Below are 115,343 nucleotides of genomic sequence, written 5' to 3'. Positions count from 1 at the left end.
GCTGCTTTTTTCTGCTGAAGCCTTCTAGAATGTGATGGAATCGCATCGAGATCAGCCGCATGCGCAAGACCGATGGTTCGGCGAACAAGCTCACAGCCAGCAAAGCCGGTGGCTTCTTTTAAAATACGGTCAAACGTTGTTTCTAAAAAGCTTTCCGATACACTAAACGCTTCAATACTGTCTTCTTTCCATGCTTTTGTGAACACTTCTTTGAATGTTGTCCACACATTGACGACATGATCAAAAAGATGCTGCTGATCCTGCTCATTCTCATGAGATAAAGCATTAATGAACAGATTGGAAATAAAGTGACCGATATCGAATCCGAAAGGACCGTAAAAAGCGAACTCTGGATCAATGATTTTCGTTTCCGTTTCGTTTGCAAAAATACTGCCGGTATGAAGATCTCCATGTACCAGTGTTTCAGCAGAGGTTAAGAAGATCCGTTTCAATTCGGCTGCTTTTGCTTGCAGTTCAAGATCAGCCCATAGTGCTTGTGCCTCTTCTCTTAATTCCTCTTCGAAGTCATTCGTTTCGCTGTCAAAGAAAGGATCTGTGAAGACGAGTTTTTCTGTAATGTCACAAAGATCAGGGTTCGTAAACTGCTTCACGAATTGTTTTTTGATTTTAGGATTTGTGGCAAAGTCAGACGTGTAAAATAGTGTTTTGCCTAAAAATTCTCCAACATGATCTGATAAATACGGATAATGTTTTCCGGCAATTAGCCCTTTTCTGACGATTTCAAGGTGTGATAGATCCTCCATTGCCGTCACTGCAAGAGCTGTATCCGAATAATAGACGGCTGGTACGAGATGTGGTGCATACTCTGATTGCTTGATGAGTGCTGCACTTTCAATTCTTGCGCGGTCTAATGTCAGCGGCCAGCTTTCTCCAACGACCTTTGCATAAGGAAGAGCCTGCTTGATAATCAGTCCTTTTGCTTGTTTGTGATCATAAATATGAAAGACGTAATTTAAATTTCCGTCGCCAATTTCAGTACAGGTCAAATGACTGCTTTCTTGAATCAATCCAAGTCTAATGGCTAATGCAACTGCCGAACTCTCTGTTAATTCTTCATATGATGCCGTAAGTGTAACCAATTGTTTCCCCTCCAAATCATATAAAAAAGCCTCTTTCTCCTGAGAGAAAGAGGCTTGATGGCGTGTATGCTCGAAGCCTCTCTTATCTCTCAGCACATACGTCTGATGGAATTAGCACCGTGCCCTATAAGACAATAAATTGTCTTGGCGCTGTTCTTGCTGCGCCCCACTTCACAGTGGTATTAACGGTCGGTTGCTGTTGGGGTCAAAAGGCCAAATCCCTCGCCCAACTCTCGATAAGAGAAATCAATATGTAATTGTTTCATGTCTGCTTGCATTTCTTAATTCTAGATATTATCAGAGCGGCAGTTCACATGTCAATCTTTTTTCAAAATTGCTTTACAATTCATAAAACAATCCATTACAGTGATTGTATTGTCATGTAACTTGAATAGAAGGTGAAAAAATGGAATTCCAGCAATCGAATGTGTTGAAACATTTACCGAAACAATTTTTTGCGTCGCTTGTACAAAAAGTACAGAAAAAAATGCAGGAAGGGGCAGATGTGATTAATTTAGGTCAAGGAAATCCTGATCAGCCCACTCCTCCACATATTGTGAAAGCGATGCAGGAAGCAGTAGCAAAACCTGAAAATCATCAATACTCCTCATTCCGCGGGACAGCGAAACTAAAAAAGGCCGCAGCTGCTTTTTATGAAAGAGAATATGGCGTCACGCTTGACCCAAAGACAGAGATTGCCATCTTATTTGGAGGAAAAGCGGGACTAGTCGAGCTGCCGCAATGCCTACTGAATCCAGGTGATACGCTGCTTGTTCCAGACCCAGGATATCCTGATTACTGGTCAGGCGCTGTGCTTGCCGGAGCTCATATGGTCACAATGCCTCTTCTTGAACAAAATGATTTTTTACCTGACTACCACCAATTGTCAGAGCAGGATAAGGATCAAGCAAAATTGATGTACTTAAATTACCCAAATAATCCGACTGGTGCGACTGCAACCCGGACATTTTTTGAAGATACTGTTGCGTTTGCGAGTGAAAATAAGATGTGTGTTGTCCATGATTTTGCATATGGCGGCATAGGATTTGACGGCGAAAAGCCCCTCAGTTTCCTGCAAATAGACGGAGCAAAAGAGACAGGTATTGAAATCTATACTTTGTCCAAAACGTATAATATGGCTGGCTGGAGAGTCGGTTTTGCAGCAGGGAATGCCTCTGTTATCGAAGCCATTGAGCTTTATCAGGATCACCTGTTTGTGTCACTGTTTAAAGCAACTCAAGATGCAGCAGCAGAAGCACTTTTAAGCGATCAAACGTGCGTCCAAGTACAAAATGATCGGTACGAAAAAAGACGAAACACTTGGATTGCTGCATGCAAAGAGATTGGCTGGGACGTCAGTGCGCCAAAGGGCTCGTTTTTTGCTTGGTTAAAGGTGCCTGAAGGATATACATCGGAAACTTTTTCTGATGTATTATTAGAAAAAGCACATGTTGTTGTTGCACCGGGGAATGGCTTTGGTGCTCACGGTGAAGGCTACGTCAGAGTCGGTCTTTTAACAAGTGAGGAGCGGCTAAAGGAAGCCGCTGATCGTATCGCTGCCTTGCAGTTATTTGAAAAAAAGCCATTGACAACGTAAAAAAATGGTGCGATAATTCAGGCAATATTTAAGAAAATTGAATATTCTTATCAAGAGTAGGCAGAGGGACTAGCCCAATGAAGCCCGGCAACCGACTTCCATGAAGCACGGTGCTAATTCTTGCAGCAAGCGCTGAGAGATAAGATTCGGATGAATGAGACGAAACCTCTTTAACGCGCTGATCAAGCACTTAAAGAGGTTTTTTTATTGACCATATACAGGACGCAATCGAAAGGGGATTCCTAGTGAGTGAACTACTGGCAACATACGTATTAACACATCGAGAGGATGAACAAATAGACCGAAAAGCAGAGCAGATCGCACTTGGGTTAACGGTCGGGTCATGGACGGACTTGCCGCAGCTCAAAAAGGAGCAGCTGAAAAAACATAAAGGCCGTGTGGTGAGCGTAAAAGAACAGTCCCCCGCAATTGGTGGTCTGTATCAATCAGAGGTGACCATTGCTTATCCTGAGGCGAACTTTTCAGCTGATATACCAGCGGTGTTGACGACGATTTTTGGAAAGCTTTCACTGGATGGGAAAGTAAAGCTCGTCGATATCGAATTTTCGGAAAGGTTTAAACGCTGTCTTCCAGGACCGGTATTTGGCATTGAGGGGATACGAAAGAAAGTAGGCGTGTTTGATCGGCCGCTATTGATGAGTATATTTAAAGGCGTGATCGGCCGTGATATGGAGGATTTAAAAGAACAGCTCCGCTTACAGGCTTTAGGTGGAGTAGACTTCATCAAAGATGATGAGATTTTATTTGAAAGCCCATTAGCCCCTATTGAAGATCGAATCAAGGAAGGAAAAAAGATATTAAAAGAAACATATGAAGAGACAGGACATCGCACGCTTTATGCTGTTAATTTAACTGGTAGAACTTTTGATTTGAAAGATCGAGCAAGAAAGGCAGCCGAACTCGGGGCTGATGCGCTATTATTCAACGTTTTTGCCTATGGACTTGATGTCATGCAAAGCTTGGCTGAAGATCCAGAGATCCCATTGCCGATCATGGCACATCCGGCAGTGAGCGGTGCAATGACATCCTCTCCAGACTATGGATTCTCGCATTCTCTTCTTTTAGGCAAATTAAATCGATATGCTGGCGCTGATTTAAGTCTTTTTCCCTCTCCTTATGGATCAGTCGCCCTTCCGAAAAAAGATGCCATTGGCATTTTCGAAGCATGTGTGAAAGAGGATACAGTTCAACAAACATTTCCTGTCCCTTCAGCAGGCATTCACCCGGGAATGGTGCCGATCTTAATCAAAGATTTTGGACTTGATCATGTCATTAATGCAGGCGGGGGAATTCACGGACATCCGCGGGGAGCAATCGGAGGAGGGAAAGCCTTTCGTTCGATCATTGATGCGGTGGTCAAAAAAGAGTCTATCGAAGAAAAAGCATCAACTTGTCAAGACTTACAAGCAGCACTTGATCTTTGGGGAAGGGTAGCAGAATAAATGAAAAAACCAATTGTATGTTGTGATTTTGATGGCACGATTACGAAAAATGATAATATCATTCGCATCATGAAGCAGTTTGCTCCAAAAGAATGGACGAAATGGAAGGATGGTGTTCTAGCAAAAGAGATCACGATCCAAGAAGGCGTCGGGCAAATGTTTCAGTTACTGACGAGTGATCAGAAAGAAGCCATTCGGTCATTTATTTTAGAGGATACAGAGATTCGTGAAGGATTTGAACAGTTTGTCGATGATGTCAAAAAAGCAGACATTCCTTTCTATGTACTCAGCGGCGGTATGGACTTTTTTGTCTACCCTATCCTTGAAGGGATTGTCGAACAAGAGAATATTTATTGTAACCATGCATCATTTAAAGAAGACCATATTCAAATTGAATGGCCGCATGCTTGTGATTCAGAATGCCAAAATGGCTGTGGCTGCTGCAAGCCTTCCATTATTCGAGAGCTGACGCAGGAAGATGATTTTATTATCATGATTGGTGATTCAGTGACTGATATTGAGGCAGCGAAACATGCGGATCTCACGTTTGCGCGTGATTATTTACTGAACGAATGTAAAGAGCTAGGGCTCGTACATAAAGAGTATGAAACATTTGTTGATCTAAAAGCGCAATTTGATCAAATAAAGGAAGTGAAGGAATGGCAGACGAGAAGAGTAAACGCTGGAAGGAACTAGCAGACGTCAAACGTGAATTGGCACAAAGAGACTGGTTTTACGGAACGAGCGGCAATTTATCGATAAAAGTGTCGGATGATCCCATCACGTTTTTGGTGACGGCAAGTGGCAAAGATAAACGAAAAGAAACCGATGAAGATTTTGTTCTTGTTGATGCAGCAGGTCAGCCGGTTCATCCGAATGAGCCGCTCAGGCCATCAGCTGAAACACTGCTTCACACATACATTTATGAGCGGACGAAAGCAGGATGTTGTCTTCACGTCCACACGATCGATAACAATGTCATTTCTGAGCTGTATGGCGATAAAGGAGAAGTTCGTTTTAAAGGCAACGAAATCATTAAAGCGCTTGGTTATTGGGAAGAGGATGCAGAAGTTGCTGTTCCTATTATTGAAAACCCAGCTCATATTCCGCACCTTGCAGAGCAATTTGCAGTGCACCTGACGGACGATGCTGGTGCTGTACTCATTCGTAATCATGGCATCACCGTTTGGGGGAAAACCGCATTTGAAGCCAAACGAGTCTTAGAGGCTTATGAATTTTTATTTACCTATCATTTGAAAGTAGCGCTTTACCAAAAGCAGCTTGTTAAATAAAAAGGAGGAAACACACATGGCGACCATTTATATTCATAATGAAGAGAACACGTTACTTGAGAACGAACAAGAGGTCCGGGCGTATTTAGAACAGCAAGGGGTCATTTATGAACATTGGGATATTGAAAAACTACCAAAACAGTTATCAGAAAAGTACGATTTAACAGATGATGAAAAGGAAGAAATTTTAACTGTGTTTCAAGAGGAAATAAAGAGTATTTCCGAGCGAAGAGGATACAAAGCGCAGGATGTGATTTCATTATCAGATGCGACTCCTAACCTGGATGAACTGCTTCAAAACTTTAAACGTGAGCATCATCATACGGATGATGAAGTCAGATTTATCGTGAGCGGTCATGGCATCTTTGCCATTCAAGGCAAAGATGGTGTCTTTTTTGATGTGAGACTGAATCCAGGTGATTTAATTTCTGTGCCTCCGAATATTCGTCACTACTTTACACTTCAAGAAGATCGTCAAGTCGTTGCCGTTCGCATATTTGTCACAACTGAGGGCTGGGTGCCAATTTACGAAGAAGAAACGGTTTAATAGTGGGAGCTGATCATTTCGCATGAGGCGGAAGATCAGCTTTTTTTTAGGAAAATAGACATAAAATGAGAGAGAAAATAGTTGATTTTGGTCTTCTGCATAGGATAAAATTCTGTTTAATCAATGTGTCAGTCCTGTCCAATTTTGAAGTTTACCCCCAGAATTCATTGGGTAAAAGGTCTTTAGGCTGTAAAAAATTAAATAAAATAAGCATATTTAATTTAATTTACAAATAAAGTATAATTTTGGTGTCGGATCCATTTAGAGCGTAGACAGACGAATTCATAGCGGGAGCTGAGATCATGAATATTTATGTACGGAAAGAACAGCTATTAATGTCAATTGATGAAAAGAGAAGACAAATGGTAGAAGCTGCTCAAGTAGAAGGCTATACAGGTGAGACGACAATTAAATATAGTCAAGAACTGGACAACCTGATGAACGAGTATCAGTATCTTCTTTTTCATGAACAACAATCAGTTGCTTCCTTTCATGATCTTGTATCACAAATGAGTCTCCTTTCTGTTAATCGGCCTTCTTATTGACATCAAAAAACCGGTCTTGCCATTAGCAAAACCGGCTGAATGTTTCAGCTATTAGTGTGCAGAAGGGAGCATGATGATCACGGTTGTTCCTTTATTCACTTCGCTCTCGATATCGATTGTCCCCCCATACATCGAAATGATTCGTTTACACACAACAAGCCCAAGACCTGTTCCTTTTTCCTTCGACGTAATAAAAGGGAGGAAGATATGTTTCAGCATCTCTTCTGGTATACCTTCACCTGTATCTTTCACTTTTATGATAACCTGTTCTTTTTCAGCCTCAATGACAATCTTCAAATGACCGCCATTTGGCATCGCTTCTAACGAGTTTTTCGCTACATTCAATACCACTTGTTTAATGTGATCCTTCGTGCAATACACGCCAACATCTTGAATGGTATTGATTTGCAAATCAACCTCGACATTATAAAGGTTCGCCTCAGAAAATACAATTGGCATGATCTCACTGACAATTTCTTTCACAGAATTATTTTGCCACTTTTCAGCCGTTGGTTTTCCTAGCACAAGAAACTCACTGACGATTTGGTTAATCCGTTTAATTTCTTCTTCGATGACAGAAAAATAAAGCTGATCCTCTTCTGAACGATACTTCTTTTGCAAAAGTTGAATAAATCCGCTAATGCCTGTTAATGGATTGCGAATTTCATGAGCTGTACTTGCCGCAAGTGTTCCAATGAGTTCAAGTTTTTGTGCTTCATTTTGGTGGCGTTCCTGCTGGGTTTGTCGTCTTAAAATGATATATTGGACGAGTGTGAATAAGATATTTAAGAGAATAAATGCACTGGATAAAGGAAACAGCATCACAGACAGGACTTCACTTGTTGTCGCACGCTGCGGAAAAACCTCCAGCTTCCAGCTGTTTTCATCTAAATATGTAGACACGGTGCTATCACTTTCAGATGCTGGCTGTGGACCACTTGTAAACACAACGTCTCCATTTTGATTCAGCATCTTAAAATGAAGCTCTGGGTTTAATACATTCATAATATTTCTTAAATAATCAATTTGAATCGCAGCGACTAGCACATCCGTGACTTCGTCGTTTTCATTCAAAACAGGGACACAAATGGAGAGAATCCGCTGCTTAGTAATGCGGCTCACATAGTTATCTGTGATGACGGTCTGTTTTGTGACTTGAATACGTTTAAAGTAATCTCTAAATGACAGGTTGATTTTTTCCTTTAATGGTGTGGTGCTGGCTGTGACATTTCCTTTTTGGTCTAGGAGATACAGGCCTGAAAAACGAGGTTCTTGTTTATAGATTTTCTCTAGGATGTTTTGTACTCTTTTCGTTTCAAGCGGCTGGTCAAATCCCATGGCAAGGGAAGTTAATCTTGCTTCTGTTTCACTGATTAAATAATTCATCTGGTTTTTGTGAATATTTAACATAAGTGTAGCGGTTTGTTTGTTTTTTACATCAATTTTCTCAGTTTCTTTTTCGTAGATAAAATAACTAATGATGAGGGTTGGAATCACGACCAAAATAAGGTAAAGCTTGATCTTCTTCCAAAACCCTTTCAGTATACTCATGATTCATCGCTCCAACGTATTACCTAATAGACTTATTATAGCATTGAACCTATCTTTATTACGATGACTTGTGAGATTTTTAAAAAATTAGGTGATTCGTTCTGGTCTCTTTTTCATGCTAAAAATGGTTCAACATGTTGACATTTTACTTATTGTTTATTAATGTCACATTAGTGGGTTGCATTTCATAAAGGATGATAAAAAATGGAAAATCATAATGTTGAGAAATCTTTGAAATTATTTATTGTACTATCACGTGCCTATCGCTCCATTAATCACCACATGAACAAACATATTGTGAAGCACGGTCTGAATCCAACTGAATTTGCTGTATTAGAATTGCTGTATCATAAAGGTGATCAGCCGCTTCAGCAAATAGGTGATAAGATCTTACTCGCAAGCGGAAGTATCACGTATGTGGTTGATAAATTGGAGAAAAAAGAACTCCTTAGCCGGAAAGCTTGTGCAGAAGACCGCAGGGTGACATTTGCACATATTACGGAGCAGGGAAGAGCTTTGCTTGATGACATCTTCCCAGATCATGCAAAAGAGATTCACGAGATGATCAGTGTGCTTAGTGAAGAGGAAAAGGATGCCTGCATCGATATGCTCAAACATGTAGGACTGCGTGCCAAGCATTTATATGATCATAAAGAATAAACACATAAAAAAGGAAGCCGCTGGCTTCCTTTTTAGTATGTAGACTAATCCGCGCATATGGTGTCAGTCCTGCGCACCGATAAACGACAAGCGCTTTCAATCGCGCTCATAAGAAAGACAAAGGGCTAAAATAAACATCATTTTAGCCCTTTGTCATGATCTGAAAGGAAGCTGCTGGCTTCCTATTTATTTTGCTTTTTTCTCAATTGGCAAAATAAGAACTTCGACGCGTCTGTTTTTACTTCTGCCTTCTGCGGTATCGTTAGAGGCAATCGGTTTAAATTCACCGTAACCTTTTGTGCTAAAGTTCTCTTGGTCTAGGTTGCTGTTTTCAAGGAGAATATTTAAAAAGTTGACCGCACGAATGGCGCTTAAATACCAGTTGGATTCAAATTCAGAATTCCGAATCGGAACGTTATCTGTATGCCCGCTAATGACGATATCACGAGCGGGGTTAATGACGAGCAGCTTTGATATTTCTTTGGCTAACGGAACATCCTGCGAGCGGATCACCGCTCGCCCAGAATCAAAGAAGATGCTGTCTTCAATTGTAATAAGCAGACCTTCATCCGTCAGCTTTGTTTCAAGCTTCGAACCAAGTTTTTTATCCGCAATGAATGAATCTACTTGCTTTTTAACCTTTGTTAAAACCGCTTGGTCACGAGCTTTCGCTTTTGCTTCTTCTTCATCTTCTGCGGATTTTTTGGTTTGATTACTGTTTTCTGTTTCCTCGGTGCTCTGCATGCTTGATTGGTCCATTACGCCAGTGCCGCCAGTAAAGACAACATTAAACGATTTAGCCATCTGTTCATATTTTGCCGCATCAATGGAGCTAGATGCAAACAGCACAATGAAGAGGGCGAGAAGAAGCGTAAGAAGATCGGCGTAAGGGATCAGCCAAGACTCATCTACATGGTCTTCATGATCATGGTTTTTACGTTTCCTAGCCATTCTGTTTTTCTCCTTCTTCAATGACAAGATTTGCACGTTCTTTTGCTGGTAAGTACATCAGAAGTTTTTGCTCAATGACCTTTGGAGACTGGCCTTCAAGGACAGAAAGAATCCCTTCAATCATAATGAGACGAAGCTTTACTTCTTCCTTTGATTTACGCTTCAGCTTGTTGGCAAATGGATGCCACAACACATACCCTGTAAAAATCCCTAGCAGTGTGGCGACGAAGGCAGCACTAATCGCATGTCCAAGTGCTTCAATGTCTCCCATGTTTGCAAGTGCGGCAATAAGTCCGACAACGGCACCAAGTACCCCTAGAGTCGGAGCGTATGTACCAGCTTGTGTAAAGATTAATGCGCCTGACTGATGTCTCTCCGACATGGCATCGACTTCTTCTGTTAAGACGTCGCGAATAAATTCAGCACTTTGACCGTCAACTGCCATGCTTAAGCCGTTCTTTAGAAAATCGTCATCGACTTCCTCAAGATTTGCCTCTAATGCCAAAAGACCTTCACGACGAGCAATTTGTGCCCAGTTTGAAAATAGAGGAATCATTTCTTGTATCGTTGGAAGCTTGCTATCTTTGAAAATTTTGCCGAATAATTTTGGTGTTTTCTTAATTTCACTAGATGGGAAGGCAATGACAACAGCTGAAATTGTCCCAACCACAATGATCAATATAGCCGCCGGGTTGATAAGAGCGGTTAGACTCACACCTTTCAAAACCATACCGACACTCAGTGCAATAAATGCTAAAATAATACCAATTAACGATGTTTTGTCCATTATCTCACCAAATCCTTTAACTATCTTTTTCTATAGTTAATATCGGTGTCTTCTAGAAGGGTTTTAGTCAGAATATAAAATTAAGACATTTTATGTGAAGAAATTTTGACGAAAGCGCTTTCTAGAAGCCGTAAAAAAAGAAAACTCCCTCATATAAAAGGGAGTTTTCAGCGTGTAGACAAACCCTCGCATTCTTTGTCAGTCCTGCGTGTTGGTGCTCACGAATGTGACATTCGCTCCGCGCCAGTACTCGTCCTTCCTAGGGCTGCAAAGGTTTTCTATCACGCTGAAAAGAAGACAAAGGGCTAAAATAAAGTTCATTTTAGCTCTTTGTCAACAATCTGGAAACTTCATCTTTTTTGAGCTGTTTCATCTAAGAGCAATTCTTTTAATTTTTCTTCATGTATGATTTTGATCAAATCGTAGTTCCAATTGATCATGTGATCCATGTGCTCCACCTCTTTTTCTTTTATCGTAAAGGAAAAGAGGCGGGGGAGCGTCGGCGCTCAGATGGAATTTAGACACTGCCACATGATGGAGCTGAAGATCCTCCTTAGGATGTACTTAGCTCTTTTTCACAACAATTTCGTCATGTTCAACATCGACTGTAAATCCAGTAAGTTTTTCTTCTTCAAGCAAGATGTCCGTCATTTGATCTTCAACATGCTCTTGAATCGTTCTTCGTAACGGACGAGCCCCAAATGCTGGATGATAACCAAGTTCGGCGATTTTTTCTTTCGCTTCGTTTGTGATGTGAACAGTTAGATTTTGTTCTTTTAACTGCTCTGACAAATCTTTGAGCAGAAGATCCACAATTTTGACTAAATCGTCTTTATCTAATGAATCAAACTGAATGATGCTGTCAAAACGGTTCAAGAATTCCGGTTTGAAATAAGCGCTCAGTGAATCAATCAATGATTGTTCTTCGATGGCTTCTTCTTGTTCAGACTGGAACCCGACTTTGACCGCTTTTTTATCTGTGCTGCCAGCGTTACTTGTCATAATGATGACTGTGTCTTTAAAGCTGACGGTTCTGCCTTGGCTGTCTGTTAGACGGCCATCTTCCATGATTTGAAGGAACATATGCTGGACATCAGGGTGCGCTTTTTCGATTTCATCAAGCAAAATGATGCTGTATGGTTTTCTGCGAACCTTTTCCGTGAGCTGTCCGGCTTCATCATGTCCAACGTAACCAGGAGGAGAACCGATGATTTTGGACACGGAGTGTTTCTCCATGTATTCACTCATATCTAAACGAATGATCGCTTCTTTTGAGCCAAATAATTCTTCCGCTAATGTTTTAGACAATTCGGTTTTCCCGACGCCTGTTGGCCCAACGAAAAGGAAGGAGCCAGTTGGTCTGTGTTTTGATTTTAAGCCAGCTCTGCTTCTTTTTACGGCTTTCGCCACTTTTTCAACCGCATGTTCCTGACCAATGACGCGGGCTTTTAAGCGGACATCAATTTCTTTCATTTTTGTTTGTTCGTCTGCTTGCAGTTTGCCGACAGGGATACCTGTTTTTTGTTCTACAATCGACTGAATGTCCTCAGCTGTGACGACATGTTCTTTGTCATTTGTTTTGTTTTGCAATCTCGCTTCAATCGCTTCTTCTTCGTCTCGGAGCTTCGCTGCTTTTTCATATCGTTCTTCATTTAAAGCAGCTTGTTTTTCAGCGGCAATTTGCGCAAGACGGTTTGTTAATTCATCTTCACTTGCTGCATCAATGGAGAGATTCGCTTTTGAACCTGCTTCATCCATTAAATCAATGGCTTTATCTGGCAAGTGGCGGTCTTGAATATACCGCGAAGATAATTGAACACACGCTTTAATGGCTTCGTCAGAATAGGTGACGCCATGATACGCTTCATATTTATCTTGAATGCCTTTTAATATCTTGAATGCTTCATCCTGTGTTGGCTCATCAACGATGACGGGCTGGAATCTGCGTTCAAGGGCAGCATCTTTTTCAATCTGACGATACTCTTTTAATGTTGTTGCGCCTACTAGCTGCAGTTCCCCTCGTGCTAGGGCTGGTTTTAAAATGTTTCCGGCATCCATTGACCCTTCGGCAGAGCCTGCGCCTACAAGAAGATGAATTTCATCAACGAATAAGATGATATTTTTACGGCTTTGCAATTCTTTGATTAATTGCTTCATCCGTTCCTCAAATTGACCACGTATACCTGTGTTTGCCACAAGTGAAGAGACATCTAATAAATAAACTTGTTTGTTCTTTAATTTATTTGGTACATCTCCATTTGCAATTTTTAGTGCTAGTCCTTCGGCTATGGCCGTTTTACCAACACCAGGTTCACCAATGAGGACAGGATTGTTTTTATTTCTTCTATTTAAAATCTCAATGACTCTTGTGACTTCTTCATCACGGCCAATGACAGGATCGATTAAACCAGTATGTGCGCCATCCGTTAAGTTCCGGCCAAGCTCATCGAGTAAGCCTTTTTGTTTAGGCCGCTCTTGGCTCGTCGCATGTCCTGCTTGCTCAGAGAAGAATGAGCTGCCTCCGAACAGGTTAGGACCCATTTTCATTTTTGACTGTTCCATCAAAGAGGTATAGCAGTCTTCACATAAAACCATTTGGCTACGGGACGAATTTACTTGCATATTCAGGCGAATCGTTGCTTCATTTACTTGACAATGTTGACAACGCATGAGCCATGACCTCCTTAAAATAAAGTTTGACTTTATTTGACCAATGAATGTTAAATAAAATGGTCTGTTGTTTGACCATCTTTGACTATAGTATACTCTGACCTATTTTGACTTTCAACTGTTTTGCTCATAGCTGAATGAAAAATCCTTTTTTGCATTTAATCATGGTTTGTCCTTCTTTTCAAGGAACTTGTCTCATAGGATAAAAAAGAGACAATCGAAAGTGATGGGTGCGGAGGGGTCATATGAAACGTTCAAATGAATCCGCTTTTCAGCTTGCCTTTGTATATGTAGGAACAGTGGTTGGAGCTGGGTTTGCGACAGGAAAAGAAATCGTAGAATTTTTTGTTCGTTTTGGCTGGATTGGATTGATCGGGATTTTGATTAGCGGTGTTATTTTTACAGGCCTTGGCGCAAAAATGATGCTTATTTCCAAACGAATTGAAGCGGAGTCTTATCAAGATATGAATCGGTTTTTATTTGGAGCTGCTGCGAGTCGATATATTAACATCGTCATGTTTTTTATCTTACTAGGTGTGACGTCAGTGATGATTTCTGGAGCAGGCGCTATTTTTGAAGAACAACTTGGCATCTCAAAAGAATATGGTATTTTTTTAACGATTATTTTAAGTGTCATTGTCCTTTTTAAAGGTTCAAAAGGGTTATTTGGTGTCAATGTACTTGTCGTTCCAATGCTGATTTTCTTTTCGCTGATTGTGTTTCTAGACTCATTTGTGTTTAGTAGCGGTGAAAGCCACGTTCTGGGGCTGCAAATGGGAGAGGGCGAATGGATGTTGTCTGCGATTTCATATGGTGCATTTAATTTAGCGCTGTCTCAAGCCGTATTAGTGCCGGTCGCAAACGAAATGACATCCGAAGCTGTGATAAAAAAAGGAGCGGTGCTTGGGGGGCTGATGCTGACACTCATTCTGCTCGCCTGCTTTTTATCCCTTTCTTCATTAGAAATGCTGGAGGCGTATGATATTCCGATGGCCCAAGTGGTGTATCAAGTCGCAAACTCCATTCATCTCATCTATTTATTCGTGATCTTTGGTGAAGTCTTTACATCCGTTATAGGGAATTTATACGGTCTCGAAAGACAGGTGAGGGCGTATATCCGATTGAACAGTATGTATACGATATCCTTTATTCTGCTTTGCTGTTATGTCATCAGTAAAATTGGATACGGCACACTCATTTCAACAGTTTACCCTGTTTTTGGCTATGTCAGTATCTTTTTTATCCTCTTTCTTTGTCTGAAAAAAGTGCCTGCATCACGTGATAAGTAAAGAAGGGATAGCTTGTACACCAATTATGTGGTACACTATCCTCTGTGAAAATTGAACAAAAATCCGTGAAAACGGGAGAGGTTCTAGCAAAACCCTCTATAAAAAACTAAGGACTTGCCGTATCCTTGGATGTGGCATTTTTTATTTTTTATGGCTGGGACACCTCATACACATGTAAAGGTGTCTTTTCTTTTGAGAAAAATAGGGGTTTTCATGAACCTTTCAGATGCAGCTTTGTGCGGAGGTACGGGTCTGCAAAAGGAGGAAAAGGAAAAATGAAAAATGAAAAAGCGGTCGTTGTCTTTAGCGGGGGACAGGACAGTACGACATGTTTACTATGGGCACTTCAACAATTTAAAGAGGTTGAAACGGTAACCTTTCATTATAATCAGCGTCATCAAGAAGAAATTGATGTCGCCAAAAGAATTGCTGACAAGCTAGGTGTGAAAAATCATCTATTAGATATGTCTCTTTTAAATCAGCTTGCACCAAATGCCTTAACAAGAGATGACATTGATATTGAAGAAAAAGAAGGAGAACTGCCTTCCACATTTGTTCCGGGGAGAAACTTAGTTTTCTTATCCTTTGCATCCATTCTTGCGTATCAAATCGGAGCACGTCATATTATCACGGGTGTGTGCGAGACAGACTTTAGCGGCTACCCAGATTGCCGAGATGAGTTTGTGAAATCTTGTAACGTCACGGTGAATTTGGCAATGGAAAAACCATTTGTCATCCATACGCCGCTCATGTGGCTGAATAAAGCTGAAACGTGGAAGCTGGCTGATGAACTGAATGCGCTAGATTTTGTGAAAAATGAAACGCTCACTTGCTATAATGGCATCATTTCTGATGGCTGCGGGGAATGTCCTGCATGTAAGCTTCGGAAAAATGGCTATGACACGTATATGAAAATGAAGGAGGCAAACTAAATGCTTTCTCAAATTTATCCACAAACGGATCATCCATTTTCGTTTGAATTAAATAAAGATATGCATCTATCGGCAGCACACTTTATCCCGAGAGAAGATGCTGGCGCCTGCAGCCGTGTACATGGTCATACGTATACGATCAATATTACGATTGCAGGAGATCATTTAGATGAGTCAGGTTTCCTTGTGAATTTCAGCACGCTAAAAAAACTCATTCATGGACAGTACGACCATACACTGCTCAATGACCATGAAGAATTCTCATCGAATGATCCATATGCGATGCCAACCACTGAGGTTGTCGCAAAGACTGTGTATGATAAAGTGGCCGCATATTTAACGACTTTAGCGAACAAACCAGTATGTGTTCAAGTTTTTGTCAGAGAGACACCAACAAGCTACTGCATTTATCGTCCGAAACGAGTTGAGCTCAATGACTAAAGCGATTCCTGTGTTAGAAATCTTTGGTCCAACCATTCAAGGAGAAGGAATGGTCATTGGACAAAAAACCATGTTTGTCAGAACGGCTGGCTGTGACTACTCTTGCAGCTGGTGTGATTCATCTTTTACATGGGATGGATCAGCTAAGCATGATATTCAGTGGCTTCAGGCAGAGGACATTGTAAAAGAGCTGAAGAGAATAGGTGGAAAGGCATTTTCTCATGTCACCATTTCAGGTGGGAATCCTGCGCTTTTGAAACAAATGGAATCACTTATTGATTTATTGCATGAAGAAGGAATTGATACGGCGCTTGAAACGCAGGGTACGATGTATCAAGATTGGTTTTTGAAGATAGATGATTTAACCATTTCTCCAAAACCACCAAGTTCAAATATGAAAACAGATTTTACGAAACTAACGCGTATCATAGATGAATTGAAAAATGGAAACAGATTGCATCATGCAAGCCTGAAGGTCGTCATCTTTGATGATCTTGATCTAGCCTATGCAAAGGATGTCCATGCGAAATACCCAGAACTCCCCTTTTATTTGCAAGTTGGAAATGATGATACAACAACAGCTGATGATGCGTACTTATTAACGCACTTATTAAAGAAATACGAAATGCTTGTAGATCAAGTAGCACAAGACCCTGATTTGAATCGTGTGAGAGTATTACCACAATTGCACACGCTTTTGTGGGGAAATAAACGAGGCGTATAGAAAGGAAGAGACAAAATGACGACAAGAAAACCAGAAGAATTAGAAGGTGTCACTTTACTAGGAAACCAGGGGACCAATTACTTGTTTGACTATGCACCACAAGTGCTTGAAACGTTCCCGAATAAACATACGAATAGAGATTATTTTGTGAAATTCAACTGCCCAGAATTCACATCACTTTGCCCGCAAACAGGGCAGCCAGATTTTGCGACCGTGTATATCAGCTACATCCCAAATGAAATCATGGTCGAAAGTAAATCATTAAAATTATATTTGTTCAGCTTCCGTAACCACGGTGACTTCCATGAGGATTGTATGAATATTATCATGAACGACCTCATTGAATTAATGGACCCAAGATATATCGAAGTATGGGGCAAATTTACACCAAGAGGCGGTATTTCAATTGATCCGTATACGAACTACGGAAAACCTGGGACAAAGTATGAAGAGATGGCATCGTATCGTATGATGAATCACGATATGTATCCAGAAACGATTGATAATCGCTAATAAATAAGAAAAGACATGCGGATGACATGTCTTTTAGATTGTTGACAAAGGGCTAAAATGAACTTGATTTTAGCCCTTTGTCTTCTTTTCAGCTCAGCGTGATAGAAAACCTTTGAATTCTAGGAAGGACGAGTACCGGCGCGGAGCGAATTTGACATTCGTGAGCACCGGCACGCAGGACTGACACCGAATGCGAGGGTTTGACTACATGCTGAAAGACATGCGAATAACATGTCTTTTTTTATGGAATAGATCATGATGACACATAAAAAAAGAGAAGAGTCATGTCACTCTTCTCATACCAATAGGAATAGAACTTGCTAGGACGGCTGGGGGCTACCAGCTCGTATGTATAGTATACACGACAGAACGTATGTTTGTAAAGGTGTATCGTGCTTTTATTCTTGATATATTTACTTTAAGATAAAATTGAAATGAGCGAATGGTAATGGGGGCGTTTGTGTTGGCAAACAAAGAAGACAAAACAGAGAAGCTGCTAATGGAATTGAGGGAAGAGCTTCAGATGCTTGAACATCAAAACAAAGAACGATATAAATGGAGTGCCTCCACATTACTTGGAGTGATCGCCCTTTTAATTGATAAAGGCGTGATAACACCTGAAGAAGTTGACATGTACAAAACAAAAGCGGAAATGCAAACCTTTCACGCGCAAAAAGACTGACGCCTTCATCAAATGATGTAAGAGAAAATAAGAAAAAGACATAATAAATTGATGATTCAATTTATTATGTCTTTATTTCTGCAATTCTTTTTCATCGTATTAAACGAGCTTATACATTAATACATCATCCCAGTATTCATGATCATTTATTTTAAATTCATTGATTTTACGCCCTTCTTCTAAAAAGCCCATCTTTTTATACAAAGAAATAGCTTTTTGGTTTGTGGAGAAAACGGCTAAACTAACCTTTTCAATTGAAGGGTTCTTTTCTGCCCAATTTAATAATGCTGTTAGTAACATTTCCCCTATGCCTAAACCTCTATAGCTCTTATCAACCATCAAGCCGAAAGAACCAACGTGAGAAGTTCTTTTTCTATTTGATGATTGTTCAAAGGCTATCCATCCAATGACTTGATCGCCAGTTTGGGCAACTATGTACGTCTCATTTTCGTTTTCTATTCTTTTCTGTATCCATTCCTTGTGTTCTAACAAGGTTTTTTTGTATTCTTCCGGCGTTGTCAGTAAATAATCTGACTCAGCAATCACTGATTTTTGAATTTCTAAAGTAGTTTCAGCATCTTCTATTTTTCCAAAACGTACAATGATATCATTTGAATGTTGCATATTAGTTTCTCCTATCTAGAGCTAATATTGCATCAGATCACTTTTTTTACATAAAACATAAAAAGTAAGGTATTGTTATCAGCTCTGCTTCGTATATCCTTATGTAACGGTAGGCTGAATTGAGGATTGCAAATTAATGTACGGAGTCTTTGATGATTTTATAGTTTTTATGATTAACGACTGTTAGTGAATCCAGTTCTAAATCTCTATAGTTGTCCATAATGGTGACATCCACAATAACAGAGTTTTCATTCACTTTTTCAACTACACCTGTTAAACCATTTCTAAATTCGATCACATTCCCAATTTTTGCAATCTTCAACCGATCCCTCTCCTTTAAAAACAGATTTCATTCCCTATTAAAAAGTATTTTGCAATATTTTCATACCAATGTAAAGGATAAAGACGTTTTTCTTTCGTTTTCGTTGTACGCTTTGAAAACGAATGGTATATTTAATATTTGATCAAGGCTGAAAAGGAGCGGTTTTTTTGACTGAAGAACACATCAACACAATACTAGAATCATTACGGAATGGTACTGAAAAACAAGTGACCATTCAAAAGGATGATTTTTTAACATTTCGTTCTGTATTGGTCAATCAAGATGATTTTAAACATTTTCGCGGAATCGCCAAGCATGGTGGAGATGTTATTTTTGAATATCTTAAAGAAGCAAGAAGCTAAAGCTTTTTCTCATGAATGAGAAAAAGCTTTTTATTTTGGTTCTTTTGTCACACTTCAAACCAGCTTGATACATATGAAAAGAAAATGTAATAACCCATAATCAGGAGCATAAGGATGATTATAGGCTAAAAAGAGACTGTATTAAACGCTTACATTACCAGTTCATGCGTATTTCAACTATTACATGCCATTTAATGACGGAATTTGGACAGGCATGAAAATCTTTGTGCGTGAAAATAGAATAAGCTCTTGTTAGAGTGGACAAGTATCTTACAGCCTACATTGATTAAAGGAGGAATGAGGCGAATGATCAAAATTCATACAGCTCTTTTTGCCATCCTTATGCTCATCTCAGCGATCAAGATGGACAATATACAAGAGCAAGAAGGCACATTAAGTCAGAAACTTGAACAAGCACCTGTAAAGCATCAGCTTTCATATATAGATCAAGATGAAAAGCATACTGTGATCCCAGCGTTTTCAGAGGAGAAACATCAGCCTAAAGTGAAAATGCTAAGCACGTCAACAGAGGAGAAGGCATCAAAACCGAAGCCGAAGAAAAAGGAAACGGCAAAGCCAGCAAGCTCAAGAAATCAATCACACTATTCTAATGAAGAAATGGACTTGCTTTCTCGGTTGGTACATGCCGAAGCAAAAGGTGAATCTTACGCAGGGAAAAAAGCGGTAGCAAGCGTCGTCTTAAACCGCGTAGAACACCGCTCTTTTCCTGACAGTGTCAGAGGCGTGATTTATCAGCGAAATGCCTTCCAGCCTGTATCAAATGGAAGTATCAATGATAAGGCAGACCAGGATTCCGTAAAAGCTGTGAAGCAGGTTGTCAAAGAAGATGACAGAACAACAAAGGCGATTTATTTTTATAATCCAAAAACGGCGACAGATAACTGGATTCGTTCTCGTAAAATTGTAGAACGCATTGGCCGTCATGTGTTTGCAGTGTAAAGAAAAGCAGCGATCAATCAGTCGCTGTTTTTTTGTCTTCAATTATTAAAATATTTTCAGGACTTGTCTCATAGAATGTGAAAAGAATTTGCTTTTAGACAAGGGGAGGCTACATGAATCGATTTGTAAAAGGGGTCATTCTGCTATCTGTCGCAGCTTTCATTGCTGAGTGTATCGAGTTTTTAGTCAATATGATTTTAGCGAGAGAGCTTGGAGAACATGGAATGGGTTTATATATGAGCATCCTTCCCATCATCATGCTTGTGCTTGTGATCGCCAGCTTAGAGCTGCCAGTCTCCATTTCAAAATTCATTGCAGAATCGCATGAGCGGCTTCATAAAAGTATGCTTCGCCATGCATTTAAAATGACGCTTGTAGTGACATGCACCACAACGGCAATAGCAGCCATTGTACTGCCTTTCATTCCTGTATTTCAATCGTATCATCCGCTGATGAAGGGCTTGGTTCTGTCGCTCATTCCAATCATCGCATTTACTTCCATTGCACGTGGCTATTTTATGGGCAAGCAGCAAATGGGTAGAATTGCTCTAGCCAATATGCTGAAAAAAACGATCCAGCTTATCTGTTTGTTTTTGTTTTTTCATTGGTATTCGTTTGATATCGAAACAGCGGTGCTTATCGCGATTGGTGTGATTGTTGCAAGTGATCTCGTCGTCTTTATCTATTTATATTCCCAATACGTCATGGCGAAAAATGCTGTGAATGTCAGATCGGTTGAGTTAAGAGGGATTGACGTTAGAAAACGCTTGTTAGCAGTCTCCATCCCGACAACAGGTATGCGTATCTTTCATGCCATTGCCAATGCGATTGAACCGTTTTTGATCAAAGGAGCCCTCGTTGCAGCGGGCATTTCTGGTACGCTTGCTGTTGATCATTACGGAATGCTTGCTGGCGTAGCGATGTCGATCGGTTTTTTTCCGGCGTTTATCGCTCATTCCATTATGATTGTGATGATTCCGAATGTATCAGAAGCCTATGCCTTGGGGCAGTATGATCTCGTGAAAAAACGTGTCAGACAAGCGATTCTCATTACGTTTGGATACGGGGTGCCTGCCGTGATGATCATGTATTATTTCGCTTATCCGCTCACGCAGCTCTTTTTTGACTCACCTCAAGCAGCCGTCTACTTGCAGCTGCTATGGCCATACTTCTTATGCCACTTGTTCGTGATGCCGTTTCAAGCGTGTTTAATTGGTATGGGTCTCATAAAAGATGTGTTCCTACATAATATATGGGTGCACGTGGTGTCGTTCTCTATGGTGTATTTCCTAGGATCCATCGAATCCTTAAATATGATGGGTGTTATTTTAGGAATGAACACGGGGATGCTGCTTTTAACGGCTCTGCATTATGCAACGATTTGCAAGGAACTCGGCGTCTCCATGTTTCTTACATTGAAAAAAGCTTGAATGTCATGTGCATCTAGCGGGCAAGCTATAGGAAAATCAGGAAGGAAGATGCTGATGAATCGTAAATATCTACCCGCCAGTCTTCTCATGATGACCCTTCTTTTATTTCTGATGAACATAGAGGCTGAAGCAAAAGAGCCTGTCATGGCGCCGAGGATAGAAGCTCCTACATTAACAGGTGAAACGCAGGTGATCCCGGTGAAAGGGAAGCGGACCATTCTGCATTTTTGGACAACGTGGTGCCCATCCTGCAAAATGGAGCTTCCAGCCTTTGAACAGATTGTGAAAGAAAATCAAAGTGATGTAGACATACTGACTGTGAATTTACTTGGTGCTGAGCAAAGCAAGCATGCAGTTGCCCAATTTGTGAAAGACAGAAAGTTCACATTTCCGATCGTTCTCGATGAGCACGGCGAAATGATGAAGAAATACCAAATTATGACGATCCCGACGACCTTTTTCATCAATGAAAAGGGTGAAGTGGTCAAAAACCATGTAGGTCCGCTGACGAAAAAACAAATCAAAGAGTGGACAAATTCATAGAACACAAGCTTTCTGTAAAGAACCAATGGTCGATCCGTTGGTTCTTTTTTGTGTTCAAATACCTTTCAGATGAATAAAATGTGCTCAGAAAGAGGAAGAAATGTCGGGTGCTAATAATGATAATTATTATCAAAAAGAAATTATAATAATTATTAATTGAAAATTGATCAGAACCTGTTATAATGAGTTACAGACCTATAAAAAGCTTGAAATAGCAGAAAATATAGATGATAAACGGAACGGGCAACGATTGATAATGTGAAAATCATTATCAATTAGAGAGGAGAAAGTAATCATGAATGAGAATACAGCACTTTATCAAACGACAGATCAAAAGGGATCTAACTCGCTCTTTCAAAAATGGGCACAGCACGGAGAATTAATCGCAGCAGGCATTTCGGGGATTCTCATCTTGATTGGATGGTTTCTAAAGGACGAAACGATGTGGAGTATTCCTCTTTTCATTCTTGCTTTTGTTATTGGTGGTTTTGCAAAGGCAAAGGAAGGAATTGAAGAGACCATTTCATCCAAGACATTAAATGTAGAACTTTTAATGATATTTGCTGCGATAGGCTCAGCGATCATTGGCTACTGGGCAGAGGGCGCCATTTTAATTTTTATTTTTTCGCTCAGCGGTGCGCTAGAAACGTATACGTCAAATAAAAGTAAAAAAGACTTAACGGCCCTAATGAGTATCGCTCCAGATGAAGCCACTTTAATTGAAGAAGATGGCACCACCATCCAAACCGCTGCTTCTTCACTTACGCCAGGCGACCGTATTTTAATCAAAGCGGGCGAACGAATTGCAGCAGATGGTGTGATTATGAGCGGAAGAACAAGTGTAGACGAATCTGCCTTAACGGGTGAATCGGTGCCTCAGGAAAAAGGGCAAGGGGAAGATGTGTTTGCAGGAACAGTGAATTTAAATGGTTCATTAACAGTAGAAGTAACAAAACATAATGAAGAAACACTTTTTCATAAAATCATTAAGCTGGTGGAATCTGCACAAGAAAGTGTATCGCCAAGCCAAGCGTTTATTGAAAAATTTGAAGGTGCATATGTAAAAGGTGTGCTCATCACTGTAGCGATTTTAATGTTCCTACCTCATTTTGTACTTGGCTGGAGCATGAGTGAAACGTTTTACCGTGCGATGGTGTTTATGGTGGTTGCCTCGCCTTGTGCACTTGTTGCCTCAATTATGCCAGCAGCTCTTTCACTCATCTCAAACGGTGCAAGAAACGGTATGCTTGTAAAAGGAAGTGTCTTTTTAGAAAAACTGGGCACAAGTACGATGATTGCATTTGATAAAACGGGTACGATTACAAGTGGAAAACCAGCTGTTGAAAAAGTGGTCTTGGCAAAAGGGCAAGATGAATCGACCTTTTATCAAGCGCTCTATCAAATTGAAAGTCAGTCAAACCATCCATTAGCTAAAGCCATTTCTGATATGGCAAAAGAGCATCATACAGATCGGGCAGCCCACATAACCATTGAAGAAACATCAGGTTTTGGTGTGGAAGCACAATTAAATGAGGACACATGGCGGATTGGGAAGAAAGATTTTGCCGGAAAAGCTTCAATGGATCGTGACATTGAAGAGAATGGTGATGTTCTTTCATCCAAAGGATATACAGTTGTCTATGTTCAAAAAAATCAAGAAGTCGTCGGCTGTCTCGGTTTGAAGGATCAAATCAGACCTGAAGCCAAAAAAATGATTCAGGAGCTGAATGATTTAGGCATCCAAACCGTCATGCTCACAGGGGATCAGCAAAAAACAGCTGAAGCGATTGCAGAGGAAGCAGGCATCCAAACCGTTGTCGCTGAATGTCTTCCAGATGAAAAGGTACACGAAGTCAATCAACTGAAAAAACAAGGTGATTCGATCATTATGGTCGGAGATGGAATCAATGATGCACCTGCACTCGCCACAGCAGATGTTGGCGTCGCAATGGGCGGAGGCACAGATGTTGCTTTAGAAACAGCAGACCTCATTTTAATGAAAAATAACTTAAACAATCTGACAAAGATGATCCGTCTTTCAAGAAAGATGAACCGAATCATTAAACAAAACATCATCTTTTCATTAACTGTTATTTGTCTCTTAATCTGTGCGAATTTCTTACAAGTTCTTGATTTACCTTTTGGTGTCATTGGGCATGAAGGCAGTACGATTTTGGTTATTTTAAACGGACTTCGTTTGCTTCGTGCTTCTTAAGCAAATCACAAAAGCGCACTGGCTTTAGGTCAGTGCGCTTTTGTGCGAAATACAGTGAAAACTGATACAATAGATCAGTAGTCAAACGTGTGAGGAGGATCACGATGAATCGAATGAAAAACTTGTCTTCTTGGCTTAAGAAAAAAGACATTCAAGGTGCATTTATACATACAAAGGAGAATGTATTCTATCTATCTGGATACTTCACAGAGCCGCATGAAAGAGTGATGGGGCTGTTTGTTTTTCAGGAAGCAGATCCATTTTTCATTTTGCCTAAGATGGAAGTTGAGCAAGCAAAAAATGCGGGATGGGCTGGAGATCTCATTGGATATGAAGACCATGAAAACCCCTTTGATTTCATACAAAAGGCACTAGAAAAACGAGAAGTAAAAGCGACTCGCCTAGCGATTGAAAAAGAATCCATTCCTTTGCAAAGAGCAGAGCAGCTTCAAGCTGTCACTGGGGCAGAAACATTCGTCCGGGCAGAAGATGTGCTCAATCAGCTAAGACTAATTAAAGACGAAGCTGAAATTGAAACATTGAAAAAAGCTGCTCAATTGGCAGACGAAGGCGTCAAAATTGGGGTTCATGCCCTAAAAGAAGGGGTGACGGAAACCGAAGTTCTTGCTGTCATCGAATATGAACTGAAGAAAAAAGGCATTCAGGGCATGTCCTTTTCAACCATGGTACTATTCGGAGAAAAATCAGGAGAACCTCATGGAAATCCGGGACAGGCAGCCTTGAAAAAAGGTGATTTTGTTTTATTTGACCTTGGCGTGATTGTGGATGGCTATTGTTCAGATATTACAAGAACCTTCATCTATCAAGAAGCGTCTGAACAACAAAAGGATATTTACAACACCGTCTTGAAAGCCGAATTGGCAGCACTTGATATGAGCCAGCCGGGTGTGAGAATTGGTGACCTTGACTTAAAAGCAAGAGGGCTGATCACAGAAGCAGGATATGGCGAATACTTCCCGCATCGTCTAGGGCATGGACTCGGGGTTTCTGTTCATGAGTTCCCTTCTATGAGTCAAGCAAATGATGACCTTCTAAAAGAAGGGATGGTCTATACGATCGAGCCGGGTATTTATGTACCAGGAGTCGGCGGGGTTAGAATTGAAGACGATGTTCTCATTACAAAAGATGGCCCAGTCACCTTAACCAATTATCCAAAAGAGTTGACGATCATCAAGTAATGAAAAAAATCACGATGAACGTCCAAGTATTGGGAGCGTCATCGTGATTTTTTTGTCACTCTTTGCGATCCTTATCAACAAAGAAATCATCAATTGATTGAAACGGCTTGATTTTATGTTCTTTTCCTAAAGGATGTAGTGCGAATCGAGCAGAAAACAAAATAGTCAAACATAATATGATCCATATGATAATACCCATCTTGAATTCCCCTTTCCACCCAGTGATTTGTTCAGCTCACATACATCTTAAAGTATGAAACGCTTACCATATCAAGAGAAAGTAGGAGAAAAAATGCCTAACATAAGGGATATTGCGAAAAGAGCGGGTGTATCTGTTACCACCGTATCACGAGTGATGAATGATCATCCTTATGTCAAAGAAGAAAAGCGAGAGCGCGTACTTAGTGCGATGAAAGAGCTCAAATATACACGGAATATTCAGGCAGTGCATTTAGCAAAGGGCTATTCCAATATGCTTGGAATTGTACTTCCGACAATTGATCACTCCTATTTCAGCGGAATTGTCACAGGGATTGCAGAGAAAGCACAGGAGTGCGGAATGCATTTTGCCTTGTTTCAAACAGGATATGACCCAGTAAAGGAAAAAGAAGCATTAATGAGCTTAAAAGAGCAACGTGTGGATGGTTTAATCTTTTGCTCAAATGCGTTAAGTGATCGAGACATTTTAAAGTGGCAGGAATCTGGTCCTATTATCTTTTGTCATCCTACTCCGCATGATCCATGTTCATCGGTATCGATTGCGCATGATCAGGCTTTTAAGGAAGGGCTTGAACACTTAGCGGCATGCGGTCATGAGCGAATCGCAATCGTTCTTGCTAGAACAGAAGGGGAGAATAGCCAAGTTCGCATTCAGACTTATCAAGAAATGATGCGGTCGCTTGGGCAGGACATTGATGATGAATGGATCATTGAAGGAAAACTGACCATTTTTGATGGCAAGCAATTATTTAGAGAATGGAAAGAGATGAAAAATCGTCCGACAGCCTTATTGATTACGAACGATGATGTCTCAGCAGGTTTTTTACTAGAAGCACAGCGTCACCAAATAAACGTTGGAGAATCACCAGCCATACTTGGCTTTCAAAACGATCAATTGAGTGAAGCATTGGGGATTTCTAGTATAGACATTCCTCTTAAACAAATGGGGCAGGAAGCATTTGACTTGTTCAAGCAAGCATTACAAGGTGAGGCACCAGAAAAAAGAGTGCTGTCATATCGACTCGTTGAGCGCACAACGACTATTTTGAAAAACAATCGTTGACGCACGTTTCATCTGTTTTGTACGATAAGAAGGATTGAATAAGAAGGAGGTGGGGATGTTCATGGAATCCTTCACCGTTGATAAAGCGTTAAATAATAATGTCATCATCGCAAAACACCCTTCTTTAGGTGAAGTGGTCCTGATTGATAAAGGGATCGGCTTTGGGAAAAAATCGGGTGACGTTCTCGATCAAGCGGCATTTGAGAAAATGTTTGTGTTAAAGAATACAAAAGAGCAAACAGAATACAAACAATTGCTGCACCACATTAATGAGGACATGATTGAGCTTGCCAATGACGTCATTTATCATATACGAGAAAAAATGGGGCATCGTTTAAATGAGCATATTCATATTGCACTGACAGATCATATTGCCTTTAGTTTTAAACGAGTTAAGCAAGGCTATGATATCACCAATCCTTTTATGCTTGAAACGAAATCCTTATACCCGAAAGAATACGAGGTCGCAAAGGAAGTCGTGGAACTGATAAATGCGCGGCCAGATGTTGAAACGAAGCTGCCCGAAGGAGAAATTGGGTTTATTGCGCTCCACATTCACTCTGCTTTAACGAACCGGCCTTTATCCGAGGTCAACCGTCATTCGCAGCTCATGACACAAATGGTCCAAGTCATAGAAGATGCATTTCATATGAAAGTAGATAGAGAAAGTATTCATTATTTACGCTTACTGCGCCATATTACGTTTTCGATTGAGCGTATTAAACGGGAAGAATCATTAGAGGAGCCAGAAAAGTTGCTTCATCTATTGAAAAATGAATATCCTTTATGCTACAATACTGCTTGGAAAATGATCAAAATTTTGCAACATGCATTGAAAAAGCCTGTACAAGATGCCGAAGCTGTCTACTTGACACTACACCTGTACAGATTGACGAATAAAATTTCATAGTTTCCTTGAAACGTGTAACTGATTCGATCAGGCATGAGTGACTTAAGGTAAATACAGGATAAGATCCTGTTATTTGCGCAACCTTATATCACCATGCCTTTTTTGTGTTCTGAAAGTGAAATGTAAACGGTTAATTATGAAATGTACGTCAATATGTGATTGAAATGTATGTTGTAAGCGAAAACAAAAGGAGGTTCAACCAGTGTTTAAATCACTTTTTGGTGTGTTGCAAAAAATTGGACGAGCACTTATGCTTCCAGTTGCGATCCTTCCTGCTGCTGGTATTTTACTAGCACTCGGAAATGCGATGCAAAATCCGCAGCTGATTGATGTCGCTCAATTTTTAAGCAATGATACAATTCAGCTTGTTGCTAGTGTTATGGAGAATGCGGGGAATATTGTCTTCTCGAATCTTCCGCTCCTATTTGCTGTAGGGGTTGCCATCGGTCTTGCCAATGGAGACGGTGTGGCAGGGATTGCCGCGATCATCGGTTACCTTGTCATGAACGTAACGATGAGTGCCGTATTAATGGCCAACGGTTCCATTCCATCCGATTCAATCAAATTGGCTAAGTTCTTTAAGGAAAGTCATCCAGCATATGTGAATATGCTCGGCATACCGACCTTGTCTACCGGCGTGTTTGGCGGGATTATTGTCGGGGTATTAGCGGCTTATATGTTTAATAAATTTTACAAAATTGAGCTCCCGCAATATCTTGGCTTCTTTGCTGGTAAGCGTTTTGTTCCAATCGTTACGTCGATTTCAGCACTTATTTTAGGGCTTTTGATGCTCGTCATTTGGCCGCCAATCCAAGGTGCATTGAACTCATTTTCAACTGGACTGCTTGCAGCGAATGAGCCGCTAGCTGCCTTTGTATTCGGTGTCATTGAACGCTCATTAATTCCGTTTGGTCTACACCACATATTCTACGCACCATTCTGGTATGAATTTTTTAGCTATAAGAGCTTATCAGGAGATATTATCCGTGGTGACCAGCGTATTTTCATGGCGCAAATCAAAGATGGTGTTCAGCTGACAGCCGGTACATTCATGACAGGGAAATATCCGTTCATGATGTTTGGACTTCCAGCAGCAGCACTTGCGATTTACCATGAAGCAAAACCTAAGAATAAAAAACTTGTAGCAGGAATTATGGGGTCAGCGGCCCTTACTTCTTTCCTAACAGGGATCACTGAACCGCTTGAATTCTCATTCTTGTTTGTTGCACCGATATTATTTGCGATTCACTGTGTATTTGCTGGATTATCCTTTATGATAATGGATATTCTAAACGTGAAAATCGGGATGACCTTCTCAGGAGGGTTAATCGACTTCTTCCTATTTGGTATCCTGCCGAATAGAACCGCTTGGTGGCTTGTCATTCCAGTCGGTCTCGTACTGGCTGTCATTTACTACTTCGGATTCAGATTTGCGATTCGCAAGTTTAATTTGAAAACGCCAGGACGAGAAGATGAAGCAGCTGACGGTGCAAGCAGCACTCAATCTGGAAAAGGCGATGACTTACCTTATGAAATTCTTGAAGCAATGGGTGACCAAGAAAACATTAAACACCTAGATGCTTGTATTACGCGTTTACGTGTCACTGTAAATGATCAGAAAAAAGTGGATAAAGACCGCTTGAAAAAGCTTGGCGCTTCAGGTGTCCTTGAAGTAGGAAATAACATCCAGGCCATCTTTGGTCCACGCTCTGATAATTTAAAAACACAAATGCAAGACATTATTGCAGGGCGCACACCTCGACCAGCGAAAGACCCTTCTGCAAAAGAAGAAGTTAGCCAGCAGGTTGAAGAAGTCATTGCAAAACCGCTTCAAAACGAACAAGGGGAAGAAATGTTTGCTTCACCAATTACAGGGGAGCTGCATCCAATTACAGATGTGCCAGATCAAGTATTCTCAGGGAAAATGATGGGTGACGGTTTTGCTATCTTGCCAAAAGAGGGAACAGTGGTTTCACCAGTAAGAGGAAAAATCTTAAATGTGTTCCCAACAAAACACGCCATCGGCCTCCAGTCTGATGGTGGACTTGAAATCTTGATTCACTTCGGGATTGATACAGTCAGCCTCAAAGGAGAAGGATTTGAAGCATTTGTACAAGAGGGAGAGCAAGTAGAAATCGGTCAAAAACTTTTAGAGGTTGATATTGATAAAATTAAGTCAGAAGTACCATCTTTAATGACACCAATTGTATTTACAAACTTAAGTGAAGGACAATTTATTGACCTTCAAGAATCCGGTGAAATCAAAGCTGGCCAAGAAAACATCATGAAAATTTCAAAATAATTTTCATAACTGCCGTTCTTGTTAGATGACAAGCTCGGCAGTATGATATAATATTGTGGATGTATGAAATGTATAAAAAGGAGATTGATAAAAATGGCTCAACAAACATTCAAAGTAACTGCAGATTCTGGAATTCACGCACGTCCTGCAACAGTTCTTGTACAAACTGCTAGTAAATATGATGCTGATATCAACTTAGAATATAATGGTAAAACAGTGAACCTGAAATCTATTATGGGTGTAATGTCTCTAGGAATTGCGAAAGGTGCTACAATCACAATCTCTGCTTCTGGTTCTGATGAAAATGATGCACTTGCTGCGCTAAAAGACACAATGAAAAGTGAAGGCCTAGGCGAGTAATGCAACAACTGAAAGGAATCGGTGCTTCAGCAGGCGTTGCGATTGCAAAAGCATATCGTCTAGAAGAACCAGATTTAACAGTTCACCAAAAAGACATCAATGATCCAGAGACAGAAGTGAAACGCTTTGAAGAAGCAATTCATGTTTCAAAGCAAGAACTTGAAGCAATTAAAGAACATGCGCTAAAAGAACTTGGCCAAGATAAAGCAGATATTTTTTCTGCACACCTTCTTGTGTTAAGTGATCCAGAGCTGCTCAACCCAGTGAAGGATAAAATCACATCGGATAAAGTAAATGCTGAATTTGCTTTAAAAGAAACAGCAACAATGTTTGTTACAATGTTTGAAGCAATGGACAATGAATACATGAAAGAACGTGCAGCGGATATTCGCGACGTTACAAAACGTGTCACTGGTCATTTGCTAGGCGTTGACATTCCAAACCCAAGTATGATTTCTGAAGAAGTCGTTATCATTGCTGAAGATTTAACACCTTCTGATACAGCCCAGCTGAACAGACAATTCGTCAAAGGTTTTGCGACAGATATCGGTGGTCGTACTTCTCACTCAGCGATTATGGCAAGATCAATGGAAATCCCAGCAGTTGTTGGAACAAAAGAAGCAACAAAAACGGTGAAAAACAATGATCTGATCATTGTTGATGGTATTAGCGGAGACGTCATCATTCAGCCTTCTGAAGATGAAGTGAAAGCGTATCAAAAAAAGCATGAAGACTACTTAGCTCAAAAAGCGGAATGGGCGAAACTTGTTGACCAACCAACGGTCACAAAAGACGGCGTTCACGTAGAGTTAGCTGCGAATATTGGAACACCTGAAGATGTGAAAGGTGTACTTGAAAATGGCGGCGAAGCAGTTGGATTGTACCGTACAGAATTTTTATACATGGGCAGAGATCAGCTCCCAACAGAAGAAGAGCAGTTCGATGCGTATAAAACCGTTTTAGAGAAGATGGAAGGCAAAGCAGTGGTTGTCCGCACACTAGATATTGGTGGCGATAAAGAACTTCCTTACTTGCAGCTTCCAAAAGAAATGAACCCGTTCCTTGGCTATAGAGCGATCCGCCTTTGCCTTGAAGAGCAGGAGATTTTCAGAACACAGCTACGCGCGTTACTTCGTGCAAGTACATATGGAAACTTGAAAATCATGTTCCCTATGATCGCGACGTTATCAGAATTTAGAGAAGCAAAAGCTATTTTACTTGAAGAAAAAGAAGCATTGGTTGCTGCTGGTACAGAAGTATCTGATTCCATTGAAATCGGAATGATGGTAGAAATTCCATCAACAGCTGTTATCGCAGATCAATTTGCAAAAGAAGTAGATTTCTTCAGTATTGGAACAAATGATTTGATTCAATACACAATGGCTGCTGATCGAATGAACGAACGAGTGTCTTATCTTTACCAGCCATACAATCCAGCTATTTTACGCCTCATAACGCTTGTGATTGAAGCAGCGCATAAAGAAGGTAAATGGGTTGGCATGTGCGGTGAGATGGCAGGAGATGAAATCGCAATCCCGCTCCTACTTGGATTAGGATTAGATGAATTTTCAATGAGCGCAACATCGATTCTTCCAGCAAGAACGCAGTTAAGCAAGCTTTCTAAGGAAGAAGCTGCATCATTTAAAGAGCATATCTTATCACTGAGTACAACTGAAGAAGTGGTTGATTTCGTGAAAAAAACGTTTCAACATAACTAGGTGATGTAAACCAGACAGGTCAAACTGTCTGGTTTTTTTGTCGAATTTTATCATAATCAGTCATATCGCTTGCAGAGAAGGGCATCCTAACATAAAAAATGGAGGTGACCAGTTTGTCTTTCTCTGACTATAAGCCAGGTGATCAAGTATATGTCATTTATCGAAATCCACATGCAGCCAATGTTGCACAAATTAAAGAAGCGGAAATCGTTTCACACCCTTACAATGAACAAGAGCTTGCGCTATTTCTACTTGAAACATATCACCCATTAGCCCCTGATGATGCCGTATTTCCAACATACGAAGAAGCAGAAGCCCTTTATCAAGATCTATTTGAATAAGGGAGATTTTAGAAAGGATAGAAGCCATCCTGAGAGGTTAAAGTAACGGTATGAACCTATAAGGTAAGGATGTGCTAATTATGATCAAACCGTTCGTTCCCCAGCTTGTGTATATTGAACCTCGGGCGCTAGAGTACCCATTAGGACAAGAGCTGAAAGAAAAGTTTGAAGGTATGGGAATTGAAATTAGAGAAACAACCTCACACAACCAAGTGAGAAATATTCCGGGGAAAAATGATTTGCAAAAGTACCGTAATGCAAAGTCGACGCTCGTTATCGGCGTGAGAAAAACCTTAAAATTTGATACATCTAAACCATCTGCAGAGTATGCCATTCCGTTCGCGACAGGATGCATGGGGCATTGCCATTATTGCTACCTGCAAACGACGATGGGGAGTAAGCCGTACATTCGCACATATGTCAATGTAGAAGAGATCTTAGATCAGGCTGAACAGTACATGAACGAGCGTGCACCTGATATCACGCGATTTGAAGCTTCGTGTACATCTGATATCGTAGGAATTGACCATTTGACTCACACACTCAAACGAGCGATTGAATACTTTGGTCAAACCGATCTTGGCAAACTACGCTTTGTTACGAAATTTCATCATGTAGACCATTTGTTAGACGCAAAACACAATGGGCGAACAAGATTCCGCTTTAGTATCAATGCCGATTATGTCATTAAATATTTCGAACCTGGAACATCACCACTCGATCAGCGGATTGAAGCGGCTGTAAAGGTAGCAAAAGCAGGCTATCCACTGGGCTTTATTATTGCCCCTATTTACATTCATGAAGGGTGGCAAGAGGGCTATAAAGTCCTATTTGAAAAACTTGATGCAGCTCTCCCTGAAGAAGTGAGACAAGATATCACCTTTGAAATGATTCAGCACCGTTTTACAAAACCGGCGAAGCGTGTCATCCAAAAAAACTATCCAAAAACAAAACTAGAACTAGATGAAGAAAAGAGAAGATATAAGTGGGGTAGATATGGAATTGGAAAATATATCTATCAAAAAGATGAAGAACAAGAACTTAGACAGACATTAGAATCATATATCGAACAGTACTTTCCGTCTGCAAAAATTGAATATTTTACTTAAAACAAGTCATTATGGCTTGTTTTTTCTATTTAAATTTTCTTACAACTATTGAATGCGGTACCAATTTTGCCGATATACACATTAAGATGCGAAAGTAGGATGTAGGGGTGATGAGATGTTTAAGAAACTTCAAGTGAGAATAGCTGTTTTCATCTCAGTTATTTTAATTTTAACCGTTGTCGCAGTTCAAGTGGGTTCCAATTTAGTATTAAGACCACTGATTGAACGAGATGCGAAAACAACGACATCAGCAACGGCAGAAAGTATGAGAGACATCATAGCACTAAAGCTTGAGAATTACGGTGATACGATTAACCAATTGGCAACAAGTACACTTACTGAAGAATTTGCACAGAAACAAACAAAGCAGACATTGGCATTTGAAAACGATGAATTAAAAGGATTGCAGGAGCAGGATGAACTCATCTCGCTTGCCTATATAGGAACAAGTGATGGTAAAATGTTTGCTTTCCCGGAGTCCGATTTTGGTGAAGGGTATGATCCGTCTAAACGAGACTGGTATATTCAAGCGGCTGAAAAGCCTGACGAAGTCCTATGGACAGATCCGTACATTGATAAAGCAACAAGTGAAATGGTCGTTTCAGCCACGAAGGCGATCGTACGAAATGGGAAAGTAGTCGGTGTCGCTGGACTTGACTTGAAACTGGTTTCCATTCAGTCCTTTATAAATGAACAAAAGATTCCTTACATGGGAACGGCTTTCTTAGTTGACGGCACAGGGACCATTTTGGCACATCCAACAGAGCAAGGAAAAAATATCTCAAAAGTTGCTTCTGTGAAAACAGCGATCGACAACTCGGGGATTGATGATGATAAACAGCTGACCGTCATCTCAAAAATCAAAGAGGCAAACTGGACGATCGGTGTGAGCTTCGAGAAAAAGAAACTTCTTTGGATCACTGAACAAATGAATCAGACAAGTATCATTATTTCTGTCATTGCCATTATACTTGCCATGATTCTAAGCTACTTATTGGCTAGAAGCATTACAACACCAATTAAACGCCTCATCGAGCATGTTCGTAAAGTGTCTGAAGGTGATTTAACCAGCTCGCTTGAGTCGAAGTCTCAGGATGAGATAGGTTTCCTGACGAAAAGCTTTAATCAAATGACTGAAGGTATCAGGGACTTAATTGAAAAAGTGAAAGAGTCTTCAGATCAGGTTGTGAAATCAACGGATGAAGTGACCCAAATTTCAAACGAGACCTTGCTGTCTAGTGAACAGATTGCAACGGCTATTCAAGAGGTCGCTGTAGGAGCGACGAAACAAGCATCAGAAGCGGAAACCATTAATGAAAAATCAGAGCATTTGTATGAAAAAGTTCGTCATATGGGTGAGCTTGCCACGCAAATGCAAACCAACTCAAAATCATCGGAAGATGCAAGCTATAGAGGACTTGATGCTCTTGGTCTGCTCGTCCAAAAATCAACACAAGCGAATGAAGAATCGAAGAAGGTAGAGCAAATGCTGCTTGACCTTGAGCATAAAACGAAAAATATTGAAAACGTCGTAACAGCGATCTCTGAAATCTCAGATCAAACGAATTTACTCGCACTGAATGCAAGTATTGAAGCAGCGAGAGCAGGAGAAAGCGGAAGAGGATTTGCTGTTGTTGCAGAAGAAGTCAGAAAGCTGGCTGAACAATCTGCAGAATCAACGAAACATATTAGTGAAACCGTAAAACTCATTCAAGATGAATCGAAAAAGGCAGCTGAAGCGATGACAGCAGCAAGCAAAATGAATGAAGAACAAGGTGATGCCATCAATTCAACAGGAGAGGCACTCAGCAGTATCACAATGGAAATGCAGGCACTTGTCGGCTCCATTGACAGCATTCATACACAAATCAATGAAATGACTGAAGAACAGCAGAAAATGAATGATTCCATTCAAAGTATTGCGGCCATTTCACAAGAATCCGCCGCTTCAGCTGAGGAAGTACATGCTTCCACAGACGAACAAGTACAAGCTTTAGAAAGAACGAAAACATCAACAGAAATGTTGAACGAATCAAGTCAGGCACTGCGTCAGGCAGTCAATCGGTTTAAACTATAATCTTGCAGAAAAGAACCTTGCCATGTGAGCAAGGTTCTTTTTGTATGATAAAATATGAACAGAGGAGGGTGCCAACATGCATGTTAATCTATCTGGAAAAAAAGCATTGGTCGCAGCAAGCAGTCAAGGTATCGGTAAAGCCATTGCCTTTCATCTTGCAAAAGAGGGAGCAGATGTGATGCTCTCAGGAAGACATGAGCACACGCTGCAAGAAGCGGTCAAAGAATTATCCCCGCTTGTAAAAGGGAAGCTGACGTATCAAGTATGTGATGTATCTGACGCCGAGCAAATTAAAGCGCTTGTCGTCGCAGCAGCAGGTGATGAAAAACGCCTTGATATACTAGTGAACAATACAGGCGGTCCTCAAACAGGAACACTTGAAACCTTAACAGATGAAGATTGGATGGAATCATTTCAGCTTCATTTACTCAGCTATATTCGGTTATTAAAAGAAGCCTTGCCGTATTTAAAAAAACAAGGTGCACGCGTGTTAAATATTGCATCTATGTCGGTCAAAGAACCGATCCCAGGCTTGATGCTGTCGAATACATTTAGACCGGCCATTACCGGCTGGACAAAAACAGCTGCCCAGGAGCTTGCCAAAGATGGCATTTTGATCAATACCTTAGCCCCTGGGAAAATTGAAACAGAGCGCGTGAAACAGTTAGACAAACACCGTGCACAAGAGGAGCAACAATCGGTTGAAGAGATCAAAGCACAAGCTGAACGTATGATTCCGCTGGGCCGTTACGGACAGCCAGAGGAATTTGCAGCATATGCGGCTTTTCTTTTATCTGAAGCCAATACATATATGACAGGTCAAACCCTCATCATTGATGGTGGATTGACAAAGTCTCTATAAGGAGGAATTCTTGATGGCACAAATCAAAACAGTTGGTTTTATTGGAATCGGTGTAATGGGACGTAGTATGGCAGGGCATTTAATGAATGCTGGCTACGAAGTTCTCGTTTATACAAGAACAAAAGCAAAGGCAGACACATTGATTCAAAAAGGTGCTCTTTGGAAATCGACCGTAAAGGAGATCGCAAAGGAGGCAGATGCCGTCATCACAATGGTCGGGTATCCATCAGATGTAGAAGAAGTCTATTTAGGAGAAGATGGACTCGTGGCACATGCTGCGCCTGGTACATACCTCATTGATATGACCACATCGAAACCTCAGCTGGCAAAAGAAATTGAAGCGAAAGCGAAGGAAAAAGGACTATTTGCATTAGATGCGCCGGTCTCTGGCGGAGACGTAGGAGCCAAAAATGGCACGCTTGCCATTATGATTGGTGGAGAAAAAGCAGCCTATGAAGCGTGCCTGCCGCTATTTCAGCAAATGGGAGAAAATATTCAATATCAAGGACCTGCAGGAAGTGGTCAGCATACAAAAATGTGTAATCAAATTGCTATCGCAGCAGGGATGGTAGGTGTGGCAGAGGCAATGGCTTATGCGGAAAAATCAGGACTTGATCCAGAGCAGGTACTTAAAAGCATCACAACAGGAGCAGCCGGCAGCTGGTCTTTGTCAAACCTTGCACCAAGAATGCTGAAAGGTGATTTCGAGCCAGGATTTTATGTGAAGCATTTTATTAAGGATATGGGCATTGCACTTGAAGAAGCAGAGCTGATGGGAGAAGAGATGCCAGGCCTTTCACTAGCGAAGTCATTATATGAAAAGCTCAGCGAACAGGGCGAAGAAAACAGCGGAACACAAAGCATCTATAAATTATGGGTGAAATAAAAAAACTGCCCCGCCTAGGTGGAACAGTTTGTAGCGTGTAAACAAGCCCTCACATGGCTGAAAAAAGAAGACAAACTAAAAACCTGTCCCGAATAGAGACAGGTTTTTTTGATCTTATTTTCCGATGAATTGCTGCGTCCAGTAGTTACCAGATTTTACATAACCTACACCGATATGTGTATAGTTTTTGTTTAAAATGTTCGCTCTGTGACCTTCACTGTTCATCCAAGCTGTTACTACTTCTTGAGGTGATCTTTGACCTTGCGCAATGTTTTCACCTGCTGTTTTGTACGTGATACCAAATTGCTTCATTTGATCAAATGGAGATCCGTAAGTTGGGCTTGTATGAGAGAAATAGTTTTTATCTTTCATATCTTGTGATTTAGCGCGAGCAGATTTGCTTAATTTAGAATCAACAGAAAGAGCTTTTAAGCCTTGTTTTGCACGCTCTTTATTTGTCAGCTCAACCACTTCTTGTTCAAATGCATTTAAGCTGCTGTCTGCTTTTGTTGCAGTTGTGTCTTTTTGATCAGATTTTGAGCTGTTGTTCGTTGTGTTTTCTTTTGCTGGTGTGCTTGGTTTAGAAGTAGCTGGTTTTTTCACTGATTCTTGTTTTTGCTCATTTTTTGCTTTGTTTACTTCTTTCACCACTTTTGTACCAGTAACAGGTTGACCACTTTTGATCAGCTTGTTTAATAGAGCTTCGATCTCTTTTTGATTTGAAGTGCTTAGCTTGTTTACATCTGAAGAGATATGTAATTTTGCAGCTAATGTATGAAGATCAATGGCTTGATGCTGTACGTTTATGACTTGTTTCAGGTTAAGCTCTTTCGCATCAGCTGAATGCCCTCCAGTGAACGTGATCAATGCAGCAGCTGTCAGCGCTGAAAAAATGAATGATTTCTTTTTCATTTTGTAACTCCTCCTAAAATCTTTGTTTTGTTTTCTCACAGAAAATCATAACATGGACTTTTTGTTATAAACGTACCAGCATCCTCCATTGACAACGCCCATTTGTCATTTTTGTTAAAGTCATAGAAAGAATCTCCTCATATCAATGAATGGAGAATCTTTCTATTTAAAGAAAACGACATAAACATACCAATATTTTAAAGTGTTAGTATATTTTTTTGCAGAATAGGGATTGACAGCTTTTTTTCACTTGTTTCGCTGTAACAACTATTACAAAAGTGTTACAATAATGAGTGGTAATTGTAAAAGATTGAAAGGATGAGAGGAGCTACATAAGTGGGAGAGAAACAGCATCAAGGTGCTGCCGAGCAGAAAAAAATGAAGCGCCGGAACGCCTGGAGAATTAATCTCTTTTTCTTCGCTGTATTTAGTTTATTTGCTGGACTTGTCATCAAGCTCGGTGTGCTGCAAATCGTCAATGGTGAGGATTATAAAAAGCAAGCCAACCGAACTGAGGTCAAAACAGCATCATACCCGTCTCCAAGAGGAAAAATGTATGACGCGAGAGGAAGAGTCGTTGTTGATAACGAAAGTGTTCCTGCCATCGTTTATACATCAGAAAGCGGTGTGAAAGCGGAGGATAAGATTAAAGTAGCAAGAAAACTTGCGACTTATATAAAAATGGATACAGATTTTTTGAGAGAGCGTGACATTCGAGATTTTTGGCTGGCAAGCCATCCGAAAGAAGCGGATAAGCTCATTTCAAAAGCAGAGCAAAAGAATCTTAAATCAAAAGATGTCTATCCTCTTCAAGTAGAGCGTGTGCCTAAGAAAGAAATCAAGGCGATCGAAAAAGATGCAGAGGAAAAAGCAGTTGCAGCGATCTATCGCAGGTTTACAGGCGGATATGCCTTTGAACCTCAAATCGTGAAAGCGATGGACCCGAACGAAGAGAAAAAAGGGGACGAAAAAGTTGCGCTGCTTGATGAAACTAAAGAATCAAAACAGACATCATCCGTAAGTTTGACATACGAAGAGATCTCACTTGTATCAGAGCATCTTGATGAACTGCCTGGTGTAAATGTCATCAATGACTGGACAAGGAAATATCCGTATGAAAAAACCCTCTATAATGTCCTTGGCGGTGTCACCACCCCAGAGCAAGGCATTATAAAAGAGCGTGAAGATTACTATATGGCAAGAGGTTACTCGCGAAATGACCGAGTAGGAAAAAGTTATTTAGAATATCAATATGAGGATTTTCTCAATCCAGAAAAAGCAACTGTTCAATATACACAGGTCGGCGGAAAACTGCTTGATGAAATCAAGCGGACAGAAGGACGAAGAGGACTTGACCTTGCACTCACATTTGATATGGAGCTGCAAAAGGAAGTCGACAAAATCGTTGAATCAGAGCTAAGATCCGCTAGTGCAAGAAACTATATGATGGACCGTGCCTTTGTTGTGATGATGGACCCAAACACAGGTGATGTTCTCGCGATGTCAGGGAAGAAAATGGACGGCAGAGACGTCACAGATTATGCAATCGGTACATTTACGACTCAGTATGAAATGGGCTCTGTTGTCAAAGGAGCTACTGTCCTCTCTGGTTATCAAGATGGCATGTCACACAATCAATCCTATTTGGATACACCGCTGTATTTTGCGGGAAGTGGAGGAAAGCCTAAACAGTCTTACAAAGTTCTTGGATGGGTTAACGACCTTCAGGCACTCCAAAAAAGTTCCAACGTTTATATGTTCCAAGTGGCGATGAGAATGGCAGGGATCACCTATCAAAAAGATGGCCCGTTACGGGCAAGACCTGAACACTTACAAAAAATGAGAAACTACTATGCGCAATTCGGTCTTGGCGTGAAAACAGGCATCGACTTGCCGCAGGAATCAAGCGGAATGCAGACGCATCCTCAGACAGTCGGCGGACTCTTACTTGATGAAGCGATTGGTCAGTATGACACGTATACACCACTTCAAGTCGCACAATACATGTCGACCATCGCCAATGGAGGTAACCGTATTCAGCCAAGAGTGGTGAAAAGTGTTCACTTTCCAACGAATAAGGAAGAAGTAGGCCCTGTTGTGAAGAAATATGAGCCGAAGGTGCTGAACACCATTAACAACTCGAAAGCAGATATCGACCGCGTCAAAATGGGACTAAAAATGGTCACATCAACAGGCGGGACTGCCGCTGGCCGGTTCGGTCAGCATGATGTCGCAGGGAAAACGGGTACAGCCCAAACCTTCTACTATGGTGCCAACCGGAGCTGGTGGGGGAATGCCACGTACAATTTAACCTTTGGAGGATATTATCCTTCTTCCAATCCGAAAGTGGCATTTAGTGTCGTCACACCGTATGTATCAGATAAAGATCCTGTCATTAAAACCATTCCAAGTAAAATTGTTGATAAGTACGTTGAATTACAAAAGAAATATGAAAAGCAATAAACAGCAGGGAGCACAGCAAGAGAAAGTGCTCCCTTTTTGCTGAAAATATGGACGTTTCACAAGAGATTGGGAGGAAAATACGGTTTTTCTAGCGAATCCTTTTTATACATCAAACTAAGGACAACCCTAAAAAAATTAAAGGAGGGTCGGACGACGATGGAACAAAAAATGAAAGATTCGAATCAGCTGTACTCGAATATTGATTTACATGCCGTTCTTTCTTCTAATGGCCGCTTTCTCTACATTTCTTCCAATTGTAAGCAGCTTTTGCTCTATGAACAAAAGGATTTACTAGGGTGTTTTTTGAAAGACTTTGTTCATACCGAAGATCAATTTCTCGTCGAAAGTTATTTCTATAATCAGCACATGCTAGAGATTTGCCACTTTAGACTGCTTAGAAGTGATCTTACAGCTGTATGGGTAGAAGCAAGCATTGATTTTGTTGCTTGTGATGGGTTAGACAACGATTTGAGTAGAGAAATGATCCTGAAAATGAGGGTAATGAATACAGAGCCTCAAAAAGCAGCATTTCAACCAACAGAAGTGTCAGAACAGTCGTTAGGCAGTCTACCGGCTTTCCAAGATGTCAGTGAAGCTGAAAATCTGATTGCCATGCTGCCAAATCCGTTATGTATTACGGCGCTTGGGAAAATTGTGTATGCCAACGATGCGATGCTGCAATTAATGGGTGTATGTACAAAAGATGAAATGATCGGCAAGTCTGCGTTTGATTTTATTGCCGAGGAGTACCATGACATTGTGAGAAGCCGAATCAAAAGACTGCAGCAAGGTCTTCCAGTCGGAATGATTGAACAAATATGGAAAAGACAAGACGGGAGCATGATTCATATTGAAGTGAAGTCATCTCCGGCAATTTATCAAAATCAACGGGCAGAACTTTTACTATTAGTGGACATCTCTTCCCGTAAAAAATTTCAAACCGTTCTTCAAAAAAGTAGAGAGCGGTATCAGCTGCTTATCCAAAATTCGATTGATACCATCGCCGTCATCCACGATCATAAATGGGTATTTATGAATGAATCAGGTATTAAATTATTTGAAGCCGAACATTACGATAAATTAATCGGAAAAGATATCTTTCATCAAATCCATTCATGTGATCAGCAAAAAGTGAAAAAGAGCTTATCACGTATTATCGAAAGAGCATCAGATTCTGAGATTGTGACGATGAGCTGCCATACGTTTAAACACCGGTTGATTTATACAGAAATGGTTTGTATCCCTACCACATTTTTTGGTGAAACAGCCGTTCAAATTATTTTAAGAGATATATCTGAACGAAAACAGACAGAAGAACTCATGCTGCGCTCTGAAAAATTATCAATCGCAGGTCAATTGGCAGCAGGCATTGCACATGAAATAAGGAATCCGTTGACGGCGATTAAGGGCTTTTTACAGCTCATTAAACCAAAAACAAAAGACCGTGATCAATATTTTGAAATTGTCTTCTCTGAGCTGAGCCGGATTGAAATCATCTTAAGTGAGCTACTAATGCTTGCGAAGCCGCAGCAAACGGCATCCATGCAGACGCTTGATTTGAAAAAAATCATTAGCGAAGTCACCGCTCTGTTAGAAACACAGGCCAACTTAAATGGAATTTTGATGAACACAAGTGATATCGAGGAGGATCTCCTGATGAATGGGGATCAAAACCAGCTGAAGCAGGTGTTTATCAATTTAATCAAAAATGCCGTCGAATCCATGCCGGACGGAGGGAAGGTAGACATTACCGCCAAAGCCGAAAAAGAAGGGATACTTGTCACGATTAGAGATGAAGGAATTGGTATTCCTGAATCGGTCATGAAGCGGATCGGCGAACCTTTTTTAACGACAAAAGAAAAGGGAACAGGGCTTGGGCTCATGGTGACATTTAATATTTTAGAAAATCACAACGGAACCATCCGGATAGATAGCCACCCAGAGAAAGGGACTGTGTTTCACATCATGTTTCCCGCAAAATAAAAACAACGGCAAGAGAGCCGTTGTTTCATCCGTCTGTTGATTGTATGGAACGCTTTTCAAGAACAAATTGTTCGAGACGGTCAAGTCCTTCTTTTAACGTTTCAAGTGAATATGCATAGGAAAGGCGCACATATCCTTCTCCGAGTGAAGAGAAAGCAGAACCAGGTACGACCGCAAGTTTTGTACTTTCTAACAACTCCATGCAAAAATCAAATGAACTCATCCCAAACGATTCAATGGAAGGGAAAATATAAAAAGCGCCGGAAGGCTTAATGACCGGAAGCCCCATAGAAATGAGTCGATCATATACATAGTCGAGTCTTTTCTTATATTGCTCTCTCATGATTAGTGCATCATCCACACCGTTTGTCACTGCTTCAAGTGCCGCCTTTTGTGAGATAGCCGAGGCACAAGACACGTTATATTGATGTACTTTTAATACATGTTTAGCAATAGGAGCGGAAGCAAATAAAAAGCCGATTCTCCATCCGGTCATGCTATGAGATTTTGACAGTCCATTGATGACAATCGTCTGTTCCTTTAAGAAAGAAGCAATGGAATGATGCGGACGATCAAATGTCAGCTCACTATAAATTTCATCAGATAGAATAAAAATATCCTTTCCTTCAAGAAGCTGTGCAATTTCTTTCAATTCTTCTTCTAATAGCGTGACCCCAGTTGGATTTGAAGGGTATGGAAGGACAACACACTTTGTCTTTTCCGTTAATGCATCTTCAATCAGCTTGGCATTTAATTTAAAACCGGCATTTGTTGTGTCGATATGCACGGGCACCGCACCGCACATCCGAATGATCGGTTCATAGCCAGGGTACACAGGGCCGGGCAGGATGACCTCATCGCCTTCAGTCAAAATGGTTCGAAACGCAGCATCAATTGCTTGACTCGCACCTGTTGTTACAATGATTTCTGTCTCTGCATCATAATCAAGATGGACTTTCTTTTTGATGTATTGCTGGATTGCTTGTCTTAGCTCTAAAAATCCAGCATTATGAGTATACGAGGTGAAATTCTCGTCAATGGCTGTTTTGGCAGCTGTTTTGACATGATGCGGCGTATAAAAATCGGGCTGACCTATGGTCAATGAAACGACATCCTCATATGAAGATACGAGATTTGAAAATGTTCGAATGCCTGAAATTTCAATATCCTTTACTCTTGGATTCAGCAAATGCTCCATTTCTCATCACCTTAAAAATTTATGTTTTTATCCTATTTTACCATTCACTGCATAAATGTCACCTGCGGAAAGGCTTCGGATATCGTTATATGTAGTCTATTCTCCTATCCATCACAGCATGAGTGATAGATGAAGAAAGAGCAACATTTATTATAGCGTAACCTGCTCGGAAAATACAGCTCTGCTTAAGATGATTAGAATAAGGCAAAACGGTATAAACTGAAAGAACGAGAGAATCAAGTCATGGGAATTGCTTTCACAGGCATACGATCTCCTGAAGGAGGACGATAATAGATGGATCAATCAGCAAAGACATCGAAAATAGCCTTTTTATCCGTCATGAGTAATACGTTTGTTGTGGTCCTTAAAATCATTGTAGGGGTGTTAACTGGATCTGTTGCGGTTTTATCAGAAGCCATTCACTCTTTTCTCGATTTAATGGCCTCTTTTATTGCATTTATCTCTGTTCGTATTTCAAGAAAGCCGGCAGATTCAAAACATCCTTATGGACATGGGAAAGTTGAGAATATTTCTGGAACGATTGAAACTTTGTTGATTTTTGTTGCTGGGATTTGGATCATTTATGAATGTGTTCATAAATTAATGCATCCAGAGCCTGTTAAACTGCCGGTACTTGGTATTGTGGTCATGCTGATCGGGGCACTTATCAATTTTGCTGTGTCGAGAGTTGTGAACAAAGAGGCAGAGCGAGTACATTCTGTTGCTATGAAATCGAATGCACTGCATCTTTTAACAGATGTGTTTACGTCACTAGGGGTTGCCATTAGTTTATTGCTTGTTGCATTGACGGACTGGTATTTCCTCGATCCGATTATTGGAATGGTGCTAGCGCTCTATATTATGCGTGAAGCGTTTAAACTCATGAAGGAAGCCTTCCCGCCGCTTGTCGACGCCCGGTTAACCCCGGAAGAAGAACAAGCGATAGAGGACATCATTCAAACATTCAGTCAAGAATTCATTGAATATCATGACTTTCGAACAAGACGATCCGGTGCTGAAGAATATATTGACTTCCATTTGATTGTTCATGGAAAAACAACCATTGAAGATGTTCATCAATTATGTGATCGAATTGAAGAGAACATTCAGCAGGCGTTTCCGCATGCACAAATCTTTATTCATGTAGAACCTGAAAGTGAAAGAAGCACACAAACGTAAAAAGGCGATACCACCTCTTTTTAGGTGGTATCGCCTTTTTTTACGCTTCATCTATGAAATGAAATTAATATCCATAAGCAGTATCGTAATCTTCATACCAAGAGATATAAGCAGTATCTTCATTAGATAAACCATGTTTCATATCTAAAAAATCAGCTTCGCAAATATCTTCAATCACAGTCATTTCGTTGTTTTTTAATAGTACGACAGTTCCCATAATGAACACCTTTCTTTAAAAAATCCTTGACTATTGTACCATGTGAAACGTGATTGTCAACAGAAGAATCGAAATGAGACGAAAATATCACAAAATGTTAAAAAATCAGGCGTTGAAAGAACTAGATGCGCCATAATTTTCGTGAATTTTCAGTATTTATTCACATAAATCATCATTGAAAAATGATCTAAAATTCATGTAAAAATGTAAAGCTCCATTGATCTTGCGATATTCATAAGATATAATAACGAATGATTATAAGAAATTTATAGAAAACATACATAATAAAGGAGAAATAGGATGGAAACAAACATGTCAGAAGCACCTATTCAAGAAGAAAAACATCCTGAACTAGCTGGTGTAGGTTATCGTTTTCTTGCTCATCTTTTAGACGGTGTCATTATTAGTGTACCATTTTCAATCATTGTATTTATTCTCGCAACACTCTTTTTTGTCTCAAGCCCTGAGGCGGCATTTTTAATGTATGATGATAGCTATTACTATTCTTCAACGGTGATCACGGATGAAGAATGGGCAGTCATTATGGGCCTTCTCTTTTTCTATGGCGTAACGACCTTAATCGGTATCGCGGTGACTTGGCTGTATTATGCGATCATGGAATCATCAAAGTTGCAAGGAACTCTTGGCAAGATGGCTCTTGGCATCAAAGTGACAAAAGTAACGGGTGAAAAAATAACATTTGGGCGCGCGACAGGCCGCTTTTTTGCAAAAGGCTTTTTGTCTCCAATCTTATTCATTGGCTACATCATTGCGTTTTTCACAGAAAAAAAACAAGCACTTCATGATTTGATTGCAAGTACCATTGTTGTAAAGAAATAATGAAAAGAAGCACCTCTGCTAAATAGTAAGGGGTGCTTTTTGTATAGATTGCTTGTATGGAAGAGGGAAACGTCACATAAAGTAGAATGATAGTGAAAATAAAAGCAGAGAAGGGAGTCAATCTATTGAAAAGAGGGAAAATGACCGTTCAAAAAAAAGGGGCAAGCTTCGGGCTCTTTTTCACCGCACCTGTTTTGGCCTGGGCATTGTATGATTTTGCAAATACGATATTTTCATCGAATATGATCACCATTTTCTTCCCATTTTACTTGCAGGAGACGATAGGCGACAGTGCGAGGATGGATCAAATCGCCAGTACATTTATTTCTTATGCGAACGCACTTGCAAGCTTTTTCCTCGTCATTTTTACGCCTTTATACGGTGTGCTGATTGATCGTACAGGGAAAAAGAAGCGGTATATCACGGTGTTTACCTTGATTTGTATTGCCTGTACCTTTATGATGGGGATCTTTGCTGGGATTGATTTCTCAAGCGAATGGTTTGGTCTTCCTGTCTCCTTATTGGTGGTGGTTACCTTGTTCGTCATCGCCAAATTTTTCTATCACTCTAGTCTTGTTTTTTATGACACCATTTTGCCCGATCTTGGGACAAAGGATGAAATCCCCCTCATTTCTGGATTCGGTATTGCTGTCGGCTATTTAGGTACACTTGTCGGCCTTTCTGTTTATTTACTTGTAGGAAATGACCAGTTTCATGAAGCATTCATTCCGACAGCCCTTTTATTCTTTCTCTTTTTTCTGCCCTTTCTCTTTATTATAAAAGATCCTCAACCTCTCCCGCAGCAAGAGAAAAAGGCGTCTTTTTTCAGCGGGTATAAAGAGATTATTCGTACATTTAAAGAGATGAAGCAGTACAAACCGGCCTTTATTTTTATGATCGCTTTCTTTTTTATGAATGATGCGTTGCAGACAGCGATTGCGATGATGGCTGTTTATGCAAAAATTATCATTGGTTTTACGGCAGGTCAATTTATTTTGCTGTATCTTGTGTCCACGATTTCAAGTATCATTGGCTCGTTTCTATTCGGATATGTCACAAAGGCCATCGGGGCAAAGCGCTCAATTACAGTCGTGTATGTCATTTTAATTGTGGCGCTCATTCTAGCTGTGACAGCGACAACTGAATGGGTCTTCTGGGTAGCAGGCAGTCTATTCGGCATTTCACTTGGCGCAAGCTGGGGATCATCACGAATCCTCATTATTGAGCTGACGCCTAAAGAAAAACGAGGGCAATTTTTTGGTCTCTTTGCGTTTTCGGGAAAGGTGTCTTCAATCGTCGGTCCCATTATTTATGGCTCCGTCACACTTCTATTTGCATCACATGGGAATCTCGCAAGCCGTCTTGCATTAGGGTCTTTGCTCATCCTTGCAGCCATAGGACTTGTGATTCATCAATTCGTACGAGAGAAAGCGTAAAGAAACGTCAACTTTTTACCCATGCTGCCGATATAAAAAGTACAATCTTATATTGAAGAATAGAGGGATTTCCGTGGCTTTAAACAAACAAGAAATTTTACTTGACTCTGGTACTAACGAATTGGAAATTGTGAAGTTTGAAATTGGTTCAAATCAATTCGGCATTAACGTCATGAAAGTAAGAGAAATTATTCAGCCAGTTGAGGTGACAGTTGTACCACACTCTCACCAAGATGTAGAAGGGATGATTAGTTTACGAGGCGAGATTTTACCAGTCATCAATCTATTTTCCTTTTTTAATGTCGAGTCAGATCAGTCAGAACAAGAGAAATACATTGTGACTGAATTCAACCAACGGAAATTTGTGTTCCATACAGGAACGGTATCACAAATTCACCGCGTCAGCTGGGAAGAGATTGAAAAACCAACTGCACTCAATCAAGGAATGGACCGTCATTTAACAGGGATCATCAAGCTTGACGAGAAAATGATTTTCCTTCCAGATTACGAAAAAATCATCTATGATATTGAATCCGCATCTGGTGTAGACACATATCATATGTTTGACGGTGAGAAAGATGAGAGAAGAACAGGGAAGAAGCTGTATGTTGTTGAAGATTCTCCCCTTCTCATGCGCTTATTAACAAATGAATTAACCGAGGCAGGATATAAAAACATTGTGACCTTTGAAGATGGGAAACAAGCATATGACCATGTCATGGATCTTGTCAGTAAAGGCATCAGTGTGACAGAAGAAATTGATATGATTATTACAGATATAGAAATGCCCAAAATGGATGGACATCGATTAACAAAGCTGCTGAAGGACAATCCTTTAACACAGTCCATTCCAATTCTCATTTTCTCTTCATTAATTACGGACGATCTGCGTCATAAAGGGGAAACCATCGGTGCAGATGATCAAATTAGTAAACCAGAAATTCATCAGTTGATTGAAAAAGTAGATCATTTTATTATCTAAAGAAAAAACCACTCGCTTTGAGTGGTTTTTCAGCGTGTAGACAAACCCTCGCATTCTTTGTCAGTCCTGCGTGCTGGTGCTCACGAATGTCAAATTCGCTCCGCGCCAGTACTCGTCCTTCCTAGACTGCAAAGGTTTTCTTTCACGCTGAAAAGAAGACAAAGAGCTAAAATAAACAACATTTTAGCCCTTTGTCCATAATCTGAAAAACCACTCGCTTTGAGTGGTTTTTCTGTTTAAAAATAACTTTCCCCGAGCCGTTTGAAGACGGGTTTTGTATAATGTGATTTTTGTTTTGTGGCGGCAGGTTTTTCTTTTAAACCGACATACGTTTGAAGTATTTGTTTCGCTCGATTTAATGACATATTCGCTTTCGGATTGCGATATGATTGATTTAAATTTCCTAAGTGTGGCAAAAATTCGAAGTCTTCTTTAGTTGGTGGCAGATGAAAATAATAATCTCCAATTTCAATCAGCACGTCGGACTGTTGTTGACTATATCTGGGATTGTTAGAGAAATGTAGGCCCACTTTTCTTCCTTTACCTTCTTGCAATAGTTTTTGCAGCGCACGTTTTTTCAAAAGATAAAGAAACTTGGGATTTGGTGCGGTTTTAGCATGGCGGTTAACAGTATAAATGGCTTTTGCGATGTTTTCTGCTGTAGGTTCTATGTCTTTAGTATGAGCATAATCGTCCATTTTTTCTCTCCTTTGTCTTTCGTCTTCCTGTGCTTAGTATAAATTATACGTTTTTATTAGTAAATTGCAAATAGACTTATTGTAAAAAGCATTAGATTTTCATCACTCTTATTTACAATAGCCATTCATGATGATTCTGAAACGTGAAGAAGAACAATGAATGAATCCTTCTTAGCAAGAGCATCATCATTTATCCGGTATCCTTTCCAACTAGGCGTTTCAGTTGGATGTAAACGATGCCTTTGATTTTCTATATGATAAAGGTGTTGTATTTTTTATTCTTTTAAAAATACTAATAAAATAGCTAGTGCTGCTGAAGCCAACTTGGTAGGCGATTTCTGTTATGTTTAAGTCCGTCTTTTGAAGCAAAATGAGGCTTTGTTGAATTCGATATTCATTCACATAATGTATAGGAGATTTCTTTAAAATATCATTGAAATATCTACAGCATTCAGAGCGGCTTAATTGTCCTTCACGAGCGATATCTTGAAGAAGAACCTTTTCATGATAATGTTCATGAATCCAATTCAGCATATGTTTCATACGTTCATTTCTATCGTGCTTACGTACATCATATGTCAGTTGAAAACGATTTTGTAAAAGGCATTTCCAAATCGTGATGAGCTGTATATTAAGTTCGAGTTCATAATATGCCGGAGTTTGTTCGATTAATCGTTGAATGATTTGTATACATTGATAGATTTGGTTTGGCCATCCGTCTTTTCGGTTGAATAAAATAAAAGGTGTTTGACTCGCATGCATATATGGATGAACGAACGTGGTGAATAACTCATTGGTTGTGATGAAGTGAGGTGAAACGTTTAAACAAATATAAGTACATGTCGTCCCATTTGCATCCTTTGCCATGTGTAAACAGCCACTGTTGATGAATACACCATCTCCTTGCTGAATGTTCAATATCTTCTCGTTAATGTGAAACTCAGCCTCTCCCTCCAAAATAAAGACGAATTGAAATTCGTCGTGCCAATGAAGAGGGATATATCCGCTCATATGATCACGAATCTTTGTATGATATAGAGCAATAGGCCATGTGGTGGTTGAATGCTCCGTTAATTCTTTCAGATTGTTGTCAATAAGAAAATGATGATTGTGCATGGTTCTCCTCAATATTCTTTTATTTTTATGTTCAATTGATATATCAATATGTAAAAAATTGAACTACTATCAACTATATTATCATGATTTTTTTAGAATTGAGGAGAATAAAAATGAAGAGGAGAAAGGGAATTTTTCTTGTACTGATAGGAGCTATCTGTTGGGGAGTAGGAGGAACCGTTTCACAAAAATTGTTTCAGCAATATGGAATTGACGTCAATTGGCTGGTCACTGTCAGGCTGCTCATTTCAGGCGGGTTGCTTTTATTTGTTCATTACATGACGAAAGAACGCACGCAATTGATTGGCGTGTTGAAAATGAAGAGTACGGCCATTCAAGTGCTGATATTTGGACTAATGGGCATGTTAGCTGTTCAATATACTTATATGGTGTCCATTCATCATGGGAATGCTGCGGTGGCTACATTGCTACAATATACAGCACCTGTCATGATTATCGTGTATCTAGTATTTCGCCGGCAATCCACTTTTACAAAAAGAGATATGTTGACGGTCGCATTGGCTTTGGTTGGCATGTTTCTCTTATTGACGAATGGTTCCGTTTCCACATTAACTGTTCCAGCTGTCGCGGTATTTTGGGGAATACTATCAGCCGTGGCATTGTCCTTTTATACGTTATATCCAATCAACCTGTTAAAACAATTCGATTCACTTGTTGTTGTTGGCTGGGCGATGCTTATAGGGGGAGCTGCCCTTAGCTTGGTCCATCCTCCATGGAAGGTGAATCTGTCTCAATTACCTTTTGAAGCGTATATTTATTTATTATTTGTCATTGTATTTGGAACGATGATCGCATTTTGGTTTTACATCGAAAGTTTGAAGTATTTATCCCCGAAGGACTCAAGCTTAATTGGAAGTGTCGAACCCCTTGCAGCAGTGATAACCACTGTTTTCTGGTTAAAAGAGCCATTTGGTCTTTTCCAGTGGATAGGGACAGCGTGTATTGTATACATGATATTATTCATGGCATTATACCAACCTAAAATAAGAGGGGAAAAGAAGAAATTGGGTTCATTGATAGATGATAAGGTGAATTAAATACGTGAAATGTATATAAAGTGAACTATTAAACATAGATAACTACCTATTTTAAAATAAATGGGTAGTTAATGACTTATATGAGAACGGGATTGCCGGATAAAATCTACCATATGCAAGACAATCAAAGTCGAACATATGGCTTAAAAACATGGACTATTTCGTATGGCTAGAATAAGCACAGTAAAAACAGCCGTTAAAATCAGTTTCACTCGTCATTTTTTTGGCTTCATCCATGGCGCTTTCACTGTTCATGTGCAGACCAATCAATGTACGACTTGCTGCATCACCTAAAAATGCGCAGTCTTCTGTATGTACAACGTATTGTCCTTGATCATTTTTTGTATGAATAAAATAATAGCTTTTTAGCATGCCCCTCACCTCCAACCTGACTATATTACTATAAAACTTCCAATATTGTAAAGAATTTTTATTAAAAATGTTGCATTTATACACATTCCTTTTATTTCATAAAAAGGAAAATTGGTTGTAAGATAAGAAGAGCAAAGTCAATGAGAACAGAAAGGACGGTTTAGATTGAAAGATATTTTAACGCCTTTATTGGTTGCTTTTGTGGTTGGAGGCATTGTGTACATGGTAGATGATCGGCCGATTCATCCTTTTCTTCTTTTTATCATCTTATTTATCAGCATTTATACAGTCGATAGAATCGTTCATTTTGCTTCAAATCATTTCGATGAGCAGAAAAAATAATAGTCGTTTATCTTGATACTTCCATGAAAAAAGGACTTTCTATAGAAGAAAGTCCTCAACGTGTAGACAAACCCTCGCATTCTTTGTCAGTCCTGTGTGCTGGTGCTCACGAATGACAAATTCGCTCCGCGCCAGTACTCGTCCTTCCTAGACTTCAAAGGTTTTCTATCACGCTGAAAAGAAGAAAAAGGGCTAAAATAAACATTATTTTAGCCTTTTTTCTTCATCTATTGTACTCCCTGACCTTTTAATTCACGCTGTACATCTAAGTCAGCAGCTTCTCTGCTGAACTTTGGCAGTGTAATGAAGTAAAAAAGGAAGACGAGTAAAATAATAATACCCATTCCGTAATAAATGTAAGAAACATTGGTGATGAGCTTTGGAAATAACACGGCAATTAAACCTAGCGTCATTGATTGTGCAAACATGGTGAGCGGATCAACCCACCCTGATACGCGTCCCATCAGACGAGGGTGAACAATTCTTGGGAGCCAGCCTCCAATGACAATGTTGACTGGACCAATACATGTACCAATGACAAATGATGTGACATAAAATAACCATAATGTATGGGTAGAACCAAGGACAAAAATTAAAATACCTGCAACTAGAATTGGAATTGACATGAGATATTGCATCTTGACCTTTTTCGCAAGAATAGAGCCAAGTAAGCTTCCAACTAGAAGTCCGGCACCGATCGCGATCGTAAAAAAGGATGTATGCAGTTCAAAATGGTCCGGTGAAAGACCGTATTTCATTGTAAACATCGGAAGAACGGCAAATGCGCCATTCACAAGACCAAAAACAAAAAAGCCAAAAATTAAAGAGGCCAATAATTTATTTTTTAAAATATAGAGAATGCCTTCTTTAAAATCTTTTAGAGACGTTTTAACGGTCATGCCTTTCCAGCCTGCTTGTCCATTAGGCTGTCGTGCTTCAATTGGAATATTGCATGATCGAATGAGAATACCGGAAATAATAAAACTGACCAAATCAATGGTAATGGCACCGTGAAGTCCAATCGTTTTATACATAATGGCACCAATTCCAACACCAAATACCATAAACAAACTAAACAGCATCTGATTTAAACCAGCAGCTTTTGCATATTGATCTTTATTTAAAATGGCCTGAACGAGAGAGGCTTCAGCTGGATAGAAGAATTTCGTAATGGCACTTCGTATAAACAAGATCAAGAAAATAAGCGGCAGTGAATTAAAATAAATGACGATAAATAAAACGATCGTCAGCCCAGCTCGTATCCAATCACAATTCTCTGCGACTTTTTTACGATCAAAACGGTCTGCGACCACACCGACCATAAAAAAGACAAAGATCGTAGGCAGTGAATACATTAACTCTGCTAAAGTGGCGTAAGCGGGCTGATGACTAAAATGGTCGAGCAAATAAAAGGCAAACGCCATATTGCCTACTGTTGTCCCCATTTGCGAGGCAAGTGCTGCAAAAAAGAGACGAACAAAATTTCTGTTTTTAAAAATATCCATAAATACGCTCCTTAACCTGAAGATCCCACTTTCTATCATATAAAATTTTAACCATTCGTACAATTGATTTCTCCTACTGGCTAATGGTCACAGGTGTTCCATTTGGAACAATTGAAGCAAGTTCGATAACATTCTGATTGTACATGCGAATGCACCCTCTAGACACAGCTTTACCAATTGAAGACGGGTTATTCGTTCCATGGATGCCATAATGAACTTTTGAAAGGCTCAGCCAATAGGCGCCAAAGGGACCTCCTGGGTTTGGCTGTCTGTTGACAATATAATAAGAACCTGTCGGTGTCATGTTTAATATTCTGCCCGTTGCAATCGGATATGAGCGCAAGAGCTGTGATCCAGAAAACAGCACGAGACGTTTCGCTGAAATTGACACAGATATGCGGTAAGGGATCGTGTTAGGATCCGGTAACCCAGGGATGATGATGACTTCATTTTGTTCTGGCTCGCGGGCTTGAAGTGACGGATTTGCAGCCTTTAAAGCATCTGTCGTTGTTCGAAAATCAAGTGCTATAGAAGCAAGTGTTTCTCCACTTTTTACTGTGTATCGCAGCACGAAAGCACACTCCTTTTACTCAAATAAAAGAAGCCATGATCCCCGCCTCACATATACTATATGGACGAGATCAGGCCCAGTAAGGTTTCTCCTAACATTTGTCATGAGAATGATCTTTGTTTATACATATGCAGGAAAAGGTGATTTGGCTTCTCTTTACACGTGAGATCTTAAGGTGAAAAAAGTGATTTCAGGTTTGGCTAAAAACCGAAGCGGCAGTCTAGTTGTCCCAAGCCCGCGGTTGACATAGATACGGTGCTGATAGCTACCGTATAAGCCTTCGACATATGTACGCCCAAAAGGTGCTGTGAGAATCGGTCCATAGAAAGGAAGCTGTATTTGACCACCATGCGTATGCCCAGAAAGCTGCAAGTTAATAGGTGTTGTTTCAAGCTCTAGTGCGGCATCAGGCTCATGCACAAGCAATAACGTAAAGAGATCAGAAGAGACTTCTCGTTTGATGAAATGGTAATCAGGCATACTCATCATGAGATCATCTAGTGTAGCAATCTGTATCCGTCCGCCTTCTTTTTCTAAGTGAAACACTTCATTTTTACATAATGTAAAACCGCAATCTTTCATCGTTTCTTCATATACATCAATGCCAAATGGTCCGTAGTCATGATTTCCGCATATGGCAAACTTTCCAAACGGAGCATCAAGCTTAGACAAAGAGGCTTTGGCTTTTTCATGTTCTTCAATCGATGATTCAAAATCAACAAGATCACCTGTAAACACAATGAGATCTGGAGATTCATCGTTGATCTTTTGGACAACAGTCTCTAAATCTTTTGCCGGAAATGTATCACTTAAATGAACATCACTAAATTGCGCAATTTTAAACTGGTTAAACGAAGCCGGTAGCTGAGCATCATGAATAGTGAGTGATACGGCGTCAATCATGCGCGGCTCAATGTACCGAGCATAGCCATAACCGGATGTGGTCGCCAAAAGTCCGAGAATACTCGCACCAGCTGCTCCTTTTAAAAACTGCCTACGGGAAAGTTGCTTCATATAAGACTCCTTTAAAAATAAAATTAAGTATAGCATGATTTTTGATGAATCTCCCATATGGTGTATGGAGGGGAAATCATGATATGATAGACGAATAATGAATGAATAGTCATTCAAAATACACAAAGGGGGAGAACAAATGACGAAGCAAACAGTGATTGTCACAGGGGGATCAAGCGGAATGGGGAAGGCGATGGCGACTCATTTGGCACTCGGGGGCTGGAATGTTTTGATTACTGGAAGAACAGAAGAGACCCTTGAAACAACGGCAAATGAAATCAAACAGAAAGGTGGTTCGATCGCTTATTTTCAAATGGACGTGCGACATCCAGAAGATGCTGATCAAATGGTAAAGTTTGCGGTAGATACATTTGGTGATGTGGATGCACTTATTAATAACGCGGCAGGCAACTTTTTAGTTCCAGCAGAAAAACTGTCTCCTAACGGCTGGAAAGCGGTCATTGATATTGTGCTAAATGGCACCTTTTTTTGCAGCCATGCAGTGGGCAACTATTGGATTCGTCAAAAGAAAAGCGGAAGTATGATCAACATGGTCGCCACATATGCATGGGGGGCTGGTGTTGGTGTAGCGCATTCAGCAGCCGCAAAAGCAGGCGTACTATCACTTACCCGAACGCTTGCAGTCGAATGGGGAAAGCAATATCGCATTCGCGTAAATGCCATTGCGCCGGGGCCCATTGAAAGAACAGGTGGTGCTGATAAACTGTGGGAATCTGAAGAGGCTGCCCAAAGAACATTAGATAGTGTTCCGCTCGGTAGACTTGGCACACCAGAAGAAATTGCAGAACTTGCGAGTTTCTTATTATCTGAGCATGCATCTTATATTAATGGAGATTGTATCACGATGGATGGGGGGCAATGGCTCAACCAATCACCATTTTGAATGACCGTGTAAGACCTGCTTTTGATATGGTATAATCACACAAAGAGAGAAGCAGGTGATGAAAATGGTCGATCCATTGGATATTTTAACGAATATTGAAGATGTTTTCCCGCACTATCAAGCGATCTTCAGTGCGGAGGAACAAAAAGTGATAGGCTATGAGATTCTTGGAAGAATGAAGCTTGAGTCGGGAACAGTTAGTCTAGGCTCCTTCTTTACGGATTCATCTATTCCTGACGAATATAAATTGGAAGTAGATCACAAAGTATTAAGTCAAGCGCTTGATCTCTTCACAACCGCAGATGAAGATTTGCTCATCTTTATTAATCATGATGCGAATGTCCTCATGCTTGATCATGGCGAAAGTTTTTTAGAACTTTTAAAAGAATATGAAGCAAAGGGTATTCAGCTTAGCCGGTTTGTCATTGAAATTACTGAACATACGTTTAGCGGCGACATTGAACAGCTTTACCATACGTTAACGTATTATCGTACATATGGGATCAAAATCGCCGTATCTAATATAGGAAAAGAAAGCAGCAATCTTGACCGGATTGCTCTGCTTTCACCTGATCTATTAAAAATAGATCTACAGGCTTTAAGAGCGTCGTCTCCATCTCCTTCCTATGAATATGTGTTATACAGCATTTCACTTCTTGCAAGAAAAATAGGAGCGGCTTTAATCTATGAAGACATTGAAGCGAATTTTCAGCTGCAATATGCATGGAGAAATGGCGGAAGATATTTTCAAGGCTTCTACCTTCACGAGCCTGCGGCAGAATTAATTGACCGTAACAAACGAAAAGAACAGCTTAAAGAAGAATTTCAGCAATTCATTGCCCATGAGAAAAAGAAACTCCAAGCTGTCTATGAACATTCTGAAACCTTTTATAAGCGAATTCATCAAGCCGTCAGTACGTTAAAAAAATCATGCAGCACAAATGATGAACTTATACAAAAACTGGCACTTGAACTAACCGATTGCAGCTTTCGCATTTATATGTGTAATGAAGAAGGGTTTCAAATCACTGGGAATGTGTTTAAGAAAGAGAAAGAATGGCTGTTTCAGCCAGAGTATATAGAGAAAAACTGGAGCTGGCGCCCTTATTTTCTAGCGAATATTCTTCAAATGAGAATTAGCGGAAAAGGATTTTTCAGCGATATCTACAGTGATTTAGAAACTGGAGAACGAATACGAACGTTTTCTTATCCGTTAGAGGGAGACGTGTATTTGTTTGTAGATCTTCCGTATGCTTATCTATATGAGCAGGAAGGATTAATTTAAAAGCAGCCGACATGGCTGTTTTTTTTATTAGAAAAAAGATAGAAAAAATGGTTGACAATGAAACTGATAATCATTATCATTTAGTTATAGAGAGAAGCTACTCTCTGTTCCCCAACCCCTCTATCAGATCAAGATCCAAAAAACTTGGCGCTACCCCCGCCAAGTTTTTTTTGTTCGCCAATCATTCCCTTCATGCATAGGACATCCCAATTCATCCATACACCTTAAATGATGATAGTTAGACAGTAGGAGGGAAAAGTCATGATCAAACGTGACAAGCGGCTGCTGATTGATTTACCAATGCCAGATCACCCAGATGCAAATGGTGCAGCGGCTGTGCAAGAATTACTCGGCGGAAAATTTGGTGAAATGTCCACATTAAATAACTACATGTTTCAATCGTTTAACTTTAGAGGGAAACGAAAGCTCAAACCATTTTATGATCTTGTATCAAGTATTACAGCTGAAGAATTCGGTCATGTAGAGCTTGTGACAACTGCAGTCAATCTCATGATTACGGGAACCACCCATGGGGGCGATCCAGATACGACCCCAATGAAAGCGGCTGTTGATAAACGAAATACGCAGCATTTTATCCAAACGGCACAAACAGGCTATCCGTTTGACTCCATGGCAAAGCCGTGGACAGGTGAGAATGTGTTCTCAAGTGGTAATCTGATTCTGGATCTTCTTCATAACTTCTTCCTAGAGTGCGGAGCTCGTACGCATAAAATGCGCGTATATGAAATGACGGATCACCCTACGGCAAGAGAAATGATCGGTTATTTACTTGTCAGAGGCGGCGTACATGTTGTGGCGTATGCAAAAGCCCTTGAGGTAGCGACAGGAGTAGATGTTGGGAAGATGCTGCCGATTCCAAATCTCGACAATAAATACTTTGATTCTGCAAGAAAGTTTGAAGATCAAAATGTTCATACAAAACTGTATACATTTAGTGACACGGATTATAAGGATATCAATCAAATTTGGAAAGGAAACCATCCGATTGATGGAAAGCCGCTGACTGTTATTGAGGGCACGCCAAAAGGTGCACCCGTGCCAGATTATAGAGATTTGCCGGAAGAGTTTGCTCCAGGTATTTCAAAAGAAGATTTTGACGAAATTGCGAAACGCCTGATGAGATCGGCAGGTTTATAAAAAACAAGATGCATGAGATAAGAAAAAAGACTCAAAATAAAAAAACAGATTCTTTTTCTTTTTTTGAATTCAAGAGGAAAAATATCATCTGAGAACACTTTATGGTATGATGCTTTGTAGGACTTGTGTATAATCAATACGGGTTCATCTTGAGTTGTTTTTTTGAAAGGAGTCTTTTTTTAGAATGTCACAATTAATGGGTATCATTACAAGGCTGCAAAGTCTTCAAGAGACAGCAGAAGCTGCAAACGAGCCGGCACAGCGTTATTTCGAAGTGAACGGTGAGAAAATCTGTAGTGTTAAGTATTTCGAAAAGAATCAAACGTTTGAATTGACTGTTTTTCAACAAGGGGATAAGCCAAACACTTTCCCATTTGACAACATTGATATGATTTCGATTGAGATTTTTGAGCTTCTACAATCCTAAGCTGAATCGTATGAAATGTTTTTTCTAAGAATTCCTTCGTTGATTGCGGAAGCATACACTTCATAGGTGATAAGCAAAAGGAAGATGATCATTCAGTGCAATATTCGGATAAGAGACCATTAAAAAGGAGTTCCTTTCTGTGAGTGATTCTTTTTTCTTTAATCTTTCTGAAGAGCATTTAGCGTTTTCTGATGTTGTCATGAGAATGAAAGACTTTATTCAAAAAGACCCGAGATCTGTTTATGTACTATCAATTGGTACGGACTCTCAGGTCAATCAGAATGTCACAACATTTATGACTGCCATTCATCTTCACCGGATCGGCAAAGGAGCTTGGGGCTGTCTCACGCAGCAAGTGTTGAATCGGCCTGTACAAAGTCTTAGAGAAAAAATTTCATTAGAGACAGCGTTTAGCCAAAAGGTATGTGCAGACATCCTTGAGGGACCTTTAACAGAACTGATGGATTTGCTTCTTCCGTTTGCTGAGGAAGGGGCAGACCTTCGTTTTGAAGTCCATCTAGATATTGGCAAAAAAGGAAGTACAAAAGAGCTGATCCAGGAAATGACCGGAATGATCACAGCCATGGGAATTGAAGCAAAAATAAAACCCGACTCATACGCAGCATTTTGCTACGCCAATCGATACACAAAATAAATTCCGTCATTTTTCTCCAAACGTTGTCGAAACGTGCGGTTGACGATTCGATTCTAGTTCCTTATTCTAGCTGTATAGAGAGGAAGCAGACATTCAAACGCCTGCTAATCAATATAAAAGCATATATGAAACAGGGGGCCTGATGTTGAATGAGCGTCATCGAAAATCGTTTTAATGAAGAAGAGAAAAAGCTATTATTAAACGTATTACTGAATCAGGAATATGCTGTCGAATTACTAAGCAGTGAGATCAATGATATAGAATGTGGAACAAAAAATGTCGACGACAATACGTATAAGAAATTGATCACATTGTATGACAGAGTAAGGTTTGAGAATTAATATCGATTGAACATTCTATTAGATACTCTACGCTGAGTATCTTTTTTATGCAGAAAAAAATCTTTCGACAAAATTCGTTTTAGTTTATGCTTAATGTTAAAGGGGAATGTATGATTGATGATTGAGAGAAAAGGGGTCGAAGAAACATGATAGAGATAGAACCGGCTCAATTACTTGAGTCAACAGTAGCTGAGCATATGATTGATGCAGATAAAGTGGCACACGTTCAAATTGGAAATAATCTTGAGCACGCCCTATTGGTCCTGACAAAAACAGGATATACAGCCATACCTGTTCTGGATGCTTCTTATCACCTTCATGGGTTAATTGGAACAAATATGATCATGGATAAAATCTTTGGCTTAGAACGAATTGAATTTGAAAAGCTCGACCAATTGAAGGTAGAAGAGGTCATGCTATCAGATATTCCAAGACTGAAAACGACGGATCCTGTTTTAAAAGGCGTTCACGCTGTGACGAATAATGGATTTGTTTGTGTGGAAAATGAAGAGCAAGTATTCGAAGGAATTTTCACTCGGCGTGTTGTATTAAAGCGCTTAAATGAGGTCATTCATTCCGCAAAAAAATGAGCTGCAGCCCAGCTTATTTTTTTTGCCTTCATAAGCTATTATTTATATAATGACTATATAAAATAAGAAAAACTTATCAAGAGAAGGAGGGCGCCCATGCAGCTTCAAGAGTTACATATGCTTGTTGTACTTAGTGAGGAATTGAATATGAGAAAGGCTTCAGAGCGGCTCTTTGTCTCTCAGCCTGCCTTATCTCAAAGGCTGCAAACGATTGAAAAAGAGTGGGGAACCAAAATCTTTTTTCGTTCACAAAAAGGCTTGACAGTCACTTCAGCTGGCGAACAGATTATTCAATTCGCCAAAGAGGTCACGACTGAGCAGGATCGAGTGCGAGAGAGAATTGACGAGCTTGAAGGAGACATTCACGGTACACTCAAGCTTGCAGTTGCGTCCATTATTGGTCAGCACTGGCTGCCAAAGGTGCTGAAGCGGTATGTCGAGAAATACCCAAATGCCAAAGTATCTCTTGTGACAGGCTGGAGCAGTGAGATGCTTAAAAGTCTGTATGAAGACCATGTGCACATTGGCATCATTCGCGGGAATCCTGATTGGAAGGGCACAAAGGAATACTTAATGACCGACCATTTATATTTAGTCGATTCTGTCATCAAGGACGTGGATGAGTTAATTGAGACAGAACGCCCGTTTATTCAATTTAAAAGTGATAGCACCTATTATCAAGAAATTCAGCACTGGTGGCATCAAAAGTTTAAAGTGTCGCCAAAACAGACGATTCTTGTGGACCAGATTGAGACATGTAAACAAATGGCCTATCACGGTATCGGCTACGCCATTTTGCCTTCGGTCACCTTATATGATCATGAGAAAAGTGTACACAAAACCCCGCTCGTAGACGCAAATGGAGAGCAAATCGGACGTGACACGTGGCTGTTAGGATATGAAGCCTCTTTTCAGTTAAAACAAGTTCAAGCATTTGTTGGTGTGGTGAAAGAAATGCTTGAAAGTGAGGCAGTGTAAGTACTTCTGGAAGAGGAGGTGCTTTTTAGGATAAGTGGTTTGATAGGTTTCTAATAGATTTATCTACTGAAAAAGCAGAAAGCTGGAAGAAATGATGAGAAATCAACAAAAAAAGAAGATGGATATACCGAAGTGGGGAACTTATTTACGCGAGAGATGGCGTGGACGTTTTGCAAGTCATCTTTCTTTAGAAGAACAAAAAGAGATTGGGATGGATGGCTTCCTATGGCACTTATGTAGCTGGGGAAAAGTTGAATGCCTTGAAAAAGAGGCAGCGATAAACGCCTTTCATCAGCAATCAAAGCATACATGTACTCTTTTTTATCAATTTACTCAAGAAGCGTATCTGTTTGAAAACGCCGCTGACCTGTCAGTGAAGGAATTGCCGTATACAGACGGACACATGGACTATAGCGATCTGTATGTCATGGATTGGGAAGAAAATTGGACATTTGTGATGACGCACGAATCCGATTGCGGTCCATATTTTATTCAGAAATAAAAAAAGAGTACATCACAAAGAGATAGAGTGATGATCAATTAAAGCCGCCTTCCAATTGGAATGAGCGGTTTTTTGATGTACGTCATGTTTATTTTGAACAGCACCTTTTCATAAAACATTTGACAATGAAAATCATTATCATTTAAAGTGTACATATAATAATTGAAAATGATTATCATTTAGATGAGGTGACCAATAGATGAAAGCACTAATTGCATTTGCGAGTATGTCTGGAAATACGGAAGATATGGCAGCGATCTTAAAACAAACGCTTGAAGGAAAAGGGATAGAGACAGAGATGATGGAATTTGACGACACAAGCGCAGAAGATCTTTCTTCATACGATTATGTTATGATCGGCTCTTACACATGGGGTGACGGTGATTTACCTTATGAAGCTGAAGATTTTTATGAAGAGGTCTCATCCCTTGAACTTTCTCACATCAAAGCGGCGGTATTTGGATCAGGCGATTACAGTTATCCGAAGTTTTGCGAGGCTGTTCATACCTTTCATGACATGCTGAAATCGACAGGTGCATCCGTATTTCCTGAAACATTGAAAATGGAACTTGCGCCAGATACAGATGAAGATGTGGCGTGCTGTGAGGAGTTTGCAACGAGCTTTTTAACGTGGGCATCATTGTCTGAGAAAAGAGTTGAAAATCATGTTTCATAAAGGTGCGACAGCTGTTGCTGCGTCTAAAAGTGGCGGCTACTTTGTTGCTGTCAAACGAGAAGGTATTTTTCATTACAGTGTGGAGGGCGGATGGCAGCAGCTTTTTAAGCTTAAGCATAAAATCCACGCTATCAGTTATATTGGTCCGTATTTGTTCGGTGTTGGTGAAAATGGAACTGTCATACGATCAGGAGATGAGGGCCACACATGGGCGCTATCATCTTTTCCGACAAATGCAGTTGTTTGGTCTATTACAGGACGCAAAGATGGGTTTGTATGCGCACATGGAAAGCATAGTATTTATGTGTCAACCGATTTCGGAATTTCCTGGGAAATTATGAAGCCATTTGCTCATGTAAATCAGCCCCCTGTGATTCGCTCATTATGTGTAGCCGGTGATTATCTTTATATTGGAACACAGATTCATGAGGTGCATGGAGGAATATGGGTGTATGACTTGCAAAGTGAACAGATTTTTCTCCTAAACAGAGAAGAGCACCGAATGACTGCTTCTATGTTGCTTTGCGGGGAACACCTCCTTGTCTGTGCGATGGGCTCTAAAAAAGGGAAAAGAGGATCTGTTCAAATTTTAGACTTACATACAAATATGCTGCATGATATTCAATCACAAGCTTTTGCGCGAGAGGAATCATTTTTGGATGTGTCAGAGGATAACGGCATTGTGTACGTGACCACCTCACAGGACGAGCATGGATTTTCTAAGGTGTATCAGCTTGATATAGAGCAAAAAGAGCTCAAGTGGTTTGATACGATCAAAGGGCATGGTTTTCGTGTCGCCAATCAAAAGGAGAATTTTTTCTGTGCGGGTTTATATGAAAGTAAGTTTGTCAGGCCTTATGAGCAACCTGCACTGATTCATTAATAAGGAGGAAGAAAAAGTGACGAAAAAAGTTTTATTGGTGTATGCCACAATGTCAGGAAATACAGAAGCAATGGCTGATTTAATCGAAAAAGGGTTAAAGGAAGCTGGGGCTAGCGTGGACCGGCATGAAGCGATGGATATTGATGCTGAACTTCTTCATGATTACTCGCACATTCTGTTAGGTGCATATACTTGGGGAGATGGTGATCTTCCAGATGATTTTATTGATCTATATGAGGAAATGGAAGAGCTTGATTTGACGGGTAAAGCATTTGCTGTATTCGGTTCTGGAGATACATCTTATGAACATTTTTGTGGAGCTGTGGATTTAATTGAAGAAAAAGTGAAGGAGCTGGGCGGTGATATCGTCCTGCCATCCATCAAAATTGAGCTGAATCCAGAAGGAAACGAGGAAGAGGAATTGATTTCTTTTGGTAGACAATTTGTTCATCTTCACCAGCAAGAAGCGGGATAAAGAGGCCCGCTTGTTTTATTTGCTAAGGCGCAGACGATTCTTTCACTTGTCATTAAAACTCTCCTTTGGTACAGTAATGAAGTATAAATTAAGAGGAGGACATACATACATGAAACAAATGGACGCTAATGAAATTATTTCATTTATTCAAAATAGTACAAAATCAACACCTGTGAAAGTCTACATTAAAGGGGACTTAGAAGGTATTGAATTTGGTGAACATGCAAAAACATTTATCACAGGTAACACTGGTGTTGTCTTCGGTGAGTGGAGCGAAATTCAAGAAGCTCTAGCATCAAACAAAGACAAAATTGAAGATGTTGTCGTGGAAAATGACCGTCGTAACTCTGCGATTCCTATGTTGGATTTGAAAAACATCAAAGCACGTATTGAGCCAGGTGCAATCATTCGTGATCAAGTGGAAATTGGCGATAATGCAGTCATCATGATGGGTGCTTCTATTAATATCGGTTCAGTCATCGGTGAAGGTACGATGATTGATATGAACGTTGTTCTTGGCGGCCGTGCGACAGTAGGTAAGAACTGTCATATCGGTGCGGGATCTGTTCTTGCAGGTGTCATTGAGCCGCCTTCTGCTAAGCCAGTTGTAGTAGAAGATGATGTTGTCATTGGTGCAAACGCTGTTGTTTTAGAAGGTGTGACAATTGGAAAAGGTGCAGTTGTAGCAGCTGGAGCGATCGTTGTGAACGATGTCGAGCCTTACACGGTTGTAGCAGGTACACCTGCAAAGAAAATCAAAGACATTGATGAAAAAACAAAAGGTAAAACTGAAATCAAACAAGAACTGCGTCAGCTTTAATTGACACAATTCGCAGCTGAAGACATAGACGTGGATGATATATCCACGTCTTATTCGTATAGAGGAAAGGAAGCGAGTTCACTTGTTAAATCGTGAGCAATTAATATCCATTCGAAGAGATTTGCACCAAATTCCTGAGCTTGGTTTTAAGGAATTTAAAACACAAGCTTACCTCATCAAGCATCTCGAATCGTACCCAACAGATCGAATCGAGATGGAAACATGGCGGACTGGACTTTTTGTGAAAGTAAAAGGGACAAATCCTACGCGCGTCTTTGCGTATCGTGCAGATATGGACGGATTATCTATCCCTGAAGAAACGGGCTATCCATTTCAATCGGTACATGAAGGCCACATGCATGCATGTGGACATGATCTTCATATGACCATTGCTCTTGGTATCATTGATCATTTCGTGCATCAGCCAATCAAAGAAGATCTGCTATTTATTTTCCAACCGGCAGAAGAAGGGCCAGGCGGAGCTGAACCAATGCTTACAAGTGATGTTCTAAAAAAGTGGACGCCAGACTTTATTACAGCGCTGCATATTGCACCTGAATATCCAGTCGGCACGATTGCAACAAAGCCGGGCCTATTATTTGCTAATACGAGTGAGCTTGTGATCGATCTTGAAGGAAAAGGCGGGCATGCCGCATACCCTCATTTAGCAAATGATATGGTGGTGGCTGCAAGTGCACTAGTAGGGCAGCTGCAATCGGTGATTTCACGAAATGTGGACCCTCTTGATAGTGCCGTTATTACAGTTGGCACGATTACAGGTGGCACTGCTCAAAATATCATTGCGCAGCATGCAAAGCTTGATGGAACCATTCGCACGCTCTCGCCAGAGTCTATGGAAAAGGTGAGAAAACGAATTGAAGCACTTGCAAAGGGAATTGAAATTGGCTATGAATGCAAGGCGACAGTTCGATACCCTTCATCTTATTACGAAGTGGACAATTCAAAGGATTTGACAGAGGAATTTATGTCATATGTAGCCGAAGAAGGTCTTGCGAACGTCATTGAATGCAGAGAAGCGATGACAGGAGAAGATTTCGGCTACATGCTGAAAAAATATCCTGGCTTCATGTTTTGGCTAGGGGTAGATTCAGAATATGGTCTGCACCATGCAAAACTCACGCCTGACGAAAATGCGATTGAAACAGCTGTGAACGTCATGACAGCTTATTTTAAAAAGCAAGCAGGTGAATGAATAATCAAATGGTCTCCTGTACACCTTATGAACAGGAGGTGTTCTTGATTATGACAAGAATTGGTGTAGAACCATCTTTATCCGATGTAGAAGAACTTTTGAAGCAAAAAGGGTATGATGTCGTACGTATTCAAAATGAACAGCAAATGGATCAGTGTGACTGTTATGTGGTCACAGGGTTAGATTCAAATGTTCTTGGCATTTCAGACACAACGACAAAGGCATCTGTTATTACAGCGTCAGGTATGACGGCTGATGAAATTTGTCAAGAAGTAGAACAGCGTGTTCAATAAAACTAACAAAAAAGAACCAGGATATTATGATCCGGGTTCTTTTTGCTCTTTGGCTAGATCGAGTGCCTCTTTCATTTTTTTACGTAGAATTCGTTCGACACGCCACTGCTCCATCGTTTCAGTTTTTGCAATGATACGAATGACGAGGGATGAGGAGCCAAATGATTCCACTCCAACGACTTGAGGACCTTCGATGATTTGCGGCATGCTCTCACGAACTTCATCACAGGCTGCTTGCAAAGTGGTGATCATCTGATCCACATTTTCATCTGGGGATAATTCGATATCAACGAGTGCCTGCATCGTCCCTCGTGAATGATTGCTTACATTCAGTATACTTCGGTTCGGAATGAAATGAAGAGTGCCATCAAAGCTTCGAAGCTGTGTTGTTCTCAGTCCAATTTGTTCAACGATCCCATCGAAACCAGCAACCGTTATATACTCGCCGACATCAAATTGTTTTTCCAGCAGTATGAAGAAGCCTGTCACAATATCACTCACTAATCCCTGAGCCCCAAATCCAATGGCAAGTCCTACAACACCTGCGCCAGCCAATAAGGCGGTTGGGTTATAGTGAAATAAGTCGAGGATCATCACAACTAGAATAAAAATCAGCAAGTAGGCGAAAATATTTAAGGTAAGACTTTGCAGCGTTTGAGCTCGTGATAAAGAGACATCGTGCTTCTCAGAGAATGCTGAATAGGCACGCTTAATCATCTTGTTTCCAATCGCTCTGATGATAAAATAAATCACAAAAATAGCAATGAGTTTTAGAAAAATCATACTGATATTCATGATGATGGAAACCCAATCTACTTGTTCAAGTGCTTTCATGATCTTCAAAACCTTTCTATGTATGTGCGAAATGAGAAGCTAATCATTTGTTCCCTTATGCAAGTCATGTTAAACTTTTAATAGTTGGAGCGAGAGATTGTGACAAATCGTTAATTAAATTTATTATTAATTAATATTGACTAAAAATCGCTTAAGTATTATAATTATATTTGTGAAGTTATTAACTAAATGAGAATTCAACCTATTGATTCTCATTTTATATACAGCTAAGAAGTCTGTATAAAGATATTATTTTTGGAGGGATTTACATATGGCAGAGCGTTTTGTAGGAAAACAAGCTCCACGTTTTGAAATGGAAGCAGTACTTGCTAATAAGGAATTTGGTAAAGTGAGTTTAGAGGAAAACATCAAGAATGACAAATGGACAGTTCTTTTCTTCTATCCAATGGATTTCACTTTTGTTTGTCCAACTGAAATTACAGCAATGAGCGATCGTTATGATGAGTTTGAAGATTTAGATGCAGAAATCATTGGTGTATCTACTGATACAATCCATACGCATCTTGCTTGGATCAACACAGATCGTAAAGACAATGGTCTTGGTGAATTAAAATATCCACTAGCTGCTGACACAAACCACACAGTATCTAGAGAATACGGTGTTTTAATTGAAGAAGAAGGAATTGCACTTCGTGGTCTATTCATCATTAACCCAGAAGGCGAACTTCAATATCAAACAGTATTCCACAACAATATCGGTCGTGATGTAGATGAGACACTACGTGTTCTTCAAGCATTACAAACTGGTGGACTTTGCCCAGCGAACTGGAAACCTGGTCAAAAAACACTTTAATTGATAGTTGAAGAAACAGTCTAACGGGTGTTAGACCTTCAGATTGTTGACAAAGGGCTAAAATGAACTTGATTTTAGCCCTTTGTCTTCTTTTCAGCGTGATAGAAAACCTTTGAAGTCTAGGAAGAACGAGTACTGGCGCGAAGCGAATGTGACATTCCGTGAGCACCAGCACGCAGGACCGAAAAAGAATGAGAGGGTTTGTCTACATGCTGGGGTCTAACTGATGTTAGACTTTTTTGTTTCGAGACATACAATGGATGGAGGCGCTTCAAAATGAAATTACGTCAACCAATGCCAGAACTAACTGGTGCAAAAGAATGGTTAAATGGAGAAGTAACAAGAGAAGAATTAATTGGTGATAAACCAACATTGATCCACTTCTGGTCAGTTAGCTGTCACCTTTGTAAAGAGGCGATGCCGCAAGTGAACCAATTCCGTGATGAATACAAGGATCAACTAAACGTGATCGCAGTTCATATGCCACGTTCAGAGGATGACCTAGATCTAGAAAAAATCAAAGAGGTTGCAAATGAGCATGAAATCACACAGCCAATCTTTGTAGACAGCGACCATAAATTAACAGAAGCATTTGAGAACGAATATGTACCAGCTTACTATGTATTCGATAAAACAGGTGCTTTACGCCACTTCCAAGCTGGCGGAAGCGGTATGAAAATGCTTGAAAAACGTGTCAATCGAGTTCTTTCTGAGTCTGAAAAGGCTGCAGAATAGGCTTTCCCCCCATGAATGGGGGTTTTTTCATGGGGAAAAATAGGAGACATATTGCACTGGATGAATATGATTGTAGGTGGAATGCCTAAGAAAAGAGAAAATGAGGGATTTCATAAAAAAAATTCCCTAAAATAAAAAGGTATTATGACCTATTTACATTTTTATTTTGAAATGAAAATGTAAAGATTTTAACTTTTTACTATTCAGAACGTTTTTGCACAAAAGAAATTTCAGTTTGGTAAATAACTATATAAATCAAGTAGTATAAGCATTTATTCAAAATTTTTACAATATTTTAAAGGTGGTCAAAAGCCTATAGTGGCAATGAAATGGGTGCCGATTTTTCTTCTTTGGCAAAATTTTAGTTGGAAATACCTATCTGATAGCAAACTGTAAAATGATAAAAAAATAGTTGATAAAATTAGTTTTCTAATCTAATATTTACTATAGAATATTTTTTATATGATGAGGGGGAAATCCATTGTTTAATGAGAGGGAAGCGTTACGTTTACGATTGGAACAATTAAATGAAGCAGAAGTAAAGGTCATCCGTGAATATCAAATTGAACGAGATGCGATTTACGCAAAACTAAGAGAATTAGACCGTCAAGGTACAGGTCTCGTCACAGATACAAAAAAAGAAGTACGTACAGAGAGAAAAACAGATTCACTGCCTGTATTAGCTGAGCTGGCTGCACAAGAAATGAGAAGCTACAATCAGCCTGCGCAAACGCAGTCAAACGTTACATCATCTTTAGGAACAGGTCAGCTAAATGGTGCACCTGTAGGTATTCCTGAAGGATCTACAAGACGCAGAAGAGGCACAGCTAGACCTGGATCAAAGGCAGCTAAGCTTCGTGAAGCTGCAATCAAAACATTAAAGCGTCATAATGCGGCGATTAAAAGCTCTGAACTTCAAAAAGAGATTGAAAAAGAGAGCGGTCTTGAAATTCCAAATATGACAACGTTTATGCAAAGCTTAATTAAAATGTACCCAGAAGTGAAGAAACCTTATCGCGGACAGTATATTTTAGAAGGCGACATTCAAACAGAAGACGAATAAATAAAAAAGAAACTGCTGGGCGTAAATGCCAGCAGTTTTTTCTTGCGTACGTGATGAATGAATCACTTTTTTTGATCAACTGTATAGACAATCTTTCGTTCTTTGGGCATGTTGTCGCGCTGTTTTTTAAATCCATCGATCTTCACTGTCATGACCTCTCCACTCCGCTGCACCGCATCAACTTTTGCCTGGAGCGTTTCTACTTGTTCGTTTAGTTTCTTCAAAATCGGTCCTATTTCTTCGGTTGTTTGTAAAATAGGGTCTTGTGAGAACGGCTCGGCATTTGTTTGGGCTGACTGGTCGATATCAGCAAAATGAGAAGCGATCCATTCCTCGCTTTCGGCTAACTGTTTTTGGTAGCTCGTGAGCGTTTCATAAAAAATGGCTTCTTTTGCTTTTTCGATTTGCAGTAATTTTTCTTGTGTTTCATAAAAACGCTCCTGTAGATGCCGGACGCCTTCTTGTAATAAATGAAGCTCTGCGTTTTTATCGCCTAGAGTTTGCTGCAGTTTTTCAATCACAGCGGATAAAGTATTTCCTTTTTTCTCCTCTTTTGCAAGCTGTTTATCTTGGTCTAGTAATCGCTCCTGTAGTTGCTGAGACATTTCCTTATATTTTACAACCTTCAAATGCAATCGGTGCTTTTCCTCTGTTTCTTTTCGTCTATGATAGGTTTCCTTTTGCAGCATTTCATGAAGAAGGACGATTTTATGTAATAATTCCGATTTGCTATAAGAGAGATCTTGTATTTTAGATGATGCTTCGTCTTGGTCAATGGTCATTTCATCCAATTGTTGTTTTAATTGAGTGAAATCCTTTTTCATCTCATGATATTCTTGAGATAGCTTCTTGTTTTTAGCATAGGTATACGTGGACTGTAAATCTGAAATTATCTGTTGATATTTGGCCGTTTCAGCTTTTAAAAATAGATTTTCTTGAGACAGATCATGGAATAGGGGAGAAGCATGGCGCCGGTTCATAGGTAGACCCTCCTTATTCATGTTATCAATAAAGTATGCGAAATGAGTGCGATTAGAACAACCATATCAAAGGGGATGAGATGATGAGAATAGTGAATGTGATACTAGCCGGAGGTGCTTCTAGGCGTTTTGGAGAGCCAAAGGCAAGTCATGTCTATCAGGGGAAACCACTATATGAACATGTGAAAGAGCAACTTTTGAAAGGGGAAACCGTCATCATCAGTCACCCGAAGCTTCTGCCTTTTTTCAAAGCAAGAGGGGAACAAGCTGTTTGGTTAGATGATGAACAGGTGCGTGGGTATGGCCCGCTTGCAGGTATATATACCGCTATGCAAAAGCAAGAAGCAGAGTGGTATTTAGTGACGGCATGTGATATGCCATTCATACGAAAAGAGACAGCCGTCGCTTTATCTTCTTATTGCCATAAGCATGTAGATGCTGTGGTTCCGATGGTGCAGGGAAGATTACAGCCGTTATTTGCGCTTTATCACCGCCGCAGTCTTCCGTTTATTTCTGCGTGTTTAAAAGAGAATCAATTAGCTATCAAAGACTTATTACAAAAACTTCACGTCCAGGTTGTTCCAGCCGACGAACTGAACGTGGCACCAAATGAATTTCATAATATCAATAAAAGAAGCGATTTACCTGAAAACGGTATGATATGATACATAAAAACGAGAAGGAGAGAACAATATTGAACGAGCGATATTCAAGGCAAATTTTGTTCCCTCCGGTAGGCGAAAAAGGGCAGTCTGCGCTTGCCGAAAGTCATGTCCTTATTGTTGGAGCTGGTGCACTTGGAACAGCATCTGCTGAAGGGCTTGTCCGATCTGGAATTGGTACTTTGACGATTGTAGATCGTGATTATGTCGAATTCTCAAATTTACAGCGGCAGCAGCTGTACACTGAACACGATGCAAAGATGCATGTGCCAAAAGCGGCAGCGGCGAAAAAACGTCTCCAAGAGATCAACCATGAAGTGACCATACACGCCATTATTGAAGATGCAGGAGTAGAGCTGTTAAGACCTTTATTCCGAAAAGCAAATATCGTCATTGATGCGACTGATAATTTTGAGACAAGAATGGTGATGAATGACTTATCCTTAGAAACAAATACGCCTTGGATTTACGGTGCCTGTGTGAGCAGTCAGGGAATGTATATGACCATTTTGCCGGGCAAAACACCTTGCTTATCATGTGTATTTACCTCAGTGCCTGTTGGGGGTTTGACATGTGATACAGCTGGTATTATTTCTCCTGCTGTCCAAATGGTGTCGGCTTATCAGCAAACAGAGGCATTAAAATATTTAACAGGGCATGAAGAGCAAATGGAGCGAAAGTTTGTCACGTTTGATTTGTGGCAGTCGTCTTCGTTTAAAATGGATGTATCTCGTACGAAGCAGGAGAGCTGTCCATCTTGCGGCATAAATAGAACGTATCCATATTTAGATGAACAGCGAAAAAAAACAGCGATTCTTTGCGGGCGTGACACCATTCAGATCATATCGAAGGATTTAGAAAACCTTTCATTTCAGCATGTAAAAGAGCGTCTGTCCTCTATTTGTGAGGTGGAAGTGAACGATTTTTTAATTCATATACGCTATGAAAGACACCGTATCGTTTGTTTTAAAGGAGGACGTGTATTAATCCATGGGACAAATGATGAAAGAGTAGCCAATTCATTACTAGCAAGACTGCTAGGCATATAGGAGTGAGAAGTGATGGAAAGACGACAGCCAATTCCAGTAGAAGAGGCAGTAAAGAAAGTCCACCAATTTCAAAAACATGGACAAGTCGAATGGGTTCCTTTAAAGAACAGCCTTGGAAGATGGATTGCAGAGGATATTTTAGCAGATCACGATGTTCCTGCCTTTGATCGTTCTCCGTATGATGGTTTTGCACTTCGAGCAGAAGATACAAAGGAAGCATCGAGCGAGCATCCGATTGAATTTGAGGTCATTGATCATATAGGGGCAGGTATTGTTTCTGCAAAAACGATCGGTCCTTTTCAAGCGATTCGCATCATGACAGGAGCGAAGATTCCAAAAGGAGCAAATGTTGTGATCATGCTCGAATTGACGAAAACGTTTGAAAAAGACGGTAAATCAATGATGTCACTTAAAAGACGGCTGAAAAAGGGGGGCAATATTTCTCGGCAAGGAGAAGAGACCCTCAAAGGGAACGTCATGATCAAAAAAGGCTCAAAAGTTACCCCAGGCGTGACGGCGATATTGGCAACGTTCGGGTATGCGGTTGTGCCAGTCGTCAAAAAACCGGTGATCGGTATCATCTCAACAGGTACCGAGCTCCTACAAGTAAGTGATGCCATGGTGGACGGTAAAATTAGAAATAGTAACCTAAGCATGGTATACGCTCAGGTTCTTGAAGCTGGAGGAGAACCGCTTGATTTAGGCGGTGTATCCGATGATTTTGATCAAAGCTATGAAGCCGTAAAAGCAGCCTTAAGCAAAGTTGATATGCTCATCACAACAGGTGGTGTATCGGTAGGTGATTTTGACTTTTTACCTGCTATTTATGAAAAACTAGGTGCAGAGGTGTTGTTTAATAAAGTCGCCATGAGACCTGGAAGTGTGACGACCGTTGCTGCGTTGTCAAATGGTCAATTGCTTTATGGGCTGTCAGGAAATCCGGCTGCCTGTTTTGTTGGCTTTGAACTATTTGTCAAACCGATCATTTATAAATGGTGTTTGAAAGAAAATCCATTTCCCGTTTTTGCTGAGGCGAAGCTGACACATGATTTTCCAAAAGCCAATCCATTCACACGATTTGTTAGAGCATCACTTGATTTCGCTGGCAGCCAGCTGAGTGTGACGCCAACCGGTCTTGATAAATCTAGTGCGGTGACATCTATTGCTCATGCTGATTGTTTCATTGTTTTGCCTGGAGGAACAAGAGGGTTTAGTGCAGGTGACCAGGTCAGCGTTCTGCTATTTCACCACGAAGGCGGTGCTCCATGTTGGATGACAAATTAAACATTCTACAAGTCGTGGGCTATCAAAATAGTGGTAAAACGACGCTGATCGAAAAATTATGTCAGCTGGCGGATGAAGAAGAAATGCAGCTAGGCTGCTTCAAACATCACGGACATGGCGGAAAGCCAGACCGTCTGTTCAAACAAAAAGATACGGATCGATATGTTCAAGCGGGTGCATTTGCCGCAGGTGTGGAGGGAGAAGGTGAATGTCACTTTTTCATACGGCACATGACATTCACACAACTAATCAACATGTGTCAGCATCTTCCTTTAGATGCCGTCTTGATCGAAGGATACAAACAGGCGCCTTATCGCAAAATCCTGTGTGTCAAAGACGAACAGGAACTCATTGATCTTTCAACACTTTCTCATATACAAGCAGCCATTTATTTCAATAAAGAAATACAATTCACTGAGAAATACCCGTTTCCTGTGTTTTCAGCATTTGACAAGCGCGGGATCACATTTGCTTTTAATTTATTGAAGGGGGAAGCCTCGTATGATTGAACTTTTTAAGATCACAAAAGAGCCGATTGATGTGAATGAATTGATTCAGCATGTCACAAGACGCAAAGCGGGAGCCATTACGACATTCATAGGCACGGTAAGAGAATGGACAAATGGCAAAAAAACGCTGCGTTTAACATATGAAGCATACATACCAATGGCGGAAAATATGTTGAGTCAAATTGGACAAGAAATTAAAAAACGCTGGCCCGATACAGAAGCTGCTATTGTGCATCGTATTGGCACTCTTGAGATATGTGACATTGCAGTGGCAATAGCTGTTTCATCACCTCATCGGAAAGCTGCATACGAAGCCAATGAATATGCGATTGAACGAATAAAGGAAATAGTTCCTATATGGAAAAAGGAATACTGGGAAGATGGAGAGGCTTGGATAGGTGATCAGCTTGAAACCGTTTCATACCCGGAAGGAAAACCTAGTACTCTCCAACTTAACGAGAAAGAAGGGAAGCGGCATGATTAGCGTATTATTGTTCGCCGGCCTTGCTGAGAAGGCCGGTAAACAACAAATCATCATTCAAAAAGATCAAACAACGGTTGATGAGATTAAAATAGAATTACAGGAGGTATATGGTGTTGATACTGCACAAAACGTGATGGTTGCAGTCAACGAAATATATACGAGGGGAAATGCTGAAGTGCGTAGCGGGGACACTGTTGCACTCATTCCTCCTGTAAGTGGTGGATAATAGATATTAGAGGATTTGGTTATGGCCAGCGGCTGTAACCAATTTTTTTATGTGTGAAAAGTTTGGAGAGGTACTTGGGTATGATCTTCGTAAATAAAACATCCCCGGCGTGCTTTAGAAATGTGAGGATCGAGCTGTTGAATGAGATCATACAATTCGCTGATTCGTCTCACATTGAAATCTGTTTGAGCTTGAAGCTGTTCTTTTAGTTCTTTTGTGCTCACGATGCTTCCCTTTTTTTCTTTAATAATATCTACACACCTTGCTGCGTAGTATATTTTGTCATTAGAAGGTCTGCTCTCTTTCATATCAAGTAATTTGAGCTCATGATAAATCAGTTCTCTTTCCTTTCTAAAGTATTGCCATGCTTCTTGTTCCTTTTCATAAAGTAAAATCAATTGCATTTTCAATTTTTCTCTTAACATTCACTTGACTCCATTTCCACTATCATTTAACCTACCTCTATTTTACATTATATGAAAAAATAACATTTGATCAAGTAAAATCCTTTTATTTTTATTTTTTTAATATGAAAGTATTGATACTAAAGGCTCATCTGTTCTATAAAAGGCGCTAAACATAGTCCTATAAAGCCGGGATTCATTGAAATTACTAGGAATATTTTAACAAAAAATTGTTGTGTCTAACTGAGACCATCTGAATCCAAAGGAAAAGGATATTTATTCCGAAAGACATGTTGTTTACTTCATAAACTGTTTTTCAGTCAGTAAAATCATGATTTTTTCATATGAATATGGTCGGATCAAGGTATCATTTGAAGGATGTCGTTCATGAAAATAGAATAATAGATTCAATCCTATCACTATGAAAATAAGAAAATCAAATGATCTATCACTTATTGGCAATCTTTTGATAAAATAGAAACAACAAGAGTATGAAAAAACGTTTCGATACTTACAGCACATGGAGAGGATGACATTTGATGAAAGAAACAACGCCAAAACCCACAATGATTGGAGTAAGCACAAGACCATCAGAGCATTTAAAAAGAGTGTGGGAGCAGCCATTCGTTTGGTGGCCTTTATCATGTGTGCTTGTATTAACAGTTGTTGTCACTTATTTGTCTCAGCTAGTGAATGAAGGATTGTGGGCAGATTTAATTTTACCAATCCCTTTCGTTTATGTGATCACGCTTATTGGTCTGGTCATTGGGATTGTCATTAATACTGCCGTATACAAGTTCATCGTCTTTTTAGCAAAAGGTGATGCAACATTTCATCAGCTGTTTTCAGGTGTACTGTATATCACGCCTATTACGATCATTGGTACGATTATTTCTCATTTGGCGATCATTTTTTTTCATGTGCCAAAAGATATCACGGTTACCTCATTAAACGCATTCATTCGAATGTCTGGTCCATGGCATGCCGTGTTAGCCAATATCGATCTTTTTGTGATCTGGAATCTTGTTTTAACAGGCTTTTTATTGATCAAAGTCGGCCGCATTTCGCCAAGAATATCTTGGATTATTGTGAGTGTCTTTTATGTATTATCTTTAATTTTTCAATATGTAGGAACCACAATCACCATCAACATGCAGTAAGCTGGGGGTAGAATGTTTTTATGAGAAAGAAAATCATTATCGGATCCATTATCATTATTGTGATTGGTCTATTCATTGGATTTAATATTGCAAAAAACCAATCAAAGCCTGCCTCTACGGCATCATTTAAAACAGTCCAACTTGCATCAAAAGAAATAACTTCTACGGTGATGACACCTGGAACACTTTCATTCTCGGAGGAGCAATTCATTTATACAGAAGAAGAGAAGGGAAGCCTGAATCATATCGCTGTGAAAGAAGGAGAAAAGGTGAAAGTTGGAACACCGCTCCTTACATATGAAAATAAGGAACTGGAGCTTGAAGAACAGCAGCAAGCACTTGCGGCTGAATCAAATACACTAAAGCTTGAACAATTACAAAATAGACTCAATACATTAGATGAAAATCAGGGGAAAAAGGCGGGCTCTGATTCGAAAAACGAGCGAGATCAGCTTGAACTCGAACTCAAAGCCGCTGAATTAGAGCAAAAACAAGCGGAGCTTAACCAAGAAAAAGTAAAGGCACAAATAGAAGATTTAACGATACATAGCAAAATTGAAGGAACAGTCATCTCCATCGAGCAAGATGCTGGCGCAGGGAAGCTAGAAGAGAGGCAGCCGGTGATCCATATTGGCAATGAGAAAAAAATGATCGTACGAGGCTTAATCACTGAGTATGACGCTATGAAAGTCAAAAAGAAACAAAAAGTAAAGGTAACGTCTGATGTCATTCGCGGAAAGAGTTGGCAAGGAGTGGTGAAAAAAGTGGGCACTGTGCCTGCCCAGTCAACAGCAGAAACAGCTGCTAGTGATCAAACCGTACAATATCCAGTCGAAATTGAAATAAAAGGGAAAAAGCCGGATGCAAAACCAGGCTTTAAAATGATCATGGAAATTGAAACGGACAAGCGTCAAGTGCTCACAATTCCTGAAACAGCTGTGAAAAAAGAGAAAGATGGATCATACGTTTATGTTGTTGAAAAGAATGCACTGAAGAAAGTAAAAGTGACATTAGGTGAAACGTCAGGTCAAGATCTTGAAGTGACGAAAGGTTTAACAAAAGAAGATCAAATCATTGCAGAGCCATCAGATGACATGTATGACGGAATGGAAGTGAATGCTGAATGATTCAGCTTTCAAACGTGACAAAAAGCTACGAAGTTGCTGAGGAGACATTTGATGTATTAAGTGATGTGAACCTCGTCATTGGTAAAGGCGAGTATATGTCCATTATGGGCCCGTCCGGTTCTGGAAAATCAACGTTAATGAATATCATTGGCTGTTTGGACCACCCGACCTCCGGACAGTACCATTTTCAAGGTATGGAGCTGTCGGCAGCAAAGGATCAAGAACTCGCAGTGATTCGAAATCGATCCATTGGTTTTGTTTTTCAACAATTTCATTTACTGCCTAGATTAAATTCGAGGCGAAATGTTGAACTTCCGATGATTTACGCTGGTATCAGTCAAAAGGAAAGAAAAGAACGTGCGGAAATGGCACTTGAAAAGGTTGGTTTGGCAGATCGAATGAAGCATATGCCAAACGAGTTGTCAGGGGGTCAAAAGCAAAGAGTAGCCATCGCACGTGCGATTGTCAATGAGCCGAAGCTCATCTTGGCAGATGAACCAACAGGCGCTCTTGATTCAAAAACGAGCGGTTCGATTATGGAACAGTTTACAAAGCTCAATGAGGAAGGAACAACGGTTGTGCTCGTTACTCATGAAGAAGAAATAGCTGCGTATACAAACCGGATAGTCGTTGTAAGAGATGGACGCCTCGTTCAAGATAGATTGATACAAGGAGACGCAATGAATGAAACTCTTTGAAAATATCAAAATAGCGCTGAATTCTGTCCTAGCTCATAAATTGCGGTCTATTTTAACGATGCTTGGCATTATTATTGGGGTTGGATCAGTGATTGCAGTCGTTGCCATCGGTCAAGGCGGAGAGCAAATGCTGAAAGAATCAATTTCAGGGCCAAACAATACCATTGATATGACCTATACACCCTCTGATGAGGAGTTAAATGCGAATCCTAATGCGTTATTTGAAGCCACATTTACTGAAGAAGACATTCAAAGTGTTCAAGCATTGAATGGGGTTAAACAGGTTGCCTCCTCCACGGCACAAGGCATGCAATTAAGATTCCAAGATACAACAATAGATGCAACGGTCAATGGGATTAATGAAGGCTACACGAATGTACATTCATTACATATAGCAGAAGGACAGGACTTACGTGAAATCGATTTTAGGAGCGGAAGAAGGGCAGCTGTTATTTCAGAAGGGATACAAAAAGAATTGTTTAATGGAGAGAAGGCAGTAGGCGAGTTGATTTGGATGAATGGACAGCCGGTTGAGGTGATCGGAGTTTTAGCAAAACAGGAAGGTCTGTTTTCATTTGATATGAATGAAATATATGTCCCTTTTGCAATGCTGACAACTGCATTTGGTGTGAAAGAATATGATAAGTTGTCTATTCAAGTTGCACATGCTGATCAAATGAAAGAAGTGGGAAAGAGTGCGGCTGCACGCTTAAATGAAAATCACCATACAGAAGATGCTTACGAAATGATCAATCTGGAAGAGATTGCAGCAGGCATTGGTCAGATTACGTCTGTCATGACAACAATCATTGGCTCAATTGCTGGTATCTCATTACTTGTCGGCGGCATTGGTGTCATGAATATTATGCTCGTATCTGTCACAGAAAGAACAAGAGAAATTGGAATTCGAAAGGCACTTGGGGCAACTAGGGCTCAAATACTCGTTCAGTTTTTAATTGAGTCTGTCGTCCTGACACTGATCGGTGGGTTACTTGGAATTGCGCTTGGCTTCGGAGGTGCTTCACTTGTGTCGCTGTTTGCAGGGTGGCCTTCTCTTGTATCGTGGCAAATCGTATGTGGAGGCGTCCTATTTAGTATGCTCATTGGTATTATTTTTGGACTGATTCCTGCCAATAAAGCAGCGAGGCTCGATCCGATTGAATCACTTAGATATGAATAATCCTAAAGTTAACGTACGAGGTGCTGACAAGAAGGTAGAACGAGATATATTGCCTGCTGCTCCGCACCTGAAGCTTTTATGCAAAACGCATAAAGGCTTTTTTTCGTTCAATTGAATGAAATGAAAAATGATAGAAATGCTAATATCATGACTTTCTTCTCAATGTCACATATTTTTCAGTTTACAAATGGTACATATAAAGGTAAGATGACCATTGTGAAAGATTTTGATAGTTATTGAATGTATTTGATTTTTTTGTATTGATAATGTTGAAAAAAGCGATTACAATAAAGGTGCGCGCAAAATGAATACGTTTTCAAAAGGGGGTGTTTTCAATGCTAACACCAGAAAGACATCAACTCATTATCGACTATTTAGAAGAAAACGATGTCATCAAAATACAGGACTTAACGATTATGACGGATGCGTCTGAATCTACAATTAGAAGAGATTTATCAGCCCTTGAAGAAAAAGGCTTTCTTAAAAGAGTTCACGGAGGAGCTGCTAAAATATCTAGTATTCGTCTTGAACCAGATGTGTTTGAGAAATCTGCCAAAAACCTTCATGAAAAGTCATTGATTGCAGAGGCAGCTGCATCACTTATAAAACAAGGCGATTGTATTTACTTAGATGCTGGTACGACAACACAGCAAATGATTGACTTTATCGATCCAGATCAAGACATCGTTGTGGTGACAAATGGTGTCATGCACATTGAAGCACTCATGAGAAAAGGCATTTCTTTTTACCTGATAGGCGGATCAGTGAAACATCGAACAGGAGCCATGGTGGGAGCCGCAGCTTTGACAGCTATGGAAAATTACCGTTTTGACAAAAGCTTTGTTGGGACGAACGGCATTCATCCCGAGGCAGGGTTTACAACACCTGATCCAGAAGAAGCACTCATTAAAAAAAGAGCCATGAAGCAGGCGAAAAAAACCTACATCTTAACAGATGCCTCAAAGTTTGGCGAAATATCGTTTTCAACCTTTGCTAGTTTACAGGAAGCCACCATTATCACAAACGACGCAAAAGAGGATTCATTCGATAATTACCATGAAAAAACGGTTATAAAGGTAGTGAAAACATGATTTATACAGTTACTTTAAACCCATCAGTTGATTACATCGTACACGTGGAGGATTTTGCGGTCGGCGGTTTAAATCGTTCAACCTATGACAAAAAATATCCAGGTGGTAAAGGAATCAATGTCTCAAGGCTTTTAAAACGGCACGGTGTTGAATCAAAAGCACTTGGATTCATTGGCGGTTTTACAGGCAAATATATTCAAGACTTTTTACAAAACGAACAATTACAAACAGCCTTTCATGAGGTGTCAGAAGATACACGTATCAATGTGAAACTAAAAACAGGCGAAGAAACAGAAATCAACGGGCTCGGTCCAAGTATTACTGAAGCACAGTTCGATTCGTTTTTATCCCAATTCACTTCATTAACAGAAGGCGATGTCGTTGTATTAGCAGGTAGCATTCCTTCTTCACTGCCTCATAACACATATGAGCGCATTGCTGAGGTATGTGCGAAGCAAGGGGTAAGAGTAGTACTTGATATTTCTGGAGAAGCCTTAAAAAAAGCAGCAGATCTGCAACCATTCTTAATGAAACCAAACCATCATGAGTTAGGTGAAATGTTTGAAACCAGTATTTCATCTGCAGAAGAAGCCATTCCTTATGGGAAAAAGCTGTTGGAACAAGGTGCTGAACATGTCATTGTATCTATGGCTGGAGACGGTGCTCTCTTATTCAGTAAGGAAGGGATCTTTCAATCTAATGTTCCAAAAGGCAAGCTGATCAACTCAGTTGGTGCAGGGGATTCAGTCGTTGCAGGATTCTTAGCTGGCGTTTCTAAAGGCCTTTCCATAGAAGAATCATTTAAGCTTGGCGTCACATCAGGAAGTGCTACAGCATTTTCTGAGGAACTTGGAACAAAAGAGCTTGTCGATACATTATTGCCACAAGTAAAAGTCACACGCATTTAAAGGAGGAGTCATCATGAAAATTACAGAACTACTCACGAAGCATACGATTAAGCTTCAATTAGACAGCCAGCAAAAAGAAGCCGTTATTGAAGAACTGGTCACTGTATTAGATACAGCTGGTAAATTAAATGATAAAGAAGGCTACAAAGCAGCTGTTGTTAATCGTGAAAAACAAAGCTCTACGGGAATTGGAGAAGGAATTGCGATTCCTCATGCGAAAACAGCAAGTGTGAAAGAACCTGCCATTGCATTTGGTCGTTCAACAGCTGGTGTAGATTATGAATCATTAGACGGACAGCCAAGTCATCTTGTCTTTATGATTGCAGCAACTGAAGGCGCAAACAACACGCATTTAGAAGCACTTTCTCGTTTATCCACACTTCTTATGCGTGAAGAGATCCGAAAGCAGCTTCTTGAAGCGGCTACTGAAGATGAAATCATTGAAATTATCAATACACATGATAAAGACGATGAAGAAGAAGAAGAGGAAGTCAAAGAGGAACCGGCTGCACCGGGAAAACCTGCTAAAATTTTAGCGGTGACAGCTTGTCCAACAGGCATCGCGCATACATTTATGGCCGCAGATGCTTTGAAAGAAAAAGCAAAAGAAATGGGCGTTGACATTAAAGTTGAGACAAACGGCTCTAGTGGAATTAAACATGCCCTGACAGCAAAAGAAATTGAAGAAGCGCCAGCTATTATTGTGGCAGCTGATAAACAAGTTGAAATGGAACGCTTTAAAGGCAAACATGTCATTGAAGTACCTGTGACAGCTGGAATTCGCCGTCCGCAAGAATTGATCGAAAAAGCCATCAATCAAGATGCGCCGATTTATAAAGGTTCAGGCGGCAGTTCTTCAAAAGATGAAAATGAATCGTCAGGCAAGGGAAGAAGTGGATTCTATAAGCACTTAATGAGCGGTGTAAGCAACATGCTTCCGTTTGTTGTTGGGGGCGGTATCCTCGTTGCGATTTCATTCTTCTGGGGAATTAACTCAGCTGACCCTAAAGATCCTTCTTTCAATTCATTTGCAGCTGTATTAAAAGGGATTGGCGGAGATAATGCACTTGCCTTAATCGTTGCTGTATTAGCTGGATTTATCGCAATGAGTATTGCAGACCGTCCAGGTTTCGCACCAGGTATGGTTGGCGGATTCATGGCCTCTGCAGCAGGTGCTGGATTCTTAGGCGGATTGATTGCTGGTTTCCTTGCTGGTTACATCGTGGTGCTGCTCAAAAAAGTATTCACTTTTGTACCACAGTCGCTCGATGGTATTAAACCAGTTCTGCTCTATCCATTGTTCGGTATTTTCTTTACAGGGATTATCATGCATTACATCGTCAACACACCTGTTAAAATGGTCATGGACGGATTAACACACTGGCTTGAATCACTTGGTACTGGAAACCTTGTATTAATGGGGATTATTTTAGCTGGTATGATGGCCATTGATATGGGTGGTCCGATTAACAAAGCGGCCTACACATTTGGTCTTGCGATGATTGCTGCTGGCAACTATGCACCGCATGCTGCGATTATGGCAGGCGGAATGGTGCCGCCGCTAGGAATTGCCCTAGCGACAACAATCTTTAGAAACAAATTCTCTAAACGTGACCGTGAAGCAGGTATTACATGTTACTTCATGGGAGCTGCGTTCATTACGGAAGGGGCGATCCCGTTTGCAGCGGCAGATCCTCTGCGCGTCATTCCTTCAGCTGTGATTGGTGCAGCAGTTGCAGGTGGATTAACAGAATTCTTTAGAGTGACGCTTCCTGCACCGCACGGGGGACTATTCGTTTTCTGGGTAACAAACCATCCAGTTCTTTACATCATCAGCATCTTAATCGGTGCCATTGTTACAGCGCTACTTCTCGGAATTCTAAAAAAACCAGTCCGACAAGAAGCTTAATTTGAAAAGAAGCATCGTGAAGAGCGGTGCTTCTTTTTGTTTAATCATTAGCAAATTAGGAAAAAATATCTAATTGAATGGTTGTCTTGTGAATTTTTAAATGACATGTGATAAAGTAAAGTTATTCAATTCGCGTTTCAAGTCTTTTAGCAGAAAGTCTTAGGAGGAAGCAGTATTTTGAACGAAGAAAACAAACAAAACGAAAATGACATTCAATCTGATGCGAAACAAGCCAAAAAAGAGAAGAAAAGTTCTCTGTTTGAATGGATCAAAGCTATTTTAATTGCACTTGCCCTCGTCCTCATCATCCGTACGTTTATTTTTGAGCCGTATGTGGTGGAAGGAGAGTCAATGGAACCAACCCTTCATGATGGAGAAAAGCTGTTTGTTAACAAAACCATCAACTATCTCGGTGGAGTCAAACGTGGTGACATCGTGATTATTAATGGAAAAGACGGTCAGAAAATTCATTATGTCAAACGATTGATCGGTCTTCCAGGCGACACGATTGAAATGAAGGATGATACGCTTTACATTAATGGTAAAAAAGTAGATGAGCCTTATTTAAAAGAGAACAAGGCACATGCCAAAGAGTATGAGGTACATTTAACAGGAGATTTTGGTCCAGTGAAAGTACCGAAAAACGATTACTTTGTTATGGGTGACAACAGACTGAATTCTATGGACAGTCGAAATGGACTCGGACTCATTGAAAAGGATCGGATTGTCGGCACATCAGAATTTGTTTTCTTCCCATTTGGCGATATTCGACAAACACAATAAATACACCTTTCTCAATGCGTAAGAAAGGTGCTTGAATGGACGACCCTTCATGTAGGGTCGTTTTTAATTTGGTGTGAGCATCGTGACAATGATGACAATGGCCAAAACAGAAGCGAAAACGGACCCGGTAATCGCCAAAACAGAACGGAATAATCCAATTTTCACATTGTCTTTTCCGCGCTTTTGTAAAAAGCGTTTTGAAAAGATATGGACCAGTGTGTAAATGAGGACAAGCCCAATATAAAGGCCAAAGTCTCTTGCATTAAAGCCAGTCGCCGATAAATAAATGCCCATAAAGAAAATCAATAAACAGTATTCCATGAGTGTGAGTAATCTCAAATCGCCCGAACTCCTTCAACAAAAACATTCCCACTTATTATACCATATTGGACAAAAAGCCTTTGTTCTTAGCGAGAGACGTTTCTATCAATCGTTATTCATGTTATACTTCATATTGATGAATGAGTGATGGAGGATTAATAAATGATTGCAGTGAATAATGTTAGTTTGCGATTTGCTGATCGTAAATTATTTGAAGAAGTAAATATTAAGTTCACTCCTGGCAACTGCTACGGACTAATTGGTGCCAATGGAGCTGGTAAATCAACGTTCTTAAAGATTCTTTCTGGAGAAATTGAGGCTCAAACGGGCGATGTTCATATGAGTCCTGGTGAACGTTTAGCGATTTTAAAACAGAACCACTTTGAATACGAAGAGTTTGAAGTGTTAAAAGTCGTCATCATGGGTCACAAACGTCTATATGATGTGATGCAGGAAAAAGATGCGATTTATATGAAACCTGATTTCTCAGATGAAGACGGGATTCGTGCAGCAGAGCTTGAAGGTGAGTTTGCTGAGTTAAACGGGTGGGAAGCAGAAAGTGAAGCTGCGATCCTATTAAAAGGTCTTGGTATTCCAGAGAGCCTGCAATCGAAGAAAATGTCTGAGCTTGGCGGATCTGAAAAGGTAAAAGTGCTTTTAGCACAAGCTTTATTCGGTAAGCCTGACGTTCTACTTCTCGATGAGCCAACGAACCACTTGGACTTACAAGCCATTCAGTGGTTAGAAGAGTTCCTCATTAACTTTGAAAATACCGTCATCGTCGTATCGCATGATCGTCATTTCTTAAACAAAGTATGTACGCATATTGCAGACCTTGACTTTGGAAAAATTCAAGTGTATGTCGGAAACTATGATTTCTGGTATGAATCAAGCCAGCTGGCATTAAAACTCAGCCAGGATGCCAACAAGAAAAAAGAAGAACAAATTAAGCAGCTTCAAGAATTCGTTGCTCGGTTCAGTGCGAACGCATCTAAATCGAAGCAAGCGACATCAAGAAAGAAATTGCTTGATAAGATTTCGCTAGATGACATTAAACCATCTTCTCGTAAATATCCTTATGTTCATTTTGCGCCAGAGCGTGAAATCGGAAATGATGTCCTTCAAGTAGAAGGTCTATCAAAAACGATTGACGGTGTAAAAGTACTGGATAACGTCAGCTTTATTATGAATCGTGAGGATAAAATAGCGTTCTTAAGTCGTAATGAGCTTGCTGTCTCTACTTTATTTAAAATCCTTGCTGGTGAAATGGAGCCAGACAGCGGGACGTTTAAATGGGGCGTGACAACATCTCAAGCCTTTTTCCCTAAAGACAACAGTGAATATTTTGAAGGAAGCGATTTAGATCTTGTTGATTGGCTTCGTCAATATTCTCCTAATGATCAAAGTGAAAGCTTCCTGCGTGGTTTCTTAGGCCGTATGCTTTTCTCTGGGGAAGAAGTGAAGAAAAAAGCAAGCGTCTTATCAGGTGGAGAAAAGGTTCGTTGTATGTTATCAAAAATGATGCTGTCTGGAGCGAATATTTTGCTGTTAGACGAGCCGACGAACCATTTAGACCTAGAGTCCATCACAGCGCTAAATAACGGTCTAATGAGCTTTAAAGGGGCTATGCTCTTCTCATCTCATGACCATCAGTTTGTTGAAACAGTTGCAAACCGTATTATCGAAGTGACGCCAAATGGCATCGTTGATAAACAAACAACTTATGATGAGTTCTTATCAGATCAAGAGATTCAAAAAAGACTACAAGAGCTGTATGCATAAACATAAAGAAAAGACATCCACATGAGGATGTCTTTTTTCTTTAAAAAGCCCAATTTCCATTACGGAAAATCGGTTCACGTTTACCATCTTTTGTGATCCCATCAATATTCATTTCCTTTGAACCAATCATGAAATCGACGTGTGTAATACTGCTGTTCACACCCGCTGCGTCTAATTCCTCACGTTTCATCTCTTTACCGCCTTCGATATTAAATGCATAACCGCTGCCAATGGCAAGGTGATTGGATGCATTTTCATCGTAAAGTGTATTGTAATAGAGGATATTTGAATTAGAAATTGGTGAATCATCTGGTACAAGGGCAACCTCACCTAGATAATGTGAGCCTTCATCTGTTTCAACGAGAGAGGTTAAAATGTCTTCTCCCTCTTTTGCTTTCACATCTACAATACGCCCATTTTCAAAGGTTAACGTAAATTCATCGATAATGTTTCCTGCATAACTAAGTGGTTTTGTGCTTGAGACAGTCCCGTTTACACCATCTTTTTTAGGTACGGTAAAGACCTCTTCTGTCGGCATATTGGCCATGAATGATACGCCGCGTTCACTCACGCTGCCAGCACCTACCCAAATATGCTGCTCTGGAAGTTCAATCGTTAAATCTGTACCAGGTGCTTCATAGTGCAGCTTGTGGTAGTGACGTTCATTTAATACTTTTACTTTTTCATTTAGTGATTCATCATGCTTTTTCCACGCTTCAACAGGATCTGGCTGATCAGCGCGGGCGACTTTAAAGATTTGGTCCCATAATAATGCAACAGCTTCTTCATCTGCATGCTCAGGGAAAATCTTTTTCGCCCAATCTTTTGATGCAGCACCGACGACTGTCCATGCAACTTTGTCAGATTGAACGTATTGACGATATGTATGAAGTGCTGAACCTGCAGCTTTTTGCTGTGAAGCAATTTTTTTCGAGTCAATGCCACTTAGAAGATCAGGGCTTTCTGACAAGATCGTAATAAAAGCACCGCCACGTTTTGCGATGGTTTCCATCATCTGTGCTTCCCATTCTGGAAATTGCTCAAACACATCTTGTGGGGCATGTTCATATTTTAAACGGGTCAGAACACCATCACTCCAGCGGATATGTACGTTTTTCGCTCCGCGCTCATATGCGTGTTTTGCCACAAGGCGGACAAGATCTACAGATTCAGTGAACGCAGATACGACCACTTCTTGACCACTTTGAACATTTACACCTACTTCAACGATGGTTTTTGCATATTGATCTAGTTGTTTTTCGAATGAACTCATAAAAAACCCTCCTTTAGTCATGTTCATCATATCAGATTTAAGACCGAAAAGGAAAATAGGGAGCCGTCCCGAAGCAAAATAAAAAGCCGCTTTCGTGCGGCTTTTTTAGCGGTTCAGTTGTTTCACAGGCTGTGCATTAGAAGGGGGCATATGTGAAAACGACAGGCTCATTCCTCCTAAAATAATACCGGTTAAAATGACTGTGACAACGACCCGTTTACCTAAATCAAGCAACATGTTCTTCCTCCTTCACGTTTATCCATTCATCACGATATGATCGAAATGATGAAAAAAGAAGTAGAACATGAAGATTATTTTAATGTTTTTTGCAATTTGTCGATGACTTCTAATGAACGACCTGTTCCAATTGCGACAGATTCAAGAGGATTTGCTGCGATATGAACTGGGACGACAATTTCTTGAGAAAGCCATTCTTGAATGCCGTTTAATAGTGCACCACCGCCAGTTAGAATGACGCCGCGATCTACGATATCACCACTCAGTTCTGGAGGGCTGTCTTCTAATGTAGCCCGAATCGCCTCTAAAATATGAAGAAGTGATTCTCGCATAGCACCTTGAATTTCTGTTGATTCAAGTGTAATTGTTTTTGGAAGACCTGTGACAAGGTCGCGTCCACGAACTTCTAATGACTCAGGTTCGTGTTCAATGAGTCCATAACCAATTTCCATTTTTACCTGTTCAGCTGTCCGTTCACCGATCAGTAAATTGTATTTCTTTCTCACAAAAGTAATGATATCTTCATCCAGTTGATCTCCGCCAATTCGGATCGAGTGGCAAGAGACAACCCCGCCAAATGAAATGATCGCTACCTCTGTCGTTCCTCCGCCAATATCTACAACGACGTTGGCAACAGGCTCGTCCACCGGGAGATCAGCACCGATTGCAGCTGCGACGGGTTCTTCAATTAAATGCACATGCTTTGCCCCGCAATTTTTGACAGCATCGCTAATCGCGCGGCGTTCGACAGCTGTTGAACCTGAAGGTGTACAAACAACCACAGTCGGCTTTCTAAAGGTAAACCCAATATTTTTTCCTGCTTTTTTCATAATTTGTTTGAGTAAATCGGTTGTCATATCATAATCAGCGATGACACCATCTTTCATCGGACGGATCGCTACAATTTTTCCAGGTGTTTTCCCAATCATCTCTTTTGCTTCTGACCCCACTGCAAGGACAGTTTTTGTTTCCGTATCTACTGCCACAACGGATGGTTCATTGAGAATAATTCCTTTATTTTTACTGTAAACCAATATGTTAGCTGTTCCTAAATCAATTCCAATTTCGGCATTTTGAAACATGTTTTCACCCAATCTCTATTTTTGCTGTTTTAAACAATTTTACATTTAAAAGTTCAGAGGGTTGAGGTCATTTGTGGGGGTTTGTGATCACCTTGAAATGAATCTGTAAAATTCAAGTCTCATTTTGACAATCACAATAAATTTTCCCTTTGATTTTACGATTATGAAAAAAATTTTTATGTAGGAGAAACCTTTTAAGAACCTCTTACGTCTACGATATATCAATTGGTGAAAAACAGATTGATCTTGAGCTAATGAAAGAAAGAGGGAACGAAATTGAAATCTATCGGAGTTGTAAGAAAAGTAGATGAACTAGGGCGTATTGTGATGCCAATCGAATTGAGAAGAGCACTTGATATCGCTATTAAAGACAGTATGGAATTTTTTATAGATGGAGATAAAATCGTCTTGAAAAAATATCAGCCAGAGGGCGTCTGCCTGATGACTGGTGAGATTACTTCTGAGAACCACGAGTATGGAAATGGTCAAATTACATTAAGCGCTGAAGGCGCAGAACTACTGCTAAAAGAGCTTCAAGAAGCCCTTCAGCAGTAAATAAAAATAGCCTGTTCTCTCCCATTGTGCTGAGAGCAGGCTATTTTTTCTAAAAAAGTTCCTTAAAAATGCCGCATCTCCCTCAAAAAATAAGTGGAAAATGGTACAATTGACAAAGAATCTCAGGGCGGCAGGTGGAATTATTTGAACAAAACATATCAAGTACGGATCCTGTTATCCGTTCTTGCATTTATATTAATTTTGAGCTGGGATTTCTTTTATTATCTTAGCGGCTATCACATTAATTGGCCGCTCGATCTAGCCTTTACAGTCGTTGTTTTGGCCGGTATTTGGAGCATCTCAGGCTATGTGGACCGGTTGAATTTGCTTGTATCAGATTTAAATAAACGAGAAAAAGAAGCACACGAACTAACAGAGCGGCTGAATCGAATCACAGATAACTTGCAAGAAATCGTCTTTGAAACCAATGAAAAAGGTGAAATCATTTTTTTAAATCAAGCATGGAAACAAATGACGGGTTACAACATAGAGGAGTGTCTAGGTACGATGTACAATCAGTACTTTGATCAAGAAGAGCATGTCGTTCAGCATTTGTTGTCTGTGATCAAAGAGCATAAGGATGAGGGACGGGTGGAGCTGCAGCTTCTCCATAAAGAAGGAAAAAAGGTATGGGGAGATGTGCATTATAAGCTTTATTTCGATGAACAGCACCAGTTTACTGGAGGTATTGGAACGGTTGCAGATATCACGAAACAAAAGCAGGCAAAGCTTGAACTTGAAAGATCAAATCAGCAATTGCAAATGCAGGCACAAAAGCTGGCTGTTGCAGGACAAATAGCCGCTGGCATTGCCCATGAAGTCAGAAATCCGCTCACCTCAGTTAATGGATTTTTGCAGCTGATGAAAACGCAATATCCAGAAAGAACCGATTATTTTGATATCATCTTTTCTGAAATTAAACGCATTGATTTTGTTTTAAGTGAGCTGCTTGTCTTAGCAAAACCTCAATCGGTTCAATTTCAAGAAGTACAGCTCCATGATTTGCTAGAGCAGGTGATTACCTTATTAAAGACAAATGCCGTTCTTTCAAATATTGATCTCAAACAGCCATTTAAAAAGCAGGATGCTGGCACGATATTAGCAGACGCCAATCAAATGAAGCAGCTTTTCATTAACTTAATCAAAAATGCGATCGAGGCGATGCCTGAAGGCGGCAATATATACATATCAACAGAAAAAGTGATGAATGAATGGAAAATCACGATTCAAGATGAAGGAAAAGGAATGTCCGAAGAGGATATTCTGAAAATATATGATCCTTTCTTTTCGACTAAAAAAGAAGGTACAGGACTTGGTTTAACGATCTGTGCGACGATCTTAAAAGATCACCATGGAAGAATGGATGTAAAGAGCGAGCTCAGCAAAGGGACGGTTTTTGATATTTACTTACCTGTGTATCAAAAAAGCAGATAGTAGCAAGGTGAGAGGATGTGATGTGTGATGACGAAAGGGACAAAGACGTTATTTGTGTATGGGACACTTTTAAAGCACGAAAAGTATCACGAGACATTGATGAAAGAAAGCAGTCCATTAGCAGCATCTGCTTGGATAAAAGGGAGACTGTACGATACAGGTGAGGGTTACCCTGTGTGTGTTGTCTCGGAACAAAACACAGTATATGGAGAATTGTATGAGGTCAGTGATGAAACGCTGCATAAGATAGATGAGCTAGAGGAAGGGTATGACCAGCAGGAAATAGAGGTTATGACAGACCAGGGGCCAAGGTCAGCCGTTGCTTATACAATAGGTAAGCAGAAGGCATCGAGCCTGAAGGAGATTGAAAGCGGCTGCTGGAAGTCATATCAACTATGGGAGCGCCAACCGTCTTCCTTCTATTATTTTGCCTATGGGTCCTGTATGGATGATGCAAGGTTTAAGCTTGCGAAAGTGGAACATTATTTCAAACAAATCATCGGCGGTGGCACACTTGATCGTTTTACCACAAGGTTTACATTGGTGCGCCCTGATGGATCAAGAGCAGATATGGTAGAAGACGGCGGAGAAACAGAGGGTGTTCTATATGAAGTACCTTTTGATGCCATTCGTTATTTGTACAAACGAGAAGGTGTAAATGAAGGGACTTATCGTCCAGCATTTGTCGATGTCACAGTAGGTGATCAAGTGTATGAGGACTGCTTAACGTTTCTCGTTTTAAAAAAGAGCGAAGAAATTGCGCCTCCAGATCATTATCGCAGTGAAATCGAAAAAGGAGCAGACCTTTACCTAAGTGAAGCATTCCGTAAAAAAATACGGTCACATATGGATTCATTAATGAAACCGTAGTAAAATGCATGGTAAGTGATATAAAAGGAGTCTGAACATGAAAAAGGAATATGCAGTCATTGGTCTTGGACGCTTCGGCGGAAGTATCTGCAAGGCGCTAAGCGAAGAAGGACTTGAAGTCATGGCCATGGATATGAATGAAGATCGTGTGAACGAATATGCTAAAATTGCATCACATGCTGTGATTGGTGATTCGACGGACGAATCTGTTTTAAAGAACCTAGGCATTCGCAATTTTGATCATGTGATCGTGGCGATAGGTGAAAACATTCAGGCCAGTATATTAACAACGATTATGCTGAAAGAACTTGGTGTCAAAATGGTCACAGTGAAAGCTCAAAATGACTACCATGAAAAGGTTTTGAATAAAATTGGTGCGGACCGTATTGTCCATCCTGAACGAGACATGGGCAGACGGATTGCACATAAAATTATTTCTAACAACGTGCTTGATTATTTAGAGCTGTCAGATGAGTACAGCCTTATTGAAATCGTCGCCAACAGCAGACTCGCTGGGCACTCTTTGTTAGATCTCGACATCCGTGCAAGGTACGGGATCAATATCGTGGCAATTAAGCGCGGGAAAGAAGTGATCGTTTCACCGCTCGCAGATGAAATGATTCAAAAAGAAGATATCCTGATTGTCATTGGGGCAGTGGCAGATATCGGGCGCTTTGAAAAACGGGAAATGCAGAACGACTATTAAACACTCCGAGAAGGGGTGTTTTTTGCTTTAGAAGTGTACATGTGGGGCGGACATTGTGGGAGAGAACAAAGTGGAAAAGAGCCGTTTACTTTCTAAAAGAACAGCAAAATAGAACATGGTTATTTTTCAGCCAATTATCACTATTCAGAAATAAAAATCAATCTTTTGATATGGTTGATTTTCTCTAAATGTCATTGACTGGACAAACAGATTCGTTTACGATAAGAAACATTATATTGTTTACTCGGAGGAGGCAGTGTCGTTGGATAAGGAGCTTTTCAGACATCAAATTGAGGTAGCTGCAAAGAGAAAAAAAGCAGCCCTAGTGATTAAACATGCGAAGGTTATGGACGTGTTTAACCAGGAATGGATAGACGCTGATGTCGCTGTTGAAAATGGAAAAATAGTAGGAATTGGGGAGTATGAGGGAGAACAGGAGCTGGATGCAACAGGTCAAATGCTTGTTCCCGGTTTCATTGACGGCCACGTTCATATCGAATCCTCGATGGTGACTCCTGCTGAATTTTCCAAAGCTGTCGTTCCTCACGGTGTGACAACTGTTGTAACAGACCCGCATGAAATTGCCAATGTATCCGGTGTTGCAGGTATCCGTTTTATGCTCGAAGAAGCGAGAAAAGCTGCTTTAAATATATATTTCATGCTGCCATCCTGTGTACCGGCAGTCAGCTTTGAACGATCAGGTGCTACACTAAAAGCAAAAGATTTAAAGCCTCTTTATCAGGAGAAAGAAGTGCTTGGTCTTGCCGAAGTGATGGATTATGTCGCGGTTGAACAAGCGGAAGAAGATATGCTTCAAAAACTGCTTGATGCTCAACATGAACATAAACTCATTGATGGCCATCTAGCAGGATTAACGGACCGATTAATTAATGTGTACCGAACAGCTAATGTCCAAACGGATCATGAGGTGACAACAGCTCAAGAGGCCCTTGAACGTGTCAAAAGAGGCATGTATGTCATGCTCAGAGAAGGCTCTGTTGCTAAAAACGTGAAAAACGTATTACCTGCTGTCAATGAGAAGAATGCGAGACGCTTTTTCTTTTGTACGGATGATAAACATTTAGATGATTTAATGGCTCAAGGAAGTATTGATGAACAAGTACGGATGTCGATACAAGAAGGATTGGCCCCCTTTTTAGCATATCAAATGGGAAGTTTAAACGCAGCGGAGTGTTTCGGTCTTAAAACAAAGGGAGCGATTGCACCAGGCTTTGACGCGGACTTTATGCTCATTTCTGACTTACATGAGGTAGGAATTACAAGCGTCTTTATCGCAGGAGAATTGGTCTCTGAACATGGAGAATATTTGCCAAGTGTCGACAAGATCACGCCAAATTCTTCGCTCATGCAATCGGTACATGCAGTGGACGTTCAAGAGAAAGATTTAACGCTGCCTATAACAGATCATCAAAAGATGAATGTCATTCGCATTATACCGAATCAGCTTGAAACGAAATTAGAACAAATATCTCCTTCTGGCAGCGATGGACAATTTACATGTGATATTGATCGAGATGTATTAAAAATAGTGCTTGTCGAACGCCATAAAGGTCTATCTGAAATTGGGATAGGGGTTGTCAGCGGATTCGGCTTAAAAGAGGGGGCAATTGCAACAACAGTTGCCCATGACTCGCATAACTTAATTGCCGTTGGAACAAATGATGCTGATATGATCAAAGCCATTGAGACGCTAAAAGAAGCAGGGGGCGGTTTGACCGTTGTAAAAGACGGAGAAGTTCTTCATACGCTTCCATTACCGATTTCCGGTTTATTATCAGATCAACCTGCACATACGGTCAATGAAAGCCTTCATGCACTTCATGATGCTTTAAAGGAAACAGGCTTTGTCTTAGACTTTAATCCGTTTTTGACATTATCCTTCTTGGCACTGCCAGTCATTCCTGATGTGAAAATGACAACACAAGGATTGTTTGATGTGAGAAGTTTTCAGCATCTCCCGATTCAATCGTAAAACAATGACTAAACCCGCACGTATCGTACAGATATGCGGGTTTTTTTATTGCGCATAAAAAAGAGACACAGCCAATTGGCTGTGTCTCCTTGAACGTCATTACACTTCCATAATAATCGGTAAGATCATTGGGCGGCGTCTTGTTTTTTCATAAAGGAAAGGAGCAAGAGTGTCAGTAATCTCGTTCTTAATTTCTGACCATTGAGTCGTCTTACGTTCCATTACTTTTTCAAGATGCTTTGAAATGAGATCTTGCGCGTCATTAATGAGGTCTCCAGATTCTCTCATGTAGACAAAACCTCTTGAGATTAAATCAGGACCTGCAGAAATTTTGAATTCTTTCATATCCATGCTGACAACAACAATGACAAGACCTTCTTCTGAAAGAATGCGGCGGTCTCTTAACACGATGTTGCCGATATCACCAATACCGCTACCGTCGATATACACGTTGCCTGATGGAATTTTGCCAGCGACACTTGCTTCGTCACCTTTCAGAGCAAGAACTTCACCGTTATCCATGATAAAGCAGTTTTCCTCAGGAATTCCGCAATCATTCGCAAGTTTAATATGCGTTTTTTGCATGCGGTACTCACCGTGAATCGGCATGAAGAATTTTGGTTTGATTAAACGGAGCATCAGCTTTTGTTCTTCCTGCCCGCCGTGTCCAGAGGTATGAATATTATTGAGTGAGCCATGAATGACTTCAGCACCAGCACGATAAAGCTGGTTAATGGTACGGCTTACGCTAATATTGTTACCTGGGATCGGTGAAGACGAGAAGACAACAGTGTCTCCAGGGTTAATTGAAATCTGGCGGTGTGTACCGTTGGCAATACGAGAAAGAGCGGCCATCGGTTCGCCCTGACTACCAGTACAAAGAATGGTTACTTTGTTTGCTGGAAGGCGGTTGATTTCATTGTGCTCAATGAATGTGTTTTTTGGACATTTGATATATCCGAGCTCTTGTCCAATATCAATGGCAGACTCCATGCTACGCCCAAACACAGCGACTTTTCGGCCATTGGCAACAGCTGACTCGATGACTTGCTGAAGTCTGTGAATGTTAGATGCAAATGTAGCAAAGATAATACGTCCATCTACTTTTCTGAAGATGTCATCAATGCTTTCACCTACACGTCTTTCGGACATCGTAAATTCTGGAATTTCACTATTTGTACTGTCAGATAGAAGACAAAGAACGCCTTCTTTCCCGATCTCAGCCATTTTCGTTAAATTGGCAGGCTCGCCAACAGGAGTAAAGTCAAACTTGAAATCGCCTGTATGTACGATGTTACCAGGAGGTGTCTTCACGACAATTCCATAAGAATCTGGGATGCTGTGCGTCGTTCTAAAGAAAGACACAGCTGTTTTTCTAAATTTGATCGTATCTTCTTCTTCAAAGATGTGAAGTTTGGTCTGTCTTAATAGACCATGCTCTTCCAATTTGTTACGAAGTAGGCCGATTGCGAGTTTGCCTCCGTAAACTGGAATATTCACTTGCTTGAGAAGGTAAGGGATACCGCCGATGTGGTCTTCATGTCCGTGAGTAATAAAAAGACCTTTGATTTTATCTTCGTTTTTAACTAAATACGTATAGTCAGGGATGACGTAATCAATTCCAAGAAGTTCATCTTCAGGGAACTTAATACCAGCATCAATCAAAATGATTTCATCTTGAAATTGAACGCCATACGTGTTTTTACCGATCTCGCCTAATCCGCCGAGCGCAAAAACTGCCGCCTGATCGTTTTTTACAAATTTCATTCCTCTCATAGCTCCAATACTTTAAAATTTTCACTTTCTCGTTCATAGTCTAAAAAAGCACCGTCTACAGGCTGAATGAATTCAATATTGTAGTTATGTTTTTTCAACTTATCGCGTACGTCTCTTTCAGAAACCGCTTCAACGTATAGTGAATCTGTGTGTTCTCTCACAGGTACCTCAGTCGTACTTGCCTGAAAAAATACCTTATATATCATCCAAATCTCTCCTTAAATACCGTATGTTACACTCGCTTATTCTATTATATTAAAAAAACGCGCATAAGAAAAGTCTCAGAGAAAAAAGGACCTTCAGCAAATGTGCGGAAGATCCTTTTAAGCAATCGATTTTTTACGAAGCATGTCCTTCCATTGTCTTCGAATTTTCTTGCGCAGACGACGAAGCATCGCGGATCGCCTCCTTTCGGTATGAGTCTCATTCAGCCATTTGTTCCGTTCTCTCTATATACTTGTATTATATGATGTTTCCACTTAATGTTACATGGTTATATGTGGGAAATGGGCGTTTTAAGAGGAAGTGGTTTCGTCAGTGAAGATCTTTCTGTATGATGAAGGGGAGAGGGTATACATAACAAGAGACAGGAGACGAGATATGAATAAAAAAGTCATCTTCTTTGATATCGACGGTACTTTATATGACCATGATAAAAAAATACCTGAATCAACGAAGCGAGCTGTTCGTTTATTAAAAGAAAAAGGGCATCATCTCTTCATTGCATCTGGCCGTTCGCCTTTTCTCATCCAGCCTATTTTAGAAGAAATAGGGCTTGACTCATTTATTGCTTATAACGGTCAGTATGTCATGTACGAAGGAGAAGTCATTTATGGCAATCCGCTTAAGCAAGAGCTGATGGATAAAATTTATGAAACAGCGGATCAACATGATCATCCGCTTGTTTTCATGGGAGAGAAGACGATGAAGGCGTCTGTGCCGAACCATCCATTTATCCATGAAGGGATTGGCACTTTAAAAACAGAGCACCCCGAGCACGATTTGTCATTCTTTAAAGAAAACGTCATTTATCAAATGCTGCTATTTTGTAAAGCAGAAGAGGAACATCTATATGAAGCGTTCCGTGAAGAAATTGATCTCGTCAGGTGGCATGAGCTGTCTACGGATGTCCTGCCAAAAGGTGGATCAAAGGCTGAAGGAATTAAACGAGTCATTGAAAGACTTCCGTACGATCAAAAGGACACAATTGCCTTCGGTGACGGGCTGAACGATCGAGAAATGATTTCGTTTGTTGGAACAGGCGTTGCGATGGGGAATGCAGTCAATGAATTAAAAACATTAGCTGACTTTGTCACCAAACCTGTAGATGAGGATGGCATATTCCACGCTGTGACTGAATTAGGCCTTATTGAAGAATAAAAAACAAGACCCGCTGATGGACGGGTCTTGTTTTTATGTTATGATCTGCCGATCGCAACCGCGTTGTCTGGCTCGGCGAATGGATGATCTTTTTGAATATGATCATAAAACATAATGCCATTTAAGTGGTCAATTTCATGCTGAAAAACGATGGCCGGAAACCCTTTTAGGCGAATATCAATGTCTTCACCTTCAAGCGTTGTACCTTTCACCCTGATTTTTTCATAGCGCGGGACGAATCCAGGGATGGCTTCATCAACAGATAAACAGCCTTCTCCAGTAGCTAAATAAGCTCTTTTGACTGAATGGCTAACAATGCGAGGATTGAATAATGCATAGCTGTAAAGTTCTCCGCCCTCGTCTTCACAGTGAACAGCGATCATTCGTTTACTGATATTGATTTGCGGAGCTGCTAGGCCAACACCGGGTCTAAGTTCATATTTTTCAGCAATGTCTGCATCCTGACTGTTTTTGACAAATTCAATCATGTCAGCTAATTGCTGTTTTTCTTCTTCTGTTGGCGGGAGTTCGACCGCTTCAGCTGTTTGTCTTAAGACGGGATGCCCGTCTCGTACGATATCATCCATGGTAATCACAAAACTTCACTCCTATTTCCTTTGTATGTAAAGTATATAAAATGATACACAACATATGCAATGAAATAAAGAAGACCGGTCGTATGAGACCGGTCAGAGGCTTATTCAGCCATTAGCAGCAGCCACCGCCGCCTAAGAATGCTGCGCCAACAATGATCAATAGAATGAATAGGACGACGATTAAAGCGAATGTACGTCCACCACCGTAACCGCAACCGTATCCACCACCATAACTTGGATAGCAACAACCGCCGCCGTATCCATAACCGTAACCGCCGTATCCACCATACATACTTCCATGACTATAATTAGACATACTTTTGACCTCCTTTGGAAATACACTCGGCCTCTCATAAGTGAAGGCGAAGCGTGTAATATAAACTATGTATGAATGCACTATTTGTATAGTCATGAGCCTAGAGCATGAAAAAAATCTTCTTTCCCCTCAAAAAACCATCCTCTTTCCTTGTCACAACCGCCCTGAAAAATTATAGTGGTATGTGGAGATGTAAAGGGGGACCTTGTAATTGAAACAGATGAAAAGAAGAATAAAAGCAGGTGCAGCTTTAGCGGGGATATGTACCCTCTTGCTTGCGGGCTGCGGAGGTCAAAATCCGCTTTATGAGATGCAAGATGCCATGACGAAAATGAGCGAAAAAGAAGCATCCTTTGAAAAAGAACAAGGCGCACTGCAAAGCTATGAGAAAAAAGAGCAGCAGTTGTATAAAAAAATGATTCAAACAACAAAAGACCACACAAAAACAGTCTCAAGCTTGTCTGATCAAGCATTAGCATCGGCAGAAAAGCGTGAAGAACATTTAAAAACAGAAAAAGACAGCATGGATCAATCGAAAAAAGAATTTCAATCTGTAAAAGAATTCGCTGGACAGATAAAAGATGCGGAAGTAAAAGACAAAGCAGAACAAACAGTCAAATCAATTGAAAAAAGATATGCATCGTATGATCAGCTTTACCGTGAGTATCAAAAGGCGCTGAAACAAGACAAGCACTTGTATGAATCTTTAAAAAGAAAAGACTTAGGATACGCTGAACTGAAATCCAAACTGAAAACAGTCAATCGTTCCTATAGTAAAGTGAGAAAAGAAAGCAAGAAGTTCAATCAATATACAGATCAATTGAACGAATATAAACAAGCTTTATACAAAACAGCTCAGAAAGAATCACAAAATAGCTAAAAACAGTACTTGCATATTTGCTAGCTCTGTTTATCGCTGCTACTCACAAAGTGCCTGCGTGCCGTTACTCGTTTTTCCAAGATATCAAACTGAAAAGAAGAGAAAGGGTTAAAATGAAGTTCATTTTAGCCCTTTGTCCATCACGATCAAAAGAGCTAAAAATAGCTCTTTTTTTATTTTTCGACAAAAACAAACATGTGCTATTGTAGTACAGTGATCCACTCTATACTAGTACAGTTTGTGCTGTTGATTAAACAGATTGATACAGGTCACCATAAAAAGTAAAGCGAATACATTTATTTAAATAAAGCCGTTAAATCAATTGACGGACTATTTTTCTTGTTGTAAACTATTCCTTGTTAACAGAAGTTGTATTAGTTTTTTGTGAACTATCGTTAATACAGTTAGAAAAACTCAAAAGCAAGCGATCATCCAATGTTTCGACAATGATCTTTGTGGCTATTATATACAGGAGTCATATGAGCATTTTGGGTTATCCTATATCTGTATGTATAAATGGATTCACGACAAATTGACTGTTAAAAGAAAGGAAGAGGTGACTTTAGAATGGCTGCAAAAACAAAAAAAGCAATTGTTGATAGCAAAAAGCAATTCGATGCCATCAAAAAGCAGTTTGAAACGTTCCAAATTTTAAACGAAAAAGGCGAAGTCGTAAACGAAGCGGCAATGCCAGATCTTTCAGATGACCAATTAAAAGAATTAATGCGCCGTATGGTGTTTACACGTGTATTAGATCAACGTTCAATTTCATTGAACCGTCAAGGACGTCTTGGCTTCTATGCGCCAACAGCTGGACAAGAAGCTTCTCAGCTTGCAACTCACTTTGCACTTGAGAAAGAAGATTTCATTCTTCCAGGATATCGTGATGTACCACAATTAATCTGGCATGGTCTTCCACTAACAAAAGCATTCTTGTTCTCTCGTGGACACTTTGTTGGGAACCAAATGCCTGAAGATGTGAATGCACTTTCTCCGCAAATCATTATCGGTGCACAAATCATTCAAGCTGCTGGTGTAGCTCTTGGTTTGAAAAAGCGCGGTAAAAATGCTGTTGCAATCACTTACACTGGTGATGGTGGAGCTTCACAAGGTGATTTCTACGAAGGTATTAACTTTGCAGGGGCTTACAAAGCGCCAGCGATTTTTGTTGTCCAAAACAACAGATATGCGATCTCTACACCTGTTGAAAAGCAATCTGCTGCACAAACGATTGCACAAAAAGCAGCTGCAGCTGGTATCGTAGGCGTACAAGTTGACGGTATGGATGCATTAGCTGTATACGCAGCGACTGCTGAAGCTCGTGAGCGTGCTGTAAATGGTGAAGGTCCAACATTAATTGAAACTCTTACATTCCGTTACGGCCCACATACAATGGCTGGTGACGATCCAACAAGATATCGTACAAAAGAAGATGAAAATGAGTGGGAGCAAAAAGATCCATTGGTACGCTACCGCAAATTCTTGGAAAACAAAGGCCTTTGGTCTGAAGAAGAAGAGAATAAAGTCATCGAAGATGCAAAAGAACAAATCAAACAAGCAATCAAAGAAGCTGACGAACAGCCTAAGCAGAAAGTCACTGATTTGATTGAAAACATGTACGATGTGAAACCATTTAACTTGGTTGAACAGCTTGAAATCTACAAACAGAAGGAGTCGAAGTAAGCCATGGCGCAAATGACATTGATTCAAGCGATCACTGATGCGTTACGCACAGAACTGAAAAATGACGAAAACGTTCTTGTTTTCGGAGAAGACGTTGGTAAAAACGGCGGCGTATTCCGTGCGACTGAAGGATTGCAAAAAGAGTTTGGTGAGGATCGTGTATTCGATACTCCACTTGCTGAATCTGGTATTGGCGGTCTTGCAATTGGCCTTGGACTACAAGAATTCCGCCCAGTAATGGAAATTCAATTCTTCGGATTCGTTTACGAAGTATTAGATTCTGTTTCTGGACAAATGGCTCGTATGCGTTACCGTTCTGGTGGACGCTGGCATTCTCCAGTGACAATCCGTTCTCCATTTGGCGGAGGAGTTCACACACCTGAGCTTCACGCTGATAGCTTAGAAGGTCTTATTGCACAACAGCCTGGTATCAAGGTTGTTATTCCTTCAACACCTTACGATGCAAAAGGACTATTAATTTCTGCAATCCGTGACAACGATCCGGTTGTATTCCTTGAGCATATGAAACTTTATCGTTCTTTCCGTCAGGAAGTTCCTGAAGAAGAGTACACAATTGAAATCGGTAAAGCTGACGTGAAACGTGAAGGTTCTGACCTTTCAATCATCACTTACGGTGCAATGGTTCACGAATCACTTAAAGCTGCTGAAGAACTTGAAAAAGAAGGCGTTTCTGCTGAGGTCGTTGACCTTCGTACAGTGAGCCCGCTTGATATTGAAACAATCATCGCTTCTGTTGAAAAAACAGGTCGTGCGATCGTTGTTCAAGAAGCACAAAAACAAGCTGGTATTGCAGCAAACGTAGTAGCTGAAATCAATGATAGAGCAATTCTTAGCCTTGAAGCACCAGTACTTCGTGTAGCTGCACCTGATACTGTATTTGCTTTCTCTCAAGCTGAGAGCGTATGGCTTCCAAACCATAAAGACGTGCTTGAAACAGCTAAGAAAGTTCTTGAATTTTAATTAAATGACAGAGGGGAAAAGAATTTATTTCTCTTCCCCTTTATCAATTACATGACCGTGTAATGTTGACAGAACAAGGGTTTAACATAATCTAGGAGGCGAAAAACAGTGGCATTTGAATTTAAACTTCCGGACATCGGAGAAGGTATCCACGAAGGTGAGATCGTTAAGTGGTTTGTAAAACCAAACGACGAAATCAATGAAGATGACGTTTTAGCAGAGGTACAAAATGATAAAGCAGTTGTAGAAATTCCTTCACCTGTTAAAGGAAAAGTATTAGAATTAAAAGTTGAAGAGGGAACAGTTGCAACTGTAGGACAAACAATCATTACGTTTGATGCACCTGGTTACGAAAATCTTCAATTTAAAGGCAGCGAAGAAGAAGGCGAAGCGAAAACTGAAGCTCAAGTACAAGGTACTGCTGAAGCTGGTAACGAGCCTGAAAAGAAAGAAGTTGCTCAAGAAGAAGCGGCAGCAGCAACTGGTGCTGGCGCACAAGAGCAAGTAGATGCTGATCCTAACAAACGCGTTATTGCTATGCCATCTGTACGTAAATATGCGCGTGAAAAAGGCGTTGAAATTTACAAAGTTGCAGGTACTGGTAAAAATGGCCGCGTACTAAAAGAAGATATCGACAGCTTCCTTAATGGCGGTTCTGCAGCAACTCAAGAAGCAGCACCTCAAGCAGCTGAAAGTGCGAAAGAAGAAGCAGCTCCAAAAGCGGCAGCAGCTCCAGTTCTAGAAGGAGAATTCCCAGAAACTCGCGAGAAAATGAGCGGAATCCGCAAAGCGATCGCGAAAGCAATGGTGAACTCTAAGCACACAGCTCCTCACGTAACATTAATGGATGAAGTTGATGTAACAAACCTTGTTGCACATCGTAAACAATTCAAACAAGTTGCAGCTGATCAAGGAATCAAGTTAACTTACTTGCCTTACGTTGTAAAAGCTCTAACTTCTGCTTTGAAAAAGTACCCAGTACTTAACACTTCTATCGATGATAAAACAGATGAAGTTGTTCAAAAGCATTACTACAACATCGGAATTGCAGCTGATACTGAAAAAGGCTTGCTTGTTCCAGTTGTGAAAAATGCAGATCGCAAAGCGATTTTCGAAGTATCTAACGAAATCAACGAGCTTGCAACAAAAGCACGTGATGGTAAATTGGCTCCAGCTGAAATGAAGGGTGCATCTTGCACAATCACAAACATCGGTTCTGCTGGTGGACAATGGTTTACTCCAGTCATCAACCACCCAGAAGTAGCGATCCTTGGTATTGGCCGTATCGCTGAAAAAGCGGTTGTTCGTGATGGCGAAATCGTTGCAGCTCCAGTCTTAGCTCTTTCCCTAAGCTTTGACCACCGTATGATTGATGGAGCTACTGCGCAAAATGCCCTTAACCACATCAAGCGTTTATTGAATGATCCACAATTAATTTTAATGGAGGCGTAAATTCATGGTAGTAGGAGATTTCCCAATCGAAACAGATACTCTTGTCATCGGTGCAGGTCCTGGTGGATATGTAGCTGCTATTCGTGCTGCACAGCTAGGACAAAAAGTAACAATCGTTGAAAAAGGAACACTTGGCGGCGTATGTCTAAACGTCGGCTGTATCCCTTCAAAAGCATTGATCAATGCTGGACATCGTTTCGAGAATGCAAAGCATTCTGAAGACATGGGTATCAAAGCTGAAAACGTAACAGTTGATTTCACAAAAGTTCAAGAGTGGAAAGCTTCTGTTGTAAACAAATTAACAGGTGGAGTTCAAGGTCTTCTAAAAGGAAATAAAGTAGACATCGTCAAAGGTGAAGCTTATTTCGTAGACAGCAACTCTGTACGTGTCATGGATGAAAATTCAGCGCAGACTTATACATTTAAAAATGCAATTCTTGCAACTGGATCTCGTCCAATCGAATTGCCTACATTTAAATACACAGACCGCGTGATTAACTCAACTGGTGCTTTAGCGCTTAAAGAAGTACCTAAAAAGTTAGTTGTCATCGGTGGTGGATACATCGGTACTGAGCTTGGTACTGCTTATGCGAACTTTGGAACAGAAGTTGTCATCCTTGAAGGTGGAGACGAAATCCTTCCAGGTTTTGAAAAGCAAATGAGCTCATTAGTGAAACGTAACCTGAAGAAAAAAGGAAACGTTGAAATTCACACAAACGCTCTTGCAAAAGGCGTTGAAGAAAAATCTGACGGTGTCACTGTTACTTTCGAAGTAAAAGGTGAAGAAAAAACTGTCGATGCTGACTACGTACTTGTGACTGTTGGTCGTCGTCCAAACACAGATGAGCTTGGTCTTGAGCAAGTTGGTGTTGAATTGACAGACCGCGGAGTTGTCAAAACTGACAAACAATGCCGTACAAGCGTTTCAAACATCTATGCAATTGGTGACATCGTTGATGGACCACCACTTGCACACAAAGCTTCTTACGAAGGTAAAATTGCTGCTGAAGCAATCGCTGGAGAGCCAGCTGAAATTGATTACCTTGGTATTCCTGCTGTTGTATTCTCTGAGCCAGAACTTGCAACTGTTGGATACACTGAAGCAGAAGCAAAAGAAGAAGGAATCGACATTGTTGCAGCGAAATTCCCATTCGCAGCAAACGGACGTGCACTTTCTCTTGATGCAACTGATGGTTTCATGAAAATGATCACTCGTAAAGAGGATGGTCTAGTGATCGGTGCACAAATCGCAGGTGTTGGCGCTTCTGATATGATTTCAGAGCTTAGCCTTGCAATTGAAGCTGGAGTGACAGCTGAAGATATCGCAATGACAATTCACGCTCACCCAACTTTAGGTGAAATCACAATGGAAACGGCTGAAGTAGCAATCGGAAGCCCAATCCATATCGTAAAATAATGAACGTTGAAACCCTCTCCACACGGAGAGGGTTTCAGATTGTTGACAAAGGGCTAAAATGAACTTGATTTTAGCCCTTTGTCTTCTTTTCAGCGCGATAGAAAACCTTTGCAGCCCTAGGAAGGACGAGTACTGGAGCGGAGCGAATTTGACATTCGTGAGCACCAGCACGCAGGGCTGACAAAGAATGCGAGGGTTGGTCTACACGCTGAAGCCCTCTCCACACGGAGAGGGTTTTTTTATGTATGTGAAACCTCGCTGAAAACGAAAAACCCTCATGAGCTGAGGGCTTTTTTCATATGGATATATAAGTGCAAAGTCGAACCGTTAATTTGTATTCACTCGATCTAATGCTTGGCATATGGGTGATAAGATATCCTCTTTACTTCGGACATTACCTTCCACCTTCACAATGACCTTTTCATTATTGACAAGTAAAATAGCCGGCAGTTCGTCTACTTCATTTTTCCAGCCTTTACGATCTTCTTTGACAATCATCTTGGACATTTCCTTCGGATATTCATTTTTTAAATCGAGCACTGCGTCATAATAAGGACTTTCTTTATCAAGATTTTCTGCATCAGTAAAAAAGAGAATTCTTGGCTTTTGAATATGACTGACCTGGTCTGTCTGATTCGGTATGATATACGCAAATGAGCATGAACTAAGTACAAAGAGCATAGGGAATATAATGAGAAGGGTCCTCATAAAATTCAATCTATTCACCTCAAAATCCTTTGGGGTTGTACCAACATTTTTAGGAGCCAGTTCCCTGTTAGTCACTCTAGTGTATCACGTCCTTTTTGACAATTTTCGATTGTTACTCAATTGTTACAGAATTGATATGAAGCAAAATACATTTGAAACGTTTCCTCAATATGATGAGAAAAAAACATATTTTTATAAAAAATGATTAATTGTGTCATACAATTAACCGTTGACAACTTAAATGTGACATCATATTATAGAGATATGAAATAGATTAAACGCTTTCAAACTTTGAGTAAAGAAAAGGGGAATGTACAAGTGGGTACAATTATTTGTCAAGATTGCAATGAAACCATTGATCAATTTGAAAATGAAAAAGTGACAACACTTTATGGAACATGTGGTCACTGTCATTGCTGTGATGAAGCCTCTGAATAAATAAAAAAGCATGCAGCTCCAATTGGGGCTGCATGTTTCTTTTTTATAAAATGGCTTTTTGTTCTTTAATGACACGAATCATATCTAGTGTGGAATCTTCTGGTCCTTGAACAGGAAGACCGATTTCGATATTTTTAAAGATATAGGAGATATTTTCTTCTGTGATGATTTCTCCTGGTATAAAAATAGGAATACCAGGCGGATAAACCATGACAAATTCTGCAATGATCCGGCCAGCCGCTTCTTTAAATGGAATGACTTCCGTTGTTGCGTAAAAAGCGTCACGCGGCGTCATCGCAAGCGAAGGGATTTCAGGCAGTAACACTTCTGTCACGGCTTGTTTGCCGCCTTGACGTGCAGAGGTGGCCGCAATTTCCTTCATAGCCGTTACAAGCGTATCAATCGTCTCATCACAATCGCCAGGCGTCACGATACATAAAATATTGTATAGGTCAGAGAGCTCTACTTCAATTCGGTAGCTTTCTCTTAGCCATTTCTCCACATCATGGCCATTGAGACCAAGGTCTTTAATGGAGATGATTAATTTTGTTGGGTCATAATCGTAAGTAGAAGGTGAACCGAGAATTTCTTGACCAATACAAGTAATACCTTCAATTTCGTTTAAACGAGTTCTTGCTGATTCAGCTAATCGAATGGCTTCATCTGCAAGTGCCTTTCCTTCAGTCGCTAATCGCTTTCTAGCGACATCCAGGGAGGCTAAAAGCAAATAAGAAGTAGACGTAGTTGTCAGCATGCTTAAAATAGATTGTACTCGATCCTTTGAAACAAGCCCTTCTTTTATATTTAAAATCGAGCTTTGGGTGAGAGAGCCACCAAGTTTATGCACACTTGTTGCTGCCATATCAGCTCCCGCCTGCATCGCAGACAATGGAAGCTCATCGTGAAAATGAATATGCACACCATGTGCCTCATCTACAAGAACAGGTACGTCATATGAATGAGCAATGTCTACAATGGTTTTTAAATCAGCTGAAATGCCAAAATACGTTGGGTTAATCACAAGCAGCCCTTTCGCATCTGGGTGTTTAGTCAGCGCTTTTTTAGCTGACTCTGGCGTGATGCCATGAGAGATGCCAAGCTCTTTGTCAATTTCCGGGTGAATAAAAACAGGTACTGCACCAGAAAATACAATAGCAGACATAATCGACTTATGGACATTACGTGGAACAATAATTTTGTCTCCAGGACCACAGACGGTCATCACCATTGTCATGATCGCGCCGCTTGTTCCTTGTATAGAGAAAAACGTATGGTCGGCACCAAATGCTTCTGCTGCAAGCTCCTGTGCTTCTTTGATCATTCCTCGAGGCGAATGTAAATCATCAAGAGGTTCTATATTAATAAGGTCAATGCTTAATGCATTGTCTCCAATGAATGCTCTAAATTCAGGGTCCATTCCGGCTCCTTTTTTATGGCCTGGAATGTGAAATTGGACTGGATTGGTTGAAGCGTGTTTTTTTAGTCCAGTGTATAAGGGTGTATCATGTTGTGACAATTGCTTTCCCACCTTCATCGAAATACCTGCTATTATTATCCCAATAACAGCAGATTTCATTGCATAAAACAAAAGAATTATATTATGAACTGATCGGAATGTAAAGCATAAAATCAATCGGATTCTGATCAAACAGATGCTATAATAAAAGTTCAAATAAGAAATGTGGATTAAAGTGAGGGACAAGTAAATGGAATATCAATATCCAATGGACGTCGACTGGACAACTGAAGAAAAGATGGCGGTCATTTCATTTTTTCAAGCCGTTGAAAAAGCCTATGAAACAGGAATTGCGAAACAAGCATTACTAGAGGCTTATAAACGATTTAAAGAAGTTGTACCATCAAAAGCAGAAGAAAAGACGCATTGTGCGGCGTTTGAAAAGGGAAGTGGGTATTCCCCTTATCGCACAGTAAAAAGCGCAAGAGAGGCTGAAGAAACAGCTATGATACGGATGTAAAAAACGAGCCAATATAGGCTCGTTTTTTTATACAGATTCTTTTTGTGTAAAGCGGTATAGATAAGTTACTGTGCGGAAGGCATCTTCAATTTTTGATAAGAATTCTTCATTATTCATTTGAACAACTTCTTCTCTAGGAAGCTGGATGCCGCAAAGGAGTTCGGCCTTTTTGACTGTTTGAACACGTTCAAATAGTGTTCTCAGCTGTTCAGCATCAAGTTCGCTGTGGCGGAGGACGTCCGGTTTCATATGATCCTTAGACCAAACAAAGTATTGCGGTATTTTCTTTTGGATCGTGTCCAGCTCTTTTTCGAATAATTGCCCATATTCACCTTTTACTGGAGATTCATAAATAAGCGCAAACCATACAAATACATGAGTTTTCCAAAGCCCAATTTGAAAATGAGGGAGCTTTTTATACCCACGCTTACTGTTAGCGAAAGCCACCCAAGTGTCATTTGGCGGGTTGACTGATCTTCTTGCATGTTTTGCCACGTGGACAAACATTTCGTCTCCTGTAATAGAAGAAAGAAGCGGTGCAAAATGTTCACCAAGTGCTTCAAGCTTTGGACGGACTCTCTCTTTTAATACGGTCATACGTTCATCTAAACCGTCTACTGTGAATGTTTCAAAATCTTCATCTCTAAAACGCATTTCACTCATGTTATGCCTCCTGTATCTTTTCGCTGATCATATTTTATCATAGCTTGGGTCAAGCTCAAAAAAAGATGCACTTTAAGGAGAAAGATAGCAGGGATCTTGGTTCGGCGTTTAAAAACATCGATTTTGTGGTACATAACAAATAGGTAAAAACACAATTTTCAGAATGTCGTTGCGGTTATGCGATCGCTTCATACGATATAAGCAAGAACCATTTCTCTTATCGATTGTATTTTTTATCAATGAAAACTGACAAGGAATGAATCATTCTCTGGAAGGGGCGTTGACCAATGAAGCAAATCGTGAAGCATGGGTATAGACAAGAGAAGAAGAATCGCATCGCTGTGTGGAGATTAGAGGTTGATTATGAGCTTTCTACGCTTCATGAAGCCATCGAGCAAAAAGATGATATCCAAGTAGAACGCAGCAAACGAAAGCTTGAGCGCCTAAGAAAAGAATGGGAGCAGCTTCAAGGGTAAAACAAGGTGAGGTAAAAACGAACCAATTCATCGGTTCGTTTTTGTATGAAGCTGCTTTTTTCTTGCTTTTACGTACATAATATCAGTATGCTAATACAAATAGGTACTACATAGAAAAGAGGTTTACAGTCCGATGACAAACTGGGTGGAAATTGACCGACTTGCAAAGCTTTGGGTAAAAGAAGCGGGTAGCCGCATTAAAGCATCCATGCAGGAAGGTCTATCAATTGAAACAAAATCAAATCCAAATGATCTTGTCACAAACATCGATAAAGAAACAGAACGTTTCTTCATTGAAAAGATACAGTCGACATTTTCAGATCATCATATTTTAGGAGAAGAGGGCCAAGGGGAAGAAGTGATCTCTCTTGACGGAATAGTATGGATCATTGATCCAATTGATGGCACCATGAACTTTGTCCATCAAAAACGAAATTTTGCCATTTCAATTGGGATATTTGAACATGGTGTGGGGAAAATCGGTCTTATTTATGACGTCATCCATGACGAGCTCTATCATGCAGTCAAAGGAGAAGGGGCGTATATGAACGATACCTTACTCCCGCCTTTAAAAGATGTCGCCATTGAAAAAGCCATTGTCGGCATTAACCCAACATGGGCGATTGAAAGCCCCCATTTTGACGCTAAGCCGTTTGCCCGTCTCGTACGCGATGTGAGAGGAACAAGAACGATTGGATCAGCTGCACTTGAACTGGCTTATATTGCAAGCGGAAGAAGCGACGCATATGTCACGTTAAGGCTAGCGCCATGGGATTATGCTGCTGGATGTGTGTTGCTTGATGAGGTAGGCGCTGTTTACTCGAATATTCACGGAGAACGCTTAACGTTTCTAGAGAAAAATAGCATTGTTGCCGGAAATCGATCCGTCTGTGAGAAAATCTTGCATGATTACATAAAAGGAAGCGGAAATAAAAAATAAACAACATCACTTCATGAGAATGAAGTGATTTTTTGTTTTTCCTGAAACTTTTTGGTAAGGCAGATGTCTAAACGAATGAGGCCTTAATTTGATGTAAAGGATTGTGTAGCAATGTTTGATTTGTTTAGTGATTTATCCCTCCATTTTGAAAGGTTTTTTATTTTAAATGAGTACAGTATCCACATGATTCAATGGTGTGTGCTTGGACTATTTGTCCTTTTCATTACACTTCCCATATGGAAAGAAAAGAAGAGTCGTTATGTATTTTATGCTGGAATCGTATTAAGAGTAGTTCTGCTAGGGAGTATGACACTTGAGATGATCCACCAAGTGCTAGCTAGACAGTATACGATCGAAACATTTGAAGTGCTGACAGATTTCATGCAATTTCTCATCTATGGATATGTCTTACTTGCATCACTTTTCTATGTGATTTCTCTTCCTTATTTAAAAAATAAGGGCATGTTTTTTGCATTTGATTTATCTGTGTTACTTCTGCCTTTATGTCAAACGGTATTTATTGTGTTAGTTGAAAGCAAAAAGTTCTTTCTCAGCGGTGATACGGAGCTGATATGGAGAGATTTGATCATCATTTTGCTTATGATTGGCTTTGCCGCTTTGATACTTCACCTATTCTTTCGTTTGTTTTGGCATCAGAAGTGGAAAGAATTGCTGTTTTTCTATGGCCTGATTTTCGCTGCCCTGCTGTATATTTTTTATCCTGCTATCTCGAAGTATGAGCTACAATCTTCGTTTAAATCCATTGTGATTTTAGTAGCGGCCGCAGGAAGCTTTATGACATTACATTTGTTATGTGTGTTACTACAAAACAAGGTGAAGTTGAGACAGTGGGGTACTTGGGGAATTGTCGTCTTTTTTATGCTGATGCTGAACCCGATCTTAAATCTTCCACATATCATGTTTCAATTTACTAAAACGGAACTGACAGATACTTTCTCAGAAGAATATCGCCCTTTATCTGAAGCAAGTGCAAAAGCATTCGCTTCAAAGTTTGTACCATCGGACACTACATTATATTCAACGACTAGTAAACAGCCGATCTCTGATAACTACGTGTTTGCAGCCGATCAATATGAAGTGAATGTTTCTGCGTTTACAGGTGAATTAAACAGCTATTTTTATCATGGCCGCTCAAAGGGTCAGCATTTGACCGATAAAGAATATAGGGAAAAAACCATTGAATTTTTTGAAAGAAGCGGCCGATCCGTTGATCTAGACCGCATTCATATCGTCGTCGGAAAAGAAGACGGGGAGACAAGCGTTCTTCTTTTGCCAAAAATGTCTCAGAATAAAGATGAGAGCCTAGCGTTTGCCACATGGAAAAAAGAGACGCTTCGACAAGCGCAATATGGGAACGCCATCTTTCAATTAAAGGATATAGACGGGATCAATTTAACAAACAAAGAAATGAAAACGAAAATAAATCGTATCTATAAAAAACTAAATTTACAGCCAACAGATTATCAGATTACAGACGTTGATGGCTTTTATTTTCAGTGGCAGCATGAAGTGGAGGTAAAGACAGCCGATCAATCTACATTTGTGTTTAATGGTTCAACGAAAGAATTGCTAAAAATACAGCTATCAAAAGCGATTCTTCAACAGAAAACAGGAAATATCAGTGACGAAGATTTGTTGGAAATGATAGGGGAACAGTCAAAAGACGTGAAGACAGAAACAGGATCTCGTGAACACAAACAATATACTTTTCACGGGTCATCCCATTTACTTCATGTGACGAGAGATGCCGATGGAATTGCGTTGAATTGGCAATCAGACTCTTCTTTACCGCATACGGTATCGAATCAAGAACGTGATGAAGTCTATCAGCAAATCCTCAAAAAGTATGAACCTTATGCCATCTATAAAAAACAAATCAAGCCGGTGAGAATGATCGACAAAGAGGGGGAAAAGAGCATTTCGTGGTTTGTGATCATTCAAACTTTCGGATCGAATGAGCGGAAAATATATGAAGTAAATGGACGAACAAAAGAGGTGCAACGTTTTGACAGATAAAGAAAAACAAGCCATCTTTCAAGACTTATATGAATTGTATCAGGAAGGGGAGCTTGGAGAAGAGGCTTCTAACTGGATGATGGCGCATGAAAAGCAGTTTCAGCATTCTTTTAAGGGAAACGAGTTTACTCCTGCCCACACTGAGGATCAGAGCGATTATCTCGAATTAAAACGCATGAAGTGGTTTATTTCTTCGTTATACTTCTTTTTTATCGTATTATCAATTTGGATGACTGTGTGGTTTTATTTTTGATGTCTAGACCGACCAATCAAATTGAAAAAATATATGAAGAATATTTTCAGGAAATCACCAAATATTTATATCGCAGAACGGGAAATGTCGAAACAGCCAAGGACCTTGCGCAGGATGTATTTATCAAGGCACTGCATGGGTTATCCTCTTTTAAAGGACATTCAAGCATTAAAACATGGCTTTACACCATTGCTTATCATACGTTTGTCAACGACTATCGCCGAAAAGTAAAACGAACTTTTACGGATGTAGAAAAAGCTGATTTTTTAGAGCAGCAGATATTCATGACACCTGAAGACCATTTAGAAACTCAAGCTGATATTCAAAGGCTGTGGAGCCAGATCAATCAATTGAAGGATTCTTACCGAGAAGTCCTCATTTTAAGAGATATTCAGGAATTATCGTATGAAGAAGTAGCGGAAATTTTGAATTGGACCTTATCTAAAGTAAAGACAACCCTTCATCGAGCTAGATTAGAGCTGAAACGAAAGCTACATTGTGAGGAGTTCAACAAATGAGCTGTTATTTGATTGAAGAACTATTACCACTTTATATAGAAGGGGACACGAGTGAAGAAACAAATCAATTAGTGGATGAGCATTTACGTTCATGCAAAAAATGCCGTTATCTATATGAAGAAATGAAAGAACCAGTCTCTATTGCAAAGTCAACAGATTTCATACCGTTCATAGATGAAAAAGAAGAAAAAAGAAAGTTTGAAAGGCGCTACTATGGAAAACTGTTATTACGGGCAAGTATCGTTTTTAGTATCGTCTATCTCATCATGCTCTTGATCTATTGGATATAAGAAAGAACCCCCATCTGGATGAACCGGATGGGGGTTTTTTGAGCTTAGTTCAATTTTTCTTTAGCAATTTGAACTGCATCATAGAACGTTTTTAATTGCTCTTGAGGAATTTTCTTAAGCAATTGGTTGAAAACAAGTAATTCAGTAGAGCTGAATCCAAGACCTTTAGCGATTTTAGAATCAATTACAACGTTTCCTTTTTTGTCTAGAACAAGTGCATCACCAGCAAGATCAACAATTCTGATCACTGATTTGAAAAGCTTTTCGAATTTAGTTGCTTCTTCTTTAGTAAGACCAAGTTCAACAGCTTTTTCTGCATCAAAAACTAATTTTCCTTTTTCGTTTTTAGTGATGCTTTCACTGAAAACGATTGTAAGAACAGCTGCGCGATCTAAGAATTTCTCAGCAGTCGCCGCTTCTTCTTCAGTAAGACCGAGCTCAACAGCTTTTTTCACATCAAATGTGTAGTTGTTGTCTTCCTCAACAAATGAATTGATGAGAATGCTGATAACACGCTCGTTTTTCTCCAATAAATCTTTAATAATTTGTTGCTGCTCAAAAGGAATCCCTTTGAAAGTTGCAGCACTTGCTTGCCCAGGAGCTACTGTTGTGAAAGTAAAAATGATAGCTAAAGCGAAAAATACAACAGAGCTGAGCGATTTGCTCAAAAACTTCTTCATGCTTCTTTTCTCTCCCTTTTCTGTTAAATTTTGTTGCAAGAACAGCATACCATGAGAAACTTTGTGGAAGAATAGGAAAAATGTAACTTTTTGTTTGATTTTGGAGAACTATAAAAGTTCTTGTCGAAAAATGGAAGAGTTCAGATTGCTTAGATTTGCCAACACTATATGAATTTTTTAGTTGAATCACTAGGATTACATAGGTGGTTGGTCTTGTTTTTACCCAAAATAAAAGCCTTCTACATGTAAAATGTAAAAGGCTTTTCATAAATTTTATGATTGTACGTTTAATTTTCGTTTTAATGTAAATCCTGTACCCATGAAAATCATGGCGAACACAATACTTAAGCATGTTCCCAGTATGCTTTTTTCTGCAACAGACACTCCAATAAACGCCATACTGACGACGGCAAGTAATGCACATAATAATAGAAGCCATTTGATTTGTTTCATTTGTCTCCATCCCTTTTTTTAGAGTTAATATAAGTTTACAGAAAAACGATCGGCATTTAAAGGGGATTGTGATATAATATGAAAGTTATCTAATTATTTTAGGAGATGAAAATGTGAAACTTCGAAAAGACCTTCGCAACATCGCAATTATTGCCCACGTTGACCATGGTAAAACGACGCTTGTTGACCAATTGCTCCATCAAGCTGGTACTTTCCGTGCGAATGAAAATATCGCTGAGAGAGCCATGGATTCAAATGATTTAGAGCGAGAGCGCGGTATTACGATCTTAGCTAAAAATACTGCGATCCATTATAAAGATACACGCATTAATATTTTAGATACACCAGGACACGCCGATTTCGGTGGTGAAGTTGAGCGTATCATGAAAATGGTAGATGGTGTACTTCTCGTTGTGGATGCATATGAAGGTTGTATGCCTCAAACACGATTCGTGCTAAAAAAAGCACTTGAGCAAAACTTAACACCAATTGTTGTTGTCAATAAAATTGACCGTGACTTTGCTCGTCCAGCTGAAGTAGTCGATGAAGTCATTGACTTGTTCATTGAATTGGATGCAACAGAAGAACAGCTTGAATTCCCAGTTGTATATGCATCAGCAATCAATGGTACAGCAAGTAACGATGCTAGTAAGCAAGATGAAAACATGGAATCGTTGTTTGAAGCGATTGTCAACCATATCCCATGCCCAGTCGACAACCATGAAGAGCCGCTTCAATTCCAAGTGGCGCTACTTGATTACAATGATTATGTTGGAAGAATTGGAATTGGTCGTGTATTTAGAGGAACGATGCAAGTAGGACAGCAAGTTGCTCTAATGAAAGTGGATGGCAGTGTAAAACAATTCCGCGTGACGAAGATTTTTGGTTTCCAAGGGTTAAAACGAGTGGAAATCAATGAAGCGAAAGCTGGAGATCTTGTCGCAG

The 115,343-nt window shown here is 40.2% G+C and carries 123 protein-coding genes and 3 riboswitches (2 of these 126 running past the window's edge); of the genes, 90 read left to right on the top strand and 33 right to left on the bottom strand.

Features of this window, described 5'->3' with window-relative positions; all coding sequences use genetic code 11:
- On the bottom strand, nt 1-1,100 hold the 5' portion of the coding sequence (gene mtnK, locus LCD34_RS17940; protein ID WP_224559802.1) for an S-methyl-5-thioribose kinase. The gene continues 94 nt to the left of window position 1, outside the view; the window shows 1,100 of its 1,194 coding nt (coding positions 1-1,100); the start codon lies at nt 1,098-1,100; its stop codon lies beyond the left edge, outside the window.
- 79 nt (nt 1,101-1,179) lie between these two features.
- Nucleotides 1,180-1,343: riboswitch (SAM riboswitch) on the bottom strand.
- Between the two features lie 163 nt (nt 1,344-1,506).
- Here mtnK and LCD34_RS17935 point away from each other — a divergent pair.
- The 6 genes from LCD34_RS17935 to LCD34_RS17910 all read left to right on the top strand — a co-directional run bounded on the left by LCD34_RS17935 (nt 1,507) and on the right by LCD34_RS17910 (nt 6,544).
- Nucleotides 1,507-2,697 carry a pyridoxal phosphate-dependent aminotransferase gene (locus tag LCD34_RS17935; protein ID WP_224559801.1) on the top strand — a complete coding sequence of 397 codons (1,191 nt, stop codon included), beginning with the start codon at nt 1,507-1,509 and terminating at the stop codon, nt 2,695-2,697.
- Between the two features lie 44 nt (nt 2,698-2,741).
- Nucleotides 2,742-2,843: riboswitch (SAM riboswitch) on the top strand.
- Between the two features lie 99 nt (nt 2,844-2,942).
- A complete protein-coding gene (gene mtnW, locus LCD34_RS17930) occupies nt 2,943-4,160 on the top strand; it encodes a 2,3-diketo-5-methylthiopentyl-1-phosphate enolase (protein ID WP_224559800.1) in 1,218 nt (405 codons plus the stop codon).
- Nucleotides 4,161-4,856 (top strand): 2-hydroxy-3-keto-5-methylthiopentenyl-1-phosphate phosphatase, encoded by a 696-nt coding sequence (locus LCD34_RS17925; RefSeq protein WP_017367123.1) that lies wholly within the window; start codon nt 4,161-4,163, stop codon nt 4,854-4,856.
- Complete coding sequence (locus tag LCD34_RS17920; protein WP_224559799.1) at nt 4,820-5,452, top strand: methylthioribulose 1-phosphate dehydratase; 633 nt, start codon at nt 4,820-4,822, stop codon at nt 5,450-5,452. Before LCD34_RS17925 ends, LCD34_RS17920 begins: the two co-directional genes overlap by 37 nt.
- A gap of 16 nt (nt 5,453-5,468) precedes the next feature.
- Nucleotides 5,469-5,999 carry a 1,2-dihydroxy-3-keto-5-methylthiopentene dioxygenase gene (locus LCD34_RS17915; RefSeq protein ID WP_008346104.1) on the top strand — a complete coding sequence of 177 codons (531 nt, stop codon included), beginning with the start codon at nt 5,469-5,471 and terminating at the stop codon, nt 5,997-5,999.
- A gap of 302 nt (nt 6,000-6,301) precedes the next feature.
- Nucleotides 6,302-6,544: an aspartyl-phosphate phosphatase Spo0E family protein gene (locus tag LCD34_RS17910; RefSeq protein ID WP_008346101.1), complete on the top strand. Its 243-nt coding sequence runs from the start codon at nt 6,302-6,304 to the stop codon at nt 6,542-6,544.
- 51 nt (nt 6,545-6,595) lie between these two features.
- On the opposite strand, the gene LCD34_RS17905 is transcribed toward LCD34_RS17910, so the two are convergent.
- Nucleotides 6,596-8,095 (bottom strand): ATP-binding protein, encoded by a 1,500-nt coding sequence (locus LCD34_RS17905; RefSeq protein WP_008346092.1) that lies wholly within the window; start codon nt 8,093-8,095, stop codon nt 6,596-6,598.
- Nucleotides 8,096-8,299: 204 nt separating this feature from the next.
- Between LCD34_RS17905 and LCD34_RS17900 the strand changes: the two genes are divergently transcribed.
- Nucleotides 8,300-8,755, top strand: a complete 456-nt coding sequence (locus LCD34_RS17900) for a MarR family winged helix-turn-helix transcriptional regulator (protein WP_003211701.1) — start codon at nt 8,300-8,302, stop codon at nt 8,753-8,755.
- Between the two features lie 186 nt (nt 8,756-8,941).
- On the opposite strand, the gene motB is transcribed toward LCD34_RS17900, so the two are convergent.
- From motB to LCD34_RS17885, 3 genes are all read right to left on the bottom strand, one after another.
- Nucleotides 8,942-9,706 carry a flagellar motor protein MotB gene (gene motB / locus LCD34_RS17895; RefSeq protein ID WP_191218882.1) on the bottom strand — a complete coding sequence of 255 codons (765 nt, stop codon included), beginning with the start codon at nt 9,704-9,706 and terminating at the stop codon, nt 8,942-8,944.
- Entirely contained in the window at nt 9,699-10,493 is a 795-nt protein-coding gene (gene motA / locus LCD34_RS17890) for a flagellar motor stator protein MotA (protein WP_008346088.1), read from the bottom strand. The genes motB and motA overlap by 8 nt, the downstream gene beginning before the upstream one ends.
- 564 nt (nt 10,494-11,057) lie before the next feature.
- Complete coding sequence (locus LCD34_RS17885; protein ID WP_224559798.1) at nt 11,058-13,163, bottom strand: ATP-dependent Clp protease ATP-binding subunit; 2,106 nt, start codon at nt 13,161-13,163, stop codon at nt 11,058-11,060.
- 245 nt (nt 13,164-13,408) lie between these two features.
- Here LCD34_RS17885 and LCD34_RS17880 point away from each other — a divergent pair, with 245 nt between their 5' ends.
- The 6 genes from LCD34_RS17880 (at nt 13,409) to LCD34_RS17855 (ending at nt 17,744) form a co-directional block, all read left to right on the top strand.
- A complete protein-coding gene (locus LCD34_RS17880) occupies nt 13,409-14,452 on the top strand; it encodes a hypothetical protein (RefSeq protein WP_098680947.1) in 1,044 nt (347 codons plus the stop codon).
- A 71-nt stretch (nt 14,453-14,523) separates the two neighbouring features.
- Nucleotides 14,524-14,568, top strand: a riboswitch (PreQ1 riboswitch).
- Between the two features lie 159 nt (nt 14,569-14,727).
- Complete coding sequence (gene queC / locus LCD34_RS17875; RefSeq protein ID WP_025207244.1) at nt 14,728-15,384, top strand: 7-cyano-7-deazaguanine synthase QueC; 657 nt, start codon at nt 14,728-14,730, stop codon at nt 15,382-15,384.
- Nucleotides 15,385-15,825 (top strand): 6-carboxytetrahydropterin synthase QueD, encoded by a 441-nt coding sequence (queD, locus tag LCD34_RS17870; RefSeq protein WP_224559797.1) that lies wholly within the window; start codon nt 15,385-15,387, stop codon nt 15,823-15,825.
- Nucleotides 15,818-16,549 carry a 7-carboxy-7-deazaguanine synthase QueE gene (queE, locus tag LCD34_RS17865; RefSeq protein WP_008348085.1) on the top strand — a complete coding sequence of 244 codons (732 nt, stop codon included), beginning with the start codon at nt 15,818-15,820 and terminating at the stop codon, nt 16,547-16,549. Before queD ends, queE begins: the two co-directional genes overlap by 8 nt.
- Nucleotides 16,550-16,564: 15 nt before the next feature.
- Complete coding sequence (gene queF / locus LCD34_RS17860; protein ID WP_003211403.1) at nt 16,565-17,062, top strand: preQ(1) synthase; 498 nt, start codon at nt 16,565-16,567, stop codon at nt 17,060-17,062.
- Nucleotides 17,063-17,525: 463 nt separating this feature from the next.
- Nucleotides 17,526-17,744 (top strand): hypothetical protein, encoded by a 219-nt coding sequence (locus LCD34_RS17855; RefSeq protein WP_017367128.1) that lies wholly within the window; start codon nt 17,526-17,528, stop codon nt 17,742-17,744.
- A 99-nt stretch (nt 17,745-17,843) separates the two neighbouring features.
- Here the strand turns inward: LCD34_RS17855 and LCD34_RS17850 are convergent, their stop codons facing one another.
- Both LCD34_RS17850 and LCD34_RS17845 read right to left on the bottom strand, forming a co-directional pair.
- Entirely contained in the window at nt 17,844-18,368 is a 525-nt protein-coding gene (locus tag LCD34_RS17850) for a GNAT family N-acetyltransferase (RefSeq protein WP_035392243.1), read from the bottom strand.
- Nucleotides 18,369-18,501: 133 nt separating this feature from the next.
- Nucleotides 18,502-18,690 carry a YkvS family protein gene (locus tag LCD34_RS17845; protein ID WP_003211747.1) on the bottom strand — a complete coding sequence of 63 codons (189 nt, stop codon included), beginning with the start codon at nt 18,688-18,690 and terminating at the stop codon, nt 18,502-18,504.
- 167 nt (nt 18,691-18,857) lie between these two features.
- Here LCD34_RS17845 and LCD34_RS17840 point away from each other — a divergent pair, with 167 nt between their 5' ends.
- From LCD34_RS17840 to LCD34_RS17815, 6 genes are all read left to right on the top strand, one after another.
- A complete protein-coding gene (locus LCD34_RS17840) occupies nt 18,858-19,052 on the top strand; it encodes a hypothetical protein (RefSeq protein WP_008348081.1) in 195 nt (64 codons plus the stop codon).
- Between the two features lie 306 nt (nt 19,053-19,358).
- Complete coding sequence (locus LCD34_RS17835; RefSeq protein WP_025207246.1) at nt 19,359-20,012, top strand: cell wall hydrolase; 654 nt, start codon at nt 19,359-19,361, stop codon at nt 20,010-20,012.
- A 113-nt stretch (nt 20,013-20,125) separates the two neighbouring features.
- Nucleotides 20,126-21,442 carry a polysaccharide biosynthesis protein gene (locus LCD34_RS17830; protein ID WP_017359440.1) on the top strand — a complete coding sequence of 439 codons (1,317 nt, stop codon included), beginning with the start codon at nt 20,126-20,128 and terminating at the stop codon, nt 21,440-21,442.
- A gap of 54 nt (nt 21,443-21,496) precedes the next feature.
- On the top strand, nt 21,497-21,985 hold the full coding sequence (gene stoA, locus LCD34_RS17825) for an endospore biogenesis thiol-disulfide oxidoreductase StoA (RefSeq protein WP_017367131.1): 489 nt from the start codon (nt 21,497-21,499) through the stop codon (nt 21,983-21,985).
- A gap of 295 nt (nt 21,986-22,280) precedes the next feature.
- On the top strand, nt 22,281-24,200 hold the full coding sequence (locus LCD34_RS17820; protein WP_224559796.1) for a heavy metal translocating P-type ATPase: 1,920 nt from the start codon (nt 22,281-22,283) through the stop codon (nt 24,198-24,200).
- A 104-nt stretch (nt 24,201-24,304) separates the two neighbouring features.
- Nucleotides 24,305-25,399, top strand: a complete 1,095-nt coding sequence (locus LCD34_RS17815) for a M24 family metallopeptidase (protein WP_224559795.1) — start codon at nt 24,305-24,307, stop codon at nt 25,397-25,399.
- 55 nt (nt 25,400-25,454) lie between these two features.
- Here the strand turns inward: LCD34_RS17815 and LCD34_RS17810 are convergent, their stop codons facing one another.
- A complete protein-coding gene (locus tag LCD34_RS17810; RefSeq protein ID WP_008348070.1) occupies nt 25,455-25,598 on the bottom strand; it encodes a hypothetical protein in 144 nt (47 codons plus the stop codon).
- A 93-nt stretch (nt 25,599-25,691) separates the two neighbouring features.
- Here LCD34_RS17810 and LCD34_RS17805 point away from each other — a divergent pair, with 93 nt between their 5' ends.
- The 10 genes from LCD34_RS17805 (at nt 25,692) to LCD34_RS17760 (ending at nt 37,246) form a co-directional block, all read left to right on the top strand.
- Nucleotides 25,692-26,681, top strand: a complete 990-nt coding sequence (locus LCD34_RS17805) for a LacI family DNA-binding transcriptional regulator (RefSeq protein WP_216099281.1) — start codon at nt 25,692-25,694, stop codon at nt 26,679-26,681.
- Between the two features lie 55 nt (nt 26,682-26,736).
- A complete protein-coding gene (gene glcT / locus LCD34_RS17800; RefSeq protein WP_017359435.1) occupies nt 26,737-27,591 on the top strand; it encodes a glucose PTS transporter transcription antiterminator GlcT in 855 nt (284 codons plus the stop codon).
- A 202-nt stretch (nt 27,592-27,793) separates the two neighbouring features.
- Nucleotides 27,794-29,893: a glucose-specific PTS transporter subunit IIBC gene (ptsG, locus tag LCD34_RS17795; RefSeq protein WP_224559794.1), complete on the top strand. Its 2,100-nt coding sequence runs from the start codon at nt 27,794-27,796 to the stop codon at nt 29,891-29,893.
- A 93-nt stretch (nt 29,894-29,986) separates the two neighbouring features.
- The gene (locus LCD34_RS17790) at nt 29,987-30,253 is read left to right on the top strand and encodes a phosphocarrier protein HPr (RefSeq protein WP_003211078.1); all 267 of its coding nucleotides are present in this window, start codon (nt 29,987-29,989) and stop codon (nt 30,251-30,253) included.
- Nucleotides 30,253-31,971, top strand: coding sequence for a phosphoenolpyruvate--protein phosphotransferase (ptsP, locus tag LCD34_RS17785; RefSeq protein ID WP_206114309.1), 1,719 nt, complete (start codon nt 30,253-30,255; stop codon nt 31,969-31,971). Before LCD34_RS17790 ends, ptsP begins: the two co-directional genes overlap by 1 nt.
- A gap of 113 nt (nt 31,972-32,084) precedes the next feature.
- Nucleotides 32,085-32,312: a transcriptional regulator SplA domain-containing protein gene (locus tag LCD34_RS17780; RefSeq protein ID WP_008348056.1), complete on the top strand. Its 228-nt coding sequence runs from the start codon at nt 32,085-32,087 to the stop codon at nt 32,310-32,312.
- Nucleotides 32,313-32,392: 80 nt separating this feature from the next.
- On the top strand, nt 32,393-33,421 hold the full coding sequence (splB, locus tag LCD34_RS17775) for a spore photoproduct lyase (protein WP_007498710.1): 1,029 nt from the start codon (nt 32,393-32,395) through the stop codon (nt 33,419-33,421).
- Nucleotides 33,422-33,536: 115 nt separating this feature from the next.
- A complete protein-coding gene (locus LCD34_RS17770) occupies nt 33,537-35,498 on the top strand; it encodes a methyl-accepting chemotaxis protein (RefSeq protein ID WP_224559793.1) in 1,962 nt (653 codons plus the stop codon).
- A gap of 76 nt (nt 35,499-35,574) precedes the next feature.
- Nucleotides 35,575-36,360, top strand: coding sequence for an SDR family oxidoreductase (locus LCD34_RS17765; RefSeq protein ID WP_017367137.1), 786 nt, complete (start codon nt 35,575-35,577; stop codon nt 36,358-36,360).
- A 13-nt stretch (nt 36,361-36,373) separates the two neighbouring features.
- Nucleotides 36,374-37,246 carry an NAD(P)-dependent oxidoreductase gene (locus tag LCD34_RS17760; protein ID WP_039963354.1) on the top strand — a complete coding sequence of 291 codons (873 nt, stop codon included), beginning with the start codon at nt 36,374-36,376 and terminating at the stop codon, nt 37,244-37,246.
- Nucleotides 37,247-37,360: 114 nt separating this feature from the next.
- Here LCD34_RS17760 and LCD34_RS17755 read toward each other — a convergent pair whose 3' ends face one another.
- The gene (locus tag LCD34_RS17755) at nt 37,361-38,158 is read right to left on the bottom strand and encodes a CAP domain-containing protein (protein ID WP_017359431.1); all 798 of its coding nucleotides are present in this window, start codon (nt 38,156-38,158) and stop codon (nt 37,361-37,363) included.
- Between the two features lie 336 nt (nt 38,159-38,494).
- On the opposite strand from LCD34_RS17755, the gene LCD34_RS17750 reads away from it, so the two are divergent.
- A complete protein-coding gene (locus LCD34_RS17750) occupies nt 38,495-40,621 on the top strand; it encodes a peptidoglycan D,D-transpeptidase FtsI family protein (RefSeq protein WP_181891550.1) in 2,127 nt (708 codons plus the stop codon).
- Nucleotides 40,622-40,777: 156 nt separating this feature from the next.
- Nucleotides 40,778-42,604, top strand: a complete 1,827-nt coding sequence (locus LCD34_RS17745; RefSeq protein ID WP_181891551.1) for a PAS domain-containing sensor histidine kinase — start codon at nt 40,778-40,780, stop codon at nt 42,602-42,604.
- 25 nt (nt 42,605-42,629) lie between these two features.
- Here LCD34_RS17745 and LCD34_RS17740 read toward each other — a convergent pair whose 3' ends face one another.
- On the bottom strand, nt 42,630-43,802 hold the full coding sequence (locus tag LCD34_RS17740; protein ID WP_019743910.1) for an aminotransferase A: 1,173 nt from the start codon (nt 43,800-43,802) through the stop codon (nt 42,630-42,632).
- Between the two features lie 294 nt (nt 43,803-44,096).
- Here LCD34_RS17740 and LCD34_RS17735 point away from each other — a divergent pair, with 294 nt between their 5' ends.
- Nucleotides 44,097-44,981: a cation diffusion facilitator family transporter gene (locus LCD34_RS17735; RefSeq protein ID WP_224559792.1), complete on the top strand. Its 885-nt coding sequence runs from the start codon at nt 44,097-44,099 to the stop codon at nt 44,979-44,981.
- A 64-nt stretch (nt 44,982-45,045) separates the two neighbouring features.
- Here LCD34_RS17735 and LCD34_RS17730 read toward each other — a convergent pair whose 3' ends face one another.
- The gene (locus LCD34_RS17730; protein ID WP_008348040.1) at nt 45,046-45,198 is read right to left on the bottom strand and encodes a hypothetical protein; all 153 of its coding nucleotides are present in this window, start codon (nt 45,196-45,198) and stop codon (nt 45,046-45,048) included.
- Between the two features lie 300 nt (nt 45,199-45,498).
- On the opposite strand from LCD34_RS17730, the gene LCD34_RS17725 reads away from it, so the two are divergent.
- From LCD34_RS17725 to LCD34_RS17715, 3 genes are all read left to right on the top strand, one after another.
- Nucleotides 45,499-46,038 carry an RDD family protein gene (locus tag LCD34_RS17725; RefSeq protein ID WP_035700564.1) on the top strand — a complete coding sequence of 180 codons (540 nt, stop codon included), beginning with the start codon at nt 45,499-45,501 and terminating at the stop codon, nt 46,036-46,038.
- 125 nt (nt 46,039-46,163) lie between these two features.
- Entirely contained in the window at nt 46,164-47,474 is a 1,311-nt protein-coding gene (locus tag LCD34_RS17720) for an MFS transporter (protein WP_148780169.1), read from the top strand.
- 73 nt (nt 47,475-47,547) lie between these two features.
- Nucleotides 47,548-48,456, top strand: coding sequence for a chemotaxis protein (locus tag LCD34_RS17715; RefSeq protein ID WP_008348035.1), 909 nt, complete (start codon nt 47,548-47,550; stop codon nt 48,454-48,456).
- 236 nt (nt 48,457-48,692) lie between these two features.
- Here the strand turns inward: LCD34_RS17715 and LCD34_RS17710 are convergent, their stop codons facing one another.
- The gene (locus tag LCD34_RS17710; RefSeq protein WP_007498684.1) at nt 48,693-49,154 is read right to left on the bottom strand and encodes a YkyB family protein; all 462 of its coding nucleotides are present in this window, start codon (nt 49,152-49,154) and stop codon (nt 48,693-48,695) included.
- A gap of 219 nt (nt 49,155-49,373) precedes the next feature.
- Complete coding sequence (locus tag LCD34_RS17705; protein ID WP_098680880.1) at nt 49,374-50,270, bottom strand: helix-turn-helix domain-containing protein; 897 nt, start codon at nt 50,268-50,270, stop codon at nt 49,374-49,376.
- A 113-nt stretch (nt 50,271-50,383) separates the two neighbouring features.
- On the opposite strand from LCD34_RS17705, the gene LCD34_RS17700 reads away from it, so the two are divergent.
- Nucleotides 50,384-51,328: a DMT family transporter gene (locus LCD34_RS17700; protein ID WP_181891553.1), complete on the top strand. Its 945-nt coding sequence runs from the start codon at nt 50,384-50,386 to the stop codon at nt 51,326-51,328.
- A gap of 156 nt (nt 51,329-51,484) precedes the next feature.
- Here the strand turns inward: LCD34_RS17700 and LCD34_RS17695 are convergent, their stop codons facing one another.
- The gene (locus LCD34_RS17695) at nt 51,485-51,700 is read right to left on the bottom strand and encodes a hypothetical protein (protein ID WP_008348016.1); all 216 of its coding nucleotides are present in this window, start codon (nt 51,698-51,700) and stop codon (nt 51,485-51,487) included.
- A 165-nt stretch (nt 51,701-51,865) separates the two neighbouring features.
- Between LCD34_RS17695 and LCD34_RS17690 the strand changes: the two genes are divergently transcribed.
- On the top strand, nt 51,866-52,042 hold the full coding sequence (locus LCD34_RS17690; protein WP_164071261.1) for a hypothetical protein: 177 nt from the start codon (nt 51,866-51,868) through the stop codon (nt 52,040-52,042).
- A 227-nt stretch (nt 52,043-52,269) separates the two neighbouring features.
- On the opposite strand, the gene LCD34_RS17685 is transcribed toward LCD34_RS17690, so the two are convergent.
- The 3 genes from LCD34_RS17685 to LCD34_RS17675 form a co-directional block, all read right to left on the bottom strand.
- Nucleotides 52,270-53,547: an MFS transporter gene (locus tag LCD34_RS17685; protein ID WP_008348012.1), complete on the bottom strand. Its 1,278-nt coding sequence runs from the start codon at nt 53,545-53,547 to the stop codon at nt 52,270-52,272.
- A 73-nt stretch (nt 53,548-53,620) separates the two neighbouring features.
- The gene (locus tag LCD34_RS17680; RefSeq protein WP_008348009.1) at nt 53,621-54,118 is read right to left on the bottom strand and encodes a L,D-transpeptidase family protein; all 498 of its coding nucleotides are present in this window, start codon (nt 54,116-54,118) and stop codon (nt 53,621-53,623) included.
- 156 nt (nt 54,119-54,274) lie between these two features.
- A complete protein-coding gene (locus LCD34_RS17675) occupies nt 54,275-55,132 on the bottom strand; it encodes a metallophosphoesterase (RefSeq protein WP_224559791.1) in 858 nt (285 codons plus the stop codon).
- Between the two features lie 139 nt (nt 55,133-55,271).
- On the opposite strand from LCD34_RS17675, the gene fadH reads away from it, so the two are divergent.
- From fadH to LCD34_RS17600, 15 genes are all read left to right on the top strand, one after another.
- Complete coding sequence (gene fadH, locus LCD34_RS17670; protein WP_057079611.1) at nt 55,272-56,036, top strand: 2,4-dienoyl-CoA reductase; 765 nt, start codon at nt 55,272-55,274, stop codon at nt 56,034-56,036.
- 64 nt (nt 56,037-56,100) lie between these two features.
- Nucleotides 56,101-57,321 carry an EAL-associated domain-containing protein gene (locus tag LCD34_RS17665; protein ID WP_035701050.1) on the top strand — a complete coding sequence of 407 codons (1,221 nt, stop codon included), beginning with the start codon at nt 56,101-56,103 and terminating at the stop codon, nt 57,319-57,321.
- 261 nt (nt 57,322-57,582) lie between these two features.
- Nucleotides 57,583-58,479, top strand: a complete 897-nt coding sequence (locus tag LCD34_RS17660) for a manganese catalase family protein (RefSeq protein ID WP_007498675.1) — start codon at nt 57,583-57,585, stop codon at nt 58,477-58,479.
- Between the two features lie 184 nt (nt 58,480-58,663).
- Nucleotides 58,664-58,906, top strand: a complete 243-nt coding sequence (locus LCD34_RS17655; protein WP_003212254.1) for a YkuJ family protein — start codon at nt 58,664-58,666, stop codon at nt 58,904-58,906.
- A gap of 139 nt (nt 58,907-59,045) precedes the next feature.
- Entirely contained in the window at nt 59,046-59,561 is a 516-nt protein-coding gene (locus LCD34_RS17650; RefSeq protein ID WP_008348001.1) for a ribonuclease H-like YkuK family protein, read from the top strand.
- A gap of 149 nt (nt 59,562-59,710) precedes the next feature.
- Complete coding sequence (gene abbA / locus LCD34_RS17645) at nt 59,711-59,902, top strand: antirepressor AbbA (protein ID WP_008347999.1); 192 nt, start codon at nt 59,711-59,713, stop codon at nt 59,900-59,902.
- A 146-nt stretch (nt 59,903-60,048) separates the two neighbouring features.
- Nucleotides 60,049-60,492 carry a cyclic-di-AMP-binding protein CbpB gene (cbpB, locus tag LCD34_RS17640; RefSeq protein WP_007498671.1) on the top strand — a complete coding sequence of 148 codons (444 nt, stop codon included), beginning with the start codon at nt 60,049-60,051 and terminating at the stop codon, nt 60,490-60,492.
- 96 nt (nt 60,493-60,588) lie between these two features.
- Nucleotides 60,589-61,470 carry a LysR family transcriptional regulator gene (locus LCD34_RS17635; RefSeq protein ID WP_007498669.1) on the top strand — a complete coding sequence of 294 codons (882 nt, stop codon included), beginning with the start codon at nt 60,589-60,591 and terminating at the stop codon, nt 61,468-61,470.
- A gap of 94 nt (nt 61,471-61,564) precedes the next feature.
- Nucleotides 61,565-61,972 (top strand): DUF4275 family protein, encoded by a 408-nt coding sequence (locus LCD34_RS17630; protein WP_224559790.1) that lies wholly within the window; start codon nt 61,565-61,567, stop codon nt 61,970-61,972.
- A 199-nt stretch (nt 61,973-62,171) separates the two neighbouring features.
- On the top strand, nt 62,172-62,648 hold the full coding sequence (locus LCD34_RS17625) for a flavodoxin (RefSeq protein WP_017367153.1): 477 nt from the start codon (nt 62,172-62,174) through the stop codon (nt 62,646-62,648).
- Entirely contained in the window at nt 62,638-63,531 is an 894-nt protein-coding gene (locus LCD34_RS17620; protein ID WP_224559789.1) for a WD40/YVTN/BNR-like repeat-containing protein, read from the top strand. Before LCD34_RS17625 ends, LCD34_RS17620 begins: the two co-directional genes overlap by 11 nt.
- 49 nt (nt 63,532-63,580) lie before the next feature.
- Nucleotides 63,581-64,006: a flavodoxin gene (locus tag LCD34_RS17615; protein ID WP_045034296.1), complete on the top strand. Its 426-nt coding sequence runs from the start codon at nt 63,581-63,583 to the stop codon at nt 64,004-64,006.
- 109 nt (nt 64,007-64,115) lie between these two features.
- The gene (gene dapD / locus LCD34_RS17610; RefSeq protein WP_008347987.1) at nt 64,116-64,826 is read left to right on the top strand and encodes a 2,3,4,5-tetrahydropyridine-2,6-dicarboxylate N-acetyltransferase; all 711 of its coding nucleotides are present in this window, start codon (nt 64,116-64,118) and stop codon (nt 64,824-64,826) included.
- A 34-nt stretch (nt 64,827-64,860) separates the two neighbouring features.
- Nucleotides 64,861-66,039, top strand: coding sequence for an N-acetyldiaminopimelate deacetylase (locus LCD34_RS17605; RefSeq protein WP_046527697.1), 1,179 nt, complete (start codon nt 64,861-64,863; stop codon nt 66,037-66,039).
- A 50-nt stretch (nt 66,040-66,089) separates the two neighbouring features.
- Nucleotides 66,090-66,332 (top strand): YkuS family protein, encoded by a 243-nt coding sequence (locus LCD34_RS17600; protein ID WP_003211408.1) that lies wholly within the window; start codon nt 66,090-66,092, stop codon nt 66,330-66,332.
- 24 nt (nt 66,333-66,356) lie between these two features.
- Here LCD34_RS17600 and LCD34_RS17595 read toward each other — a convergent pair whose 3' ends face one another.
- On the bottom strand, nt 66,357-67,166 hold the full coding sequence (locus tag LCD34_RS17595; RefSeq protein WP_224559788.1) for a mechanosensitive ion channel family protein: 810 nt from the start codon (nt 67,164-67,166) through the stop codon (nt 66,357-66,359).
- Nucleotides 67,167-67,437: 271 nt separating this feature from the next.
- On the opposite strand from LCD34_RS17595, the gene ahpA reads away from it, so the two are divergent.
- The 3 genes from ahpA (at nt 67,438) to LCD34_RS17580 (ending at nt 69,778) form a co-directional block, all read left to right on the top strand.
- A complete protein-coding gene (gene ahpA / locus LCD34_RS17590; RefSeq protein WP_007498654.1) occupies nt 67,438-67,980 on the top strand; it encodes a biofilm-specific peroxidase AhpA in 543 nt (180 codons plus the stop codon).
- Nucleotides 67,981-68,256: 276 nt separating this feature from the next.
- Nucleotides 68,257-68,715, top strand: a complete 459-nt coding sequence (locus LCD34_RS17585; RefSeq protein WP_008345174.1) for a TlpA disulfide reductase family protein — start codon at nt 68,257-68,259, stop codon at nt 68,713-68,715.
- A 481-nt stretch (nt 68,716-69,196) separates the two neighbouring features.
- Entirely contained in the window at nt 69,197-69,778 is a 582-nt protein-coding gene (locus tag LCD34_RS17580) for a hypothetical protein (RefSeq protein WP_007498648.1), read from the top strand.
- A 62-nt stretch (nt 69,779-69,840) separates the two neighbouring features.
- Here the strand turns inward: LCD34_RS17580 and LCD34_RS17575 are convergent, their stop codons facing one another.
- Nucleotides 69,841-70,758: a hypothetical protein gene (locus LCD34_RS17575; protein ID WP_025207264.1), complete on the bottom strand. Its 918-nt coding sequence runs from the start codon at nt 70,756-70,758 to the stop codon at nt 69,841-69,843.
- Nucleotides 70,759-70,841: 83 nt separating this feature from the next.
- Between LCD34_RS17575 and LCD34_RS17570 the strand changes: the two genes are divergently transcribed.
- From LCD34_RS17570 to moaD, 6 genes are read left to right on the top strand one after another with little or no spacing between them, the layout of a single operon-like run.
- Entirely contained in the window at nt 70,842-71,423 is a 582-nt protein-coding gene (locus LCD34_RS17570; RefSeq protein ID WP_017359414.1) for a molybdenum cofactor guanylyltransferase, read from the top strand.
- A 29-nt stretch (nt 71,424-71,452) separates the two neighbouring features.
- Entirely contained in the window at nt 71,453-72,469 is a 1,017-nt protein-coding gene (locus tag LCD34_RS17565) for a MoeB/ThiF family adenylyltransferase (RefSeq protein WP_039963321.1), read from the top strand.
- 9 nt (nt 72,470-72,478) lie between these two features.
- Nucleotides 72,479-73,753: a gephyrin-like molybdotransferase Glp gene (gene glp / locus LCD34_RS17560; protein WP_048003191.1), complete on the top strand. Its 1,275-nt coding sequence runs from the start codon at nt 72,479-72,481 to the stop codon at nt 73,751-73,753.
- Complete coding sequence (mobB, locus tag LCD34_RS17555) at nt 73,735-74,262, top strand: molybdopterin-guanine dinucleotide biosynthesis protein B (RefSeq protein WP_224559787.1); 528 nt, start codon at nt 73,735-73,737, stop codon at nt 74,260-74,262. The genes glp and mobB overlap by 19 nt, the downstream gene beginning before the upstream one ends.
- Entirely contained in the window at nt 74,255-74,746 is a 492-nt protein-coding gene (locus LCD34_RS17550; protein WP_224559786.1) for a molybdenum cofactor biosynthesis protein MoaE, read from the top strand. The genes mobB and LCD34_RS17550 overlap by 8 nt, the downstream gene beginning before the upstream one ends.
- On the top strand, nt 74,739-74,972 hold the full coding sequence (gene moaD, locus LCD34_RS17545; protein ID WP_008345159.1) for a molybdopterin converting factor subunit 1: 234 nt from the start codon (nt 74,739-74,741) through the stop codon (nt 74,970-74,972). The genes LCD34_RS17550 and moaD overlap by 8 nt, the downstream gene beginning before the upstream one ends.
- Before the next feature lie 47 nt (nt 74,973-75,019).
- Here moaD and LCD34_RS17540 read toward each other — a convergent pair whose 3' ends face one another.
- Nucleotides 75,020-75,397 (bottom strand): hypothetical protein, encoded by a 378-nt coding sequence (locus LCD34_RS17540; RefSeq protein WP_017359410.1) that lies wholly within the window; start codon nt 75,395-75,397, stop codon nt 75,020-75,022.
- Nucleotides 75,398-75,915: 518 nt separating this feature from the next.
- On the opposite strand from LCD34_RS17540, the gene LCD34_RS17535 reads away from it, so the two are divergent.
- The 8 genes from LCD34_RS17535 to lepB all read left to right on the top strand — a co-directional run bounded on the left by LCD34_RS17535 (nt 75,916) and on the right by lepB (nt 84,232).
- Nucleotides 75,916-76,536, top strand: a complete 621-nt coding sequence (locus tag LCD34_RS17535; protein WP_008345152.1) for a YIP1 family protein — start codon at nt 75,916-75,918, stop codon at nt 76,534-76,536.
- A gap of 20 nt (nt 76,537-76,556) precedes the next feature.
- Nucleotides 76,557-77,663 (top strand): efflux RND transporter periplasmic adaptor subunit, encoded by a 1,107-nt coding sequence (locus LCD34_RS17530; RefSeq protein ID WP_217815727.1) that lies wholly within the window; start codon nt 76,557-76,559, stop codon nt 77,661-77,663.
- Nucleotides 77,660-78,361: an ABC transporter ATP-binding protein gene (locus LCD34_RS17525; protein ID WP_217815728.1), complete on the top strand. Its 702-nt coding sequence runs from the start codon at nt 77,660-77,662 to the stop codon at nt 78,359-78,361. Before LCD34_RS17530 ends, LCD34_RS17525 begins: the two co-directional genes overlap by 4 nt.
- A complete protein-coding gene (locus LCD34_RS17520; protein WP_035392183.1) occupies nt 78,348-79,541 on the top strand; it encodes an ABC transporter permease in 1,194 nt (397 codons plus the stop codon). The genes LCD34_RS17525 and LCD34_RS17520 overlap by 14 nt, the downstream gene beginning before the upstream one ends.
- A gap of 335 nt (nt 79,542-79,876) precedes the next feature.
- Nucleotides 79,877-80,632, top strand: a complete 756-nt coding sequence (locus tag LCD34_RS17515) for a DeoR/GlpR family DNA-binding transcription regulator (RefSeq protein ID WP_019743798.1) — start codon at nt 79,877-79,879, stop codon at nt 80,630-80,632.
- The gene (gene pfkB / locus LCD34_RS17510; protein ID WP_046527029.1) at nt 80,629-81,540 is read left to right on the top strand and encodes a 1-phosphofructokinase; all 912 of its coding nucleotides are present in this window, start codon (nt 80,629-80,631) and stop codon (nt 81,538-81,540) included. The genes LCD34_RS17515 and pfkB overlap by 4 nt, the downstream gene beginning before the upstream one ends.
- Before the next feature lie 13 nt (nt 81,541-81,553).
- Complete coding sequence (locus tag LCD34_RS17505) at nt 81,554-83,449, top strand: PTS fructose transporter subunit IIABC (protein ID WP_046527028.1); 1,896 nt, start codon at nt 81,554-81,556, stop codon at nt 83,447-83,449.
- A 210-nt stretch (nt 83,450-83,659) separates the two neighbouring features.
- The gene (lepB, locus tag LCD34_RS17500; protein ID WP_026050084.1) at nt 83,660-84,232 is read left to right on the top strand and encodes a signal peptidase I; all 573 of its coding nucleotides are present in this window, start codon (nt 83,660-83,662) and stop codon (nt 84,230-84,232) included.
- Between the two features lie 63 nt (nt 84,233-84,295).
- Here the strand turns inward: lepB and LCD34_RS17495 are convergent, their stop codons facing one another.
- Complete coding sequence (locus LCD34_RS17495) at nt 84,296-84,571, bottom strand: hypothetical protein (RefSeq protein WP_008345136.1); 276 nt, start codon at nt 84,569-84,571, stop codon at nt 84,296-84,298.
- A 144-nt stretch (nt 84,572-84,715) separates the two neighbouring features.
- Here LCD34_RS17495 and LCD34_RS17490 point away from each other — a divergent pair, with 144 nt between their 5' ends.
- Entirely contained in the window at nt 84,716-86,335 is a 1,620-nt protein-coding gene (locus LCD34_RS17490; RefSeq protein ID WP_007498620.1) for an ABC-F family ATP-binding cassette domain-containing protein, read from the top strand.
- A gap of 40 nt (nt 86,336-86,375) precedes the next feature.
- Here LCD34_RS17490 and LCD34_RS17485 read toward each other — a convergent pair whose 3' ends face one another.
- From LCD34_RS17485 to mreBH, 3 genes are all read right to left on the bottom strand, one after another.
- Complete coding sequence (locus LCD34_RS17485; RefSeq protein ID WP_008345134.1) at nt 86,376-87,608, bottom strand: aminopeptidase; 1,233 nt, start codon at nt 87,606-87,608, stop codon at nt 86,376-86,378.
- 105 nt (nt 87,609-87,713) lie between these two features.
- Nucleotides 87,714-87,845, bottom strand: coding sequence for a protein YkpC (locus tag LCD34_RS17480; RefSeq protein ID WP_003210922.1), 132 nt, complete (start codon nt 87,843-87,845; stop codon nt 87,714-87,716).
- A gap of 74 nt (nt 87,846-87,919) precedes the next feature.
- The gene (gene mreBH / locus LCD34_RS17475; protein ID WP_017359401.1) at nt 87,920-88,927 is read right to left on the bottom strand and encodes a rod-share determining protein MreBH; all 1,008 of its coding nucleotides are present in this window, start codon (nt 88,925-88,927) and stop codon (nt 87,920-87,922) included.
- Between the two features lie 276 nt (nt 88,928-89,203).
- Here mreBH and LCD34_RS17470 point away from each other — a divergent pair, with 276 nt between their 5' ends.
- The 5 genes from LCD34_RS17470 to ade all read left to right on the top strand — a co-directional run bounded on the left by LCD34_RS17470 (nt 89,204) and on the right by ade (nt 94,485).
- Nucleotides 89,204-89,482 (top strand): AbrB/MazE/SpoVT family DNA-binding domain-containing protein, encoded by a 279-nt coding sequence (locus LCD34_RS17470; RefSeq protein WP_017359400.1) that lies wholly within the window; start codon nt 89,204-89,206, stop codon nt 89,480-89,482.
- 144 nt (nt 89,483-89,626) lie between these two features.
- A complete protein-coding gene (locus tag LCD34_RS17465) occupies nt 89,627-90,916 on the top strand; it encodes an ATP-binding protein (RefSeq protein WP_058337394.1) in 1,290 nt (429 codons plus the stop codon).
- 27 nt (nt 90,917-90,943) lie between these two features.
- Nucleotides 90,944-91,786 carry a gamma-glutamylcyclotransferase gene (locus LCD34_RS17460; RefSeq protein ID WP_224559785.1) on the top strand — a complete coding sequence of 281 codons (843 nt, stop codon included), beginning with the start codon at nt 90,944-90,946 and terminating at the stop codon, nt 91,784-91,786.
- Between the two features lie 37 nt (nt 91,787-91,823).
- Nucleotides 91,824-92,492: a potassium channel family protein gene (locus LCD34_RS17455; RefSeq protein ID WP_008345123.1), complete on the top strand. Its 669-nt coding sequence runs from the start codon at nt 91,824-91,826 to the stop codon at nt 92,490-92,492.
- Between the two features lie 262 nt (nt 92,493-92,754).
- Nucleotides 92,755-94,485, top strand: coding sequence for an adenine deaminase (gene ade / locus LCD34_RS17450; RefSeq protein WP_058337392.1), 1,731 nt, complete (start codon nt 92,755-92,757; stop codon nt 94,483-94,485).
- A gap of 99 nt (nt 94,486-94,584) precedes the next feature.
- Here the strand turns inward: ade and rnjA are convergent, their stop codons facing one another.
- Nucleotides 94,585-96,252 (bottom strand): ribonuclease J1, encoded by a 1,668-nt coding sequence (gene rnjA / locus LCD34_RS17445; protein ID WP_008345116.1) that lies wholly within the window; start codon nt 96,250-96,252, stop codon nt 94,585-94,587.
- Nucleotides 96,253-96,257: 5 nt separating this feature from the next.
- Nucleotides 96,258-96,467: a DNA-dependent RNA polymerase subunit epsilon gene (locus tag LCD34_RS17440; RefSeq protein WP_008345114.1), complete on the bottom strand. Its 210-nt coding sequence runs from the start codon at nt 96,465-96,467 to the stop codon at nt 96,258-96,260.
- Between the two features lie 394 nt (nt 96,468-96,861).
- On the opposite strand from LCD34_RS17440, the gene LCD34_RS17435 reads away from it, so the two are divergent.
- The gene (locus LCD34_RS17435) at nt 96,862-97,641 is read left to right on the top strand and encodes a Cof-type HAD-IIB family hydrolase (RefSeq protein ID WP_098680855.1); all 780 of its coding nucleotides are present in this window, start codon (nt 96,862-96,864) and stop codon (nt 97,639-97,641) included.
- Nucleotides 97,642-97,679: 38 nt separating this feature from the next.
- Here LCD34_RS17435 and def read toward each other — a convergent pair whose 3' ends face one another.
- Entirely contained in the window at nt 97,680-98,237 is a 558-nt protein-coding gene (def, locus tag LCD34_RS17430) for a peptide deformylase (RefSeq protein ID WP_008345111.1), read from the bottom strand.
- A gap of 112 nt (nt 98,238-98,349) precedes the next feature.
- The gene (locus tag LCD34_RS17425) at nt 98,350-98,529 is read right to left on the bottom strand and encodes a YjcZ family sporulation protein (RefSeq protein WP_026050085.1); all 180 of its coding nucleotides are present in this window, start codon (nt 98,527-98,529) and stop codon (nt 98,350-98,352) included.
- Between the two features lie 235 nt (nt 98,530-98,764).
- Here LCD34_RS17425 and LCD34_RS17420 point away from each other — a divergent pair, with 235 nt between their 5' ends.
- From LCD34_RS17420 to lpdA, 5 genes are all read left to right on the top strand, one after another.
- The gene (locus tag LCD34_RS17420; RefSeq protein WP_008345105.1) at nt 98,765-99,433 is read left to right on the top strand and encodes a YkyA family protein; all 669 of its coding nucleotides are present in this window, start codon (nt 98,765-98,767) and stop codon (nt 99,431-99,433) included.
- A gap of 567 nt (nt 99,434-100,000) precedes the next feature.
- Nucleotides 100,001-101,116, top strand: coding sequence for a pyruvate dehydrogenase (acetyl-transferring) E1 component subunit alpha (pdhA, locus tag LCD34_RS17415; protein WP_007498599.1), 1,116 nt, complete (start codon nt 100,001-100,003; stop codon nt 101,114-101,116).
- Between the two features lie 3 nt (nt 101,117-101,119).
- On the top strand, nt 101,120-102,097 hold the full coding sequence (gene pdhB / locus LCD34_RS17410; RefSeq protein WP_007498597.1) for a pyruvate dehydrogenase complex E1 component subunit beta: 978 nt from the start codon (nt 101,120-101,122) through the stop codon (nt 102,095-102,097).
- 108 nt (nt 102,098-102,205) lie between these two features.
- Nucleotides 102,206-103,549, top strand: a complete 1,344-nt coding sequence (locus LCD34_RS17405; protein WP_008345100.1) for a dihydrolipoamide acetyltransferase family protein — start codon at nt 102,206-102,208, stop codon at nt 103,547-103,549.
- 4 nt (nt 103,550-103,553) lie between these two features.
- A complete protein-coding gene (lpdA, locus tag LCD34_RS17400) occupies nt 103,554-104,966 on the top strand; it encodes a dihydrolipoyl dehydrogenase (protein ID WP_003211097.1) in 1,413 nt (470 codons plus the stop codon).
- A gap of 327 nt (nt 104,967-105,293) precedes the next feature.
- Here lpdA and LCD34_RS17395 read toward each other — a convergent pair whose 3' ends face one another.
- Nucleotides 105,294-105,674 carry a hypothetical protein gene (locus LCD34_RS17395; protein WP_223255627.1) on the bottom strand — a complete coding sequence of 127 codons (381 nt, stop codon included), beginning with the start codon at nt 105,672-105,674 and terminating at the stop codon, nt 105,294-105,296.
- 318 nt (nt 105,675-105,992) lie between these two features.
- Here LCD34_RS17395 and LCD34_RS17390 point away from each other — a divergent pair, with 318 nt between their 5' ends.
- Nucleotides 105,993-106,112 (top strand): GapA-binding peptide SR1P, encoded by a 120-nt coding sequence (locus LCD34_RS17390; RefSeq protein ID WP_003212464.1) that lies wholly within the window; start codon nt 105,993-105,995, stop codon nt 106,110-106,112.
- 43 nt (nt 106,113-106,155) lie between these two features.
- Here LCD34_RS17390 and LCD34_RS17385 read toward each other — a convergent pair whose 3' ends face one another.
- A complete protein-coding gene (locus tag LCD34_RS17385) occupies nt 106,156-107,628 on the bottom strand; it encodes an aminotransferase class I/II-fold pyridoxal phosphate-dependent enzyme (protein WP_017367175.1) in 1,473 nt (490 codons plus the stop codon).
- A gap of 190 nt (nt 107,629-107,818) precedes the next feature.
- On the opposite strand from LCD34_RS17385, the gene LCD34_RS17380 reads away from it, so the two are divergent.
- Nucleotides 107,819-108,088: a UPF0223 family protein gene (locus tag LCD34_RS17380; RefSeq protein ID WP_008345089.1), complete on the top strand. Its 270-nt coding sequence runs from the start codon at nt 107,819-107,821 to the stop codon at nt 108,086-108,088.
- Between the two features lie 27 nt (nt 108,089-108,115).
- Here LCD34_RS17380 and LCD34_RS17375 read toward each other — a convergent pair whose 3' ends face one another.
- Nucleotides 108,116-108,751: a DUF1054 domain-containing protein gene (locus LCD34_RS17375; RefSeq protein WP_017359393.1), complete on the bottom strand. Its 636-nt coding sequence runs from the start codon at nt 108,749-108,751 to the stop codon at nt 108,116-108,118.
- Between the two features lie 287 nt (nt 108,752-109,038).
- On the opposite strand from LCD34_RS17375, the gene LCD34_RS17370 reads away from it, so the two are divergent.
- The 6 genes from LCD34_RS17370 (at nt 109,039) to LCD34_RS17345 (ending at nt 113,265) form a co-directional block, all read left to right on the top strand.
- Nucleotides 109,039-109,227 carry a hypothetical protein gene (locus LCD34_RS17370; protein WP_008345085.1) on the top strand — a complete coding sequence of 63 codons (189 nt, stop codon included), beginning with the start codon at nt 109,039-109,041 and terminating at the stop codon, nt 109,225-109,227.
- Between the two features lie 133 nt (nt 109,228-109,360).
- Nucleotides 109,361-110,167, top strand: coding sequence for an inositol monophosphatase family protein (locus LCD34_RS17365; RefSeq protein WP_017359392.1), 807 nt, complete (start codon nt 109,361-109,363; stop codon nt 110,165-110,167).
- 183 nt (nt 110,168-110,350) lie between these two features.
- Nucleotides 110,351-112,204 (top strand): hypothetical protein, encoded by a 1,854-nt coding sequence (locus tag LCD34_RS17360; RefSeq protein ID WP_224559784.1) that lies wholly within the window; start codon nt 110,351-110,353, stop codon nt 112,202-112,204.
- A complete protein-coding gene (locus LCD34_RS17355; protein WP_048001595.1) occupies nt 112,194-112,457 on the top strand; it encodes a hypothetical protein in 264 nt (87 codons plus the stop codon). Before LCD34_RS17360 ends, LCD34_RS17355 begins: the two co-directional genes overlap by 11 nt.
- A complete protein-coding gene (locus LCD34_RS17350; protein ID WP_035701060.1) occupies nt 112,457-112,975 on the top strand; it encodes an RNA polymerase sigma factor in 519 nt (172 codons plus the stop codon). The genes LCD34_RS17355 and LCD34_RS17350 overlap by 1 nt, the downstream gene beginning before the upstream one ends.
- Nucleotides 112,972-113,265 carry an anti-sigma factor family protein gene (locus tag LCD34_RS17345; RefSeq protein WP_017359388.1) on the top strand — a complete coding sequence of 98 codons (294 nt, stop codon included), beginning with the start codon at nt 112,972-112,974 and terminating at the stop codon, nt 113,263-113,265. The genes LCD34_RS17350 and LCD34_RS17345 overlap by 4 nt, the downstream gene beginning before the upstream one ends.
- A gap of 44 nt (nt 113,266-113,309) precedes the next feature.
- On the opposite strand, the gene LCD34_RS17340 is transcribed toward LCD34_RS17345, so the two are convergent.
- Together LCD34_RS17340 and LCD34_RS17335 are read right to left on the bottom strand one after the other, a co-directional pair.
- Nucleotides 113,310-113,945, bottom strand: a complete 636-nt coding sequence (locus tag LCD34_RS17340) for a hypothetical protein (RefSeq protein ID WP_035700632.1) — start codon at nt 113,943-113,945, stop codon at nt 113,310-113,312.
- 273 nt (nt 113,946-114,218) lie between these two features.
- Complete coding sequence (locus tag LCD34_RS17335; RefSeq protein WP_008345070.1) at nt 114,219-114,398, bottom strand: DUF5325 family protein; 180 nt, start codon at nt 114,396-114,398, stop codon at nt 114,219-114,221.
- Nucleotides 114,399-114,511: 113 nt separating this feature from the next.
- On the opposite strand from LCD34_RS17335, the gene typA reads away from it, so the two are divergent.
- Nucleotides 114,512-115,343, top strand: partial view of a translational GTPase TypA gene (gene typA / locus LCD34_RS17330; protein WP_008345068.1) — the start only. It continues 1,007 nt past the right edge of the window; 832 of the gene's 1,839 nt are visible here — the first part of the coding sequence; its start codon is at nt 114,512-114,514; the stop codon falls past the right edge of the window.

The organism is Bacillus sp. RAR_M1_44 (assembly GCF_020165935.1).
GTDB lineage: Bacteria > Bacillota > Bacilli > Bacillales > Bacillaceae > Bacillus > Bacillus altitudinis.
Note: the sequence above shows the minus strand (reverse complement) of the source record. Positions and strands in the feature narration are given on the sequence as shown.

Excerpts from the sequence above, each read along its gene's own strand:
- LCD34_RS17935 (WP_224559801.1), top strand. The coding sequence starts at position 1,507 with ATGGAATTCCAGCAATCGAATGTGTTGAAACATTTACCGAAACAATTT.
- LCD34_RS17925 (WP_017367123.1), top strand. The coding sequence starts at position 4,161 with ATGAAAAAACCAATTGTATGTTGTGATTTTGATGGCACGATTACGAAA.
- LCD34_RS17920 (WP_224559799.1), top strand. The coding sequence starts at position 4,820 with ATGGCAGACGAGAAGAGTAAACGCTGGAAGGAACTAGCAGACGTCAAA.
- LCD34_RS17915 (WP_008346104.1), top strand. The coding sequence starts at position 5,469 with ATGGCGACCATTTATATTCATAATGAAGAGAACACGTTACTTGAGAAC.
- LCD34_RS17910 (WP_008346101.1), top strand. The coding sequence starts at position 6,302 with ATGAATATTTATGTACGGAAAGAACAGCTATTAATGTCAATTGATGAA.
- LCD34_RS17905 (WP_008346092.1), bottom strand. The coding sequence starts at position 8,095 with ATGAGTATACTGAAAGGGTTTTGGAAGAAGATCAAGCTTTACCTTATT.
- LCD34_RS17900 (WP_003211701.1), top strand. The coding sequence starts at position 8,300 with ATGGAAAATCATAATGTTGAGAAATCTTTGAAATTATTTATTGTACTA.
- motB (WP_191218882.1), bottom strand. The coding sequence starts at position 9,706 with ATGGCTAGGAAACGTAAAAACCATGATCATGAAGACCATGTAGATGAG.
- motA (WP_008346088.1), bottom strand. The coding sequence starts at position 10,493 with ATGGACAAAACATCGTTAATTGGTATTATTTTAGCATTTATTGCACTG.
- LCD34_RS17885 (WP_224559798.1), bottom strand. The coding sequence starts at position 13,163 with ATGCGTTGTCAACATTGTCAAGTAAATGAAGCAACGATTCGCCTGAAT.
- LCD34_RS17880 (WP_098680947.1), top strand. The coding sequence starts at position 13,409 with ATGAAACGTTCAAATGAATCCGCTTTTCAGCTTGCCTTTGTATATGTA.
- queC (WP_025207244.1), top strand. The coding sequence starts at position 14,728 with ATGAAAAATGAAAAAGCGGTCGTTGTCTTTAGCGGGGGACAGGACAGT.
- queD (WP_224559797.1), top strand. The coding sequence starts at position 15,385 with ATGCTTTCTCAAATTTATCCACAAACGGATCATCCATTTTCGTTTGAA.
- queE (WP_008348085.1), top strand. The coding sequence starts at position 15,818 with ATGACTAAAGCGATTCCTGTGTTAGAAATCTTTGGTCCAACCATTCAA.
- queF (WP_003211403.1), top strand. The coding sequence starts at position 16,565 with ATGACGACAAGAAAACCAGAAGAATTAGAAGGTGTCACTTTACTAGGA.
- LCD34_RS17850 (WP_035392243.1), bottom strand. The coding sequence starts at position 18,368 with ATGCAACATTCAAATGATATCATTGTACGTTTTGGAAAAATAGAAGAT.
- LCD34_RS17835 (WP_025207246.1), top strand. The coding sequence starts at position 19,359 with ATGATCAAAATTCATACAGCTCTTTTTGCCATCCTTATGCTCATCTCA.
- LCD34_RS17830 (WP_017359440.1), top strand. The coding sequence starts at position 20,126 with ATGAATCGATTTGTAAAAGGGGTCATTCTGCTATCTGTCGCAGCTTTC.
- stoA (WP_017367131.1), top strand. The coding sequence starts at position 21,497 with ATGAATCGTAAATATCTACCCGCCAGTCTTCTCATGATGACCCTTCTT.
- LCD34_RS17820 (WP_224559796.1), top strand. The coding sequence starts at position 22,281 with ATGAATGAGAATACAGCACTTTATCAAACGACAGATCAAAAGGGATCT.
- LCD34_RS17815 (WP_224559795.1), top strand. The coding sequence starts at position 24,305 with ATGAATCGAATGAAAAACTTGTCTTCTTGGCTTAAGAAAAAAGACATT.
- LCD34_RS17810 (WP_008348070.1), bottom strand. The coding sequence starts at position 25,598 with ATGGGTATTATCATATGGATCATATTATGTTTGACTATTTTGTTTTCT.
- LCD34_RS17805 (WP_216099281.1), top strand. The coding sequence starts at position 25,692 with ATGCCTAACATAAGGGATATTGCGAAAAGAGCGGGTGTATCTGTTACC.
- glcT (WP_017359435.1), top strand. The coding sequence starts at position 26,737 with ATGTTCATGGAATCCTTCACCGTTGATAAAGCGTTAAATAATAATGTC.
- LCD34_RS17790 (WP_003211078.1), top strand. The coding sequence starts at position 29,987 with ATGGCTCAACAAACATTCAAAGTAACTGCAGATTCTGGAATTCACGCA.
- ptsP (WP_206114309.1), top strand. The coding sequence starts at position 30,253 with ATGCAACAACTGAAAGGAATCGGTGCTTCAGCAGGCGTTGCGATTGCA.
- splB (WP_007498710.1), top strand. The coding sequence starts at position 32,393 with ATGATCAAACCGTTCGTTCCCCAGCTTGTGTATATTGAACCTCGGGCG.
- LCD34_RS17770 (WP_224559793.1), top strand. The coding sequence starts at position 33,537 with ATGTTTAAGAAACTTCAAGTGAGAATAGCTGTTTTCATCTCAGTTATT.
- LCD34_RS17765 (WP_017367137.1), top strand. The coding sequence starts at position 35,575 with ATGCATGTTAATCTATCTGGAAAAAAAGCATTGGTCGCAGCAAGCAGT.
- LCD34_RS17760 (WP_039963354.1), top strand. The coding sequence starts at position 36,374 with ATGGCACAAATCAAAACAGTTGGTTTTATTGGAATCGGTGTAATGGGA.
- LCD34_RS17755 (WP_017359431.1), bottom strand. The coding sequence starts at position 38,158 with ATGAAAAAGAAATCATTCATTTTTTCAGCGCTGACAGCTGCTGCATTG.
- LCD34_RS17745 (WP_181891551.1), top strand. The coding sequence starts at position 40,778 with ATGGAACAAAAAATGAAAGATTCGAATCAGCTGTACTCGAATATTGAT.
- LCD34_RS17740 (WP_019743910.1), bottom strand. The coding sequence starts at position 43,802 with ATGGAGCATTTGCTGAATCCAAGAGTAAAGGATATTGAAATTTCAGGC.
- LCD34_RS17735 (WP_224559792.1), top strand. The coding sequence starts at position 44,097 with ATGGATCAATCAGCAAAGACATCGAAAATAGCCTTTTTATCCGTCATG.
- LCD34_RS17730 (WP_008348040.1), bottom strand. The coding sequence starts at position 45,198 with ATGGGAACTGTCGTACTATTAAAAAACAACGAAATGACTGTGATTGAA.
- LCD34_RS17725 (WP_035700564.1), top strand. The coding sequence starts at position 45,499 with ATGGAAACAAACATGTCAGAAGCACCTATTCAAGAAGAAAAACATCCT.
- LCD34_RS17710 (WP_007498684.1), bottom strand. The coding sequence starts at position 49,154 with ATGGACGATTATGCTCATACTAAAGACATAGAACCTACAGCAGAAAAC.
- LCD34_RS17705 (WP_098680880.1), bottom strand. The coding sequence starts at position 50,270 with ATGCACAATCATCATTTTCTTATTGACAACAATCTGAAAGAATTAACG.
- LCD34_RS17700 (WP_181891553.1), top strand. The coding sequence starts at position 50,384 with ATGAAGAGGAGAAAGGGAATTTTTCTTGTACTGATAGGAGCTATCTGT.
- LCD34_RS17695 (WP_008348016.1), bottom strand. The coding sequence starts at position 51,700 with ATGCTAAAAAGCTATTATTTTATTCATACAAAAAATGATCAAGGACAA.
- LCD34_RS17685 (WP_008348012.1), bottom strand. The coding sequence starts at position 53,547 with ATGGATATTTTTAAAAACAGAAATTTTGTTCGTCTCTTTTTTGCAGCA.
- LCD34_RS17675 (WP_224559791.1), bottom strand. The coding sequence starts at position 55,132 with ATGAAGCAACTTTCCCGTAGGCAGTTTTTAAAAGGAGCAGCTGGTGCG.
- fadH (WP_057079611.1), top strand. The coding sequence starts at position 55,272 with ATGACGAAGCAAACAGTGATTGTCACAGGGGGATCAAGCGGAATGGGG.
- LCD34_RS17665 (WP_035701050.1), top strand. The coding sequence starts at position 56,101 with ATGGTCGATCCATTGGATATTTTAACGAATATTGAAGATGTTTTCCCG.
- LCD34_RS17660 (WP_007498675.1), top strand. The coding sequence starts at position 57,583 with ATGATCAAACGTGACAAGCGGCTGCTGATTGATTTACCAATGCCAGAT.
- LCD34_RS17655 (WP_003212254.1), top strand. The coding sequence starts at position 58,664 with ATGTCACAATTAATGGGTATCATTACAAGGCTGCAAAGTCTTCAAGAG.
- abbA (WP_008347999.1), top strand. The coding sequence starts at position 59,711 with ATGAGCGTCATCGAAAATCGTTTTAATGAAGAAGAGAAAAAGCTATTA.
- cbpB (WP_007498671.1), top strand. The coding sequence starts at position 60,049 with ATGATAGAGATAGAACCGGCTCAATTACTTGAGTCAACAGTAGCTGAG.
- LCD34_RS17635 (WP_007498669.1), top strand. The coding sequence starts at position 60,589 with ATGCAGCTTCAAGAGTTACATATGCTTGTTGTACTTAGTGAGGAATTG.
- LCD34_RS17630 (WP_224559790.1), top strand. The coding sequence starts at position 61,565 with ATGAGAAATCAACAAAAAAAGAAGATGGATATACCGAAGTGGGGAACT.
- LCD34_RS17625 (WP_017367153.1), top strand. The coding sequence starts at position 62,172 with ATGAAAGCACTAATTGCATTTGCGAGTATGTCTGGAAATACGGAAGAT.
- LCD34_RS17620 (WP_224559789.1), top strand. The coding sequence starts at position 62,638 with ATGTTTCATAAAGGTGCGACAGCTGTTGCTGCGTCTAAAAGTGGCGGC.
- LCD34_RS17615 (WP_045034296.1), top strand. The coding sequence starts at position 63,581 with ATGTCAGGAAATACAGAAGCAATGGCTGATTTAATCGAAAAAGGGTTA.
- dapD (WP_008347987.1), top strand. The coding sequence starts at position 64,116 with ATGAAACAAATGGACGCTAATGAAATTATTTCATTTATTCAAAATAGT.
- LCD34_RS17605 (WP_046527697.1), top strand. The coding sequence starts at position 64,861 with ATGATATATCCACGTCTTATTCGTATAGAGGAAAGGAAGCGAGTTCAC.
- LCD34_RS17600 (WP_003211408.1), top strand. The coding sequence starts at position 66,090 with ATGACAAGAATTGGTGTAGAACCATCTTTATCCGATGTAGAAGAACTT.
- LCD34_RS17595 (WP_224559788.1), bottom strand. The coding sequence starts at position 67,166 with ATGAAAGCACTTGAACAAGTAGATTGGGTTTCCATCATCATGAATATC.
- ahpA (WP_007498654.1), top strand. The coding sequence starts at position 67,438 with ATGGCAGAGCGTTTTGTAGGAAAACAAGCTCCACGTTTTGAAATGGAA.
- LCD34_RS17585 (WP_008345174.1), top strand. The coding sequence starts at position 68,257 with ATGAAATTACGTCAACCAATGCCAGAACTAACTGGTGCAAAAGAATGG.
- LCD34_RS17575 (WP_025207264.1), bottom strand. The coding sequence starts at position 70,758 with ATGAACCGGCGCCATGCTTCTCCCCTATTCCATGATCTGTCTCAAGAA.
- LCD34_RS17570 (WP_017359414.1), top strand. The coding sequence starts at position 70,842 with ATGAGAATAGTGAATGTGATACTAGCCGGAGGTGCTTCTAGGCGTTTT.
- mobB (WP_224559787.1), top strand. The coding sequence starts at position 73,735 with ATGTTGGATGACAAATTAAACATTCTACAAGTCGTGGGCTATCAAAAT.
- LCD34_RS17550 (WP_224559786.1), top strand. The coding sequence starts at position 74,255 with ATGATTGAACTTTTTAAGATCACAAAAGAGCCGATTGATGTGAATGAA.
- moaD (WP_008345159.1), top strand. The coding sequence starts at position 74,739 with ATGATTAGCGTATTATTGTTCGCCGGCCTTGCTGAGAAGGCCGGTAAA.
- LCD34_RS17540 (WP_017359410.1), bottom strand. The coding sequence starts at position 75,397 with ATGTTAAGAGAAAAATTGAAAATGCAATTGATTTTACTTTATGAAAAG.
- LCD34_RS17535 (WP_008345152.1), top strand. The coding sequence starts at position 75,916 with ATGAAAGAAACAACGCCAAAACCCACAATGATTGGAGTAAGCACAAGA.
- LCD34_RS17530 (WP_217815727.1), top strand. The coding sequence starts at position 76,557 with ATGAGAAAGAAAATCATTATCGGATCCATTATCATTATTGTGATTGGT.
- LCD34_RS17525 (WP_217815728.1), top strand. The coding sequence starts at position 77,660 with ATGATTCAGCTTTCAAACGTGACAAAAAGCTACGAAGTTGCTGAGGAG.
- LCD34_RS17520 (WP_035392183.1), top strand. The coding sequence starts at position 78,348 with ATGAAACTCTTTGAAAATATCAAAATAGCGCTGAATTCTGTCCTAGCT.
- LCD34_RS17515 (WP_019743798.1), top strand. The coding sequence starts at position 79,877 with ATGCTAACACCAGAAAGACATCAACTCATTATCGACTATTTAGAAGAA.
- pfkB (WP_046527029.1), top strand. The coding sequence starts at position 80,629 with ATGATTTATACAGTTACTTTAAACCCATCAGTTGATTACATCGTACAC.
- LCD34_RS17505 (WP_046527028.1), top strand. The coding sequence starts at position 81,554 with ATGAAAATTACAGAACTACTCACGAAGCATACGATTAAGCTTCAATTA.
- LCD34_RS17490 (WP_007498620.1), top strand. The coding sequence starts at position 84,716 with ATGATTGCAGTGAATAATGTTAGTTTGCGATTTGCTGATCGTAAATTA.
- LCD34_RS17485 (WP_008345134.1), bottom strand. The coding sequence starts at position 87,608 with ATGAGTTCATTCGAAAAACAACTAGATCAATATGCAAAAACCATCGTT.
- LCD34_RS17480 (WP_003210922.1), bottom strand. The coding sequence starts at position 87,845 with ATGTTGCTTGATTTAGGTAAACGGGTCGTTGTCACAGTCATTTTAACC.
- mreBH (WP_017359401.1), bottom strand. The coding sequence starts at position 88,927 with ATGTTTCAAAATGCCGAAATTGGAATTGATTTAGGAACAGCTAACATA.
- LCD34_RS17460 (WP_224559785.1), top strand. The coding sequence starts at position 90,944 with ATGACGAAAGGGACAAAGACGTTATTTGTGTATGGGACACTTTTAAAG.
- LCD34_RS17455 (WP_008345123.1), top strand. The coding sequence starts at position 91,824 with ATGAAAAAGGAATATGCAGTCATTGGTCTTGGACGCTTCGGCGGAAGT.
- rnjA (WP_008345116.1), bottom strand. The coding sequence starts at position 96,252 with ATGAAATTTGTAAAAAACGATCAGGCGGCAGTTTTTGCGCTCGGCGGA.
- LCD34_RS17440 (WP_008345114.1), bottom strand. The coding sequence starts at position 96,467 with ATGATATATAAGGTATTTTTTCAGGCAAGTACGACTGAGGTACCTGTG.
- LCD34_RS17435 (WP_098680855.1), top strand. The coding sequence starts at position 96,862 with ATGAATAAAAAAGTCATCTTCTTTGATATCGACGGTACTTTATATGAC.
- LCD34_RS17425 (WP_026050085.1), bottom strand. The coding sequence starts at position 98,529 with ATGTATGGTGGATACGGCGGTTACGGTTATGGATACGGCGGCGGTTGT.
- pdhA (WP_007498599.1), top strand. The coding sequence starts at position 100,001 with ATGGCTGCAAAAACAAAAAAAGCAATTGTTGATAGCAAAAAGCAATTC.
- pdhB (WP_007498597.1), top strand. The coding sequence starts at position 101,120 with ATGGCGCAAATGACATTGATTCAAGCGATCACTGATGCGTTACGCACA.
- lpdA (WP_003211097.1), top strand. The coding sequence starts at position 103,554 with ATGGTAGTAGGAGATTTCCCAATCGAAACAGATACTCTTGTCATCGGT.
- LCD34_RS17395 (WP_223255627.1), bottom strand. The coding sequence starts at position 105,674 with ATGAGGACCCTTCTCATTATATTCCCTATGCTCTTTGTACTTAGTTCA.
- LCD34_RS17380 (WP_008345089.1), top strand. The coding sequence starts at position 107,819 with ATGGAATATCAATATCCAATGGACGTCGACTGGACAACTGAAGAAAAG.
- LCD34_RS17375 (WP_017359393.1), bottom strand. The coding sequence starts at position 108,751 with ATGAGTGAAATGCGTTTTAGAGATGAAGATTTTGAAACATTCACAGTA.
- LCD34_RS17370 (WP_008345085.1), top strand. The coding sequence starts at position 109,039 with ATGAAGCAAATCGTGAAGCATGGGTATAGACAAGAGAAGAAGAATCGC.
- LCD34_RS17365 (WP_017359392.1), top strand. The coding sequence starts at position 109,361 with ATGACAAACTGGGTGGAAATTGACCGACTTGCAAAGCTTTGGGTAAAA.
- LCD34_RS17360 (WP_224559784.1), top strand. The coding sequence starts at position 110,351 with ATGATTCAATGGTGTGTGCTTGGACTATTTGTCCTTTTCATTACACTT.
- LCD34_RS17350 (WP_035701060.1), top strand. The coding sequence starts at position 112,457 with ATGTCTAGACCGACCAATCAAATTGAAAAAATATATGAAGAATATTTT.
- LCD34_RS17345 (WP_017359388.1), top strand. The coding sequence starts at position 112,972 with ATGAGCTGTTATTTGATTGAAGAACTATTACCACTTTATATAGAAGGG.
- LCD34_RS17340 (WP_035700632.1), bottom strand. The coding sequence starts at position 113,945 with ATGAAGAAGTTTTTGAGCAAATCGCTCAGCTCTGTTGTATTTTTCGCT.
- LCD34_RS17335 (WP_008345070.1), bottom strand. The coding sequence starts at position 114,398 with ATGAAACAAATCAAATGGCTTCTATTATTATGTGCATTACTTGCCGTC.